The following is a 115,343-nucleotide window of genomic DNA, read 5'->3' on the forward strand; positions in this document are numbered from 1 at the left end:
CTACGGGTCGGTAAGTCACGACGTGAAAGCCACCTACGTGCTCTATCTCGGCTGGTTCGACGGCAACCCGGCGACACTGGATGAGCTGCCGCCGGAAGAGGCTGCGAAGAAATATGTAGACTACATGGGCGGCGCAGACGCCATTCTGCAGAAGGCCAAAACCGACTTCGACCAGGGTAACTATCGCTGGGTGGCGCAGGTGGTGAGCAAGGTGGTCTTTGCCGATCCGAACAACCAGGCGGCCCGTAACCTGGAGGCGGACGCGCTTGAGCAGTTAGGCTATCAGGCGGAATCGGGCCCGTGGCGTAACTTCTACCTCACCGGCGCGCAGGAGCTGCGTAACGGCGTGGTGAAAGGGCCGACCCCGAACACCGCCAGCCCGGATACGGTGCGGGCGATGACCCCGGAGATGTTCTTCGACTATCTGGCGGTTCACATTAACGGTGAAAAAGCCGGAACCGCGAAATCGGTGTTTAACATCGACCTCGGCAGCGACGGCGGCAAGTACAAGCTCGAGCTGGAAAATGGGGTGCTGAACCACACCGCCAATGCCGAAGCGACCGACGCCGACGCCACCATCACCCTGAGCCGCGACACGCTGAATAAAATCATCCTCAAGGAAACCACCCTGAAACAGGCTGAGGAGAGCGGCGCGGTGAAGGTTACCGGTGACGGGGCAAAACTTGATACCATGCTGGGCTATATGGATAAATTTGAGTTCTGGTTCAACATTGTTACACCGTAAACCCACCAGCCTGCGGGCGGAGCCTTTCGCCCGCAGGGATATGGTCACCCGCGGACTGACTCTCAGCATGCCGTGGCTGGCGCTCGTCAACATCGGCTTTGCGCTGATGGTCTTATTGCGTAATGGGCTGTTCGACGGCATTGACGCGCTTTATCAGGTGAACGCCTTCAGCGCCAGGATGATCGATTGGCTGATGCTGGCGGTCATTGTTCTGTTTAGCCTCTCCCTGCTGCTGGTCTGGCAAAAAAAACGCGGGCTGAGCCTGCTGTTGCTGCTGGCAGGCCTGATCTGGGCCTGCTGCGCCGTCTGGTTTATCGCCCATCTGAAACTGCCCTTCGCCTGGCCGCTCTGCACCACCCTGCTCCTGACGGCGCTGGCAGGGCTCTATTTTTTTCCGGTTGGGCTGATGAGCAATGCGCTGCCGCTGTGGGCGGCGATGCCGGCTGCCAGCCTGGTGCTGAACGAGGGCATCAGCCTGCGTTTCGTCGTGGTGTGGCTTATCTTTACGGTAGTGCTGGTTTACGGGCGGTTTATTTTAGTGCGCTGGTTTGATGAAGCCTGGCTGCGTCAGCAGCAGAACCAGGCGCTGATTGCTCGCCTGGATGCCCTTGCGCACCAGGATCCGCTCACCGGTACCGCTAACCGCCGGGCGATGGAGAACGTGCTGGAAAACGCGGTCAAACAGGGGAACGATTTTGCGCTGATTATGCTCGATGTCGATGAGTTCAAACGCTACAACGATCGTTACGGGCATCAGGCCGGGGATGAGTGCCTGGCGGCAGTGGCGCAGGCGCTGAAACAGGTGGTGCGCACCCCGGACGATATGGTCTCACGCTACGGTGGCGAGGAGTTTCTGCTGATCCTGTTTGATGCGACGGAAAAAGTGGCGGAACAGGTGGCGGCGCGCATTCAGGAGAGCCTGCGCGCTGCGGCTATTCCGCATGCTGCCTCAACGGTCAGCGACAGCGTCACGGTCAGCATGGGGATCGCCTCGCTGACCGCTGGTCAGACGGCCAGCGAGGTGATCGCCCAGGCCGATGCCGCGCTCTACCGGGCAAAAAATGCAGGACGAAATCGCTGGTCCTGCTAAGGGTGCGGTTTTGTTGGCACGGTGCGGTCTGATGTCGGGTGGCGGCTCTGCCTTACCCGACCTACGGTGCGGTGCGGCCTGTGTCGGGTGGCGGCTACGCCTTACCCGACCTACGGTGGGGTGCGGCCTGTGTCGGGTGGCGGCTGCGCCTTACCCGACCTACGGTGCGGTGCGACCTGTGTCGGGTGGCGGCTGCGCCTTACCCGACCTACGGTGCGGTGCGGCCTGTGTCGGGTGGCGGCTCTGCTTAACCGGACCTACGGTGCGGTGCGGCAAACCGACCAGACCGTAGGCCCGTGCAAGCGCAGCGCCGCCGGGCGTCAGTAGCGCACGCACACCGATTTGGTTTCACACCAGCCATCCAGCCAGTCCGGGCCGAAATCACGGCCTGTGCCGGACTGCTTCATCCCGCCAAACGGCAGGTTGGCGTCGATCAGGGTATGGCTGTTCACCCACACGGTGCCCGCCTGCAGGCGGTCGGTGTACTCCAGCGCTTTGCTGATGTTTTGCGTCCAGACGCTGGCGGTCAGGCCGTATTCGGTATCGTTCGCCAGGCGCAGCGCCTCTTCGCCGTCAGCGACGCGCACCAGGTTGACCACCGGACCAAACACCTCTTCGCGGGTCAGGCGCAGGCTGGCGTCCGGGTTCACCACCAGCGTCGGCGACACGTAGTAACCCTGATCGTTCGGACCACGGTTGCCGGTAATCAGCTCCGCCTGGCGCGACTGCGCTTCATCAAGGAAGGTCTGCACTTTGTCGCAGTGGGCGCGGGAAACCAGCGGGTTGATGTGCGCCTCCTGGGACATGCCCGGCCCGACGCTGAGGGATTTCACCGCCTGCTCAAAACCGCTCACCACGGTATCAAACAGCGGCGCTTCGACGTAAATACGCGAGCTGGCGGCGCACACCTGGCCCTGGTTCAGGAAGCTGCCGGTCATCAGGCCTTCGATCACCCATGCCGGATCGGCATCTTTCAGGACAATCGCCGGGTTTTTACCGCCCAGCTCCAGCGTCACCCCCATCAGGCGATCGGCGGCGGCGCGCGCAATCTGTTTCCCGGTGGCGGTCGAGCCGGTAAAGCTCACCCTGGCGATATGCGGATGGTTGGTGAGCGCAGCGCCACACACCGCCCCGCTGCCGGTCACTACGTTAAAGACGCCGTCCGGGACCCCGGCCTCGGTTGCCAGTTCCGCCACGCGCAGCAGGGTCAGGGGCGTGGTTTCGGACGGTTTGATCACGATAGAGCAGCCGGCCGCCAGCGCGGGCATCACTTTCCACATGCCAATCAGCAGCGGGAAGTTCCACGGCACGATCCCGGCCACCACGCCAATCGGCTCTTTGCGCGTCCACGCCTGGTAGCGCGCTCCCTGCGGCATCGGAATGGAGAGATCCAGCGTCTTACCGGCGATTTTGGTGGTCAGCCCCGCGGTGTAGCGCATCCAGTTCAGAGTGCAGCCCACTTCAAAGGCGCGGGAGATGTTAATGGATTTACCCTGCTCCAGGGTTTCGAGCTGGGCCAGCTCCTCGGTGTGCTGCTCCACCAGATCGGCGAAGCGCAGCAGAATACGTTCGCGCTCCGCCGGCAGTTTGCCGGACCAGCTGCGGGCCACAAAGGCGCGCCAGCCGGCCATCACCGCGCGATCCACATCTTTCGCGCTGGCATCGGCGGTAGAGGCAATCACCTGACCAGTTGCCGGGTTAAAGATATCCAGACGCTTTTCGCTGTCGGAGGCGGACGGTTGTCCCTCGATCCAGAGGCCATGTTGGCGATCCAGAAATTGCTGCACGCTGTGCAGTACTGCGACCTGTGTATCAGACATAGCGATTCCTTATTATTCGCAGGGTGTCATCGCAGTCTAAGATGGGTTTGCGCAGTGCGCTTTTATCTCTGTGACATTCGCTTTGTCGGCTGTGACAGGCTCCGCAAAACGCGACAATAGTGCCGTTTCGCTCTGTTACACCGTGGTGTTCTTGCCTATATTTCGCCCCATGTCACGGGTAATTAGAAACATAAATGCAACAATGTTTAAACATTCACGACGTAGCAGGTCAGACGATGGCGAGTGCAAAGGAAACGGACAATTATCAGCAGTGGCTGGCGCAGATTAATCAGGCTTGCGGAAGTTTTGCGGCCCAGCCCATGAGCGGCGAGTTTTACGGCGAGCTGGAATCCACCTGGACCGGCAACCTGAAGCTCAGCACCGTCACCGCTGGCGGCGTGAATCTGTTTCGTACCCGCCAGGAGATTAAGACCAGCAACGATGCCTGGTTCTACACTGTCTTTCAGCTGGAAGGTGAAGCGGGACTGGAGCAGGACGACCGGCAAATTATGCTCAACGCGGGAGATATCACCCTGATCGACGCCTCCCGCCCCTGCTCGATCTACTGGCCGGAAAAATCCCGGCAGATCTCATTGCTGCTCCCGCGCCAGATCCTTGAGCAGCACTTTCGTTTTCAGGAAGTGAGCTGCGCGCAAAAACTCTCCCACAGCCTGCCTACCGTCCAGCTCAGCTATCGTCTGCTGCAGGAGAGCATGAGCAATCCGCGATTGAGTGAAACCGAGAGCGAAGCCGCGCTGGAGGCGATGGTCTGTCTGCTGCGCCCGGTATTGCAGCAGCGTGAAAGCGTGCAGCCGCGCAAGGCGCGCCAGTTCAGCCACGTTCTGACGCTCATCGACGATCATATTCAGGCGGAACATTTGCGACCGGAGTGGATTGCGGCGGAGTGCGGGATGTCGGTGCGTAGCCTCTACCGGATGTTTGCCGAGAAAGGGCTGGTGGTGGCGCAGTACATCAAGAACCGTCGGCTGGATCTCTGCGCGCAGATGCTACGTAGCGCCCGGGACGACGAGAAACTGGCGGGCATTGGCTACAGCTGGGGCTTTACCGACCATAGCCACTTCTCCACGGCATTTAAACAGCGCTTTGGGATCTCCCCTGGCGAATACCGCAAACGCCACCGCTAATCACTTCTGTAACCATCTGCCGTTAACGCCCTGGACATACTCGCCGGGGCGGGCGCGGGCAACCAGTTTGCTTCCCGCCATTTTAGCCACCTCATCGACCGGAAGGTTATTGCTGTCGGCAAGCCGCTGATAACTCTCGGTGCGAGCCTTGTTGATCTGCTCCACCAGCGCCAGGGTTTCGCGATCCTGGCTGCGCGGGGCGATATACCCGCTCAGCGTTTCCCCCACGCGTCCCTCGGTGCGGGCTTCGTTGAGGGTCAGGGCGAACGCGGGCGCACAGAGCCCCAGCGTCAGCAGAATGAGCGTGAAGTATTTTCTCATGGCGGCCTCAGAAGAGATCGCTGCGCGATTTCAGCAGCGATTCCACGTCTTTATCCACTTTGATGTGGATTTCATGTTCAATTTTGACGTTCATGTTGATGGTGATGGGCTCCTTCGACGCCGCCACTTCTATCCTCGGCGTGCAGCCTGTCAGCGTCAGTATCACAATCGCGGTGAAGCCACCGGCCAGCTTTTTCATGGTTGTTCCTTACATTCCTTGCCTGTCGGACAGCGGTTATCCGGTAGTGCCGCGTGCTCCTCCAGCCACGTCTGCAGCTTGTCGCCAAAACGCAGGCTGCGCCAGAGGGTAAACACGTTCTCCTGATGGGTATAGTTGAGGTTGACGGCCTGTGTCTGGCCCTCCACGCGGCTGGCGCCACGCAAGGTCGACGCCAGGGTTAATTCACCCAGATTATCTAAATTGAGTTTCGTCCACGACTGCGAAATTTCCATATAGCGAAGCCAGTTAATCGCGCCGCCCGCCGCCCCGTTCTCTTTCACCAGCGCATCGGCAGTCTCTTTATCGAGACGCAACGTCATCGGACCCGCGTTGGTCAGCCAGCCATCTTTGATGATCCACTTGTCGTTGTCCAGCCACAAGGGCAGCGCCCCGCTGAACGGCCCGGACAGGGCAAACTGTTTGGGATTTATCGCACTGATAAGCTCGCTGGCGGAGAGATTCTGCACCCGCAGCAGGGCCGCATCGTGCTGGGGCATGCGCAGCTGCTGCAGGGTCACTTTACCGCCCAACAGATCGACGCTGACGTCGCTCAGCAGCAGCGGACTGGCATCGCTCCAGGGGTAATCGCCCTGCAGATCGGCGGTGATGTTGCGGGCCGTGACCTGGTTTTTCACCTCGCCAATGCGCAACGTCACCGGACCGCGGGTTCCCAGCGACCAGGTGCCCTGGCTGAAGCGGAACGGCAGGACAAAGTCGACCCCGTTGATTTTGTTATCCGGCATCCAGACGCTACCGCTCTTCAGCACGCCGTGGCCTCCGGCCTCAAAGCCCTGATCCGCCGCTGCGGAATAAGCCACCTGGGCATAAAGCTCCCCCTCCCTGAGGGTCATCTTCCAGTCCGGTGGGATCAGCGGCTGAAAAACGGTCAGGGATTGCTTCGGCCACCAGGCCTGGCCGCGCAGACGCTCCCCGTCCCAGCGCCCGTTCAGCTGCACCGGGCCGATGGCTCTGGCGTTAAGGGTGCCTTTGTACTGGAAAAATGTTGGATCGCTACCCTCCACGCTGAATTTGATCGTTGAGGGGGGTAATACACTGCCGCCGGTAAAGGTGGTCTCTCCGGCATCGAAGGAGAGCGCGCCGCTGAAGTGCGGATCGGCAGGGTCGCGCTGCCAGCGGATTGGGCGCTCAAGCACCATGCGCGGTGCGCTGGCATGCAGGGTGCCATATTTCAGCTGATCGAAGCCGGTGGAAAGCGCGCTCAGCTCAATCACGCTGTCGCGCCACTCCCCCCTGCCCGCCACGTCCCAGCGGGCCTGCATCGGGGTAAAGTTGCCCTCCCCCCAGTAGCGCCATTGCCACAATCCGTTATCCGGCAGAAAATTGCTGGCCCGGCCATCCAGGTGCAGGGTGAAATCCCCCATCTCCTGTTCATGGGCGCGTAAGATGGCCTGCAGGCGACCGTCGATGCCGTTAAGGGTGAGCGCCACGCCAGCCAGCGGCCAGCGCACCTCGTCGATATTCAGGGAGTCGATAACCCGCCCCCGGGAGCGCAGCAGCGCCCCCGGGGCAAATGCCAGCCGGGGCTCGGCAAGGCTGCCGGTCAGCGTGGCGGGTAACTTCGCGTACAGCGTCAGGTCGTTCTGTTTGGCAATGCCGGTGAGCTGCATCGGCATGGCGCTGTTGTCCATGCTTAGCTTGCCGGGGCCGAAGGTGAGCACCGCGTTGCCCTTCCCGGCATCGCCCTGGGTCAGCACGTTCATTCGCCCGCTGACGATAGCCTTCTCCGTGCCCTGTTGCCAGTTATCGATCTTAAGCCCCAGCCGTCCGCTCAGGGGAACACCGGCCTGAACCCAGCGCCAGCGCCCGTCGCTGATGGTGAACTGTTCCGGGGTGATCTGCCAGGGGAGATCCAGCAGCGGCTCGCCGCTCTCCCGGGCAATCATCACCAACTGGCCCTGGTTGTCCTGCCATTCAAGCTCGGCATCCACTAGGGTTGAGATCTGCGGCACGGTAAAGGTCGCCACCGTGTGCCCCTGCACCGGCAGGCCATCCGGCACCAGCGGCAGAGTAAATTCCCCCACCAGTTTTACCGGCTGGGGATTATCGGGGAGGTTAAGCGTGACATCGGTTACCGTCAGCGAGCGGCCGCGTAGTTTTCCCCGCAGGCTAAACTTATCTCCGTGGTAGACAATTTCTTGCAGGGACGGTGTCAACGAAGCGGTTAATTTCCCCTCCCACACCTGCCAGGGGGAGAGTGTCAGGCGGTCGATGTTAAGCCAGGTGTTGGGTAGCAGGGCTTGCCATTCGGCCAGGGAGCGCGGCGCGGTGGGCGTGGGCTCGCTGGCGGGGATTTTGCTCAGGCAGGCGCTGTTGAGATCCAGCGCGCCGATGTCAAGCTTCCAGCGGCTTGGGTGGCTGAGGGTAGCGTCTTTGACGCGGGCGATTTCGCACTCTTCCACCAGATAGCGCAGATCGGGGATGACCAGAGCGCTGCGGGTCAGGCGCGGGCTCTCTTCAAAGGCGATGCGGGTCCCGGCGGGGAGCCAGATCCCGGCAAGCGTAGGCACCCACTGCGCAAGCGTCAGTAGTAGCGTCAGCGGCAAAAGGACGATCAGAAGCAGTAGCGCGATCGCGGCTTTGTATGTACCCCTCATGGGCAGTTAATATCCTGATTTAGCGAAAAAATTAGCCGACAGTATCGAATATTGTGGCATGTTTAGCCGATCAGTTGAAGCGAACGCCACTTTTAAGGATAGTTGCTACATAATTATCCATAGAACTTATTGAATTCAATAAAATTTTATAAATTGTAAGATTATTTTAATCATGCTACCGTAATTGAAAACACACTGGAGAAAGTCTTATGAAACTCGCGGTATACAGTACAAAGCAATACGACAAAAAGTATCTGCAGCACGTTAACGAGGAGTATGGCTTCGAACTTGAATTTTTCGACTTTCTGCTTAATGAAAAAACAGCCAAAACCGCCCACGGGTGTGACGCGGTCTGTATTTTCGTTAACGACGACGGCAGTCGTCCGGTGCTGGAAGAACTGAAAAAACAGGGTGTGAAGTACATCGCCCTGCGCTGCGCGGGCTTTAATAATGTGGATCTGGATGCGGCAAAAGAGCTGGGTCTGCAGGTGGTGCGCGTGCCCGCCTACTCCCCGGAAGCGGTGGCTGAACACGCCATCGGCATGATGATGTCCTTAAACCGCCGTATTCACCGTGCTTATCAGCGCACCCGTGATGCCAACTTCTCCCTGGAAGGGCTGACCGGTTTTACCATGTACGGCAAAACCGCCGGGGTGATCGGCACCGGTAAAATTGGCGTAGCGGCCCTGCGGATCCTGAAAGGGTTTGGTATGCGCCTGCTGGCGTTTGACCCTTACCCAAGCGCCGCCGCGCTGGATCTGGGGGTGGAGTATGTTGACCTGGCAACCTTGTACGCAGAGTCAGACGTGATCTCCCTGCACTGCCCGTTAACCGCTGACAACTACCATCTGCTGAACCAGAGCGCCTTCGACCAGATGAAAGATGGCGTGATGATTATCAACACCAGTCGCGGTGGGCTGATTGACTCTCAGGCCGCCATCGAAGCCCTGAAAACGCAAAAAATCGGCGCACTGGGGATGGACGTCTACGAAAACGAACGCGATCTCTTCTTTGAAGACAAATCCAACGATGTGATTCAGGATGACGTCTTCCGCCGCCTCTCCGCCTGCCACAACGTGCTATTCACCGGCCACCAGGCGTTCCTGACCGCTGAGGCGCTGATCAGCATTTCGGAGACGACGCTGGGTAACCTGAGTCAGCTGGAGAAAGGCGAAGCCTGCCCGAACGCGTTGTTCTGAGGAAAGAGCCTTTAACTTAAAGCAGCTCATATCCTTAAGGGAATAATTAGCCTACAGCGGCTCCCTGGTCCGGCTGAAAATCGCCGAAGCGTTTCCGGAAGGCCGGGGCGAGGCGCATGGACGCGCCGAGAGGGCATAGCCTGCATGGATGCAGGCTGGTGCCCGACCCGAAAGCCTGGAGGAATAAGCTGAGGACAAAATTGCCGGGAGCAATTTTGGACAGCGCTTGCGCTGGCCCCGGAGGGGTGAGCCCCAGGGATGGGGCGAACAATCCGCGAAGCGGCGATTTTCTTGCCGGGAGCCGGGATTGTTAAGGGGGCGGCGATAGCCCCCTTAACACGTTCACCGGTGACGTGGTTTACAGAGAAGCAGCGAACGCAAGGTGAACGGAACCACCTCCACCGCAACATATTATTCCGTGCATTGCCCGGCGGCGCTACGCTTGCACGGGCCTACAAACCCCAAACCCCAAACCCATCCCCCCACATTTCAGATTAACCCGCAAGACAATCCCCGCCAGCGCAATAGACTATGCATTAGCTATTTATGAAGTGAATATATTGAGAAGAAACATGAAAACGTTCGTCGCAGTAACGCTCCTCAGCATGGCGCTGACAGGCTGTGTTAACCCAGGGAAAGCCTCTGTCCAGGAAGAACAGCTCCAGCAGCACCGCTTTGTGCTGCAAAGCATCAACGGCGCCGCCGTCGCCCCGGTCACCACGCCGCCGGAAATCACCTTCGGCGAAAAAATGGCGGTCTCAGGGGTGATGTGCAACCGCTTCAGCGGCCAGGGCAAGCTCTCCGATGGCGAGCTGAAGGTCAACGATCTCGCCATGACGCGTAAGCTCTGCACCGAACCCCAGCTCAATGAACTGGATCACGCCATCGGAACGATGCTGCGCAGCGGCACAGAGGTGGATCTGACGGAAGATGTATTAACCCTGGCGACGGCCGAGACGACGCTGGTCTTCAAACGCGCAGAATAATCAGTAACTGCCGCACGATCCCACGGCAAGCGACTGTTCACTGCAGCGTTTGCCGTTAGGCAGCGCACACATGCCGATGGCGGAGCCATCCAGCTGACGCGCAACGGACAGCGAACCGCCAATCATGGCGCAATTCGCCTGGCCGGAACTGGACATCGCCGCCTTCATCCCCGGCGCGACGTGCGCGGCGGTTGCCTGCTGAACAGGTTCATTGCTGCAGGCCGACAGTAACAAAGCGGCACACCCAACCCAAAATGCTGCGCGCATAATCTCTCCCCTCGTTGAATTGCAAAACCTATGCATAATAGGCACCCCGTCCGCGTCCGTCGAGAGCGAAACCACGATTTTCCACGTTGTAAAACGTTTTGTTCGCTATTTTTACGCAAAAGTTTGATCGAGCCATTGGTAGCGTCAATAAGCAGGACACAAAAGCGAAAATCGTTTCAGCGCCCCTTTGCTAAACTCACAAGATAATTACAGGACCCGCCGATGCGTTACGGGTCCCTCTTTCTTTGCGCAATGTAAGGGTGTCATATGCAAACTATTGACGGCAATGGCGCAGTCGCGTCCGTCGCGTTTCGCACCAGTGAAGTGATCGCCATCTACCCCATTACACCCAGCTCGACCATGGCGGAACAGGCCGATGCCTGGGCCGGTAACGGGCTGAAAAACGTCTGGGGTGATACCCCTCGCGTGGTTGAGATGCAGTCGGAGGCCGGGGCGATTGCCACCGTCCACGGCGCGCTGCAGACCGGCGCGCTCTCCACCTCGTTTACGTCGTCGCAGGGTCTGCTGCTGATGATCCCGACGCTCTACAAGCTGGCGGGACAACTCACGCCATTCGTGCTGCACGTCGCGGCGCGCACTATCGCCACCCATGCCCTGTCGATTTTTGGCGATCACTCTGACGTGATGGCCGTCCGCCAGACCGGTTGCGCCCTGCTCTGCTCTGGCAGCGTGCAGGAGGCGCAGGATCTGGCACTGATTTCACATATGGCGACGCTCAAAAGCCGCGTGCCGTTTATCCACTTCTTCGACGGCTTCCGCACCTCCCACGAGATTAATAAAATTGTCTCGCTCTCAGATGAGACGATCCGCAACCTTCTTCCCCAGGCGGAGATCGATGCCCACCGCGCCCGGGCGCTGAACCCGGAGCACCCGGTGATCCGCGGCACCTCCGCTAACCCGGATACTTACTTCCAGTCCCGCGAGGCGACCAACCCGTGGTATGACGCGGTGTATGACCATGTGGACCAGGCGATGGCCGACTTTGCCGCCGCCACCGGGCGTGAGTACAAGCCGTTTGAGTATTACGGCCACCCGCAGGCAGAACGCGTGATCGTCATCATGGGGTCCGCCATCGGCACCTGTGAAGAGGTGGTGGATGAACTGCTGCGCCGGGGCGAGAAGGTGGGCGTACTGAAGGTGCGTCTCTACCGTCCGTTCTCGGCCAAACATCTGCTGGCGGTGCTGCCGGAAAGCGCGCGTTCTGTGGCGGTGCTGGACCGTACCAAAGAGCCCGGCGCGCAGGCCGAACCGCTCTATCTGGACATGATGACCGCCCTGGCGGAAGCCTTTAACGGCGGCGAGCGCGAGACGTTGCCGCGGGTGATTGGCGGGCGCTACGGGCTGTCGTCGAAAGAGTTTGGCCCGGATTGCGTGCTGGCCATCTTTAACGAGCTGAGCGCCGCGAAGCCGAAGCCGCGCTTTACCGTTGGTATCTATGACGATGTGACCAATCTGTCGCTGTCGCTACCGGAAAATACCCTGCCGTCAACCGCGAAGCTGGAAGCCCTCTTTTACGGGCTGGGTAGCGACGGCAGCGTGTCGGCGACCAAGAACAACATCAAGATCATCGGTAACTCCACGCCATGGTATGCCCAGGGCTATTTCGTCTATGACTCGAAAAAAGCCGGGGGGCTGACGGTATCCCATCTGCGCGTCAGCGAACAGCCGATCCGTTCGGCATATCTGGTGTCGCAGGCCGATTTCGTCGGCTGCCACCAGCTGCAGTTTATCGACAAATACCAGATGGCCGAGCGCCTCAAACCGGGCGGGATTTTCCTGCTCAATACCCCCTACAGCGCCGATGAGGTCTGGGCGCGCCTGCCGCAGGAAGTGCAGGCGGTGCTGAACCAGAAAAAAGCGAAGTTCTGGATCGTTAACGCGGCGAAAATCGCCCGTGAATGCGGCCTGGCGGCGCGGATTAACACCGTTATGCAGATGGCCTTTTTCCATCTGACCCACATCCTGCCCGGCGACAGCGCCCTGATGGAGCTGCAGGGGGCCATCGCCAAAAGCTACAGCAGCAAGGGCCAGGAGCTGGTGGAGCGTAACTGGCAGGCGCTGGCGCTGGCGCGGGAGTCGCTGGCGGAAGTGCCACTGCAGCCGGTCAACGCCCACAGCCCGAACCGCCCGCCGGTGGTGTCGGACGCCGCACCAGACTTTGTGAAAACCGTCACCGCCGCGATGCTGGCCGGGCTGGGCGATGCTCTGCCCGTCTCCGCCCTGCCGCCGGACGGCACCTGGCCGATGGGAACCACCCGCTGGGAAAAACGCAATATCGCTGAAGCGATCCCAATCTGGAAAGAGGAGCTGTGCACCCAGTGTAACCACTGCGTGGCGGCCTGCCCGCACTCCGCTATCCGCGCCAAAGTGGTCTCCCCTGAGGCCATGGAAGCTGCCCCCGCCAGCCTGCACTCGCTGGATGTAAAATCCCGCGACATGCGCGGCCAGAAATATGTTCTGCAGGTCGCCCCGGAAGACTGCACCGGCTGTAACCTCTGCGTGGAGGTCTGCCCGGCGAAAGACAGACAGAATCCGGAAATCAAGGCCATTAACATGATGTCGCGCCTTGAGCATGTGGAAGAGGAGAAAGTGAATTACGACTACTTCCTCGACCTGCCGGAGATCGATCGCAACAGCCTCGAGCGCATCGACATTCGCACCTCGCAGCTGATTACTCCGCTCTTCGAGTACTCCGGCGCCTGTTCCGGCTGCGGGGAGACGCCGTACATCAAGCTGCTGACCCAGCTCTATGGCGACCGGATGCTGATCGCCAATGCGACCGGCTGTTCGTCGATCTATGGCGGCAACCTGCCGTCAACGCCGTACACCACTGATGCCAACGGGCGCGGCCCGGCGTGGGCGAACTCGCTGTTCGAAGATAACGCCGAATTTGGCCTCGGCTTCCGCCTGACGGTGGATCAACACCGCGTACGGGTGATGCGTCTGCTGGAACAGTTTGCCGATACGATCCCGGCGGAGCTGAACAGCGCCCTGCACAGCGAGGCAACGCCTGATGTACGTCGTCAGCAGGTGGCCGAGCTGCGTCAGGCGCTGGCGGGCGTGGAAGGTGCAGAAGAGCTGTTAACCGATGCCGATGCGCTGGTCGAGAAATCGATCTGGCTGATTGGCGGCGACGGCTGGGCCTATGACATTGGCTTTGGCGGTCTGGACCATGTTCTCAGCCTGACCGAGAACGTGAACATTCTGGTGCTGGATACCCAGTGTTACTCCAATACCGGGGGCCAGGCCTCGAAGGCGACACCTCTGGGGGCGGTGACCAAGTTTGGCGAGCATGGCAAACGCAAGGCGCGTAAAGACCTGGGCGTCAGCATGATGATGTACGGTCATGTTTATGTGGCGCAGATCTCGCTGGGGGCACAGCTGAACCAGACGGTGAAAGCGATTCAGGAGGCGGAGGCCTATCCTGGCCCGTCGCTGATTATCGCCTACAGCCCTTGCGAAGAGCACGGATACGATCTGGCGCTGAGCCACGATCAGATGCGCCAGTTGACCGCGACGGGCTTCTGGCCGCTCTACCGCTTTGATCCGCGTCGTGCCGACGAGGGCAAACTGCCGCTGGCGCTGGATTCCCGCCCGCCGTCTGACGCGCTGGCAGAGACGCTGTTGCAGGAACAGCGGTTCCGTCGCCTCAACGCCCAGCAGCCCGAGGTGGCTGAGCAGCTGTGGAAAGACGCCGCCGCCGATCTGCAAAAACGCTATGACTTCCTGGCCCAGCTTGCCGGGAAAGCCGAAAAGTCGGCCAGCGAATAACCCGAAGCCCGGCCTGTCCGGGCTTTTCTTTACCGATAAAAAAAGCCCGCCAGAAAGTGTCTGGCGGGCGGCTCCTGTTTAGCGATAAATAACAGTACCTATATTAAAAAGTTATTTATGCGATAAACGGAAAAATAACTACAGGCATATAACACCGCTGATTTTACTGGTTTCAGGGGAGAATGGATAATTTTAGTTTTATATGGATTAATTAAACACATTCACCAAAATTATGACCATTTCTACAGCAGTAATTTCTTTAGATTTTACTTACCTGGTAACAATTATGTTTTATCGCTAAAAGAGAGAGTGATTTAGCATGGGACATCTTTCCAGCGCAGGAAGTTCCGTGGAAAGTTAAAAAATATTTAAATAAAAATAGCGTAAGGATTAGTCACAATGAAAAGAAAAGTACTGGCTCTCATGATTCCAGCTCTTTTAATGGCTGGCGCAGCAAATGCAGCAGAGGTTTATAATAAAGACGGCAATAAATTAGATCTGTACGGTAAAGTAGACGGTCTGCATTATTTCTCCGACAACAGCGGTGCTGACGGCGACCAGACCTATATCCGTATGGGCATTAAGGGCGAAACCCAGATTAACGATACCCTGACCGGCTACGGTCAGTGGGAATACAACGTCCAGGCAAACAACACGGAAGACTCTGGCAATCAGTCCTGGACCCGTCTGGCGTTTGCCGGTCTGAAAGTCGGCGATTACGGTTCATTTGATTATGGCCGTAACTACGGCGTGCTGTACGACGTGGAAGGCTGGACCGATATGCTGCCAGAGTTCGGCGGCGACTCCTACACCAAAGCCGATAACTTCATGACCGGCCGTGCGAACGGCGTTGCAACCTACCGTAACAGCGATTTCTTTGGCATGGTTGAAGGTCTGAACTTTGCCCTGCAGTACCAGGGTAACAACGAAGGCGATAATAACGGTAACGAAGGCACCAACAACGGCCGTGACGTGCGTTATGAGAACGGTGACGGCTTCGGTATCTCTACCTCCTACGACTTCGGCATGGGCCTCAGCGCAGCGGCGGCCTACACCTCTTCTGACCGTACCAACGACCAGGTGAGCAATACGACTGCGGGCGGCGACAAAGCGGATGCCTGGACCACTGGCCTGAAATATGACGCCAATAATATCTATCTGGCGGCCATGTATTCTGAAACCCGTAACATGACCCCTTATGGTGACGGTAAAAAAGCCAACACGGTAGCCAACAAAACCCAGAACTTTGAAGTTACCGCACAATACCAGTTCGATTCTGGCCTGCGTCCGGTTGTCTCTTACCTGCAGTCGAAAGGTAAAGATCTCGATAACGGCCAGGGCGATCAGGATCTGGTTAAATATGCTGAAGTGGGTGCGACTTACTACTTCAACAAAAATATGTCCACCTATGTGGATTATAAAATCAACCTGCTGGACGAAGATGACCAGTTCTATAAAGACAATGGCATCAGCACCGATGACATCGTCGCATTAGGTCTGGTTTACCAGTTCTGATGAAATGAGCCCGCGTTACGGCGCGGGCTACCTGAGACAAGATAAATGGCCTCTCTGCTGTATAGCGATCACTTCTCCGCTTTCCCCGTTGCGCTATAGCGCAGCACTCCGGCCACGCCTCCGCCGCCATCATTGGGATGAACGCGCCCTTCCATTACCAGAACCTCCGGGAAATCAAACGGCGAGACGCCTTCAATGCAGGCAACGTTAACACCATACTGATCCGGATTTGAGCGACGCTGGTGGAAAGTGTAAATCCCGCAGACAGAACAAAAATAGTGCACAGCCGTCTGGGTGTTGAAACGATACTCGGTCAGCAGCGACTCGCCCTGAATAATCGTGATACCGGATAACGGCGCCGAGACCGCAATCGCCCCACGCATCCGGCAGAATGAACAATTACAGCGGCGGATAGTATTGAACCCGTCAGAGAGCTCAACGGTGAACCGGACCGCACCGCAGTGACACTGAGCAGAAACTCTATTCGCCATTACAGGCTCCTTGCGTTAACCATGCCCTCACAGGCGGCGTGACGGCACGCCGCGTCCTGGCTAAGTGTACGCCAGGCTTCCCGTCAGCGCCGGATATATTCCTCCGCGCTCTTTTTCAGATACGCCTCCTGAAAAATCTGTTCTGAATAGGTGAGCTTCATGACGGACGATAAATAGGGGGCGTCGAGTTCGATTAAATCTTCGTCATTCTGGTATTTGGCGTATTTATCACCGGCGAAAGAGATCTGTTTTTTCACCACCACATATTTATGCGCCAGCATACTTTCGACTTCATCAAAACGGCTCTTATCCAGCTCCAGCATAATGGCGGTAATTTTTCCGCTCTTATTGAAGATCACCGCGTTATTTTTCACCCCCTCTAAACCCAGCTCCCGGTTCGGAATGGAGAATATATCGCCGTCGCTCCACTTACTGCGTCCTTCATGCAGGGACGAGGGATAGGCTTTAATAAATTGTTGTAGCGTGGTTTTACCTAACGTCAGCCCCATTGCGGTGGTGTTCGCCCGGGCGACTGAAGACATTGCGATTAAAATGAATATACTCACGATCAGTTGCCACTGTTTGCCCATCGTTATCACCTCATCGTATTAGTCTGTTTTTGCTCACCATCGTCTCTGTTACCTGGCACTCCTCAATCGTACAGGGTCAATTATTAATGGCCTATGCCTCTTTCTGGTGAGTGCACGGCACAGATACAGTACGAGTTACTGAGCGGCAGTGAGACATGTCGCGAAGGTATGTGACGGGGAAAGGCGATAAAAAAGCCACCAGTAAATACTGGTGGCGCGGGTATTACTCACGGTCAGCTATTTTTTGACGGGTTGGGGTTTTTTATCACCCGATTCCGGCGCCTCGCGCGGGTCATCTTTTTCAACATACTGCATGAGTACCTCCCGTTGTTGTGGATGGACTACTACTATAGCGTTGGTTGCCAATATACAGCCAGGCGGCAAACGGTAAAAAAACCCAACGCGTGGAACAGGATGATTACGCGCTGTAAAACGTGCTGACATTCATCGCCGTAATCCGTACCATACACGCCATACTTTTTCATGTTGACCTGCTGCCCCCCTTTTAATGGGGGAGCCGCCTGAGCTGCTTTAGCCACAAACGAATTGAGCCACTATTAAATGTCGCAAAATCAAGATATTACCAAGAAAGAACAGTATAACCTTAACAAGCTTCAGAAGCGTCTTCGCCGCAATGTGGGTGAAGCCATTGCCGATTACAACATGATTGAAGAAGGCGACCGCATCATGGTCTGCCTGTCTGGCGGCAAAGACAGCTACACCTTGCTCGAAATTTTGCGCAATCTTCAGCAAAGCGCGCCGGTCAATTTTTCGTTAGTGGCCGTCAATCTGGATCAGAAGCAGCCGGGCTTCCCGGAGCATATCCTGCCGGAATATCTGGAGAAGCTGGGCGTCGAATATAAGATTGTTGAAGAGAACACCTACGGCATCGTTAAAGAGAAGATCCCGGAAGGGAAAACCACCTGCTCGCTCTGCTCTCGCCTGCGCCGCGGCATTCTTTACCGTACCGCGACCGAGCTGGGTGCAACCAAGATCGCTCTGGGTCACCACCGCGATGACATTTTACAGACGCTGTTCCTGAACATGTTCTACGGCGGCAAAATGAAGGGTATGCCACCGAAGCTGATGAGCGACGACGGGAAGCACATTGTGATCCGCCCGCTCGCCTACTGCCGCGAAAAGGATATCGAACGTTTTGCCGAGGCCAAAGCCTTCCCGATCATTCCGTGCAACCTGTGCGGCTCACAGCCAAACCTGCAGCGTCAGGTGATTGCCGACATGCTGCGTGACTGGGATAAACGCTATCCTGGCCTAATCGAAACCATGTTCAGCGCAATGCAGAATGTGGTGCCTTCGCACCTCTGCGATATCAACCTGTTTGATTTCAAAGGAATTCAGCACGGTTCTGAAGTGGTAAACGGCGGCGATCTGGCGTTTGACCGCGAAGAGATCCCGATGAAACCGGCGGGCTGGCAGCCTGAAGAGGATGACACCCAGCTTGATGAGATGCGCCTGAACGTTATCGAAGTGAAATGATTTTTAAGCGTCTCAGCATCCACGCTGAGACGCTTCCCGCCCGCTTATTTCAGCAGACGAACCCGGCAGCTTTTGCCTTTAATCTTGCCGTTTTGCAGCTGTTTCCACGCTTTCTGCGCCACAGACTGACGCACCGCCACATACACGTGCGCCGGATGCACCGCGATTTTACCAATGTCTGCCCCGTCCAGCCCGATATCACCGGTCAGCGCCCCCAGTACATCGCCGGGACGCATTTTGGCTTTTTTACCGCCGTCGATACAGAGCGTTGCCATCTCTGCCGCCAGCGGCGTAATGGTGACGTTAGCCGGGGCATCAACCCAGTTCAGTTTGATTTGCAGCATTTCCGCCAGGATGTTGGCACGCTGTGCCTCTTCCGGCGCGCAGAAACTGATCGCCAGGCCGCTGTTACCGGCTCGCGCGGTACGGCCAATACGATGAACATGTACTTCCGGGTCCCAGGCCAGCTCGAAGTTCACCACCAGCTCCAGGGATTTAATGTCCAGGCCGCGGGCGGCGACGTCGGTGGCGACCAGCACGCGGGCACTGCCGTTGGCGAAACGTACCAGGGTCTGGTCACGGTCGCGCTGCTCAAGATCGCCATGCAGCGCCAGGGCGCTCTGTCCCGCCTCGGCCAGCGCATCGCATACCGCCTGGCAATCCTTTTTGGTGTTACAGAACACCACGCAGGAGGCAGGCTGGTGAATGCTGAGCAGTTTTTGCAGCAGCGGGATTTTGCCCCGCTGGGTGGTATCGAAGAACTGCTGCTCAATGGCGGGCAGCGCGTCCACAGAATCAATTTCAATGGCGAGCGGATTTTGCTGCACGCGTCCGCTAATGGCGGCGATCGCCTCCGGCCAGGTAGCGGAGAAGAGCAACGTCTGGCGCGTTGGCGGCGCAAAGCGGGTCACTTCATCAATGGCGTCGCTAAAGCCCATGTCGAGCATCCGGTCGGCTTCATCCAGCACCAGAGTTTGCAGCGCATCAAGCGAGACGGTGCCTTTCTGCAGGTGGTCGAGCAAACGCCCCGGCGTAGCAACAATAATGTGCGGGGCATGCTGCAAAGAGTCACGCTGTGCCCCGAACGGCTGTCCGCCGCAGAGGGTCAAAATTTTGGTGTTTGGCAGAAAACGCGCCAGACGACGTAACTCTCCTGCGACCTGATCCGCCAGCTCGCGCGTCGGGCAAAGTACCAGCGACTGCGTCTGGAACAGCGTGGCGTCAATCTGCTGTAACAGCCCAAGACCGAAGGCAGCCGTTTTACCGCTGCCGGTTTTGGCCTGTACACGGACGTCGCGTCCTTCCAGGATCGCTGGCAGCGCGGCAGCCTGTACAGGGGTCATGGTCAGATAACCCAACTCGTTCAGGTTATCGAGTTGGGCGGCAGGCAGTACGTTCAGCGTTGAAAAAGCAGTCACAGTTATTCTCGCGGTAAAAGACTCACAGTCAGCAGGCGCGTATCCTCGCAGATCTCCGCCTCTGATGCGACATTTTAATCGGCACTTCGTCCGGTGGTGGATCCGGCATCGGTTGTGGGCGTGGAATCGGATCGGGAACCGGCACCGGATCAGTAGGCACCGGGTCCGATTGCCGCAGGGGTTGCAGCAGCAGTGATAAAAGCATGGCCATATAACCCTCCAGAAGAACGCGTTTGTCTCTTTTAGGTTAGTCGCTGCTGAGTTGCAGGCAAAAAAAAGCCGACTTATTTAAGTCGGCGTCGTACGAATCAATTTTGCTATGCAGTAATTCAAAAAAGGAAGTAAGACAATATGGAGCGCAACGCCCATCGCTTGACGTTGCATTCACCTGCGGAAGAGATATTGCACCTTATGGGTAAATCGTTTTTTGACTTCGCTCAATTAAAATAGCGTTTTAAGAAATTCATGGCGTCGAAAAAATGTAAATTTACAACCATTTACTGCGATGCAACCACCATGCAACACCACCAATCAAAACGACTAACATGATGCAAAACAGTGAGAAGCCGAAGCGGAAATCGCCGCCGGGGATCCCCCCCAGGTTGACGCCAAACAGGCCTGTCAGGAAGGTGCTGGGAAGAAAGACCATCGCCATCAACGACATGGTGTAGGTTCTGCGCGAGAGCGACTCCTGCATCACCTGCGAAATTTCATCGGTCATGACTGCCGTTCGTGCGATACAGGCGTCAATTTCATCCAGCCCGCGCCCCAGTCGCTCGGCGATATCCTGCATTCTGCGACGGTGATCGTCACTCATCCAGGGAAACCGTTCGCTCGCCAGCCGGGCATAGACATCCCGCTGAGGCGCCATATAGCGGCGCATAACAATCAGCTGCTTTCTTAATAACGCCAGAAAACCGCGGGGGGGGATTTGCTGGTCGATGAGATTATCTTCCAGATCGATAATCTTATCGTGCAGCTCTTCGATAAACTCGCTGGCATGATCGGTCAGCGCGTCGCAGACGTCCACCAGCCAGCCTCCACAATCTTGCGGACCGGTGCCCTCTTTTAAATCGCCGACGACATCATCCAGCGCCAGCACTTTGCGCTGCCGGGTCGAGACAATAAGCCGCTCGTCCATATAGAGGCGCATCGCCACCAGCTGGTCCGGGCGCTCATCGGTGCTGCCGTTAATGCAGCGCAGCGTAATCAGTGTCCCCTCGCCCATGCGGGTGACGCGAGGCCGCAGGCTCTCCCCGGCCAGCGCGTCGCGCACGTTATTGGGTAACAACGGCGTAGAGGCCAGCCAGTTGGCGCTCTCCGGGTGGGTATAGTTCAGATGTAGCCAGCAGGGATGCTGCTGATCGATAGTATCGTCGTCGGTGAGCGGCCGCGCCCCGCCTTTTCCATCCAGTAACCACGCAAATACTGCGTCAGGAACGTTAACTTCCGATCCTTTTATGCCTTCCACAGCGCCTCCGCCAGTAGCCTTTCTTTGCTGTCAGTCTAGCCACCCTGCCAGCTTAAGCAATATTTTCTCCCGGCATCGCGCTGAATTTATTCATAAAAGAGATTAATCCGGTTCCCTGGACACGATGAGAAAGCCTGGCGAACCAGGCTTATTATCAGGCTCGTACGGGTAAGGCTCCACCCTCGTACAGGGGCGCCGTGGATGCCGCTTCCAGACGGAAGTTACGGGTACGGGTTTGCAGTTCAACAACCTGATTTTTCAGCACGGCTGATGAACCCGACAGCTCTTCAACCATCACCACGTTACTCTGGGTCACCTGCTCCAGGTCGCTCAACGCCTGGGTGATCTGGACGATGCCCTTTTCCTGCTCGTCGGTAGAGGTGGAGATCTCATCCATCAGTTTGCTGACCTGCCCGGAGCCGCTGACGATGTCGTGCATGTTTTTCTCAGCCTCCGCTACCACCATCGCCCCCTGACTGACGTTGCTGCTGGTGATGTCAATGAGTGACTTGATATTTTTAGCCGCTTCGGCGCTGCGATGCGCCAGGCTACGAACCTCACCCGCCACGACGGAGAAGCCTTTACCATGATCCCCCGCGCGGGCGGCTTCAACCGCGGCATTCAGCGCCAGAATGTTGGTCTGGAAGGCGATACCATCAATCAGCGTGATGATCTCCGTCATCTGCTGGGCACACTCAGTAATGGAGTGCATGTTGTTGGCAACCTGCCCCATCAGCGCGCCACCTTTTTTTGCCTGAAGCGTGGCGGCACTGGCCTTTTCATTGGCCAGTCGGGTGTTATCTGCCGTATTTTTAGTGGTGGCGGCCATCTGTTCCATGCTGGCGGAGGTCTGAATCAGGGACGCCGACTGTAGCTCGGTTTTAGCGGCCAGCGCCGTGCTGCGGGCGGCGAGCTGTTCCGACAGGGTCATTGCGGTATGGGAAGAAGAGCGGATCTCCCGCACCAGCGTAGCGAGATTGCTGGACAACGTATTGATTCCTGGGATCAACCGGCCTGCACAGTTATTACCAAATTCAGGGATGCTCACCCCCAGGTTGCCCGAGATAACCTCTTCGATGCTCCTTTTCACGGTGTTGATTGGCACAACCAGATATTGCGTCATGTAAACCCACAGAAAAACCCACGCGACGAGAAATAAAGAGTTTAGCAAAATTAACAAAGATGTTTGCGGTGCTAAAAATATAACCAGGCCATCAATAACGATAAACACAACTAGCAGATAACTCAGAATAAAAGTCCTCACACTTATATTTCTAAGCATAATAGATCCTACAGCGGTATTTTCAGAAGGTAATCACTATATAGCATTCAGTTTTTATTTTTTCACTCTGATTTCGCAGAGGCAAAGTTTTAATATTTAACATTTTATAATTTGCGTTAGGGAGAAACATAATTTCACAAACACTCCTGTAAACAAATACGCTTTCAAAATCAGCCTGCTCTTATGACCATTAGCGCTACAAATGGTTGGTATCGCTATTTAAACCTTTATACTTAAGCCACAAATCAGTTTCGACAGAGAATATTTAGCTATGCTTAAATAACGTAGCGTGAATAACAAAAATTGTATTAATGCTTTTAACAGCAGCGATCTGATAGTGAATTAAACAGTTGGTTTCACGTGACAGCGGCGAATGAAAATTTACCAGTTGGTAAATTTAATACGAAATTCATACGGATATCACAAAAAAATCCTGTCCGATCGGATGAACTAGAGTATGTTTCAGAGAAGCCCACGCGTACCGCTCCGTCGTGGTCCTCAGGTATTTGAAGTGCCAATAAATGAGACTGACCTATGTCGCCTTCAGGGTTTGATGCACTGGACATGCTTAGAACGCCCGTATGGTTGGTATCCCCGGTAACGGAGGATGTGCTGTTCGCCAATACGGCAGCCAAAATGCTCATGCAGAATGCGACGCTGGATGTCATGCGTAAAGGCGTTTGCTCGGCCCATGCGCAGGCGACGCTTGCGATGTATGTTCCCGATTTAAAGGCACGTCAGGAGATCGTCGAAGTCTGGAGCGTGCGGGTCGATGACCAGCCAACCAGCCTTACCTGTCACCTCTCGTTGGCCGTTTTTGACACGATCGGTGAGGTGATTGTCTTCGAAGGCGTCGCCCGACAGCCGGTAACGGGACTTAAAGCCACTCGCTCAGGCACCTATCAGCGCAAGAAACAGGGCTTCTACGCCCGCTTTTTCCAGACCAACAGCGCCCCGATGCTGTTAATCGACCCTGCCCGCGACGGCCTGATTGTGGATGCGAATCTCGCAGCCCTCAATTTTTATGGCTACAGCCACGAAGAGATGTGCAGCAAGCACACCTGGGAGATCAACACGCTGGGACGCAATATTATGCCGGTGATGATGGAGATCGCGCGCCTGCCCGGCGGCCATAAACCGCTCAACTTTATCCATCGCCTTGCCGACGGAACGACCCGGCACGTACAAACCTATGCCGGCCCCATTGAGATATACGGCGATAAGCTGATGCTCTGCATCATTCATGATATCACCGAGCAAAAACGGCTTGAGCAGGAGCTGGAACACGCCGCGCTGCGCGACTCGCTTACCGGGCTGCTCAACCGCCGCCAGTTTTATCACCTCACCGATCAAACCTCACCAAACCATCTGCCGGCACAGCAGGAGTTCAGTCTGTTGCTGGTGGATACCGATCATTTTAAGCGTATCAACGATCTGTTTGGGCATCAGAAAGGCGATGAGTTGTTGATTGCCCTCGCGCGGATGCTGGAAAGCGGTAGCCGTAAAGATGATTACGTGTTCCGCTGGGGCGGCGAGGAGTTTGTCCTGCTGCTGCCCCGCACGTCAATGGATGCGGCCATGCAGATCGCAGAGACCCTGCGCACGGCAATCGCCCGCATTGCCATTCCCGGTCTACCCCGCTTTACTGTAAGTATTGGCGTTGCGCGGCATAACCCGGACGAGAGTATCGACGATCTGTTTAAGCGCGTGGACGATGCGCTCTATCGCGCGAAAAATGATGGTCGTAACAAAGTGCTGGCGGCGTAACTGCGCCTGCTGGCGTCCTCTGTTTTTCACTTTATTTTTGAGGAGTGGTGATGATGAGCAAGAAGATCCTGATGCTGGTAGGCGATTACGCGGAAGATTATGAAACCATGGTCCCCTTTCAGGCTTTGCAGATGATTGGCCATCAGGTTGATGCGGTCTGCCCTGATAAAGCTAAAGGCGATTTTATCATGACGGCGATCCATGATTTTGACGGTGCCCAGACCTACAGCGAAAAGCCCGGCCACCGCTTTGTTCTCAATGCCGATTTTACTACGGCGAAAGAGGCAGATTACGATGCCCTGTTAATTCCCGGCGGACGCGCGCCGGAATATTTACGCCTGAATGAGAAGGTACTCGAACTGGTGCGGGCCTTTGACAAGGCAGGTAAGCCGATTGCCGCCGTTTGCCACGGCCCACAGCTGCTGGCTGCCGCTGGCGTTCTTAAAGGACGAACCTGTAGCGCCTACCCGGCCTGCGCGCCAGAGGTCCGCCTCAGCGGTGGCGAGTATGCCGATATTGGCATCGACCAGGCGCACGTCGACGGCAATCTGGTTACCGCGCCCGCCTGGCCTGCCCATCCGCAGTGGCTGGCAAAATTTGCTGAGGTATTGCAGCAGTAAGCGGCTAAAGAGAGCCGTGACAGGCTGGTGGTTTCAGGCCAGCCTGTCGATATAGTTATTAATTGCTGACATCCATTTTTTAGCTCTTTATTTCAGAAGCAGATGTCACCATCGTCACCCACAATGGTCGGTCAACGACGCCTTCGCCACTTATAGTAAGCTGCGGTTTACCCTCGGAAATGTGTTCAACTGCACACGCAATCACTGACCAGGGTGCAGCAGGACCAGGATAGCCCAGGCTAGTGTCCAGATTGTACAAATCCTGTCCTATGTTTACAGGGCTCGACATGGCCATCAGTCCTGTAGCGATAGCCTGATTCCACTTCGCATTAACCCCTACCAGCCAGCCCACTGAAACGTCTTTAGCCTGGATCGGAACCCAATCTAACGCGCGTTCAAGCGCATAATGAAAATCTTCATTACTCATCCCATGCATACGCTCCGGGCGATGTAAGAGAGCTAGCGGCTTCAGGCTATCAGCTTCCTGTGGATGGCTTCTCAGCAATAAACCAACCACAACCTCTGCTGTCCCTTCAATCTCTTCGGGGGCCACCTGCACCGCGACGATCAATAACATCGCCCGGCTATCCATATTACCGTCCAGCCATTCATCCACCACCTCAAGCCCTCTGCCTTCAATATACGTTACTGGTTGCCGGATCTGGCTTGCAGCCCAGCACCGGTGCCAGATTAACTGTATCTGACGTTGAGACAATCGACTGTTGCTCTCCACAAGCACTGTGAGGGGTATATCGGCTGGAACAGATGCGAGCGCGTGACTCATTTCCTCGAGGGTATCACTTAATTCTCTACTCAAAAGCTGTTCTGGCGTCTCGTCATCAATAAGAGCCAGCCGGCTATGACGTTTACCTTCATCACTTTGCCAGGAGGCTTGAGTTCTTAAAGCCTGATTCTTACCCTGCAGAGCCTTCCTTTGCATTTGGCCATCTCTATCGCCATGCTCACGCAGAGCAGTGCGCAGACTGACATCTAAAACAGCCAGGCAACGTCGCCCCCTTTGGATTTGGTGTTGAAGAATTTGTTCACGTACTTCATTACTCCCATCAGCCGTTGCTTGTACTCCTCTATACCAGACGATGCGTACCAACAGCAGGCTCATCCAAATCAGGGCTGGAAATACAAGCGCCGTTTCCCAAAACTCTGCTGCATCAATTACAGATTTCCCTTGGTTGTTCAGAATTGCCCAGGCCGTACCGACCAGGCATCCGCCCAGCAGTAATAACAGCCATAGCCACCATTTGGGCAATTCGGGCTGGGGAGCGGGTGCAGGAATTTGTTTCAGATTTACAGGCATATTTAACGTACCGCCGCTTGTGGCAAGCTGGAAATTAACTGGCAGCCACAAGCGCACCGGTGGCCATGGAATGCAACGGGTACACCGTGATCCATAAAAGTGGGATGCCCTTCAGCAATAACATTTTGTCCATGACCTATGATTGGGCAAAATACAGGATCCCCCAACCGCGCCACGCCGATGCCCCCAAATTTCATATTAAGGGAGCCACTTAGCACTTTACCGCCACCGGTATGCGTATCGCCTATACGAATGATTCCTTTCATGGGTTTACTCCCCTTAGTTGCGTTAACAACGCTGCGATCGCTTACTGCTCATAATAAAGAGCAGTAAGTGATGCATTTGTTTTGGATAAAAATCGATTAGCTGCAGAAACGCATAGCCGCTTATGGAGCTCAACTTGCCGCTGCGACACAGCAGCCGGGCTAGGCTGGTTTAGTCGAAATCAGGGGATTCGGGCAGCGGCCTGCCCGTCTCCGGGTTGAGCTGCTTCGCTTTCGCCAGCGCCGCTATCAGCGCCGCGCTGGGTTTTGGCGGTGGCACATTGGCCTTCCACGCTTCCAGCCATTTAAGTCTGCCATCCCACTCCGGGAGCGGCGCGGGGGGGAGTGGAACGATATCATTGATTTCCGGAACCGTAGGGTGGGCCCAGGAATACTTCGCCAGCACTTTGCCTATCTGCTCGTAGCGCCGGGCACGCTCCGGATCTTTTTCTAATGCCAGATAAAACAGTCTGTCCGTTGGTTCGGGGCCGGCAAAACCGTGCCCCAGGAAACCCGCAGAACCTGAGTCTCCCGCTCTCACCCCCAACTGGAATGCCTCAACTGCCTCCGGATATTTTTTCTCAATCGCAAGCATATTGCCTAATGAATTAGCCGCTTTCCCCTCACCCTGCTTAGCAGCACAGTAGAGCATCTGCATGGCTATCTGTGGTGCCATTTTTGCCGGAGAAAGTTTTTCACCGATATAAGCCTGTGCCTGAGGGTTACCCTCATCCGCTGCCTTGCGATAGTAGCGCAGCGCCATCTCCGGATCCTGCGCCAGTCCTGCCGCACCGTGCTCCAGATAGATGGCAATAAAGTAGTATCCGGTCGCTATGTTCGCATCAATCAGTTGCTGACTCAGGCGCAGACGCTCATGACTGCTCAGCGAAAAACGCCCGCGCAGCGCTCCGTTCTGCAGGTTGATACTGGCTTTGTAATGCCCGTTTTCTGCTGCAATACGGTACAGGCGCGCAATTTCCGCATCCACATCTTTATCCCGGTTGATCAGGTTGTTTTTCTGCAACCAGCGGGCATAGTTAAACAGCACATCAGCATCTGCTTCAGGAATAATCTGGTGTTTACAGGTAAACGCAAGCCGGGGGTTAATATCGGTCAGCGGGTTCATGGGCGCATTCCTGTAGGTCATGCTCTGGTCACAGGCGACCAGTAACAGGCAGCCCAGCACTGTCTGTATGACTGTCCTTTTCATCCCTCTCACTCTCTTTCCCTAATGTCAGTGCATTAACGCCAGCGATAACTCGCTGCCGGAAGAGTCTTACGCCTCGCCCACCAGACGCCAGTCCACCGGTCTTTCCTCCCGGAGCCACTTATCCTGCAGCGGCCAGGGGCGTGAACGAAACATCTCCACCGCCTGTGTCGGCATCACAGTACCCTCGCGGAAGTAACGGATAGTGTTATCAGCGGAGCCATCATGGGGTATCCATGCCGGCTGCCAGTAGCCGCTTTTGGGGCACGGTTCACCGCTGCGGCACATCAGCTGCGCCACGCTGTCCTTCTCAAAATCCGGGGATTCGGGCAGCGGCCTGCCCGTCTCCGGGTTGAGCTGCTTCGCTTTCGCCAGCGCCGCTATCAGCGCCGCGCTGGGTTTTGGCGGTGGCACATTGGCCTTCCACGCTTCCAGCCATTTAAGTTTTCCGTCCCACTCAGGGAGCGGCGCAGGGGGGAGAGGTACGATATCATTGATTTCCGGAACCGTAGGGTGGGCCCAGGAGTATTTTGCCAGCACTTTGCCTATCTGCTCGTAACGCCGGGCACGCTCGTCGTCTTTTGGCAGGCCCAGATAGTACAGAGTATTTGTTGGTTCGGGGCCGGCAAAACCGTGCTCCATGAAACTGGCTGAACCTGAATCTCCTGCTGCAACTCCTAGCTGGAATGCCTCAACGGCTTCCGGATATTTATCATCAATTGCAAGCATTATTCCTAATGATTTAGCAGCTTTCCCTGCACCCTGCTTAGCAGCACAGTAGAGCATCTGCATGGCTATCTGTGGTGCCATTTTTGCCGGAGAAAGTTTTTCACCGATATAAGCCTGTGCCTGAGGGTTACCCTCATCCGCCGCCTTGCGGTAATAGCGCAGCGCCATCTCCGGATCCTGCGCCAGTCCTGCCGCACCGTGCTCCAGATAGATGGCAATAAAGTAGTATCCGGTCGCTATTTTTGCATCGATCAGTTGCTGGCTCAGGCGCAGACGCTCAGGACTGCTCAGCGAAAAACGCCCGCGCAGTGCCCCGTTCTGCAGGTTGATACTGGCTTTGTAATGCCCGTTTTCTGCCGCAATACGGTACAGGCGCGCAATTTCTACATCCACCGTTTTATCCCGGTTAATCAGATTGTTTTTCTGCAACCAACGGGCATAGTTAAACAGCACATCTGCATCAGCATCTGCTTCAGGAATAATCTGGTGTTTACAGGTAAACGCCAGCCGGGCGTTAATATCGGTCAGCGGGTCCATGGGCGCATCCTTGTGGGTATTGTTCTGGTCACAGGCGACCAGAAGCAGGCAGAATAAAATTAAGAGTCGTTTCATCAGTCCAGGTCACTCAGCGTCGGTTTGTTATAGAAGAATTTAATCAGTGAAGCTTCGGGACGTTTTTTTCCTGAGCCCTGATATTTTTCATTTTTATCCAGAAGATCCCCCCATTCCTTAAATGCCTTCGCCGGATCATCCTGCCCCCCTTTCCCATTAGTATGCAGATTCCATAACCGCCGCCGTAAATCCCGCGTCACGCTAGCCCACTCATGAGCAATATTCATTTCACTGTCCACCTGCATACTGCGCGTATTGATATTGGCTGAGCCATGTGTGGTAAACACATCATTCACAATCATTAATTTGGAATGAATATAAACAGGCATCCATTCATCCGCCGGCGAGTCTGGTGCGACTAATGAACAGATATGAACCTTCAAGCCGGGGCGTTCTTCAGGCAGTATCTCACTGTTTTGAATTTCATCCGCCCTCTTTTTAAAATCAGCAATTTTCTCACTTACCTCGCGGTTATATTTATGTATTTCGCCCGGGTCGATATACCCAGGCGCACTACTGAACCTTTCTTTACTAAGTTGGCCGACCTTACGCAGTCTGGTCACTTCAGGAATAGTATTAGCCTGGCCGAGCGTCTCCAGCATGCGCTGGGTATTAACGGTTCCGGCGCCAATACCTTCATCTGTTACGTTAGTCACAACAAAAAGATATAATTCGCGTCCCGCTTTACTCTGTCTTTCCGCAATCTGATTAATCAGTTCCGCCAGCGGCGGCCAGCGGAAATACTGATTTTCGATATAGATAAATTGTGTCGCATTATTCACCGCCTTCAGATAGAGCGTCTCAATATCCTGTTTCCCTGCCTGCGCCTGAGTTCGTAATAACTGTGCCAGTAATGGAGTGCCGTAATCAGGTCTTGGTTTCAGATTTTTAGCCACAACAGCAGCATTGCGGATAGTCAGCAGATCCTGACCGGTTTCTTTATACCACGCCGTGGCAAAATTATGGTGAAGATGCTCCAGAATCGGGCCGGTGACCTGGCTGGAAATATCCTGCCGCGGCAGTTTACCATTCTGTCTGTAAACCAGTTACTGATGCCCTGACGCTGAATATGGCTTTCGGAAGAGTGAAGTTACGTAACTTCAGCAGCGCCAACGGCCCTTCGCCAGCCTCGGTTCGCAGGGTATAGTTCAACGGCCTGCCGTCGTGCGCTCGCCAGCTCAGACTCCAGCTGCTTCCCGATCCGGCATAACGACTTACGGTGGCCTGATCAAGCAGGCGAATCCAACCCCAGACGCCGGACATGTCAGCATACTGCCGTGTTCCGGCCTGGGTGCTTACCCAGCTGAGGGCCGCACCTGGACCCTCTGTATCAGCAGGCCAGTTAATCCTTTTCCAGGTGGGCATCTGATTCATATAGGTGAGCTTCTGGCTGTCGATCACCAGCGTGGTTTGCATAATGCCATCGGCCGTACCGGGGCGAAGCTCAAACGACAGCCCGGCCTCCCCTCGAGTAAACACCACATCAGAAATGTGGCTCAGGGTATCCACTGCCTGTAAGAATTCCGGATTAAAGGTCAGGCCCTGAGCGTTGATGCTGTCCGGTACCCAGTGACTCCCCTCTTTATGGAGCACGCCATTAAGTCGGGTCTGCAAAAAGCGGGTGATACGCCCGGAATCGGCATTAAGGTATTTCGCCAACAAAGGAAGCGACACCTCGCCGCTCGCATCTTTAAACGGATATCGTCCACCAAAAGCCGTATTCCAGTCATTTACCACTGCACTTTGCCACTGCGAGTTAAGGCTTTCTGCTGCAGGCGTCAGTACCTGTTGCCAGGCCTGCTCCATCGGACGCACAAATACCGTCTGCCCGAAACCACTCCACTCCTGGCCGAGCCCCGCCGCCACCAGACTGCCGTAATCGCGGGTTTCGGTTAAATCCACCGCCTTACCCTGAAACACGGTCTGCGCCAGTGCCTGGGTCATCGCCTGCGGGTCAGCAGCATTGGTCACCTGCTGAAGGCGCAGGCGCACCTGAGTCACGCGGGTGAGGAAGGTCTGCAGGTTCAGACTGCTGGTCTGTGTTCCCCCCTCGCGATTGTCCATCAGCGCCAGCACCGGGCCGAAGGTGGCATCCAGTGGACCGTGCGTACCCCCGCTCTGGTCAATGACTGGCTGTTTATCACTGCCCAGAAGGTGTTTAGCGGATTTCACCAGTGAATCCGCTATCGCTTCACCGGTCTCTCCGGCGCGTCCCTGAACGTTAAGAGTATTCATCAGCGCCACCAGTGGAGACTGACGGACATCCGCCATCAGGGTGAGTTGGTCAATAGCATCTGACAGGGTGGCTACTTTTCGAAGCCGCAGGCTGTTGAGAAAATCCAGCCAGGCGCCGCTGTAATCCGCGAAATAGCGTGCCGTCAGGCGTTGTTTCAGCGCCTCCGGCGAGACCTGCTGCGTCATGCGTTGCTGGCTGTCACTCAGCACCCAGTCCATTTCTTCGCGACGTTCCTTTACTATCTTATCGATGGCGGGCAGTACCGCTTCGTCCCAGGCCTGTCGGGTAAACATCCCCGGTACGACCCCATCGGTGGTGAACAGGCGCGACGCCTCCGTGTCGCCGGTCATGTCAGCCAGACGCATATCGGCATACTGGTTCGCCACCTGCGCGAGCATCTTCTGGTAGAGCGTGGACTCGCTGTTGCGCCTCCCCATCTGGCGTATTAACAGGGTGCGGGCCTGGCTGACCAGCATGTCGTCGGCATGCAGACGCCACTGAGGATGTGACATGAGGCTGGCGCCGTAAAAGGCCAGCAGCGACGGCCCTCAGCCCTGCCAGACGCTGCCTGTCACGCCTGAACGCTGCGGCCAGTCGTGCATCAGCGTAGCGGAGAACCACGCGGCGTCCATTTTTTCCGGACGTGCGAGCATCAGATAAAGTTTTAACTGGTCGTAAGCGGATTTTGCCAGCCTTTCACGCAGCGGGCTTTCTGGAGGGAGTTGCACGAATGCATACAGCTCCTGGTGAAGATGCTTTGCAGCCGCATCGCGCAATAGCGGCTGTGCCAGTTCCCCGTAGCGCGGATAGAGTGCCGACAGCAGAGCATTGTTCTGGCTCAGGCCGCCACGGGTGTACCAGGGTACGCCGTGCTGTGATCGGTATTCCAGCCGGGCAAGGGTCTTCTGTAGTTCAGTCAGGGCCTGCAAACGTGCTACCGGCGGCTGCTTTTCTGCCGACGCCTTCTGCAGTTGCTCCTGTGCAGTTGCCACCAGGCTGCGGTTGGCAATAAATGAGACAGCCATCGACGCGCCCCAAAGGAGGAGCAGAGCAGCAGCGGTGAGGGCATATGCCTTCGTCCAGGAAAACCCCGTTTTCTGCGCCTGTAGTCCAGCGGGTAAAGAGAGAACAGAATCCTGAATGATATCCCAGCGGTTATCACGTCCCCAGTGATGTTTCACGCTGCGTTCACCGCCGACAGTCGCCGGGCTGAAGATCACGCCGGCCAGCGGCAGCGGACGGTACGGATTAACCAGCACTGATAACGGCTCCGCTACCGTTTCCGGTTTACGGGTAAGCTGGTCGGCCAGGCTGAGCAGGAAATGATATTGTGGGTCAGTGCATGCCTGCTGTATCCCCTGCCCGGTCAGGTGCGGTATCAATCCGGCCAGTTGTGCGGCGAGCGTCTGCGGAGAGCATTTTGCGGGCAACAGGCAGCCCACTGGCTGAGTGATGCGTCCCGGCTGGTCACCGGAACAGGAATGCAGCGACCAGACATACAGGGGAAGTTTCCAGCCCAAGACTACATAGCGGCGGCTCAGGGCATGGGATAGTAAATCCATGGTGTCCAGTGAGAGTGCGGGACTCGCGCTGCCCTCTATATCTGGCAGTCTGTCCAGACCTGACGTCACCCAAACCATACCGTCCGCGGGGCGACGGCGCAGTTTACGTAGAGCAATCAGCCAGTCGGAATCCAGATGGGTCGCCGGATCACCCCCCCACAGCAACAGTGTTCCCTGATCTTCCTGCCAGAGTTCCTGCGTGAGTTTTGGGGTGAGCCGCTCAATATCAACCACGCTTCCGGTAACGAGCAAAATACGGGTTTTGCGTGACCATGTGCGACCGTAAATATGGCGAAGATACAGACGAATACTCTTGAGCTCCTCATTGTATTTGCCCACTTGAGCAGATAATAAATCGTCCCGATGAGGTCTTTTGCCTGACAATTCCCGGAGTTGCTGGATAAAGCTCTGTGAGATGAACCACTGCCCCAGCCGGGCAAATACATCGTCAAAGAACAGAATAAATAAACAAGCACCAGCTACAGCCAGCGATAAAGCCAGTTTTTCCTCTGTAGTAATAAGATGAACGAGAGGGTTTTCAATCCAGATAAGAAAGCCACCGACGACCACAATCAGCAGGATAATTAACCATGAACTGAGGCGCTTTTTCTTTTTCACATCGCTTTCCTTTGCGTAAGATTAAGCGGGACGGACAATCACCATTTGTATGGTTTTAGCGTCAGCTATCAGCCATTGAGCCAACCCTGAAACAGTAGCGTGCTCACAAGCGCAAATTAACATGATGTTGCCTACAGCCGTCCCCGGTTTGCCAAAAACATCATCCAAAATCATTTCTCCTTTCTTTCCTTTCAAATAGCCCTGCTTATCCATTGATTGAAGAAGGTTAACCAGCACATCGCCATTTACCTGCGAGCGCCATAAATACCAGGGTGAATCGGGGGTCATCTTTCCCCAGCAAGCCACATCAGTAACAGATTCGTCATTCCTATCAACAACAACCGGACGATGTATCCAAATTTGCGGCTTTGTGTGCTGCCGCTCCAGCCATGAGGGAGATGCCAGCAATAGGGCAGATACTGATTCCGCTTGTTGATTGCGGGGCTGGAGAAACAAATTGATCTCAATGGAAAGAACAAGCGATGCATCTTTCCTGTCAAGCCATTCATCTATCCACATCACTCCATCGTTATGCTTAACAATATTGACTCTATGTACAGCAACTGATGCCGGAAATATCTTTTGCCAGATATCGAGAATATGTTCATTGTCCAGCGTGCCATCATGAAGAAGGCGGACAGACAGATTACCGGTAAACTGAAGCAACTCAGCATTCAGTTGGCTGACAACATGTTTAAGTAATGACTCAAGCCGTGACTGATATCCTGTTTCAAGGAATATTGTTAATGGAGGAGAAAGTGAGGCCGTAGTCAGCACCGACTGGTGGGTCAGAGAATACTGTGTCTGAAGGGCTGTCCCACCTCGTAAAAGCGCTACAAAAAGTTTGTTACTGGCAATCGGTGTAACATAGCTCATTCCCAGTACGCCAACTGCTCGTTGACCCAGAATAATTTGCTCGTCATACTGTTTCTGATGTAAATGATTCCACCAAAGTATGCCATCGCGTTTGTTCTCATAGTGCCGCAACCGGATAATGTAACCTGCCAGCCCAAAAGCGAAAGGGGTCACCAGCGTACAGTACCAGAACCAGGCAGAATGCGTGGATAGCCCCCTGGGCCAGAGATAAAGCGCCAGTGTTGCCCCCGCAACCACACATAATGCAATTACGATTAACCAGCGCGACTTATCCGGAGGAAGAGGTAGCTGCTTCATCTTCGGGTTTTGTTTAAGATCAACTGGCATAAATTAGCGCTTTCCGGCATTGGGTAATGAAGAAATCAACGTACAACCACAGCCACAACGATGACCATGCAGAGCAACTGGCTTTCCATTAATCTTTGAGCCTTCATCACCCTCTATAATATAAGTCTCGCCATGTACGGGACAGAATACTTTATCCATTAGGCAGGCTACTTCCAGCCCCATAAATTTCACACCGGAACTACCTTCAAGTACGGTGCCACCATGGGTAGTTTTATCATAAATACGAATAACACCATGCATAATCCCTCCTTATGCCAGAAAATACATCGTCCCGAATAAGACTATCAATATAAGAATCGACCAAGCCAAATTGAAACAATACTTACCAACAAAGTTTTTTTCGATCCCCCAACCGGATTTATTAATCACCTCAAAAACAGGTTTTTTCTATCTGCGTTACTAAATTCATCAGAGTGTTGTTCTCCAATCGTACCATCCGTTTTTATTCCCCATGATTTTCCGAGACTAAACTCCTTGCGCCTTCCCCATTGCGCTTGTTTCTTGAAACCAACTCGGCCTGTACTTATCCCCGCTTTGATTGTCGGGTATTGACTCAGATCACAGCTCGCGCAACTGATTAATAAACCAGAAAAACCACTGTTTAATAAAACAATTTTTAATGATCTGTCCCTGACACCGGAACTCGCTCAAGAACGGTTCCGCCAGGGGAGTTTTTTCATTAATACGAATGCATAAAAATCTAACTGCAAAATTAATGCTCGACTGGTTCAGAAAGGTTGACCACACAACGTGCTGTTTGGTTAGGTAAAACTATACTGTCTTCAGGAACACGCGGTGAACGAAAGGTTCGTCCCACTGTTGAACCAACTATTCCATTGTAGGTATCTGAAGACCTCGCCACTTTCTGATATCCCTTTCCTTTGTATTTGAACTCAGGTTTTTCAGGTCCCTGAGGATCCTTGGTGGGTGAGTTTTTATAATAATCAGGATCATACCAGTCGCTGACCCATTCGAAGCCGTTTCCGGTCATATCGTAGATACCAAGGGGGTTGGGCGGAAAAGCATCACCCGGTACATTTGATAATTCTTCAAGATGCGTATTATTCTTTCTTGCGAATAATTTTCGATCGTAACTGGTACTTATGTTTATTCCACGATCTTTTCCTCCGCTGTGAAATTCAATGTCTGCTTTGCCCGTATTGGTGGGTAAAACTATAAATTGTCCGCGGCTTCGGGCGGCGTACTCCCACTGCGCTTCAGTTGGCATGGAGAAAGGCAGGCTCGTCATTTTCCCCAGCCAGGCGCAGTAATCTGCCGCCTCATACCAGTCAATTCTGGCGGGTGTTTCGGGCGTACTGTTATACTCTGTCCAAGCATCCTTCAATGCAGCGCGCACTTCTCTTACTGAGTGGTGATGATAATCCAGAAACAGATGATAATCCCGGTTACTGATTTTGAACTTGCTCATTGAGTAACTGGTCAGTTCCACCCTGTGCAGGGGTTTGCTGTCCGGATAAGGGTCAATCTGACCGCCATATAGCTTCTCGCCAAAGTCTCCCATTTCAAAATCACCGCCTTCGACAAAAACCAGGTTTGTTTTTATATTTTTAATAAAGTTATTTAGTTCTGCCTGGTTCACCTTTTTATCATTTTCCAGTGATTCAGGTTTATCACAAGCAGTTAACAACAACACAGATATTATTATGCTAAGTAATTTTTTCACAGATATCATTCCTCAGGCCAGTGCCTGATGATCAGAGAGTGGGCCAAATTCACCCATCCGGGGATATAACGGGTTAGTGCCCTGCGCCAGTTTATAATCGTAGGTATTATTCATTGCCAGAGCATAGCCCCACGCGACTTGATCACGAATGCGGGACTTAATGATGTCCAGCTCATCATCACGGTTCAGGCCTTTCTGTAAAAACCTTAGTCATTGACGATAATAGGAGTGTTAACAACACATCTTGCAGTCATATCCCCCAGAAAATAATCATTTTCTGTAATTCTTGGATGTCTGAAGGATCTGTCCACAACAGAACCAACAATTCCGTTATAGCGATCAGAGGAGCGAACAACTTTCTGGTAGCCATCGTTTTTATATTTATAGGTCGGATGAGTCGGCCCTTGAGGATCCTTTGATGGGGAATTTTTGTAATAATCTGGATCGTACCAGTCTTTAACCCATTCATAACCATTCGCAGACATATCATATACTCCTAGCGGGTTCGGAGGAAAATGATCACCTGGCAAACTTGAAGCGGAACCAAGAATATTTTTTACTTTCTTTGAGTACGATTCCCTGTCAAAGCTAGTAGCTATATTTATACCTTTATCCTTTCCTCCAATACGATGTTCAACTTCCGCCTTTCCTGTATTTGTCGCTACACTAAGAAATTTCCCACGGCTTCTTGCAGCATATTCCCATTGAGCTTCGGTAGGTAAGGAAAATGGTTTTTTGGTAATTTCACCTAACCAATTACAATAACTTTCCGCTTCATACCAATCTATATGTGCAGGCGTATTTGGTGTTGCATTTAAGTCATCATACCATTTTTGCAAGCTTTTTTTGACCTCCCTTCGCTTTAACCCCTTACTGGCTAAATAAAAATCATACTCTTTATTTGTGATTTTAAGCTTACTTATTGAAAATCCATTCAATTCAATTTTGTGCAAAGGCTTGCTATCAGAGTCAGGATCTATTTGCTGACCAAAAATCAGCCCGCCAAAGTCACCCATTTCAAAATCACCACCTTCGACAAAAACGAGGTTTGCTTTTATATCTTTAATAAAATCATTTAATTCTGCCTGGCTAACGCCTTTATCATCTTTCGATGATTCCGGTTTATCACAAGCAGTTAACAACAACACTGACGTTATTATGACAAGTAATTTATTCACAGATATCATTCCTCAGACCAGAGCCTGATTATCAGAGAGTGGGCCAAATTCCCCCATCCGGGGATATAACGGGTTAGTGCCCTGCGCCAGTTTATAATCATAGGTATTGTTCATTGCCAGAGCGTAGCCCCACGCAACCTGATCACGAATGCGGGACTTAATGATGTCCAGCTCATCATCACGGTTCAGGCCTTTCTGTAAAAAACTAGTTATTGACGGAAACGGGAGAGTTGACCACACAACGTGCTGTTTGACTGGGTGGAATACTGTCTTCCGGAACACGAGGAGAACGAAAGGTTCGTCCCACTGTAGAACCTGTTATTCCGTTATAGCTGTTTGAAGATCTCATGACTTTCTGATATCCCTTTCCGTCATATTCGAATTCAGGTTTTTCAGGTCCCTGAGGATCCTTTGTGGGTGAGTTTTTATAATAATCAGGATCATACCAGTCGCTGACCCATTCGAAGCCGTTTCCGGTCATATCGTAGATACCAAGGGGGTTGGGCGGAAAAGCATCACCCGGTACATTTGATAATTCTTCAAGATGCGTATTATTCTTTCTTGCGAATAATTTTCGATCGTAACTGGTACTTATGTTTATTCCACGATCTTTACCTCCGCTGTGAAATTCAATGTCTGCTTTGCCCGTATTGGTGGGTAAAACTATAAATTGTCCGCGGCTTCGGGCGGCGTACTCCCACTGCGCTTCGGTTGGCAGGGAGAAAGGCAGGCCTGTCATTTTCCCCAACCAGGCGCAGTAATCTGCCGCCTCATACCAGTCAATTCTGGCGGGTGTTTCGGGCGTACTGTTATATTCTGCCCATTTATCTTTTAATGCATCACGAACGTCTCTTACAGGCCGGTGATGGTAATCCAGAAACAGGTGATAATCCCGGTTGCTGATTTTGAATTTGCTCATTGAGTAGCTGGTCAGTTCCACCCTGTGCAGGGGTTTGCTGTCCGGATAAGGGTCAATCTGACCACCATATAGCTTCTCGCCAAAGTCTCCCATTTCAAAATCACCGCCTTCGACAAAAACCAGGTTTGTTTTTATATTTTTAATAAAGTTATTTAGTTCTGCCTGGCTCACCTTTTTATCATTTTTCGAGGATTCCGGTTTATCACAACCAGTTAACGACAACACAGATATTATTATGCTAAGTAATTTATTCACAGATATCACTCCTCAGGCCAGTGCCTGATTATCAGAGAGTGGGCTAAATTCCCCCATCCGGGGATATAACGGGTTAGTGCCCTGCGCCAGTTTATAATCGTAGGTATTGTTCATTGCCAGAGCGTAGCCCCACGTGGCATGAGCCATTATCATGATCCAGCGCCTCTTATTGAAATATTATTGATTAACGGGAACAGGCGAATTAATCACACATCGCGCGGTCATATTTCCGGGAAAGTCTCCATCTGTCACTTTAGGTGAACGAAAAGTACGCCCAACTGTTGAACCAACTATTCCATTATAGGTGTCTGAAGACCTCGCCACTTTCTGATATCCCTTTCCTTTGTATTTAAACTCAGGTTTTTCAGGCCCCTGTGGATCCTTTGTGGGTGAGTTTTTATAATAATCAGGATCATACCAGTCGCTGACCCATTCGAAGCCGTTTCCGGCCATGTCGTAGATACCAAGAGGGTTGGGTGGAAAAGCATCACCCGGTAAGCTGGAGTAAGACCTCAGATGGGTTCCACTTTTTAAGGCATATTGTTGCCTGTCAAATTCAGTACCAAGATTGATGCCCCTGTTTTTTCCGCCGCTGTGAAATTCAATGTCTGCTTTGCCCGTATTGGTGGGTAAAACCACAAATTGTCCGCGGCTTCGGGCGGCGTACTCCCACTGCGCTTCGGTTGGCAGGGAGAAAGGCAGGCCCGTCATTTTCCCCAGCCAGGCGCAGTAATCTGCCGCCTCATACCAGTCAATTTGAGCTGGTGTTTGAGGCGTCGAATTAAAATCAGACCACATTTTTTTATAAGCTTTGGTGACTGCTCTCTTCGTTAAATAATTATAAAGAATATAAAAATCAAAATCACTATTACTTATTTTGAACTTGCTCATTGAATAACTGGTCAGTTCCACCCTGTGCAGGGGTTTGCTGTCCGGATAAGGGTCAATCTGACCGCCATATAGCTTCTCGCCAAAGTCCCCCATTTCAAAATCACCACCGTCGACAAAAACCAGGTTTGTTTTTATATTTTTAATAAAATCATTTAGTTCTGCCTGGCTCACCTTTTTATCATTTTTCGGTGATTCCGGTTTATCACAAGCAGTTAACAACAACACAGATGTTATTATGACAAGTAATTTTTTCACAGATATCATTCCTCAGGCCAGTGCCTGATGATCAGAGAGCGGGCCAGATTCCCCCATCCGGGGATATAACGGGTTAGTGCCCTGCGCGAGTTTATAATCGTAGGTATTGTTCATTGCCAGTGTGTAGCCCACGCGGCCTGAGCACGAATGCGGGACTTAATGATGTCCGGTTCATCATCACGGTTCAGGCTTTTCTGTAAAAACTAGTTATTGACGGAAACGGGAGAGTTGACCACACAACGTGCAGTTTGGTTAGGTAAAACTATACTGTCTTCAGGAACATGCGGTGAACGAAAAGTACGCCCAACTGTTGAACCAACTATTCCATTATAGGTGTCTGAAGACCTCGCCACTTTCTGATATCCCTTTCCTTTGTATTTGAACTCAGGTTTTTCAGGTCCCTGAGGATCCTTTGTGGGTGAGTTTTTATAATAATCAGGATCATACCAGTCGCTGACCCACTCGAAGCCGTTTCCGGCCATGTCGTAGATACCAAGAGGGTTGGGCGGAAAAGCATCACCCGGTAAACTGGAGTAGAACCTTAGGTGGGTCCCACTTTTTAAGGCATATTGTTCCCTGTCAAATTCAGTACCAAGATTGATGCCCCTGTTTTTCCCGCCGCTGTGAAATTCAATGTCTGCTTTGCCCGTATTGGTCGGTAAAACCACAAATTGTCCGCGGCTTCGGGCGGCGTACTCCCACTGCGCTTCGGTTGGCAGGGAGAAAGGCAGGCCCGTCATTTTTCCCAGCCAGGCGCAGTAATCTGCCGCCTCATACCAGTCAATTCTGGCGGGTGTTCCGGGCGTACTGTTATATTCTGCCCATTTATCCTTTAATGCATCAGAAACGATTCTTATCGGCCGGTGATGGTAATCCAGAAACAGGTGATAATCCCGGTTGCTGATTTTGAACTTGCTCATTGAGTAACTGGTCAGTTCCACCCTGTGCAGGGGTTTGCTGTCCGGATAAGGATCAATCTGACCGCCATATAGCTTCTCGCCAAAGTCACCCATTTCAAAATCACCACCGTCGACAAAAACGAGGTTTGCTTTTATATCTTTAATAAAATCATTTAATTCTGCCTGGCTCACCTTCTTATCATTTTTCGGTGACTCAGGTTTATCACAGCCAGTTAACAACAACACAGACGTTATTATGACAAGTAATTTTTTCACAGATATCATTCCTCAGGCCAGTGCCTGATGATCAGAGAGCGGGCCAAATTCCCCCATCCGGGGATATAACGGGTTAGTACCCTGCGCCAGTTTATAATCGTAGGTATTGTTCATTGCCAGAGCGTAGCCCCACGCGACCTGAGCACGAATGCGGGACTTAATGATGTCCAGCTCATCATCACGGTTCAGGCCTTCCTGTAAAAAGGTCCGAAGCTCAGATTCCTGCCAGGCTACCAGTGCGTCCTCACTCATCGGATGCGACAACGCCAGATCCGTTCCATCCTTCGAACAGTGGGTCATCACTTTTGTCCATTCACGTCTGGTCTGGATACTGGACAGAATATTGATAATGGCTTTCTTGCGGTCATGATAAATATCAGGAATGAAGCCATCACCTCGATTGTTAATATCAATATGATCCCAGAAACCGTGGCGGGTAAGCAAATACAATAAGTTCCCCTTTGCTTCGGGAGTGAAATTCAATAACTTTTCAGGTCTGGTGTTTAATTCTTTTGCAAATTGGTTTCGCTTTGAAGATGCATTGAGTCCATCAGTCATACCTTTCTGAAATGTATCAAAGATATCACTAATAGTGCTGGCCGCCGTTTCAGCTGTATCAAGCATCTGAATAACCTTTTCTTTCATATCCGAGAGAAGCATGACACATAGTTGACTATATGTTTCAAACGCTGTATCAACAATCAATTCAAAGAAATGATAATCCAGCCCATATAGCTGATAGGCCAGCCAGGCACCGAAATCTGCCAGCTTTTCGTAACCCACCTCGCATAAAAAAGCCCCTTTGGCTCCAAGACCACAACACAGGCTGGCTGCGATTTTAAAGCAAAACTTACCGTTCAAGAATGTACAATAAAAGGTTGCCCCTCCCCCCAGGCCAGCCATACCGGTAATGCTGGAGCCTATGGTACAAAAATCAACGTATTCAGCGGCAGCTTTTGCCCCCTCTCCCATTTTTCCCTGGTATGCTGTCGCGGCAACAGGCTTTAACCACTGAACACCGCCCTTCAGACCAGCTTCTACTTTCGCCCCGCCAAATAGCTCGGCGCTGCTGGTTACACCTTCATCGCCTTCCTTCATCTTCTTGTGGAATGTCTTGCCGGAAATACGACGCTCATTAAAACGAGGAAGGGTATTCTCGGGATCGCGTTTTCCCATCAGAATCTGTTTCGCACCAATTGTGGTGACCTGTAACTGGCTTTCTATCTGGGCAGAGGCACCAACAAACCCAATCAGTTCAGTTTCTAAATACAGGCGAAGCATGCCCATATTCAGAATATCAGCGTTTTCAGGTGTGTACGCCAGTGGCCAGCCCACGCGGTCAGGAAGGTAATAGGTTGCACTGGCAGAGCCTTGTGCAATAGCAAGAACAGCGGAAGCTTCTCCTTTTATAGATAACTTTCCATCTTTAGCATCCCATTCTCCACTGGCACCAGCATTGGCAGTAAAGCGCATGAATTGTGCACCGGCAGAAACATCAACATGATTACCAATTTCTTTCCCGTCAACAATCAGGCTGTTATTCCAGCAATCCGCCCAGTCTGTCAGCGTTTTATCGATTTCTCCGATATCTTCTTTATCCAGGCTGAATAACTCAACACTGGTATCAGGTTTCGGAAATTCTGCTTTCGTGAGCTGTTCTTTTAGCTTTTGGGTATCAATACCTTTCCGGTTACCGTTTTTGTCATAAATAAAAATGCTTTCAGCAGCAGAGGCTTTGTCTTTTGCCTTGAGTGAAACGGTATGTTTCTTTCCGGCTCCCAACTGGTCGTAGTATCCCTTTTTTACGTACACATATTTACTACCGGGGCCGGAGCGCCGCCCGTGCTTCTTCTTTGTAATAACCGGTATCAGTTCGACAACGGTCTCATAGCCTGCCGGAGTGAAGTCTCCCAGTTTATCCCGCAACGCAGCTTTTTTCTCATCCAGAATTTTTTGCTGCGTTGTAGCACTGTCCTCAAGCTCAAATTCCGCAGCGTTTTCGGAAGGGGTACTGAATGCATTGCCATAATTTTCAATAGCTGAAGAGTAGGCCTTACCAGCCTCATGCACATCATTCACTGCTGTCAGTAACTCACCCCAATGGCGATCAAAATCATCACAGGCCTCTTCAGCAAGGATTATCAGTTCTTCAGTATCCGGTCTGAAATAAACAGTGGCAGAAGCGTGGTACACATCCACAGCATTACCATTTTTCTTGCTTAGTGTATTTTGTGCTACAGGTTCACTTTTTCCGTTCATTTTTGTCAGTCCCTTTACTCAAAAAACAAATTAATTGAGTCTGGATCGAGGCCATAATGAGATTGTGTTATGCCATTTTCATCCGTCACTCCCCGGATAAGTTTTCCGTCCGCAGTTTCGATACGGTAAGGCACATAAGGCTTAGGCTGTTTAGTGGATGTATCCAGAATCCTGAACCCCCCATTCATCGGATTATGAAATTCAGGATCGCTCACTGATACTGGAGAAAGTGCCTGTTCTAATGAAGCACTGCCTCCCCATAAAATATTTGAACTTTTTAGATCTATTTTCCCTGGTGCACCAATTTCCACCGAGCCATCTTTGATTTTGATATACGCCCCACCTTTACTGGTCAGCGTAATACCCTGAGCAGCATTCAGTACAATTTCGCCACTAACGCTGTTAATGTTCATTTTTTTATCCGACTGAAGGCGCATGGCGTCCGTTTGCGCCTGAATATCAACTATTCCCCTTGCTGCAAATATCTTCATTCCCATTTTCTGGGCAAACAGACTGATAGTTTCACCTGCCGCAACAGTAAACTTCTTAATTATACTTATATCCGCATTCCCACCCGCTGTCGCGGTCAGAGTATGGCCTGCGGAAAGCTGAATAGTTTTCGGTGTAACCAGACCAATACCCGCCGGAGCGGAAGCCAGTAGCCCCGCATCTTTTAACTGTGCAAGCATATTGCCAAGCTGCTGTTGAGAAGCTATATCGGCTTCCAGCGCACCTGATACACTCGCACTCTGCGCTAGCGCTGTCACCAGTTGCAACGCACCCTGTAATTGAGCGATCGCCGCGTTCATATCCAACATCTGTCCCTGTGCTTTCGGCTGAGCATCGGCACTGAGAAAGATCCCTTTCCCCCCTCTTATTGTGACCCAGTCATCGGTGCGCAGCTCAGCACCTTCTCCCCGTAATCCCCTCGAAGCATCCACATTATGTCCCAGGTTCAGCTGCGTCTTGCCGCCATATTCGGTGCTGAGCTTGATATGCTCCTCGCCGCGCTTGTCCTCCATCCGCAGCTTATTATTGGTCGGCGTGCGGATTACATTGCGCGTGCTGTTCTTCTCCGTTACGTGGTCAACATGCCGCGAGTCGTGCAGCGCATGGGCGATATACGGCCTGTCAGGGTCGCCCTCATGGAACGCGATCGCCACCTCCGTTCCCTGGATCAGTGGAAAGTGGAAGCCGTACACGTCGCCACCGTAAGGTTTGGCGAGACGCACCGGCATGCTCTCCTGCCCCTGCGCCTTACCGTCCCGGTCAGCATCGAATTTCACCCGGTACAGGCCGGAGGCATCCTGCCAGGCATAGATATCATTGGCTTTAGCGCTGGTGACGCGCGCCGTCATGGTGCCCGTCACCTTGGGGCGCGGCAGTAGCGGCGGACGCCAGCACACCGTTTCGCTGTATGGCACGCCAAAAATATCTACCTGAAGAGCGCTCTTGCGGCTGGCGGTAAAATGCGTGCTGATGAGCAGCACCGGTTCCTGTAATAGAGCTGGCAGGGTTGGAGGCAAATTGTCGGTAATGGTCAGAACCTGAGCGGGAGCCAGCCACGCCGCAGTGCTGTGGCCTGTAATTTGCGACTGGTCTGCCAGAAAACGTTCATGATCGAGGCGGGCATAAAAGTTGGCAGTCTCCGCCTGCGGGTCGATTTTGTCGCCACGCGCAAGATGACGTAGACGGTAGTGATAGGCATCGCCATAAGTCACCCCTTCGCCGTCTCCACGGGTCATATCCGCAGGCGCAGACTGCAATATGCTCTGTGCATCGCGGTGGTTGTAATCCCGGGCTGTGACACTGGCTTCCACCACATTATGGGTAATATTCAGTCCCCACACCGATTCAGCACCGTTGTCGCTCATCCCTGACGGGCTGTTGACTGGCAGGGTTTTGCCAAACATCAGCGACCGCTGCGCATCGGCAAAATGCATCACTTCGCTCTGTGCGTCTTCCTGCAAGGTGAAGAAATAAAAAATTCCCACCTCAGCCAGCAGACGCTGGATGAAAGCCAGATCGCTCTCCTGGTACTGGTTTATCTGCTCACGCTTCGGGTAGTTTTGTTTAAGATTAAATTCATATTCCCAGCCGTGCAGACCGTGCTCCTGCAGTATCAGCTCCACCACGTCCGGCACTGATTTATTGACAAAGAAACGGTGGGAGCGGAACTGCCTGTCCAGCAAGGATATAAAAGGTTTCAGGGTGATGCGGTACAGCGTCTGGTCGGCAGAGCCGGAGATACGTCTGAAATCCGTGATGACGCCATGGACCTTTTTTTGCTCAGGCAACACCTCCAGTAACCCGGCCCCAATCGTCAGGGTTGACGGTTTACGTAAAAACTCGCTGGCGTCAAGCTGCCTGTTAGTGCTGGTAAATATGATGTCATAGGCGTATATCCGGCTCATCCCTTCCATACCACTGAACTCTTCAACATCCAGCGGCCAGGTACAGGAGGGGATATCAAGGCGATAACGGTTCAGGGTTCCCGGCGTCGCAAGAGCGTTTTGCAGAGAGTCTTTTAAAGTCATTATTTTCATTCCATGAATTTAATTAAGAGGATCTGAGGTATAGGGGTATTCACAGGATCCAGCATGGTTGCCCTGAACAGGCGTAATATCAGTATTTTTCATTTCGCTATAGGGCCGTATTATCTCCATATCCGTAAGAGGAATATTGAAAATGCACCCACGGCTAATTTCCACTCCAGAGACCATTCTTCGTGGCGTGTCTTTATGGCGTTTTGATTGCAGTACATAGGAAATGATGAACTGCCCTTTTTCCGGAAAATGATAGAAAGAGGGAGGAAGGCATAACTGACCCTTTTCTACCCGGAGGGGTGGGAGAAAGATAATTTTCTTTTCACGTGGTAGCGTCCCGCGCGGATTAATAGCAATATTTACCGGTTGATAATCCTCTGCATCCGGTATATCAAAACAGATATCTCCTCCTCTTGTACTGACTGTTGTTTCTTCGTCGAATCGCCATCGGTCTCCAGGACAACCAGTAAGCACAGGGAGACAGAATAATAAAAAAAAGGCTGAAAAATAATGTTGCCGGATCATGCTTACCATGGAAACCCCCGCAACGTATTTTCATACTGCTTCTCAAGCACCGGCTCACTGATATTCCCATCAAGTGTAATGACATGATGATCCCGGAGCCCACACCATTTTGTGTATCCCTCCGAAAGCAGAATAAAATGGTCAGAGATAATCTGTGCCTGCTGTTCCATAGGATATTCACTTAAGAGTCGTCCATCCAAAACATAACGATAACTCACCGCCCAGCTCACCAGTCCCCGACCGATGACATTCATTCCCTTTTCCCGCTGCCAGACATGAACCATTTCATGAATAAACATATGTTTATAGAAAGGAACACTGAGCGAATAATCTTCCCGGTAATGCTCACGGAAATAAATTTCTCCATTTGGTGCCATAGCCGTATTTTTGTTCTGCAGCCCAAAGGGAAGATAGCTGTCATGATGGATCCAAACCTTATGATACAGGATCGTCGATCTGAATACCGACTTCGCCAGTTCAACTTCCCCTGTCGTCAGTAACCGCAGTGAGCCTTCTTTCTCTTCTTTTTGCTCAGCTTTCTTTTTTTTATCATGGATAGTCATCACTCACTTCCCTGCCGTAGCTCAATCACAATCCCCTCGTCTTCATCCCAGCCAAGGATCAGGTGCCGTGGCTTTTGCCCCGCCGCCATATGCGTTAGCAATTGCTGGCTCAGCACCGGCAGTATCTGCTGGTTCAGCAGGCTGTCGATATTGCGCGCCCCGGTATCCGGCAGCAGGCAGGCGGCGGTCAGCGCGTCATACAGGCTTTCGCCGATCTCCGTCGTCATTCCGTAGTGTCGTTGCAGACGTGTGCTCACCTGAGCCAGCTTCATACCGACGATGCTGCGCATGGCCTCCCGCGCCAGCGGACGGTAAATCACGGTCTGGAAGCGCGCCAGCAATGCGGGCTGAAAGTGGTCGCGTAAAATCGGGCGCAGCAGTTCGTGCAGGTCACCTTCGGTGGCTTCCGGCTGCTCTTCCAGCATCTGCATGATAGGGTCGCTGCCGAGGTTGGAAGTCATCAAAATCACCGTGTTACGGAAGTCGATTTCCCGCCCCTCGCCGTCGCGCATAAAACCGCGGTCAAAGACCTGATAGAACAGGTTCATCACGTCCCGGTGCGCCTTTTCCACTTCGTCCAGCAGCACCACGCTGTATGGACGCTTGCGTACCGCTTCGGTGAGGATGCCGCCCTGGCCGTAGCCGACGTAGCCCGGAGGCGATCCCTTGAGCTGGGAGACGGTGTGCGGCTCCTGGTACTCGGAAAGGTTGATGGTGATAAGGGATTTCTCGCCGCCAAACAGTTCATCGGCAAGCGCTAAAGCGGTTTCGGTTTTGCCGGTGCCGCTTGGGCCGGTCAGCAGGAAAACACCCTGCGGGCCGTTCTCCGGCGCAAGCCCGGTTTTTGAGGCGCGCAGGCGCTGCGCAATAGCGTTCAGCGCCACATCCTGGCCCACCACACGTTTGCTCAAACTGGCTTCCAGACTCAGCAGTTCCGTCTGCTCATCCTTCATTAATGAAGAGAGCGGCACGCCGGTCCAGTCGGCAATGACGGTGGCGACAGTACGCGTGTCCACGTCCAGCCCAAGCAACGGGTTACCCTGCTGAACTTCTCTCAGTTGCTGTTGCAGGTCTGCAATCTCCGCCTGACGGGAGATGTCCGCGCGGCAGGCGAGCAGTTCTTCTGTGAGTTTCAGCTCCTGGCCGTACTGCGTTTCCAGCGCGTCGAGCTGCAGGATAATGTTGATTTCGTCCTGTTCGATGGCGGCCAGGCGCTCTCCATGGGTGGCGCTACCCATCGCCATATCCTCCAGCAGCGCCTGCTTTTCCATCGCCAGGGCCGTGAGCTGTGCCTTCATCCGGGTTAGCGGCTCCGGCACGGTGTCAAGGCTCATGCGGATACGCGCCGAGGCGGTGTCCAGCAGGTCCACCGCCTTGTCCGGCAGCTGGCGGCCTGTCAGATAGCGCCTGGAGAGAGTGACGGCAGCCTTGACCGCCTCATCCGTAATGTGCACCCCGTGGTGCTGTGCATAGCGGGATTTTAGCCCCCGGAGCATCAGGCAGGCGGCGTCGTCGTCCGGCTCGTCAACCTTAACCATCTGGAAGCGGCGCTCCAGGGCAGCATCGCGTTCGAAGTACTGCTTGTACTCGCTCCAGGTGGCGGCGGCGATGGTGCGCAGTTCACCGCGGGCCAGGGCCGGTTTCAGCAGGTTGGCTGCATCCGCCCCGCCCGCCTGATTGCCTGCGCCGATAATGGTGTGGGCCTCGTCAATGAAAAGGAGAACCGGCAGTGGCGATTGCTGCACCGCGTCTATGATGTTTTTCAGCCGCTGTTCGAACTCACCCTTCACACCTGCATCCGCCTGTAGCAGGCCAAGGTCAAGGGTGCGCACCGAAACAGGTTTAAGCGCATCCGGCACATTGCCTTCCGCAATGCGCAGCGCCAGCCCCTCCACCAGCGCGGTCTTGCCGACACCCGGCTCGCCTACCAGAATCGGGTTGTTCTTGCGGCGTCTTGAGAGAATGTCCACCATCTGGCGGATTTCATTATCCCGGCCAAACACCGGGTCGATTTTACCCTCGCGAGCGCGGACGGTGACGTCGAGGGTGAACTTATCCAACGCGTTCTGCAGGGCCGGATTCAGTTCCCCTTCTTTTACACCGGCATCAACCGGCCGGCCGATAAATTCCACCTCACCGCCCTGCGTCATCTCAGCCTCCTGCTGCACCTCCGGTCGCTCGTCCGACTGCGCATCCAGCAATGGACGTAAACGCTCCAGCTGACTCTGGGCCAGCGTTAACAGCGGCCACAGACCATCGCAGCGGGCCAGATTCTGTTTTTCCACCAGCGCCATCAGCAGGTGAATGCTGCGAATGTGCTCCTCCCCTGCCAGCGAGGCGCGCAGCCAGGCATCTTGCATTAACAACTGCACCGCGTCCGAAAGCTGCGGACGGCTGCGCACTGAGCGCGGCAGTGAATCCATGAACACCAGCAAATCCTGCCAGATGGCGTCCATATCCCATTCATAGCGCCGCGCCAGTACCGTCAGATCGCCCTCGCCCTGCTCCAGCAGTTTCAGCAGCCAGTGCTCAGGCAAGATTTCCTCATGGGACCGGGTCTGGCACAGGGAGGCAGCGCCCTCCATCGCACGGGCACAGTAAGGATTAAGACGACGTAACAGGATGGCTGGATTTTCCATGAGATTCTCTCTTTATCAGTTCCGGACACGCTACCGCCCGTCGCTTTTCCTCATTTAAGGAACCCAAAGCGCATTCGGTCAGGCTGGCAGATTGTGTTTTTCTTTGCTGAATACCCGGAGGACCAGGTACTCAGCAAAAAAAGCAGACGGAGAACCGTCTGCTCAGGAAATCAGGCAGTAGCGCGTTCATTCCAGGAATCGGAATGAATGATGTTGCCGTCTTTATAGGTCCAGGTGATTTTTTCGTAGCGCAGCTCAATCTGTTCCAGATGGTTGTGTTTCTCTTTGGAGGGATCCTTGATGTCGTGCATCAGCGGGTTGACCTTCACCACCTTCACGTTCTCAAGTTTCGTGTTGAAGTACTCCACTTCCTGACCCGCATCGTTGATTTTGTACCACTTGAATTCCGCAGACTTCAGGGTCTGACCGGTGGTCACTGCCTTGTACAGGTACGGGCTGGAGGAGTCGATTTCCTTGGTGAACAGGAACGGGGTGTGGATACGCGTGCCGGTCAGCTTGCCGGTGTTATTGTCGGTCGGGATGTACAGATTGTGCTCCTGAGCGACCACCTCGATGCTGCCTTCACGGTCCTTCACGTCTACGGAACCTTTAATGTCCGCGCCGCCGTCATCCTTCAGCCACAGATAAACTGGAATTGCCATGTTAATTACTCCATTTCATTTTTTGATACGTCATCATCCTGAGATGACGCAGGGGTGTTGCCCGGTAACTGACAGGCATTTGCCTGCGGTACCAGACTGATTTCGACACGGCGATTAAGCGCGCGGCCTTCTGTCGTGTCGTTGGTGGCGACGGGTCGGCTTTCGCCGTAGCCCTGCACCGCAAAACAGCTCTCCGGCACGTCGCCGGTGTCGCGCATCCAGTCGCGAACGGATTCGGCGCGTTTCAAGGAAAGCGACTGGTTGGATTTTTCATCACCCACGCTGTCGGTATGGCCCGCCACCACGATAAGCCAGCCGGGCTTCGCCTTAATCCCGACCAGGGAGTTCACCAGTAGCCTCGTAGAGGCGGGTTTCAGCGCCCATTTGCCGGTGTCAAAGAGAGACATACTGTCGAGGCGGATGGTCTGCGGCCCCTGCACTATTTTCTTTATCACCGGACGTGGCGGTGGCGGCGGCGCCCAGTCATTAATGGCCGCTTCCACAAGTGGTATCAGATGCATGCCCTGGTACAGCCCCAACCCGTAGCGCGGCGGTTCACCGCGACGCTGCCAGTCATCCAGCTGGTGGCTGTCGGCGCGAAGACGGTGTTGCGCCTGCTGTTTTGGCGCGACTGGCGTGCCGCTGAGGCGGTGATAAACGGCAAGATGGTCGCCAACGCTACGCACAAGGCGCTGGTTGTTAATAAAAGACGCCAGCATCGCCAGTACGATGAACACAAAACAGATACCAGCTGCCAGACCTATATCCTGCATTCGGCGGCTGATGCCCTGACGGTGCGGCAAATACGGTAGAAGAACATCCGGGAGGGAGAGAACCTCCGGCACAGGCTTAGGAACGCAAGCCGGAGAGAGCGTGGTGGTTTCCGTTATCTGTTGCTGCCAGAGATTGTTCGCAACGGCGGTGACTGGCGCCAGGCAGATACCGGCGGCACAGAATTTCAAAGCCGGCAGCTCTCCCTGTCGGCTCCCGAGCGGACGGATCACATGACGCTCAGTCAGGGCCAGCACGCTGTCCAGCCAGAGCGCCTGACAGAAGCGCGAGGTGTTGTCTGACGCCTCCCGCTGCCAGTCATCAACCGGGAGCGGGACATGGTTGTTCTGCCGTACCCGGATACCCGGTAAGTCCGGTGTCACGGTAAACCAGCTCCCGTTTTCAGGAGACCCACCGTCCGGCGGTGATACCCAAACCACACTCCATACGGGTGGCAGTCCGTTCAGCCAGCCCCGGCACTGCGCAATGCTCCGTCGCCAGCCCGTCAGGGACTGCGCCAGTGTCTCTTCCGCATTGTGCTGTTCCGGTGTCACCGCCAGCAGTATGGAGACCTGTGGCACCAGTGCCGGGCGCATGGTAGACAGGCGCTGCGCCAGCAACGGCAGTTGCTCTATACTCTCTGCCCGCAGATACCAGCCCTGACGCGTTTCACGATATACCGTTTCCGCAGGAAACAGGGAAGCGGTATCACCACAGACCACTATCACCGCACCCTTAAACTCTTCCGGCGGCAGGAGGTTCTCTTCAGGATGTGGGCTGACTTCATTATCGTGCTGAAACCGTCGCCATTGACTCCACAGCATCGCAACGCAAATCAATGAAATACCGAGGCAAAATGCAAACCGGCTTCCACGGGAAAGTGGCCAGTAACCCATCACCAGCCACAGCGCCAGAACTGTTGCAAACATGGTCAGCAACACACGGGGAAATTCACGCATCCCTTATCCCCGCCCGGCTATTTGCGACACCATCTGCGCCAGCACAGAGGAGAACGTCAGCCACAACGCCGCCAGCACCACAATGCCTGCAGCCCAACCGAGCCAGTAAATCCAGCGTCCGCTACGCAGGCCGGATGCCCTGACAATAACAGGCGCGTCCTGCGTAAGAGTAAACGGCGGAACCCGCTCGCTGAGCGCGCGCACCACATCCTCACGCCTTTCATCGTCCTGCGCCCGGTACTGACCGACAAAGCCCAGTTGCAGAGTGCGGTACAGGCAGGTCAGCACCGCCACGTCCGGCGCGGGCTCGCGCAGGATGGTCCGAATACGTTCCCACAGTTCTTCACCCGCATTCAGGGTGCTGAAAAAACGGGCCTGCAGCGGGTCCTTCCGCCATTTACGATAACCATCATCCTGTTTATCGCGGTTGAGCACGCTTTCATCAAGCAGAGCGCAGTAGGCATACAGCATCCGCTCACTGCTCGTTTCACTGTACCCGGCCTGCGCCAGAGACTCACGGGCATCGTTCACCCACCGGCAAGCGCGGCGGTAGAGCGCTTCGCCGTCCTTGATTTCCTGACCACTACGTAATTGACTGACCATCAGCCAGCCAGGATAAAAAATTCTATTTATCAATTCGGTATCAGAGGTATTCATGAGCGCAGCACCGCAAACAGTTCAAGTTTTATCTCACCCAGCGATTCGGGTGTATAGAAGGTGCAGTTGCCTGCCTCCAGCATGGCGCGGGCCGCATCTGTGGACAGATCCAGCGCAAAATACTGGTTCTCAAGACGCAGCGGTATCGCCGCAGGGACGTGACTCAGCGGTTTAATCACCATTCCGCTCAGGGCGATATTCACCACCTCGGAAACATCATCGTGGCTACCAGCTTTACAAAGCTGCGGGAAGCGGGTCTGCAGTTCGTGGTTTGGCATGGAAGAGCGCACGGAGAGATAAAAATCCGCTCCTTCACGCAATCGCGCATCGAGCAGCTTGCCACGCCAGATCTCCCTGTCATCGCCCTGCTCCAGCGCGATAGCAACAACCCGCGACGGCAAACTGGCCTCCAGAAGATTGTCCAGTAGGGTAAAAAGCGGCGGAAAGACTTGTTCTGGCGCATCATGCCGGTAAAGCGGAATATCGTCAGCGTTATGCTCAAGTGAAAAGGTCAGCAGACTGCCCGCCAGCCTCGCCAGCTCCCGGTACAACAGTTCAGGATGACGAGACGGTGACTGGTGCAACTCTGTCAGTACGGGTTCGGTACTGTTCAGGGCATGAAGTAGCCAGAACAGCGACACATCCGCCACGGCAAAGTCCGCCATCCGCTCATTACTTTCGCGTCGCATTGCCATCAGTCGCTTACGTCGGGCCGACAGGCGGTGCAGAAGATCCCTGAGATCACCGTTTAGCACGGGACTGGCATCCAGCGACAGCAGCGGCGGGATAAAGCTGGGATCGCGCACCCACTGTCCCTGGGCGTTGCGGATCAGCCTCGCCACCGGGCAGGTCAGATAAGCGCTGTTTTCCTGGGTGGACAGCCGCAGCGTCATCGAATGACGCAGTACAGCCAGATCGCTGCGCTCATGTCCGGCAAGCTCCTGTACCGTCACCCGTTCTGCCTGCCAGCGGCGCGGACGGGCACTGTCGCGCCCGTCATCCAGATTACCGCCGTTCGCGCTGAGCAATGGCAGGCACAGCAGCACCTCTATACTCTCCTGCACCACCGCGGATATATCACAGACCGGTGGCAGGTTATCCGCGAGATCCGTGTCGACCAGCGTCCCGTCAGCAAAGCGTACGATCAGACGGGTGGCATTGAGCCGGGAAAGCGCCAGTGCGCTGTCGTCAAACTCAGCGCACAGCACACCCCAGGGGTGCGCCAGCGCCATTCGTGCAACAGTATCTGCAACGTGTGCATCCCAGCGGGCCTGCTGCTGAAACTGTTGGGGGGCCAGGAAAGCCCCGTCGCTCCACAGCGGACGATAAATTTTCATCCCTGCTCCCGCCTTATGCTTTCGCTTTCGGCATCTGGCTCACCAGCGACAGATTCACGTCCATACCTTCCACCTGGAAGTGTGGCACGGCGTACAGTCGCACGCGGAAGAAGCCTGGGTTGTCCTCAATGTCTTCCACCACCACTTTTGCGTCGCGCAGCGGGTGAGAAGCCTGCAGTTCATCGCCCGGATCGGTCATTTCAGTGACCAGACCTTTCACCCAGGTGTTGAGCTCAAGCTCCAGCAGACGGCGATCTTTAGTGGTCCCGATGTTTTCGCGCTGAATCAGCTTCAGATAGTGGGCAATGCGTGACAACAGGAAGATGTACGGCAGGCGCGCGTTGATGCGGCTGTTGGCCGTCGCATCGGCAGTATCGTACAGGGCCGGTTTCTGGGCTGAGTTCGCCGAGAAGAAGCAGGCGTAGTCGCGGTTTTTGTAGTACGACAACGGGATGAAACCGAGATTCGCAAACTCAAATTCGCGGGTCTCCGGGATCATCACCTCAGACGGGATCTTCACCTGGTTGCCGGTGCCGAGATCGTACAGGTGGATCGGCAGATCTTTCACCGCCCCGCCCGCCTGCGGACCACGGATCTGCACGCACCAGCCGTTGTTGATAAAGCTCTTCACCATGTTGGAGGCGAAGGAGAATGACGCGCTGGTCCACAGGTATTTTTCGTGATCCGGGCCTTTCACCTGCTCAACGTAGTTGAAGCTGCGCACCGGTACGGTGTCCGGACCATACGGCAGACGCCCCAGCACCCGCGGCATTACCAGGCCAATATAGCGGGCGTCGTCGGTGTCGCGGAACGATTTCCACTTGATGTACTCGGCGCGGCCGAAGTAGTTGCCGATATCTTTGATCGCAGCCACCTCTTCCATCGACTCTTTCAGGAAGAACTTCGGACCGACGGAGCCGATAAACGGCATATGCGCTGCGGCAGATACTTTGGAGATGTTGCGTAGTAGCGCCACGTCCTGCGGGCTGGCGTCAAACTCATAAGCCGATATCACCGAGCCAATCGGTTCACCGCCCGGGGTGTCGTATTCAGCTGTATAGGTGTGCCAGTAAAGCCCGCTCTGAATGAGCTCCGGCGCGTCTTCAAAGTCCTGGCGCAGAGCGTCTTTTGAAACATCCAGAATTTCGGTTTTCACATTCTGGCGATAGTCTGTGTTATCCACCAGCTGCTTCAGGCCACGCCACAGGGATTCCACTTTCTGGAATTCGGTATGGTGCATCACCGCATCGAGCTGGCGGCTGATCTGAAAATCAAGTTCTGCGATATGGTGGTCAATCAACGTTTTGTCGAGCTTTTCCACCTGTTGTCCGGAACGGCGGATGCAGTCCATAAACACCTGCATCGCCGCAGTCAGACGTTCACCTGCTGACGCATCAGCCAGCGCGGCGTCATCCAGAAACGTATTAATATCGCCCAGGCTGGAGGCTGGGGTCAGATTGATTTTTTCAAACAGAGAGGCGTAAACACCCTCTTTTTCCAGTACAGTAGTTTGCCCCTGAGCAGAGCCATTTTCAGTATTTAAAGACATCAGCATATTCCCGGTTAATCCATTAAAAGAGACTTCCACACATTATTTCGGGGCAAGCGCACTCATTTCGTCACGTAACTCCTGAGTTAGCGCCGGATCCTTAAGAATTTTCTCGAGCTCTTTTCTGAAAGTGGCGTTATCCAGCAGGTTAGATTTGAGGTCGCGTAATAAATTACGCATGGCCAGCATCGCGCGAAGTTGAGGAATTTGACGGGCAACCTGTTCTGGTTCGAAATCCTTCATGGAGGAAAACTGCAGGCGGATGTTTTCTTCACCGTCGCCAGAAAGCGTATTCTGTACGGCCAGATTAATCTCGGGGTTAAACTCTGCAAGTACGCTATCGAAGTTGTTTTTATTGATGTTTATTTTTTCCCGCTCCGATAACATGCGGGTCTCCTTACCGTTACTGAAATCGCCAACAGTAAGAATTTTAAGGGGTAATTCAACTTTCTTCTGTGCGCCTCCTGTGTGTAAAGCCAATTTTAAATTTATTCGTGCCTTAGGCACTTCATTCTGAAACGAATCAGCCATAGCGGTCCCTTTTCCTTAAGGAATAGTTGTCGAGTAAAACCACGTTTATTAACGGACAGATAGTAGAACAAAAAATTACACTGGATCAACTAACTATTAATCCAAAGCGAGACTTTACACATACTCTTGTCCTCAATTCGATTAGCAAGTACTGATATCTGACCTGCACATATTTAAAGGAGAATTCTCACGTAAATAAACAGAAGCGAATACATAACAAATATGCATATTATATTTATTTTAAATGATATATATAAATTAAATTAACTCAAACCATGAATTAATGATAATTACGCGTGAGAGCGAAAAAAATGGCGCCTCAATCAGCGCCATTTACAAGGTGGGCATTATTCATCGCACGAAACGCCACATACAGAGCATACACCGCCCATCCGGTAATCTTCGGGCAATTTTGCCGTACCATACGCCCTTCGGCGTTAAGGCCTTCTTTCGGTGTTCAGGACCCAAAGCGAACAGGCGTGGTGATTAATTACACAGACTCTGGCCGTATCACTCCCGTCACATCAGTCCTGTTCAATGACCGAAAGCACGATTTTCCCCTGAATATGTCCTCGAGCCGCCCGCTCATGCGCTTGTTGCGCGTGCGCAAGCGGGAACGTACTGTCGACAGCTACCTGAATCACCCCCTTATCCATCAATTCGGCAAGCTGGGCGAGCTGTGCGCCGTTGGATCGCACCTGGGTAGCCGAGACGACAACGCCCAACTGCCGGGCCTCGTCAGCGCCTGAAAATCCCAGAGGATAAATCGGAAACAGCGCGCCGCCGCGCCTGAGAGCGCGCAAGAAGCGGCTTGCTGAAGGGCCGCCAACCGCATCGATGACGAGATCTGCATTGCGTACTACATCTTCGGCAGCCTGTTTCGTGTAATCAATAAATTCATCAGCGCCCAGGTTAAGCAGAAACATTTCATGTTCACCGGAGGCCACCGCGATAACATGCGCGCCCTGCCATTTCGCCAGCTGTAAGGCGAAATGGCCGACACCGCCTGCCGCGCCGTTAACCAGAACGGTTTGTCCCGCCAGCGGCACCGGCTTATGCGGGGTTGCCTGTAGCGGATTTGGCACATCATGCCCTTGATCAATCATAAATTGCCATGCGCTCAGCAGCGACATGGGTGCGGCAGCGGCGTGGATATGGTCAAGACAACGAGGTTTACGCGCTACCTCCGTTGCCGCTACGCTGACATATTCGGCATAGGCCCGGCTACCGCCAGCCGCCCCGTCGGGGAAGCGCACCATCGAATAGACTTCATCCCCGACAGAGAACGCCGTGACGTTGTCGCCCACCGCAACGATCACCCCCGAAATATCCGTTCCCAGGATCACGGGGAAAGTGACTTTGGGTTGCCATTCCGGCGGCAACATTCGGTAGCCATCGCGAAGATACCAGTCAGGAGGATTGAGGCCGACCGCATACACGCGGACAAGCACTTCGTTGGGCTGAAGATCTGGCACAGGAACCTCTTCATAGCGAAGTACCTCCGGCCCACCGAACGCGTACTGCTGCACTGCATTCATCACTTTAATCGACATGGCTTTCTCCTCGGACGTAAATGCGGTATATTTAACGGAGCACTGCTCCGAATATATGGAGCACTGTTCCGCTTGTCAAGGAGACACCATGCGAGCCGATGCGAGAAAAAACTACGACCACCTGATTGCCGTCGCGCGCGACGTCTTTATTGAGCAAGGTGCCGATGCGTCATTGCGCGACATTGCCCGCAGAGCCGAAGTCGGCCTGGGTACACTCTACCGCCACTTCCCGAGCCGCGAAGCGTTGCTTGAAGTCCTGCTGCGTTCAAGCTTTGATGCACTGGCGACCAGAGCCGAAGCCCTTCAGACCAGGGCCGATTCAGCCGAAGCCCTGACGTTGTGGTTGCAAGAGATTATCGCCTTCACCTATGAACATCGTGGCGTTATTGAGCCGATGATGAGCGCCATCGAAGATCCCGATTCCGCGCTCCACACATCGTGCGTCGCCCTTCGCGCTGCCGGGGCAGCGCTCCTTGCCCGCGCTCAGGCCGATGGTAAGGCGCGGGCCAATCTTGATGGTGCGGAATTGTTTGATCTGATTGCTGCGCTGGCCTGGCTGCGTGGACATCCCTCGCACGCTCCCCGCGCCGAACGGATTTTCAGCGTGATTGCAGATGCTATCCTGGTGACAAAAACAGCCAACGCTACAGATAAAAAATAGCCTCAATGAGCGCCGATGCCATTCAGAAACAGATCAACCAGATGGGTAATGCGCGGTTCAGGCTCATTATCCTGCTCAGTCGCAGTTAAAATCGCGGTGGCCACAAACACGATATCGTCAAAGGTACCTTTCCCCCTGACCGTCTGAGTATCCCCGGTACGCGCCAGTGCGGTGAAGAACACACCGATCTTTCGTTCGCTTAATGCCCGTTCTTTTGGACGAGGCTATCACGCATTTCTTCGTAAAGGGGGAGAAACTGGCGCTGCAAGTCGCGCCAGCTCTGGGTTTAGCGATGGTATCCTGCCGTCAGCAGGATGTCAGTACGCGTCAGTGCTTCACGATATACATCGTGCGGCTATACGCCACATCTTCCGGGTTGTTAATCGGATAGCCTTTCACCCACGGCTTGATTAACCGCCCGTTGGTGTACTGGTAGATCGGCGCAATCGGGGCTTTTTCCGCAATGATTTTTTCTGCGGTATTGTAATCCGCATTGCGGGCCTGCTCGGTGGTCTCCAGGGATGCCTGGTTAATCACCTTGTCATACGCCGGATCGTTGAAACGCGAGATGTTGCCAGTATGCGTTGAGGTCAGCAGGGAGAGGAAGGTCGAGGGCTCATTGTAGTCACCTACCCAGGAGGCGCGGATCACGTCAAAGTTGCCGGTATTACGGCTGTCGATATAGGTTTTCCACTCCTGGTTCTGCAACTTCACATCGACACCCAGGTTCTTTTTCCACATTGACGCCACCGCGATAGCAATCTTCTGGTGGTTCTCTGAGGTGTTATACAGCAGCGTCAGCTTCAGCGGTTTCTGCGCATTGTAGCCAGCCGCCTGCAACAGCGTTTTGGCCTGCGCGTTCATCTCTTCCTGGCTCATCTGCTCAAAAGGCGATTTCTCCGGCGTAAATCCTGCGGTCACGTCCGGGGTGAAGTGCCAGGCAGGTTTTTCGCCGGTACCCAGTACTTTTTCAGCCATGATGCGCCGGTCGATAGTCATGCTGAGCGCCAGACGCACTCTCGCATCCGCAGTCGGGCCTTTTTGGGTATTAAAGGCATAATAGTAGGTGCCCAGCTGCGGCGGGATATAGACCTGGCCCGGGATCTCTTTCATTAACTTCTGGTAGAGGTTTTTCGGGAACGATTCGGTGATGTCGATATCATCTGCCAGATAGCGCTTGGTGGCTGAGGACTCCTGGTTGATCGGGATAAAGGTCACTTTCTGCAGAACGGTTTTGTCGTTATCCCAGTAATGGCTGTTACGCTCAACCACCAGCTTCTCGTTGACCACCCGGTCTTTGAGGATATACGCACCGTTACCTACCAGCGCCCCAGGACGAGTCCACTCCGGGCTGCTCTCCACATTCGCTTTTTGTACCGGATAGAAGGCGAAGCTCGCCGTCAGATTGGTAAACCACGGCAGGGGTTTATCGAGCTGCACGCGCAGGGTTCGGTTATCCACTGCCGTTACGCCCAGTTTATCCGGCGTTGCCTTACCGTCGATGATCGCCTGCGCGTTCACGATCCCGGCCAGGGCCGCAAACCAGGCGAAAGGCGAGGTCGTTTTGGGATCAACCAGACGCTGCCAGCTGTAGACAAAATCCTGGGCAGTGACGGGGGTGCCGTCAGACCATTGCGCGTTCTCGCGCAGGGTGAAAGTCCAGACGCGGTTATCATTACTCTGCCAGCGGGTCGCCACGCCTGGCACCAGTTCGCCCTTTTCATTTTGATTCACGAGACCCTCGAACAGATCGCGGATCACCTGAATTTCAGGCAGACCCACCGCTTTAGCGGGATCAAGCGAGGCAGGTTCATCTTTGATATGACGCACCAGCTCCTGTTTGGATGCCAGCGTTGTCCCGGGGGGAACATCCGCCGCGAAGGCGTAAGAAGAGAGGCCACACAACAATAAGGCAGAACAGATCAACGAAACCGGATGCTTCATGAGATCCCCTTTGACATGATGGGTAACGAGCAGATGGGTAATTATTTGTTTCGGAACAGTGAAATGCAAACAACTTCCGCCGGAAAGTTGATATCTGCCGGTTTTACCTTCTGGCTGAAACTATTTGATTAACCGTGTTTTTTGCACAACACTGCCAGTAATACAATCTGATTCAGGAACCTCTATGTCACTTACCCGCCCAAGAACGGAACGTGGCGCTTTCCCGCCCGGGACCGAACATTATGGCCGCTCATACCTCGGCGCCCCCTTAATCTGGTTCCCTGCCCCGCAGGCCGATCGCAACAGCGGCCTGATCATTGCCGGAACCCACGGAGATGAAAATTCTTCGATTGTGACCCTCTCCTGCGCCCTGCGTACCCTTTCCCCTCCGCTGCGCCGCCACCATGTGGTATTAACCGTTAACCCGGACGGCTGTCAGTTGGGTTTACGCGCCAATGCCCGTGGTGTGGATTTAAACCGTAACTTCCCGGCGGCCAACTGGCGGGAAGGCGAGACAGTCTACCGTTGGAACAGCTCCGCCGAAGATCGCGATGTGGTGTTGCTGACGGGCGACAAGCCCGGTTCAGAGCCAGAAACCCAGGCGCTGTGTCATCTGATCCACAAACTGCATCCGGCCTGGGTTGTCTCGTTTCACGATCCGCTGGCCTGCATTGAAGATCCCGCCCACACGGCTCTTGGGCGCTGGCTGGCAGATGCCTTTTCACTGCCGCTGGTCACCAGCGTCGGCTATGAGACGCCAGGCTCATTCGGCAGCTGGTGTGCCGATTTAAGCCTGCACTGCATCACCGCTGAATTCCCGCCGATCTCCTCCGACGAGGCCAGCGAGAAGTACCTGAAAGCGATGACCGATCTGTTGCGCTGGGAACCTCAGAGATGAACAACGCCGGTGCTGTAGTGCAGCGCCGGAGAGACATCCACGGCAAGCCAGGTAGGGCCGTCGAGATCGGCAAATTTCACCTCATTCGCCAGCGGCAGTGCGGCACCAATCGCTCGCGAGGTGCAGAGCATACAGCCGAGCATCAGGGCAAAACCGCGCCGACGTGCCTCGGCGGCCAGCGCCAGCGCTTCGGTGATACCGCCGGTTTTATCCAGCTTAATATTCACCATATCGTAGCGTCCCTGCAGGGCCGTGAGACTTTCCCGGGTATGGCAACTCTCATCGGCGCAGATGGGCAGTGGATGAATAAAGTTCGCCAGCGCGGCATCTTCCCCTGCGGGCAAAGGCTGTTCGAGCATGGCGACGTTCAGATCCGCCAGCAGCTGGCAGCGGGCAGCCAGTCCTTCGCTGTGCCAGGATTCGTTGGCGTCGACGATAAGCGTCGCCTGCGGCACGGCCCCGCGAATGGCGACCATCCGCTCGCTGATCAGACGATCGTCCAGCTTCACTTTCAACAGGCGCGCCCCGGCGTCATAGAGCGCTTTGGCGCTGGCGGCCATCTGAGCAGGCTCACCGATCACCACTGTTTGCGCGGTGACCACCGTTTGCGGCAGGGTCGTGCCCGCCAGCGTCGCCAGAGAGATCCCTTGCTGACGCGCGGCTAAATCCCACAGCGCGCAGTCCACCGCGTTACGTGCGGCACCGGCAGGGAGTAACCGCTGTAGCGCTTCCCGGGTAAGGCCGCGCTCCAGTTCAGGCGCCAGCGCCATGATCTGCGCCATTACCGAGGCGATGCTTTCGCCATACCGGGGATAAGGCGTACACTCCCCCACCCCTTTGACGCCCTCTTCTTCTATTTCTACCACCACCACACTGGCCTCGCTCCGGGTCCCCCGGGAGATCACAAACGGCGTATGCAGTGGCCAGGCTTCTTCGTAAACCTTGAGGGTTCTCATCACTCACTCCTGTATAGCGGCTTCGCGCAAATAGGGTTTGCTGTGCTATCGGCTGATGACATACACTAACGACGACGTTAACTATATGTAAACAGGAAGATAACTATGTCACAACTCGTTCATTTCCAGGGCAACCCGGTTTCTGTTGCAGGATCCATTCCTCAGAAAGGCAGCAAAGCGCAGGCGTTTACGCTCGTGGCAAAAGATCTGTCTGACGTCGTGCTGAGCCAGTTTGCCGGCAAGCGTAAAGTGCTGAACATTTTCCCAAGCATTGATACCGGCGTGTGCGCCGCATCTGTGCGTAAATTCAACCAGCTGGCGACCGAAGTGGACAACACCGTTGTGCTGTGCATCTCAGCCGACCTGCCGTTCGCTCAGTCCCGTTTCTGCGGTGCGGAAGGTCTGAGCAACGTTATCACCCTCTCTACCCTGCGCAACCCGGAGTTTCTGGAGCAGTACGGCGTGGGCATCTCTGAAGGCGCACTGAAAGGTCTGGCGGCGCGTGCCGTTGTGGTGATCGACGAAAACGACACCGTCGTGTTCAGCCACCTGGTGAATGAAATCACCACCGAGCCAGATTACGCTGCCGCGCTGGAATCACTGAAGGCGTAACGGCAAGCGTAACAATAAAGCCTCCCTGCGGAGGCTTTTTTATTTTTACTCGTCACCTTTCTTCTGGCTCAGACCATACTCGCGCAGCTTGTTGGCGATGGCGGTGTGAGACACGCCCAGGCGTTTTGCCAGCTTACGGGTGCTGGGATAGTTACGATACAGCTGCGTCAGCACCGAGCGTTCAAAGCGGCTGGTAATGTCATCCAGCGATCCTTCCATAGCCTCTTCGCCTACCGCCACCGTTCCGGCATCGTAATCCGGCAATAAAATATCCTGCGGCCGCAGCTCATAGCCTTCTAGCTGGGTCAGGGCACGATAGATCGCATTTTTCAGCTGACGAATATTCCCCGGCCAGCCGTAACGGGTAAGAACCGTATTCAGATCGGCTGAAAACTTCGGTCTTGGGATACCCTGCTCATCGGCAAAGCGCGCCACAAACAGCTCGGTCAACGGCATGATGTCCTGGGGGCAATCGCGCAGCGGCGGAATATTGAGGGTCAGAACGTTCAGGCGATAATAGAGATCTTCCCGGAACATCCCCTTCTGCACCAGTTCCACCAGGTTCTTCTGGGTGGCGCAGATGACGCGCACATCCACATGCACCTCATGATCTTCTCCCACCCGGCGGAAGGTGCCGTCATTGAGGAAACGCAGCAGTTTGGCCTGCATCCGCGGCGACATCTCGCCAATTTCATCCAGCAGCACCGAGCCGCCGTTGGCCTGCTCAAAGAAGCCTTTTTTGCCTTCCGGCGCGTGGCCAAACAGCTCGCTTTCAACGGCATCTTCCGGAATAGAAGCGCAGTTCAGGGCAAGATAAGGTTTGCTCGCCCGCGGCCCCGCCTGATGCACCGCATGGGCCAGCAGATCTTTGCCGGTACCGGTGTCGCCGGTGATCAGCAGCGGTGCAGCAAGGTTTGCCAGCTTGCGCGCCTGCTCCACCACGTGGCGCATTTTCGGGCTGACGGCAATAATCTGGCTGAAGGCGCCCGTATCCTGGCTCGACAGGTTTTGCAGTTGACGCCCCATACGGACCGTTGAGCGCAGCATGATCACTGAACCGGTCAGAGTTCTGTCGTCGTTGTCGCCCTGCAGATAGACCGGGGTGAGCTCCATCAGGAAATTTTGTCCGTTAATAACCACATGCTCGCTGTGAGTCGAGCGCGGGTTGCTCTCCAGCCAGCGCTGGAAATTGAAGCCGGGGATCAGCTGGGCGGCGTTGTGGTTGCTCAGTTTCTCCGGCTCCAGGGCAAACAGCTGGCAGCTCGCCTGATTAGCCCGATCGATTTTGCCTTTCAGATCCAGGGATAAAAAGGGTTCGGGCATCGCTTCCAGCAGCGCGCTGAGGGCCAGGTGCTCGCGCTCGGAGGGCATCCACGGCACGGTGCGCACATCCGTAACGCCAGCGATACGGCGGATTTCAGCCATTAAGCTGCTGAATGTTTCGAAAGCAATTTCAGCAAAATTCAGGTAAATCTTCCCGATTGGGTCAATCTCAATTCCACGCAGGTCAATACTCCGCAAAACAAGGAGATCGAGCAGCTCGCGAGTCAGGCCGAGACGGTCCTTACAAAACACTTCCAGACGCATGGGAAAATCACTCTATAAGCCATTAACCCTGAAATGATAAGCCAGATATCTGCAATCGGGAAGACGGCTGTCAACAAATATTGACAGCCTGTGAGCAGGGTGTCGGAATTATGTGCGAGGAAGCGAGCTTACTGCGGTTTTTTATTGAGGGTATCTTTCAGCTGGCCGATTAATTCCCGACGGAAATCCCCCAGCCGGGGTTTATCATCCTCTGTCCACGGCAGTGGACGGCACAATTCCATCGCTTTGATCCCCAGCCGCGCGGTGAGTAATCCCGCACCAATCCCCTGCGCCGCACGGGCCGAAAGGCGAGCGGCCAGATCCTGTGACATCCAGTCCATCCCCACCTCGCGCACCAGCTCGCTGGCCCCGGCAAAGGCCATATTGAGTAGTACAAGGCGGAACAGGCGCAAGCGGCTGTAATAGCCCAGTTCGATACCGTACAGCGTGGCAATACGGTTGATCAGGCGCAGGTTGCGCCAGGCAATAAAAGCCATATCCACCAGCGCCAGCGGGCTGACGGCAATCATCAGCGTTGATTCGGCTGCCGAGCGGCTGATCTCCCGCCGCGCCTGGCTGTCCAACACCGGCTGCACGAGGTGGGCATACAGCGATACCACTTCGCGATCGTTTTGCGTTTCGTGAATGGCGGCGTACCAGCGCTGCAAGGCCGGATGAGACTGATCGAGCCCGGCCTGTTTCGCCAGTTTTTCACAAAATGCCCGTCCGTTACCGGTGCCGTGGCTGTGCAGCAGATCCCGGGCTTCATCACGCTCGTGGGCGCGCTGGCGCAGTCGCCATAAACGGCGCCATTCGGTGGCAACAGAGCCGACGCCCGCGCCGACGATAAGCGCACCTGCCGCGCATCCTCCCAGCGCCACCCAGTCCTGGGTTTGCCAGGCATTGATTGCCCACTGCACGCCTTGCCCTACCACCGCAACGCCCGCCAGCATCAGGCCCGCGCTGACCATTTTGCGCCACAGGCTACGTTTAGGGCGCAAAGCGGCTTCGACGACGGCTTCGGCTTGTCCTTCTTCCGCAGGGAGCATGTCGGTCACTACCGGGGCGAAGTTTCCGGCCTGGGTGTCATCAAACGTTTGTGCCGCTTTGAAGGCTTCGCGATCCGCTTCTTCCAGGGTGCCGGTAAAATCCATTCGCGGTTTTAGGGGTTCGGTCATCGCAATTTATCTCCAATCAAAAACTCCAGCGCGGCATCCAGGCGAATGTGCGGAAGCGGCTGGTCTACATTCATCGTCTGCGGGCGGAAGGCTTCAAACTGAAACCCCTGCTTCTGCCAGAATGCCTGGCCCGGCAATCGGGCGGGTACTTCGCCAGGGTAGACCGTCAGCGGGGCGCCGTCACTCAGACGGTGGCCGCGCAGCGCCGGGATCTTATCGCCATTAACGTCAATCAGGCCACTCTGGGTGGCCTGCACCGAGGCCAGCCCCAGGCAGTCCATGCTGATACCCTCAAAGGCGGCGTTTTGCCAGGCATCCTGCACCAGCTGCTGGAGGAGCGATACCATATTGGCGTGCTGATCCACCGTCACGTGATCCGCCTTGGTGGCGGCAAACAGCAGTTTGTCGATCACCGGAGAGAAGAGACGCCGGAACAGCGTGCGCTGCCCGTAGTGGAAGCTCTGCATCAGTTGGGTTAGCGCGAGGCGCATGTCGTTGAACGCCTGTGGCCCGCTGTTGAGCGGCTGAAGGCAGTCCACCAGCACAATCTGGCGGTCGAAGCGCAAAAAGTGGTTAGTGTAGAACCCCTTAACCACTTTCTCACAGTAGTAGTTAAAGCGTTCGCGCAGCATACCGGCGTTGGTATGTTTGTCCGCCTGGGCAAGCTTCGATTCACCAAAAGCCTCCACGTCCGGCCAGGGGAAAAATTGCAGGGCCGGGGCGCCCGCCATATCCCCAGGCAGCACAAAGCGACCCGGCTGGATAAAGTGCAGACCCTCTTTCTTACATTGATGCAGGTAATCGGTCCAGGCTTCCGAAATGGCCGCCAGCCGGTTTTCATCGGCGGGTGCCAGCGGATCCAGCCCCTCACACAGGGAACGCCAGCGGGCGGACCAGGCCGCGCGGGGCCCCTGTAACAGGCCGGTCATCTGCCGCGACCAGCTGAGATAGTCCTGGGTCAGCATCGGCAGGTCGAGCAGCCATTCGCCGGGATAATCGACAATCTCCAGATAGAGAGTGGAGGTCTCTTTAAAATGGCGAAGCAAAGAATCATTGGAACGGTACCGCAGCGCCAGGCGGATTTCACTCACCCCGCGGGTGGGCGTGGGCCAGGTTGGCGGCGTGCCGTAAAGCTGGGCCAGCCCTTCATCGTAGGTGAAACGGGGAATGCCAAAATCGCGCTGAGGGACGCGCTTCACGCCGAGCAGGCGCTCTTCGCGTACCGCGCTCAACAGCGGCAAGCGCGCCCCGGCATGCAGGTTAAGGAGCTGATTGACCATCGCCGTGATAAAGGCGGTTTTGCCGCTGCGGCTCAGTCCGGTAACCGCCAGGCGCAAATGTCGGTCAACCCCACGATTTACCAGAGAATTAAATTCATTTTTAAGTCGCTTCATCGCCATCCTGTTCTGCCTGAAGGAATTATTGTTCTGAGAAATATGACACGAGGGCAAGGAGAAAGGAATAAAAGCAGCGCAACGGCACATTGAACTTTGTGCCGTTGCGAATTATTTCAGTTTACTGGATAACCGGTTCGCGAGCTTTTTCAGCATCGGCTCCAGCGCGACGGCCAACAACATTCGTACCGGCTTGCGGGCAACCGATTTGATCGCCCACCCCGCCACGCCTGCCGGGCCGTAACGCAGTGCGGTGAGTAATACCAGCTTCCCTGCGATTTTCAGGCCCGGCTTGACGCGATGTCCGGCCTGTTGCCAGCGTTGATTCATATCAGTTCTCTCAGTTAAAGCTGACGAAAACGGCTTCGCAGCGTGAAGGTATCCGAGGTGACATACCGCTCCATTTCGCGCAAGCGTTTTTCGCCTGCCGACAGCTCAGCATCCACCGCGTCCAGTAATTCACTGCTGGTGGGGCTATTTTCATCGCCCATCGCGCCGTCCGGCATCGGGTCCAGCACGAAGGACAAAATGATATAGGCCACCAGGGTAATAAACGCCAGACCAAAGAAAATGGAGAGTACCGTTACCACACGCACCAGCTTCACCGGCACGTCGAGGTAGTGCGCCAGTCCGGCGCAGACGCCGCGCACCATCCCCTTCTGGGGGATACGCCACAATTTTTTATTCAGGTTCAGTGCCATTAGCGATCCCTCCAGTTCGGATGTTCTGCGTCCAGGATCGCCTCCAGCGCCTGAATACGTTCGCGCATTTTATTTGCGTCCTGAGTTAATTGCGCCAGGCGCTGCTGTTCGCTTTGCGACAGCTCTCCCCTTGAAGAACGGTTACTGTAGTGCAGCCACAACCAGATCGGCAGAACAAATAGCACGAAAATGGTCAGCGGAATGGCAAGAAAAAGCGCGCTCATGTCTACTCCTTGTGTGATGAGTGGCGGCGCCGGCGGGCGCCGCAGTTTTTATTATTGATTGCCTTGTTTCATTTTGGCCTTCAGCGCGGCCAGTTGCTCGCTGATTTCATCATCCGCTTTCAGATCGGCAAACTGCTGATCCAGCGTTTTCTGTTTGCCAAAGCTGTGGCTTTCCGCTTCCGCTTCCATCTGATCGATACGACGCTCAAACGACTCAAAACGGGCCATGGCTTCGTCAATCTTGCCGCTGTCGAGCTGACGGCGCACGTCACGGGATGAACTTGCCGCCTGGTGACGCAGCGTCAGGGCCTGCTGGCGGGCGCGGGTTTCGCTCAGCTTGTTCTCCAGCTCCGCAATCTCTTTTTTCATGCGGGCAAGGGTTTCATCCACCAGCGTCACCTCCTGATCAAGGGTGGCGACAATATCGGTCAGCTTCTGCTTTTCAATCAGCGCAGAGCGGGCCAGGTCCTCTTTATCTTTGCGCAGCGCCAGTTCCGCTTTTTCCTGCCATTCGGCCTGCTGGGCGGTCGCCTGTTCAATACGGCGGGAAAGCTGCTTTTTCTCAGCCAGCGCACGGGCGGAGTTAGAGCGCACTTCCACCAGCGTGTCTTCCATCTCCTGAATCATCAGACGAACCAGCTTCTGCGGATCCTCTGCTTTCTCCAGCAGTGAGTTGATGTTGGCGTTCACGATGTCGGCAAAACGAGAAAAAATACCCATAATTGAATCCTCATATTTTCTGTTATCGGGCTCAGCCCTGCTGCATAGTTAATACAATTCCCGTGCCAGTTTTATATCTCATTGATTTTAGACGATGTGATTGCTTTTTCACCCACTACACCCTACTCTCATTTAGTGAATTACACCAATAAGTGGTCAATTACATCATGACTGAATTTAAAGACACGTTACTCGGGGAAGCCAACAGTTTTCTCGAAGTGCTGGAGCAGGTATCAAGGCTGGCACCGCTGAATAAACCGGTGCTGATTATCGGCGAGCGCGGCACCGGCAAGGAGCTGATTGCCAACCGGCTACACTACCTCTCCGGGCGCTGGGATGGACCGTTTATCTCTCTGAACTGCGCCGCGCTGAACGAGAACCTGCTGGATACGGAACTGTTTGGTCACGAGGCGGGCGCCTTTACCGGGGCGCAGCGTCGCCATCCCGGTCGCTTCGAGCGCGCCGATGGCGGCACGTTGTTTCTTGATGAGCTGGCGACCGCGCCGATGCTGGTGCAGGAAAAACTGCTACGCGTCATTGAGTATGGCGAGCTGGAGCGCGTGGGCGGCAGCCAGCCTTTACAGGTAAACGTGCGGCTGGTGTGCGCCACTAACGCCAATCTGCCGGAGATGGTCGAGCAGGAGAAGTTTCGCGCCGACCTGCTGGATCGGCTGGCGTTTGATGTGGTTAACCTGCCGCCGCTGCGCGAGCGGCGCAGCGATATCATGCTGCTGGCGGAGCAGTTTGCTATTCAGATGTGTCGCGAGCTTGGGCTGCCGCTGTTTCCCGGTTTTAGTCAGCACGCCCGTGAAACGCTGCTGGACTACCGCTGGCCGGGCAATATCCGAGAACTGAAGAATGTGGTGGAGCGCTCCGTCTACCGCCACGGTAGCAGCGAGACCGAGCTGGATGAGATTGTGATCGATCCCTTTCAGCGCCCCGCACAGCCCTCTGTCAGCAAACCGCTTACCACGGGTACACCTACCCTGCCCCTCGATTTGCGTTTGTTCCAGCTTGAGCAGGAGAAGCGGTTGCTGGAGCAGAGCCTGCGCGAGGCACAATTTAATCAGAAACGCGCGGCTGAACTGCTGGGGCTGACCTACCATCAGTTAAGGGCATTGCTCAAAAAGCATCAGATGCGATGACATAATCAGCACTTACCCGCAGACATTTTTACGAAGCAGGTGTAAGTGCGATACACTTTGCAGATCGTCTCTAAAAACCTTAAAAATTATGCGACTGGTTTTCTCGTCCCTGATTGCGCTCGGTCTGTTAAGCAGCCAGGCGTTTGCCGCGCCTGAGCTGGCGGATCGCGCGGATATTCGCGACAGCGGCTTTGTCTACTGCGTAAGTGGGCAGGTCAACACCTTCAACCCGCAAAAGGCGAGCAGCGGCCTGATCGTCGATACCCTCGCCGCCCAGATCTATGACCGCCTGCTGGATGTGGATCCCTATACCTATCGCCTGGTGCCTGAACTGGCCGAGAGCTGGCAAGTGCTGGACAACGGGGCCACATACCGTTTTCGCCTGCGCGACGACGTCAGCTTCCAGACCACGCCGTGGTTTAAGCCTACCCGTAAACTCAATGCGGATGACGTGGTCTTTACCTTCCAGCGCATTTTTAACCGCAACCATCCGTGGCACTACATCAACGGCGGTAATTTCCCCTACTTCGACAGTTTACAGTTTGCCGATACGGTGAAGTCCGTCCGCAAGCTGGATAACCGCACGGTGGAGTTCACCCTGGCGCGGCCAGATGCCTCCTTCCTGTGGCACCTGGCGACGCACTATGCCTCGGTGATGTCCGCGGAATATGCCACTCAGCTCACCCTGAAGGACAAAATGGAGTTGATGGATCGCCAGCCCGTAGGAACCGGACCGTTCCAGGTTGAAGAGTATCGGGCGGGGCAGTACGTGCGCCTGCAACGCCATGAGAAATTCTGGCGCGGCACGCCGCTTATGCCGCAGGTTGTGGTCGATTTAGGCTCCGGCGGTACCGGGCGGCTGTCGAAACTGCTCACGGGCGAATGCGATGTCCTGGCCTGGCCCGCTGCCAGCCAGCTGACCATCCTGCGCGACGACCCGCGTCTGCGCCTGACCCTGCGCCCGGGCATGAATATCGCTTATCTGGCCTTTAACACCAACAAACCGCCGCTGGACAACCCGGCGGTACGCCATGCCCTGGCGCTGGCGATCAATAACCAGCGTCTGATGCAGTCCATTTATTACGGTACCGCAGAAACTGCCGCCTCAATCTTGCCCCGCGCCTCGTGGGCCTACGATAGCGAGGCTAAAATTACCGAATACAACCCGGAAAAATCACGCGAACAGCTCAAAGCGCTGGGGGCAGAAAACCTCACCCTGCAATTGTGGGTGCCTACCAGCTCCCAGGCCTGGAACCCCAGCCCGCTAAAAACCGCGGAGCTGCTCCAGGCTGACCTGGCCCAGGTGGGGGTTAATGTGGTGATTGTTCCGGTAGAAGGCCGTTTTCAGGAGGCGCGCCTGATGGACATGAACCACGACCTCACCCTGTCAGGCTGGGCGACAGACAGTAACGACCCGGACAGTTTCTTCCGTCCGCTCCTGAGCTGCGCGGCCATTGATTCGCAGACCAACTATGCCCACTGGTGCAACCGCGAGTTTGACAGCATTCTGCGCAAGGCGCTGTCGACCCAGCAGCTGGCGGCACGTATCGATGCCTATGATGAAGCGCAGATTATTCTGGCCAAAGAGTTGCCGGTGCTGCCGCTGGCCTCATCCCTGCGTCTGCAGGCGTACCGTTACGATATCAAAGGCCTGGTGCTCAGTCCGTTTGGAAATGCGTCGTTTGCGGGCGTCTCCCGCGAGAAACAAGAAGAGGTGAAAAAACCGTGATTATTTTTACCTTACGTCGGTTGCTGTTGCTGCTCATCACCCTCTTCTTTCTCACCTTAGTGGGTTTTAGCCTGAGCTATTTTACCCCGCACGCGCCGCTACAGGGTGCTTCGCTGTGGAATGCGTGGTGGTTCTGGTTTGAAGGCGTGCTGCACTGGGACTTTGGCGTCTCCAGCATTAACGGCCAGCCCATCTCCGAGCAACTGAAAGAGGTCTTCCCCGCCACCATGGAGCTCTGCATCCTGGCGTTCGGTTTTGCGCTGATTGTCGGGATCCCGGTCGGGATGCTCGCCGGGATCACCCGCAATAAATGGCAGGACAAGCTGATCAGCGCGATCGCCCTGCTCGGGTTTTCGGTTCCCGTCTTCTGGCTGGCGCTGCTGCTGACGCTCTTTTTCTCGCTGACGCTCGGCTGGCTGCCGGTTTCCGGACGTTTTGACCTGCTTTATGCGGTAAAAACTGTCACCGGATTCGCCATTATTGACGCCTGGCTCTCAGATTCGGTCTGGCGGCATGAGATGATCATCAGCGCCGTGCGCCACATGGTGTTGCCGGTGCTGGCCCTGGCCGTGGCACCAACCACGGAGGTGATTCGCCTGATGCGCATCAGCACCAGCGAGGTGTTTGACCAGAACTATGTTAAAGCGGCCGCCACACGCGGATTGTCACGGCTGACGATTTTACGTCGCCATGTGCTGCATAATGCGCTGCCGCCGGTGATCCCCCGTCTCGGGCTGCAGTTCTCAACCATGCTGACGCTGGCCATGATCACCGAAATGGTCTTTAGCTGGCCAGGCCTCGGGCGCTGGCTGATTAACGCCATTCGCCAGCAGGATTATGCCGCTATCTCTGCCGGCGTGATGGTGATTGGCGCGCTGGTGATTATTGTGAACGTGTTATCTGATATTTTGGGCGCTATGGCTAACCCACTGAAACATAAGGAATGGTATGCCTTACGATAGCGTATACAGTGAAAAGCGCACGCCCGGTGCGTTACGCACCGTGTGGCGAAATTTCTACGGCGACGCTATGGCGATGATCGGCCTGTACGGCTGTGGCGGCCTGGTGCTGCTGTGCATCCTGGGCTCGTGGTTTGCGCCGTATGGCATCGATCAGCAGTTCCTCGGCTATCAGCTGTTACCGCCATCCTGGTCCCGCTACGGTGAAGTCTCCTTCTTCCTGGGCACCGACGACCTCGGGCGCGATGTGTTAAGCCGTCTGTTGAGCGGCGCCGCGCCGACGGTGGGCGGCGCCTTTGTGGTCACCCTGGCCGCCACGCTGTGCGGTCTGGTACTGGGTATTGTCGCCGGGGCTACTCACGGCCTGCGCTCGGCGGTGATGAACCATATTCTCGATACGCTGCTGTCGATCCCGTCGCTGCTGCTGGCGATCATCGTGGTGGCCTTCGCCGGTCCGCATCTGACGCACGCCATGTTTGCTGTCTGGCTGGCGCTACTGCCGCGCATGGTACGTTCGGTCTACAGCCTGGTGCATGATGAGCTGGAAAAAGAGTATGTGGTGGCCGCCCGTCTCGATGGCGCCACCACCATGAATATTCTGTGGTTTGCGGTGCTGCCCAATATCGCCTCGGGCATGGTTACGGAAATTACCCGTGCCCTGTCGATGGCGATCCTGGATATCGCCGCGCTCGGTTTTCTCGATCTGGGCGCGCAACTGCCCTCCCCGGAATGGGGGGCGATGCTGGGCGACGCGCTGGAACTGATCTATGTGGCCCCCTGGACGGTGATGCTGCCGGGTGCTGCAATTACGGTTAGCGTATTACTGGTGAACCTGCTTGGCGACGGGATCCGTCGCGCCATTGTGGCGGGAGTGGAATAATGCCGTTACTGGATATTCGCAATCTGACGATTGAGATTAAAACCGGCGAAGGCTGGGTCAAAGCGGTCGATCGCGTCAGTATTACCCTGAGCGAAGGCGAAATTCGCGGGCTGGTGGGGGAATCGGGCTCAGGCAAAAGCCTGATTGCTAAAGCGATTTGCGGCGTGGCGAAGGATAACTGGCGCGTCACCGCTGACCGTATGCGCTTTGATGATATCGACCTGCTGCGCCTCTCCGTCCGCGAACGACGCAAGCTGGTGGGCCACAACGTGTCGATGATCTTTCAGGAGCCGCAATCCTGTCTCGATCCGTCGGAGCGGGTGGGCAAACAGCTGATGCAGAACATTCCCGCCTGGACCTATAAAGGCCGCTGGTGGCAACGTTTTGGCTGGCGTAAACGCCGGGCCATTGAGCTACTGCACCGGGTGGGGATCAAAGATCACAAAGACGCCATGCGCAGCTTCCCCTATGAGCTGACGGACGGTGAGTGTCAGAAAGTGATGATTGCCATCGCGCTGGCTAACCAGCCGCGCCTGCTGATCGCAGACGAACCGACCAACGCGATGGAGCCGACCACCCAGGCGCAAATCTTCCGCCTGCTGACCCGGCTTAATCAGAACAACAACACCACTATTTTGCTGATCAGCCATGACCTGCAGATGCTGAGTAAATGGGCAGATAAGATTGATGTGATGTACTGCGGCCAGACCGTGGAGACCGCCGGCAGCGAGGATCTGATCACCACGCCGCATCATCCGTATACCCAGGCGCTGATCCGTGCGATACCGGATTTTGGCAGCCCCATGCCGCATAAAAGTCGCCTGAATACCCTGCCGGGGGCTATCCCGCTGCTGGAGCACCTGCCCATTGGCTGTCGCCTGGGTCCGCGCTGTCCCTATGCCCAGCGTAAATGCATTGAAACGCCGCGCCTGGCCGGGCCGAAGAACCATCTGTTTGCCTGCCATTTCCCGCTGAACATGGAGAAAGAGTGACATGGTCGAAACCCTGCTGGAAGTGCGCAACCTGAGTAAGACCTTTCGCTACCGTACCGGCTTATTCCGCCGACAGACCGTTGAAGCGGTAAAACCGCTGAGCTTTACCCTGCGTGAAAAGCAGACCCTGGCGATCATCGGTGAAAACGGTTCAGGGAAATCGACGCTGGCGAAGATGCTGGCCGGGATGATTGAACCCTCGGACGGTGAGGTCCTGATTGACGACCATCTGCTGAAATTTGGCGATTACTCGTTCCGCAGCCAGCGGATCAGGATGATTTTTCAGGATCCCTCCACCTCGCTGAACCCGCGCCAGCGTATCTCACAGATCCTCGATTTTCCGCTACGGCTCAATACCGATCTGGAACCTGAAGCGCGACGTAAGCAGATCATCGATACCCTGCGCATGGTCGGACTGCTGCCGGATCACGTCAGCTATTATCCGCACATGCTGGCGCCGGGGCAGAAGCAGCGTCTGGGTCTTGCCCGCGCGCTGATCCTGCGCCCGAAAGTGATCATCGCTGACGAAGCGCTGGCCTCGCTGGATATGTCGATGCGTTCACAACTTATCAACCTGATGCTGGAGTTGCAGGAGAAACAGGGTATCTCGTATATCTACGTCACCCAGCATCTGGGGATGATGAAGCACATCAGCGATCAGGTGCTGGTGATGCACGAAGGCTCAGTGGTGGAGCGCGGCAGCACCGCGTCGGTGCTGGCCGCCCCACTTCACGATCTGACCAAACGTTTAATTGCCGGGCATTTTGGCGAAGCCTTAACCGCCGATGCCTGGCGAAAAGATCGCTGACCTGCCCCGTATGGAGTGGTCGGATTAACACTGTACGCGACACATGCTATTATCGCCGCGTTTTAACGACGGTTGTCCAAAAATGACAGCCGCCACAACAATGAATATAAGGATTAAGAGCTATGGGTTTTCTTTCCGGTAAGCGCATTCTGGTCACTGGCCTTGCCAGCAAACTGTCCATCGCATACGGTATCGCACAGGCGATGCATCGCGAAGGTGCTGAGCTGGCATTCACCTACCAGAACGACAAGCTGAAAGGCCGCGTAGAGGAGTTCGCCGCGCAGCTGGGTTCCAGCATTGTTCTGGAATGCGACGTTGCTAAAGATGAAAGCATCGATGGCATGTTCGCCGAGCTGGCAAAAACCTGGCCGAAATTTGACGGTTTCGTTCACTCCATCGGTTTTGCACCAGGCGACCAGCTCGACGGCGACTATGTAAACGCGGTCACCCGTGAAGGCTTCAAAATCGCACACGACATCAGCTCCTACAGCTTTGTGGCGATGGCGAAATCCTGCCGCTCCATGCTTAACCCGGGCGCAGCTCTGCTGACCCTGTCCTATTTGGGCGCTGAGCGCGCTATCCCGAACTACAACGTAATGGGTCTGGCAAAAGCCTCTCTGGAAGCCAACGTGCGCTACATGGCGAACGCAATGGGTCCGGAAGGCGTGCGCGTAAACGGCATCTCTGCCGGTCCAATCCGTACTCTGGCGGCTTCCGGCATCAAAGACTTCCGTAAAATGCTGGCGCATTGCGAAGCGGTTACCCCAATCCGTCGCACCGTGACCATCGAAGATGTGGGTAACTCCGCAGCCTTCCTCTGCTCTGACCTCTCTGCTGGCATCTCCGGCGAAGTGGTTCACGTTGACGGCGGTTTCAGCATCGCTGCAATGAACGAGCTGGAACTCAAATAAGTTCGTTACCTTCCCGCTCCGGCGGGGAGGTATCCCCACCGTTTCGCCCGCTTTCCCCGCGTTATTCCGTTCCGCTATTTGTTATCACTTAACAATATTTTTCCGCTTATCCGCCTTCCGCCAGGATATTGATCGCCATTTTGAGATCAAGGAACGCACATGGAACAACGCCGTATTTCTGGCAAAGGCCACTGGTATCATGAGACCCAGTCCAGTAGCAGCCCGACGGAAGTCCTGCCTTTGGTTCCCGAAGCCGCGCATGTCGCCGATCGCTTTTTGCTGAACATCGCGCTACCGGCAACGCTGCTGGCAGCCTGTGAACGCTGGTTAACCCCGGCCCGGGCGCTATGCGACCTTTTTTTCCCGCGCACCGTCACCGTTACCCGGCTGCGCACGCTGAGCGCCTACGATCGTTTCAGCACTGCTCTGACTGTCGCCCAGGTGTGCGGCGTGCAGCGTCTGTGTAATCACTACGCCGCCCTTCTCGCCCCGCTCCCCGGTCCCGACTCCTCCCGTGAAAGCAATCGCCGTCTCGCCCAGATCACCCAGTATGCCCGCCAGCTTGCCAGCTCGCCGGATGTGATTGACAGCAAAGCGCAGCAGGGGCTCGATGAGGTGGGCCTGACGGTGTATGACATCGTGACCATCAATCAGATTATCGGCTTTGTGGGCTTTCAGGCGCGCGTGGTGGCGGTGTTTCAGGCCCTGCTCGGCCACCCGGTGCGCTGGCTGCCGGGGCACCATATCCCGCCTCACGCCCTGCCGGACGATAACGACCTGAACACATGGCAGCCTGCCATACCCGAGGTTGAGCGTTGTCAGGCCAGCCCACAGCAGCTGGCCTCGCTTGAACGCTGGCAGGACGAGCCGTTATTGCATCCCCTTACGCCGGTGCTCTGTCATGAACCGTTGATCCTCGATCAAACCGGTGAAATTCTCATCAGTGGCATTCACACGGCGTATAAAGACGATGAGGCGGTAAGGCGTGCGGTAGAACAGCTGGCGCGATCGCCGGATCAGTTCAGCGCCGCGCAGTTTACCCCGCTGACAGATGATGGCCAGTCGCCCGTACAGGCCATCAATCTCCTCACCTGGAGCGCTTTTTGCGGCTGGCTGAACCGTCTGAAAATCGCCATTGGCAGAAGCGAATAACCACACTAACGACCGAAAGAGCGCTTGCTGTAGCAGTGAGATTCGCGTAAAACTGTCAGCCGCTCAATGGCTACGAAAATAGATCACTATGCTCCAGGACAACCCGCTGCTAGCGCAGCTTAAACAGCAACTGCATTCCCAGACGCCACGTGCTGAAGGGGTCGTAAAAGCCACGGAAAAAGGCTTTGGCTTCCTTGAAGTCGATGCGCAGAAAAGTTACTTCATTCCGCCTCCGCAGATGAAGAAAGTGATGCACGGCGATCGCATTACGGCCGTGATCCATAGCGAAAAGGATCGTGAATCAGCCGAGCCTGAAGAATTAATTGAACCGTTCCTGACCCGTTTTGTGGGTAAGGTGCTGAGAAAAGATGACCGTCTGTCCATCATTCCGGACCATCCTCTGCTGAAAGACGCCATTCCCTGCCGCGCTGAGCGTGGCGTGACGCATGATTTTAAAGAAGGTGACTGGGCCGTAGCAGAAATGCGCCGTCATCCTCTGAAGGGCGATCGCGGTTTTTATGCCGAACTCACCCAGTTTATCACCTTCGGTGAAGACCATTTCGTACCGTGGTGGGTCACCCTTGCCCGCCATAATCTGGAAAAAGAGGCGCCAGAAGGCGCAGCGACTGACATGCTGGACGAAGGTCTTGAGCGTCGCGATCTGACTGCACTGAATTTTGTCACCATCGACAGCGCCAGCACCGAAGATATGGACGATGCGCTGTATGTTGAAGAGCAGGCTGACGGTAAACTGCTGCTAACCGTAGCGATTGCCGATCCTACAGCCTGGATCGCGGAAGGTACCCCGCTGGATGACGCGGCGAAAATCCGTGCCTTTACCAACTATCTGCCAGGCTTCAACATCCCGATGCTGCCGCGCGAGCTGTCGGATAATCTCTGCTCGCTGCGCGCTAACGAAGTGCGCCCGGTACTGGCCTGCCGCATGTCCATCGCTGCCGATGGCACTATCGAAGAGAACATTGAGTTCTTTGCTGCGCTGATCGAGTCTAAAGCCAAGCTGGTGTACGACGAGGTCTCTGACTGGCTGGAAAACAGCGGTAGCTGGCAGCCTGAGCATGAGGCCATTGCCGACCAGATCCGCCTGCTGCACCGTGTCTGTCTGAGCCGTAGCGAATGGCGTAAGACCCATGCGCTGGTCTTTAAGGATCGCCCTGACTACCGTTTCATTCTCGGTGAGAAAGGCGAAGTGCTGGATATCGTGGCGGAGCCGCGTCGCATTGCTAACCGCATCGTTGAAGAGTCGATGATTGCGGCGAACATCTGTGCGGCCCGCGTACTGCGCGACAAACTCGGTTTCGGTATCTATAACGTGCATACCGGGTTTGATCCAGCTAACAGCGAAGCCCTGGCGGCCCTGCTGAAAACCCATGACGTGCATGTGGATCCGCAGGAAGTTCTGACCCTGAATGGCTTCTGCAAGCTGCGCCGTGAACTGGATGCCCAGCCATCTGGTTTCCTGGATAGCCGCATTCGTCGCTTCCAGTCTTTCGCTGAGATCAGCACCGAACCTGGCCCGCACTTTGGTCTTGGGCTGGAAGCCTACGCCACCTGGACCTCACCGATTCGTAAGTATGGCGATATGATTAACCACCGCCTGCTGAAAGCGATCGTTAAAGGCGAAACCATTGCCCGTCCACAGGACGAAGCCACGGTGCAGATGGCCGAGCGCCGTCGCCTTAACCGCATGGCGGAACGCGACGTCGGTGACTGGCTCTACGCCCGGTTCCTGAAAGACAAAGCCGGAACGGAGACCCGTTTCGCGGCGGAGATCATCGATGTCAGCCGTGGCGGGATGCGTGTACGTCTGGTGGATAATGGCGCCGTGGCCTTTATTCCTGCGCCGTTCCTGCACGCCGTACGTGACGAGCTGGTCTGCAGCCAGGAAAACGGCACCGTGCAAATCAAGGGCGAAGTGGCCTATAAAGTGACCGAAGTTATCGACGTCACTATTGCTGAAGTGCGCATGGAAACACGCAGCATTATTGCCCGCCCTGCCGTCTGATTATTGAGTGCTTAAAAGTCGGTTCACCTCATTTGAGGGAACCGACTTTTTTTTGCGTTAACGTCAAATTCATCATTTTTACTTATCTTTTTCTCCCCTAAATTGCGAAAAGCGATCACACTTATTCATGACAGTCTGGTGAATGCTTTAACGTGTCACCAGAATATTCATTCGCCTGTATCCTTTTTTGCCGATCTCGTTCTAATATAAGAATACTGGGAAAAAACAATAAGTTTAGTTCGGGTTTACCGTTATTTAAGCACGGTAAAACCGACTGAAAATGCACAGTGTGTGCAATTAAGTGCGCCTGGGAGAGAGCATTATTGACGATCTGGAGCAAAATTTGCTGTTTCGTTACATGGGCACCCACAGTCCCTGGTGGCGACTGACGGCGGACAGTAACGCGCTCCATCTTGCGGCCAGCGAAAGCGCCGATACCACGCAGGTTGTGGCGCTGAATGACGAGCAGGCCAACAGCATTCGCCAGATGACGGTTATTACCTCCAGCATTACCATGACGCTCTCCCTCTACGGAACCGAGGTGCCAGTGCACCTGGTGGGACGTAAGATCAATAAAAAAGAGTGGACCGGTACCGCCTCCGCCTGGAACGACACCCCTTCCGTCGCCCGCGATCTGGCGCAGGGGTTATCCTTTGCCGAGCAGGTGGTTTCAGAGGCCAACTCGGTCATCGTTATTCTCGACCGGCACGGCAATATTCAACGCTTCAACCGCCTGAGCGAAGAATATACCGGGATGAAAGAGCACGAGGTTATCGGTCAGAACGTCTTTAAACTGTTTATGAGCCGCAGCGAGGCAGCGGCTTCCCGGCGTAATATCAGCGGTTTTTTTCGGGACGGCAGCTCCTATGAAGTGGAACGCTGGATTAAAACCCGCAAAGGGCAGCGTTTGTTTTTATTCCGTAATAAATTCGTGCACAGCGGCAGCGGAAAAAATGAAATATTCCTTATCTGTTCCGGTACGGATATCACTGAAGAACGCCGTGCCCAGGAACGTCTTCGTGTACTTGCCAATACCGACACCATTACCGGCCTGCCAAACCGCAACGCTATCCACGATCTGATCAGCGAAGCGATTGAAACCCGTGGCGATGGCCAGGTGGGCGTGGTCTATCTTGACCTCGATAATTTCAAAAAAGTGAATGATGCCTACGGGCATATGTTTGGCGATCAGCTGCTGCAGGCGGTGGCGCTGGCTATCCTCAGTTGCCTGGAGGACGGGCAGGTTCTTGCGCGTCTGGGTGGCGACGAGTTTATCGTGCTGGCAACCGGTACGTCACAGGGTGCGCTCGAGGCCATGGCTTCGCGGATCCTCACCCGCCTGCGTCAGCCTTTCCGGATTGGTTTAATTGAAGTCTACACCGGCTGTTCGCTGGGGATCTCCCTCGCGCCGCAGCACGGCACCGATCGGGAAAGCGTGATACGCAACGCCGATACGGCCATGTATACCGCGAAAGAGAACGGACGCGGCAAGTTCTGCGTTTTCTCTCCGGAAATGAATCAGCGCGTATTTGAATATCTGTGGCTGGACACCAATCTGCGCAAGGCGCTGGAGAATGATCAGCTGGTGATCCACTACCAGCCCAAAATTACCTGGCGTGGCGAGGTGAGAACCCTCGAAGCGCTGGTGCGTTGGCAGTCTCCGGAGCGCGGACTGATCCCGCCGCTGGAGTTTATCTCCTACGCCGAAGAGTCCGGACTGATCGTTCCATTGGGGCGTTGGGTGATGCTGGATGTGGTTCGTCAGGTTGCCAAATGGCGCGATAAAGGCATCAATTTACGCGTGGCGGTCAACGTTTCGGCCCGCCAGCTGGCAGACCAGACGATTTTCAGCGATCTGAAACAGGCGCTGAAGGATCTCAATTTTGAATATTGCCCCATTGACGTTGAATTGACCGAAAGCTGCCTGATTGAAAACGAAGAGCTGGCGCTGTCGGTGATCCAGCAGTTCAGCCAGCTGGGGGCGCAGATCCACCTTGATGATTTCGGAACCGGTTATTCGTCGCTGTCGCAACTGGCGCGTTTTCCCATCGATGCCATTCAGCTCGACCAGGCATTTGTCCGGGATATCCATAAGCAGTCGGTGTCGCAATCGCTGGTGCGCGCGATCGTTGCAGTCGCTCAGGCGCTGAATTTGCAGGTGATTGCCGAAGGGGTCGAGAGTGCGAAAGAAGACGCCTTTCTGACGAAGAACGGCGTCAATGAACGACAGGGATTTCTGTTTGCTAAACCCATGCCCGCTGTCGCTTTCGAGCGATGGTTTAAACGCTATCAGTCACGCAATGCGCGCTAGCTGGCTTTACGCAGCCCCGATGCCGTGTGGCGGTCCTGCAACAGCACCAGCCGCTGCATATAGGCCACGTCCTTAGGTTGCAGGCAGAATGCGGCGTCTACCCAATCTTCCGTGATGTCCATCAGCTCACTGCGCGGCAGCTGCAATACCCGCTGGCGGGCGCGCAGCATCGCTCTGACGCCATTCATTTTGGGTTGTAACGTGTCGATGAAGGTCCGCGTCGCCACGTAGCCCTGGCCGGGTTCGAACAGCACGTCCACCAGCCCCTGCTGCTCATACCATTCCGCAGTGTGCGACTCCCCTTTATAGATCAGCTCTTCTGCCAGTTTCATACCAGAGCGGCGGGCAACCAGCGAGTAGCCTCCCATCCCGGGGAACAGGTTAAAGGCGATTTCAGGAAACCCTAAGCGGGCATCCCGTTGCGCCAGTAAAAAGTGGTGCGCCAGCGCCGCTTCAAAGCCACCGCCAAGGGCACTGCCCTCTACCATCGACAGGGTGATCGCCCCGGTATCAAATCCCCGCGATGCGGCGTGGACACAGTCCACACAGGCGCGGGCATAGGCCCGAAGCGCTTCCCGACGACCGTTCTCAATGCACTCGACAAAGAAGCGTAAATCGCCGCCAGTATTATACATATCGGGCACCAGCGAACCGGTCACCCAGAAATCAACCTCAAACCCGGACTGACGCACCAGCCAGGACAGGTTCATAATCTCCTCTATAAGCGCATGATTGAAGCAGGGACGCGGCTGGGCCCGTAACATCATCCACACGGTACGTCTCTCCTCCTCGTAATAGCCGGCGAGCTGAGTGAATCGTGCAGAATCAGTGAACAGTTTACAGGTTGCCTGATTGATAATTGTCATAGTCTAATTCCTCATAGAAAAAAGCGCCTTGCGCGCAGAGTTAGACTAATCCACTACATAATTCCTACGTATAAAGAAGCATCAAAATATCACTACCATTAATGGGCTTTCGTTAGCTCACTTTTTCCCTTCTCTTTTGCCTTCAATTTCTGCATCATTGAATTTATTCACTTTTCATTTAGGGATGAGATTATGTCTGATATCGATGCACTGAAAGTGGCGCAACGTATTGATACTGTGCTGGATATTCTGGTCGCAGGCGATGTGAACTCTGCTCTTCGTAATCTCGAGATATTAAAATCAGAATTACTGACCCAGGCGGGCGAGCAGAAAAACCCCGAGGCAGTATCGCCTAAATCCCCCTGGGAAGTTTAAGGCTCGATCCATCTCTCGTGTTTATGTCAGTTTTCAACTAACGGCGATGCCGTTTTAATATGGATGCTATGAACTCCCGACAACAAGTAATATTACAGATGGTGATCGATACAGGGCGTGTGAGTGTCGTTGATCTGGCAAAAGCGACCGGCGTGTCAGAAGTCACCATCCGCCAGGATCTCAATCTTCTGGAAAAAATGAGCTACCTCCGTCGCGCGCATGGTTACGCCGTCCCGCTGGACAGCGAAGATGTTGAAACGCGGATGATGAACAACTATGCGCTGAAACGCGAGCTGGCGGAGTTTGCAGCGTCTCTGGTGAATAATGGCGAAACGGTGTTTATCGAGAACGGCAGCTGCAATGCCCTTCTCGCGCGCACGCTGGCCGACCAGAAAGAAGAGGTTACCATCGTGACGGTGAGCAGCTATATAGCGCATCTTCTGAAGGAGACGCGCAGCGAAGTGATTTTGCTCGGCGGCATTTACCAGAAAAAAAGCGAAAGCATGGTTGGCCCGCTTACCCGTCAGTATGTGCAGCAAGTCCATTTCAACAAGGCATTTATCGGCATTGATGGCTGGTTGCCTGATACCGGCTTTACCGGAAGGGACATGATGCGCTCGGATGTGGTAAATGCGGTGCTGGAGAAAGGCGGCGAGACCATTGTGCTCACCGACAGCTCAAAATTCGGTGCGGTTCACCCTTATACCATGGGCCCGGTCTCTCGCTTCAGCCGGGTTATTACCGACGAGGGCATTAAACAGGCGCACATCGCTAATCTGCAGCAAGACGGCTTAACCGTCGATATCGTCAAAAAACCTGCCTGACCCTCCCCTAACGCCCGAATATCGGGCGTCATTTTTCTGCCCCTTCGCTCTGAGACTTTTCTGAACCCCCGTTTAAGACTATTTACCTGTCGGATCAGTAATAAAGACGTAAAATTATTGTTAGCGATATAACAGGAAGTAACTATCACCTGCGTGATCTTGTAACGCCTGCGCAATCAAGTTTCATGGAATAACGCGCTTGAGGGGGATTGATAACCATTTAAGCGAAATGATTTCCGTGGATCAATACTTCAGGAGAATGAATTATGACTTTTAACAGCAAAAAATTATCCGCTGCTATGCTGGCCGTTACGCTGGCATTATCCCTGAGCGCGTGCTCCGGCATGAGCAGACAAGACCGTAATACCGCGATTGGTGCGGGTGCTGGCGCAATCGGTGGTTCCGTCTTAACTGACGGTAGCACGCTGGGTACCCTGGGTGGTGCTGCAGTGGGTGGGATCATCGGTCACCAGGTTAAATAACCTACCGATTGCCATCGCAGTCATTTGATAACGCCCTGCTGTTCTGGCGCTATCTCAAAATAAAAACAATAAGCCACGGTCTCGACCGTGGCTTATTTGTTTTGGCGGTACGTTAACCGCCCGCTAATTTCACTTTCATCCCTTTTGCTTCCAGGAGGGATTTAATGAGATCCCGCTTATCGCCCTGGATCTCAATAACGCCATCTTTAACTGAGCCGCCGCATCCGCATTTTTTCTTCAATTCTGCGGCAATCTGCGTAAGTGTGGCATCGTCAGCGTCAATTCCGGTGATCAGCGATACGCCCTTCCCTTTACGTCCGCTGGTCTGGCGTTGAATACGTACAATGCCATCACCTTTTGGTCGCTCCGCGACCTCTTTTGGCTCATCAATGCGCCCGGTTTCTGTCGAATAGACCAGGCGGCTGTTAGTGTCGCGCATTACGCTCCCTTCTGAAGTGATGCGTTGATAGCTTTAAGGGTTTGTGCCGGATCGGCTGACTGGGTGACCGGTCGACCAATAACCATATAGTCCACGCCCGCCGCCAGCGCCTGTTCCGGGGTCATAATGCGGCGCTGATCGCCGGCATCACTCCCTTGGGGACGGATACCCGGCGTGACAAGCTTGAAATCCTGTCCGATGGCACTTTTGAAGCGAACGGCTTCCTGAGCAGAGCAGACGACGCCATCAAGGCCACAGGAGTGCGTCAGGCGGGCCAGACGTTCGGCATGCTCTGCCGGTGACAACGTCACGCCAAGGTCCAGCAGATCGCTGGCTTCCATGCTGGTCAGCACGGTAACGGCAATCAGCAATGGGGCCTCTTTACCGAAGGGTAACAGCGCTTCGCGAGCGGCGGTCATCATACGCGCCCCGCCGGAGGCGTGAACGTTCACCATCCAGACTCCAAGCTCAGCCGCAGCCGCAACCGCATGGGCCGTGGTGTTAGGAATATCGTGGAATTTCAGATCCAGAAAGACATCAAATCCGCGCTGCTGCATATCCCGAACAATTTGCGGACCAAAAAGCGTGAACATCTCTTTACCGATTTTCAGGCGGCAGTCTTGCGGATCAATTCGATCAACGAACGCCAGGGCATTGTCGCGATTGTTGTAATCCAGAGCGACAACAACAGGAGATTCAGTAACTACGCGGGAGGAAGATGAAGCTACAGACGTCATGACCGGACCTTCTCGTCGATGGGCGCCGCATCGGCGCGGGAATGTTAAACGGCGAGCATTCTACCTGCGCACCACAAAAATTAACAGGTTACATTTTCTTTCCTGCCAGACTACAGCGCGCACGGACCCAGTGTTTAACCTTAATTAGTATGTTGTAACTAAATTAAGCCTTTTTAAAAATTACTGCCCATCGAGGCCGCGAATTGGCTTAATGGTGGACCAGGCGCGGCATGACGGACAGTGCCAGTAGAGGGTATAGGCCGTAAAACCACACTTCTGGCAGCGATAGCGCGGCTTGCTGCGCACCTGCTCGCCTACCATGTCGCGCAGCACCATCAGGCTCTCTTTGGCGCGCCCCTCTTCTGCCTCGTTCAGGTGATAATCCATCAACTTATGGAAGACGCGCATGGTGGGATGGCGCTGCAGCTGGCGGGTAATGTAGACCTGCGCCGTATCACTGCCCTCGTGTTCCTGAACCACATCCGCCAGCATCAGCTCCGCTGTCGCCCCGGTGTTCTCTTCCACGCAACGACGCAGGAAAGCCACCCACTCTGAGGTCATGCCCAGCTGCTGATAGCAGGTTTGCAACATCTCCAGGGTTTCGCTGACCAGCTCTTTATCCTGATCGATAACCCGGAGCAGACTCTCCACCGCCTTCTGGTAATCCCCTTTCGCCATATAGACGCGCCCCATCATGATGGAGACACGCGCGCTGCTGCGATCCGCGGCGGCACCCTTGCGAAGAAGCGCCATGGCTTTGTCCATATCTTCGCTGCCCATCTGTTGCAGGGCGAGTTCACAGTAAAAGTGGCCAATTTCAACGCGCTGTTTATCTTTACCGAGCTTCACCAGACGTTCAGCAACGTCGATCGCTTTCTGCCATTCGCTGGTGGCCTGGTAAATCTGCAGCAACTGCTGCAGGGCGCTGATGCGAAAATCAGTTTCATCCACCAGCTGCTTGAACATCTCTTCGGCGCGATCGTAGAGGCCGGCCGCCATGTAGTCACGGCCCAGCTGTTGTACCGCCAGCAAACGCTGCTCATAGGTTAATGAGGCGCTCTCCATTAAGGTCTGGTGGATGCGGATGGCGCGGTCGACTTCACCGCGGGAGCGGAACAGATTACCGAGCGTAAGGTGGGCTTCAACGGTACCGGTATCCTCTTTCAACATCTCAAGGAACAGATCGACCGCTTTATCCTGTTGGTTGCTCAGAAGGAAGTTAACCCCGGCGACATAGTCGCGAGAAAGACGGTTCGCCTCATCCTGCTTTGTTTGTTGCGCACTTCTGCGGCCCATATACCAGCCATAGGCTGCGGCTACAGGCAAAAGCAGAAACAACAACTCCAGCATCTTAGATTATTCCTTCGCTACCGGCACACCTGAACTTACCGGAACGTCGGCCGGAGGCGCAATTTGGTTTTCAAGACGTTTAATCTTTCGTTCAGCCCGGGCGAGTGTTACCCGAACTTTAAGCCAGAACAGACCGCAAATCAGCCAGCCGATAACAAACCCGGCAGCAAACAGAACCGCCAGGAGGCTGGATATCCGATATTCGCCTTGCGCCAGCAGATAATTAAACGTTACCTGTTGATCGTTTTGCGCACCCAATGTGACGGAAATGACAAAAATCGCCAACACCAGTAAGAAAATGAGTAAATATTTCACATTACTTCCCGTTATGTGGTTTAAGCGAATAAAGAGTGTTCACCATAGCGTAACCAGCCTTATAAACTACCATTTTCAGGACGGGCGCGAAACGGAAAAAGCGTCGCGCCACGTCCAGATCTGCGGCTTAATATAATAATTTCAACCTCAGTCAGCTTTCTTGCTCTCTGTCGGCAATTTCCCGCTTCTCTTCAGCCGGAGGCGTGAGCGGGCCACAGAATCGCTGAGCAAGCCAGGTCGCACAGGTGATCAACAGCCAGGAAATCAATGTGGCGACCACCAGATCCCGCGGCCAGTGCATGCCAAGCAGCAAGCGGCTTCCCATCACGCCCGTCGCCCAGACCAGCAGTACCACGATAGTGACCGTGCGCCGACGCGGCCACAGCAACCCTATCCCCAGTAACGCCCAGCTTGCCGCGAACATGGTATGCCCGGACGGGAAAGCAAAACCGGTCTCTTTCTGCCAGTGTTTACGTAAAAAAGTGGGAATAGTCTGTTGTTCAGCAAGCTGTTCTTCTACCAGCTCACCGCGCGCTTTACGCTTTAAATTGTAGAAGTCGTTGACCGGGACATGGTGAGTTTTTTCCAGCCAGACCACGAAAGGACGCGGCTCCTGCACCCGATCTTTTACCAGGGATTTAACGCCCTGACCCACCAGAATGACCCCCGCAAGGATGGCAAAAAGCATGACGGCTGCCCGCAGGCGGAAACGCAGGCACCACAAAAACCAGCCGCAGAGTAGCGTATGCGTAATAATTCCCCAGGGCTGGGTGACGGTCTCCGTTATCCAGAACAGCACCTTCAACCATCCGCTATTCGTGCCTGGCTGCCACTGCCAGCCCGATATCCATAAGGCCGCAGGCATAATGAGCAATATCCCCGCGCCAACCGCCGTGCGGCGGGCAATTGAAAGCATGTCGTCTCCTTTTTCCGATAAGCCTCACAATCATAACCGAAAAATCAGAACTGCGTAAAAATGTCGGATTGTGCGTTTAACGTTCGTTAAGCCGGCAGTGATTAGGTGAACCCGTGCAGCTTGTGGCAAAATAAGAACATACCGACAGCCAAACAGGCGACAGACACAAGGCGTGTCAGCATTTTCTGGAGAATCACATGCAGCTTAAACGTGTGGCAGAAGCCAATCTGCCAACCCCCTGGGGCGATTTCCTGATGGTGGGCTTTGAAGAACTGGCAACCGGGCAGGATCATGTCGCGTTAGTCTTCGGCGATACGTCCGGGCAGACGCCGGTTCTGGCTCGCGTTCATTCTGAGTGTCTTACGGGTGATGCCCTGTTTAGCCTGCGCTGCGATTGTGGTTTTCAACTTGAAGCTGCCCTGTCGCGCATCGCCGAAGAGGGCCGGGGCATTCTGCTGTATCACCGTCAGGAGGGCCGCAACATCGGTCTGCTGAATAAGATCCGCGCCTATGCGTTGCAGGATCAAGGCTACGATACGGTTGAAGCTAATCACCAGTTGGGCTTTGCTGCCGATGAACGTGATTTCACCCTGTGCGCGGATATGTTCAAGCTGCTGGGCGTCGATGAAGTGCGTCTGCTGACCAATAACCCGCGGAAGGTGGAGATCCTGACCGAAGCCGGGATCAACATCGTTGAACGTGTGCCGCTGATTGTGGGGCGTAACCCGAAAAACGAACACTATCTGGATACCAAAGCGGCCAAGCTAGGTCATCTGCTTAACAAGTAAAAACAACAGCCCGGCAATTTATGCCGGGCTGATTTTCTTTTAGTTCAGCATATTACGAATGACATAGTGCAAAATGCCGTCGTTCTGGTAGTAGGTGAGCTCCGTCGCGGTATCGATACGACAGCGGCAGTTCACCACCTCGGTTTGCCCATCAGCTCGCGTCAGTTTGACCGGCACGGTGGCACCAGGCGTCAGGTTCTGCAGATCCGCAATGTCAATGCGCTCCTCACCCGTCAGCCCCAGGGTTTTACGCGATACCCCCTCCGGGAACTCCAGAGGTAAAATCCCCATCCCGATCAGGTTTGAACGGTGGATACGCTCAAACGATTCGGCGATAACGACGCGTACACCGAGCAACCTGGGTCCTTTTGCTGCCCAGTCGCGGCTTGATCCGGAGCCGTACTCTTTCCCGGCAATGACCGCCAGCGGGATGCCATCCTGCTGATATTTCATCGCCGCATCATAGATTGAGATCACTTCGGTTCCGGGCAGATAGCGTGTCATTCCGCCTTCCACCCCAGGCACCATCTCGTTGCGGATACGAATATTGGCGAAGGTGCCACGCATCATCACTTCATGGTTGCCGCGACGCGAACCGTAGGAGTTGAAGTCCCGTCGCTCTACGCCACGACTCTGGAGATAACGTCCTGCCGGGCTATCCGCTTTGATACTGCCTGCCGGGGAGATATGGTCGGTGGTCACCGAGTCACCGAGGATGGCCAGCACGCGCGCGCCGTGGATATCTTCCAGCGGTTTGGGTTCTGCCAGCATCTCGTCAAAGAACGGGGAGAGACGGATATAAGTGGAATCCTCCTGCCAGCTATAGGTATCTGAGCGCGCCACTTCAATGGTTTTCCACTCCGGCGTGCCTTCAAACACTTCGGCGTACTCTTTGCGGAACATGTCGGTAGACACTTTTTCAACCGCAAGGGCAATTTCCTGTGCCGATGGCCAGATATCTTTTAGATAAACCGGATCCCCTTTGCGATCGTATCCCAGCGGATCGGTTGCCAGATTGATATTCATGTTGCCCGCCAGCGCATAGGCCACCACCAGCGGCGGAGAGGCCAGCCAGTTGGTTTTAATCAGCGGATGGATACGTCCTTCAAAGTTACGGTTGCCCGAGAGCACCGCCCCTACCGTCAGATCGCCCTGCTTGATTGCTGTCTCGATAGGTTCCGGCAGCGGCCCGGAGTTGCCGATACAGGTGGTACACCCGTAGCCCACCAGGTTAAAGCCCAGCTCATCAAGATACGGCGTCAGGCGGGCCTGTGCCAGATAATCGGAGACCACTTTCGAGCCCGGGGCCAGCGAGGCTTTAACCCATGGCTGGCGTTTCAGGCCGAGGGTAACCGCTTTTTTCGCCAGCAGCCCCGCCGCCATCAGGACGCTGGGGTTCGAGGTGTTGGTGCAGGAGGTGATGGCCGCGATCGCAACCGCGCCGTCCGGGAGTTGGTACTGCTGGCCGTTCATGACGTAATCAATGGGCCGGCGATCCTTCTGTGTGGTATTGACCTCCAGTTCAGTGCTGGCGGCAAACGCCTTAGGTACATCCGGCAAAGCCACCCGGTCCTGGGGACGTTTCGGCCCGGCGACGCTGGCCTCTACATCGCCCATATCCAGCGCCAGGGTGCTGGTGAACACCGGTTCATCGCCCGGATTACGCCACATCCCCTGTGCTTTGGCGTAGGCTTCCACCAGCGCGACCTGCTCGCTGCTGCGACCGCTAAGGCGCATATACTCCAGCGTCACGCCGTCAATGGGGAAGAAACCGCAGGTAGCGCCATATTCAGGCGCCATATTGGCGATAGTAGCCCGGTCTGCCAGCGGCAGAGAGTCGAGGCCGTCACCATAGAATTCTACAAACTTACCCACCACGCCGTGCTTACGCAGCATCTGGGTGACGGTGAGCACCAGGTCGGTGGCGGTAATGCCCTCGCGCAGCTTGCCGGTTAGCTTAAAGCCGACCACATCCGGGATTAGCATTGAGACCGGCTGGCCGAGCATGGCGGCCTCGGCTTCGATACCCCCTACTCCCCAGCCCAGCACGCCAAGTCCGTTGATCATGGTGGTGTGGGAGTCCGTGCCGACCAGCGTATCGGGGTAGGCCACCCACTCCTTATCCTGCAGTTCACTCCACACCGCTTTGCCGAGATACTCCAGATTGACCTGGTGGCAGATACCGGTGCCAGGTGGGACGACGCTGAAGCGACTGAACGCCTGCTGGCCCCACTTCAGAAACACATAACGTTCGTGGTTACGCTCCATCTCCAGACGCACGTTCTCTTCAAACGCCTCATCATCGCCAAAATGGTCCACGGTCACCGAGTGGTCAATAACCAGGTCAACCGGGGAGAGCGGGTTCACTTTTGCGGTATCGCCCCCCAGGCGTTTTACCGCTTCACGCATTGCCGCCAGATCAACCACCGCCGGGACGCCGGTGAAATCCTGCATCAGCACCCTGGCCGGACGATAGGCGATCTCCCGGTCGGCGTGGGCGTTCTGCAACCATCCGGCCAGGGCGTGAATATCCTCAGCCGTAACGGAGAGGTCATCCTGCCAGCGCAGGAGGTTTTCCAGTAACACTTTAAGTGACTTGGGTAAGCGCGCAATATCCCCAAGTTCCTTTGCGGCCAGTGGCAGGCTGTAGTAGTGATAGGTTTTGTTCTCAGCCTGCAATGTGTCCTTACTGGCTTCGCGTAGGGTTAACGACATAAGCTCCTCCTTAATTACCGGGATTGCGATGCCCTGACTTTTATCAGGGCCGTAATTAAAGATAACACATCGTCACCGTAACGATTTGATAACAACTCAAATGGACAAATTCAGTGCGAAAAGAAGGCATAAAAAAGCCCCGCGGGCGCGAGGCTTTCATCATTCACTGTAGGGTGAGCCAGAGTAGCTGACACCAGAAGAGGATCGAGAGGGAAAAGGCGGCCATCCACGACCAGTATTTAGCTCCGGATATATTATTCATCATTGCGGCACCACGCTTTATTAATTTATTGCTCGCTGAGTTTGTCTCAGTTCGGTATTGCTGATGTGTATTTATTAAAGAGTACAAAAGCGCATCGGATTATTATCGCCCGGGGCTGATAATAAGAATTATTGTTTTTTGTCTTCGTCTTCTGCGAAGAGATCAATGAAAGCTTGTTGTACAGGCGATAGCTTCCAGGATGCCGGGACGTTACCTGTAGATCCATTACGGACTTTGCGACGCGTGTCACGCTGCTGACATACAGGCTTCACTGCTTCACTACGCCCCTGAACCGCCATGCTTAACCCCAGAATTTCCAGATAAGTAAAGCCACCACTACCCAAAACAGGGTGGAGCCGAGAAACACCGCCAGCCAGGCTTTGCGCTTAAGTCCTGGGTCCCTTTGCGGCTCTTGACGTCCTGACGGCATTGCTAACCCCATACAATCGATTTCGCTTATCATTTGAATACCAAACAATTGGTATAAGTAATCGTAGTTGAGATAAATCCTAAAGAAACTTTAGTCGAAGATCCAGCGAATTTACGAATCGTCTGGCATGAAATAGTTAATCTTTTGAGCGGAAATATATAAATGAAACGTGGGATTTGCATAGCTGCAAAATATTTTCTATTTTTGTCACGTTTTTACAACTGACTCATGAAAAAAACGCCATAACGTTATGGTTATTGTGAGAAATGAACGCAGATCGGGGGGATTTAATTCGGGTCTTAAGAGAAATAACGGTATCTCTCCCGAATGAAAGATACCGGAGGGTATTATTTTTCAGGCAGCTTAATATCTTTAAACATCGCTTCGATATCGTCGTTAGAGCGCAGCGCCACCGCCGTATCTACCACGTCACGGGTCAGATGTGGCGCAAATCGTTGAATAAAATCATACATATAGCTACGCAGGAAGGTGCTACGGCGGAAACCAATTTTGGTCGTGCTGTGGCCGAATACGCCCTGGGTATCCAGACGCACTAAATCCGGATCGGCAACAGGATCCACCGCCATGCTGGCGATAACCCCGACGCCAAGACCCAGCCGCACATAGGTTTTGATCACATCGGCATCGGTGGCGGTAAAGACGATCCTCGGCGTAAGCCCCGCGCGATTAAAGGCGGTATCGAGTTCCGAGCGGCCCGTAAAGCCGAAGGTGTATGTCACCAGCGGATACTGCGCCAGCTCTTCGATGGACACCGACGTTTTTGCCGCCAGCGGATGTTCCGGCGTCACCACAATCGAACGGTTCCAGTGATAGCAAGGCAGCATCACCAGATCGTCATACAGGTGCAGCGCTTCGGTGGCGATGGCAAAGTCCGCATTGCCCTTGGAGACCGCTTCGGCAATCTGTGTTGGCGAGCCCTGATGCATATGCAACGACACGCGAGGGTAGCGCTCGATAAAGCCTTTGATCACCCCTGGCAACGCGTAGCGCGCCTGAGTGTGGGTGGTGGCAATATACAACGAGCCTTTATCTGGCCAGGTGTGCTCTCCGGCAACGGATTTAATGGCATCAACCTTCGACAGCACTTCGCGGGCGATGCGGATAATCTCCTGTCCTGCTGGCGTTACCTGGGTAAGATGCTTACCACTGCGGGCGAAAATCTGGATCCCCAGCTCATCTTCAAGCATGCGTACCTGCTTACTGATGCCGGGTTGCGAAGTGTAAAGACCTTCTGCGGTGGAGGAGACGTTAAGGTTGTGGTTGACCACCTCAACGATATAGCGGAGCTGCTGTAGTTTCATGCCAGACCATCCGATTTAGCGCACACGGGCAATCGCTTAAGACGATTTGATAATAAAGAAAGGGTTAACTATAACCACTATATCACTTATATCTTTGCTGTATAGCCCGGAACAAAAAATAATAACCCGGTAATAAAAAAGGGCCGGAATACCGGCCCTTACGAGGTAACTTAGCGTAAATTAAGGCTATTTCTTGCCTTCAACCCATTTGCCGTCAACATAAAATGCTGACCAGCCGGTGGCTTTACCCTCTTTCTCAGCAGCGACATATTGCTGCTTGGTTTTACGGCTAAAACGCACCACGGTCTTATTACCTTCTGCATCCTGCTGCGGTGCATCAGCCAGATAACGCAGTTTTTCTGGCAGGCGATCGCGGAAGCGGTATAGCTCCTCAACCAGCGGCGCACGCGTTTCACGCGATTTCGGGAAGGTATTCGCCGCCAGGAAGACGCCCGCAGCACCGTCACGCAGTACAAAGTACGCATCGGATTTTTCACACGGCAGCTCCGGCAACGGAACCGGATCTTCCTTCGGCGGTGCCACTTCACCGTTACGCAGGATCTTACGCGTGTTTTTGCAGTCGTCATTGGTGCAGGCCATGTACTTACCAAAACGCCCCATTTTCAGGTGCATTTCAGAACCACACTTCTCGCATTCCACAATCGGACCGTCATAACCCTTGATGCGGAACTCACCCTCTTCAATCTCGTAACCGTCGCAGGTCGGGTTGTTACCGCAGACATGCAGCTTACGTTTCGGGTCGATGAGGTAGCTGTCCATCGCTGTGCCGCACTTATTGCAGCGGCGTTTGGCGCGTAATGCGTTGGTTTCCGCATCGTCGCCTTCCAGCACGTTCAGCACTTCGTTTTCCGGCACCAGGTTGATGGTGGTTTTGCAGCGCTCTTTCGGCGACAACTCATAGCCTGAGCAGCCAAGGAAGACACCGGTCGTGGCGGTACGAATACCCATCTTACGGCCGCAGGTCGGACAGTCGATGCTGGTCAGCACCATCTGGTTCGGCTGCATGCCCCCCTCTTCCGGATCTTTTTCCGCTTTATCCAGCTGCTTGGTGAAGTCGCTGAAGAAGCTATCCAGCACCTTCTTCCACTCGGCTTCATGGTTAGCCACCTGGTCCAGGCTATTTTCCATCTGCGCGGTAAAATCGTAGTTCATCAGCTCGCGGAAGTTATCTTCCAGGCGATCGGTGACGATTTCACCCATTTTCTCCGCATAGAAACGGCGGTTTTCCGTGCGCACATAGCCGCGATCCTGAATGGTCGAGATGATCGACGCATAGGTCGACGGACGACCGATACCACGTTTTTCCAGCTCTTTCACCAGCGAGGCTTCGCTGAAGCGTGCCGGCGGCTTGGTGAAGTGCTGAGCAGGCGTCAGCTCAACCAGGGAAAGTTCATCCCCGGCGTTGACCGCTGGCAGGGTTTTATCTTCATCACCCTTACGCAGCGCAGGCATCACTTTGGTCCAGCCATCGAAACGCAGGATACGGCCACGCGCCTTGAGGCGGAAATCGCCCGCGCCGACGGTCAGCGTGGTGGAGTCATACTGCGCCGGGGTCATCTGACAGGCAACAAACTGGCGCCAGATCAGCTGATACAGTTTTTGCGCATCGGCTTCCATATCCTTGAGGGATTCCGCCAGCACAGAGACGTCAGAAGGACGAATCGCTTCGTGCGCTTCCTGGGAGTTCTCTTTGCTGTTGTACTGATTGGCGCTTTCCGGCAGGTATTTCTTACCGAAATTGTCGCCAATGTAATCACGCACCATGTTGACGGCGTCCTGGCTCAGGTTGGTAGAGTCAGTACGCATATAGGTGATGTGACCCGCTTCATACAGACGCTGCGCCATCATCATGGTTTTTTTCACGCCATAGCCCAGACGGGTGCTGGCCGCCTGCTGCAATGTGGAGGTGATAAACGGTGCGCCAGGCTTGCTGCTGGTCGGTTTGTCTTCACGATCCAGCACCTGATAGCGCGCTTTTTCCAGCAGCGCTACCGCGGCCATGGTCTGTTCGCGATTTTCAGGACGGAACGGCTTATCGTTCTGGTGCGACACTTCCAGCGGCAGGGTGTCGCCGCCCGGCGTGGTCACGCTGGCGTCAACTTCCCAGAACTCTTCTGGCACGAACGCTTTAATTTCGCGTTCCCGTTCAACCACCAGACGCACGGCAACAGACTGTACGCGGCCTGCGGAGAGTCCACGCGCAATCTTTTTCCACAGCAGTGGAGAAACCATGTAACCCACGACGCGGTCCATAAAGCGGCGCGCCTGCTGAGCGTTGACGCGGTCGATATTCAGCTCACCCGGCTTTTCAAAGGCCTGGCGGATCGCGTTTTTAGTAATTTCGTTAAACACTACGCGGCTGTAGCGTGTGTCATCGCCCCCGATCACTTCCCGCAGGTGCCATGCAATGGCCTCCCCTTCGCGGTCAAGGTCGGTTGCGAGATAGATGTGGTCGGCTTTTTCCGCCAGCTGTTTCAGCTCGGAGACGACTTTCTCTTTACCCGGCAGTACTTCGTACTGTGCCTGCCAGTTATCCCATGGGTTAACTCCCATGCGATTTACGAGCGCGCTACGTTCATCCTTTTTAGGCTTTTTGGCCCCTTTGGTGGAGGTAGAGTCGGCGCTCTTCTTGGCTGAGCCACTGGTCGGCAGATCGCGGATATGACCGACGCTGGACTTAACCACGTAGTCACTACCCAAATACTTATTGATCGTTTTGGCTTTTGCCGGGGACTCAACGATAACGAGAGCTTTACCCATATTCACCTTTACCTAATTTGTTTCTTCCAGGAATACGTCGCGTGAGTTCACCTTCCCCTGGCGACGAGACATTTATATAACGACGCCACGAGTGGATATCAACCCCGTTTGCCGTTCAGTCATAAAATCGACATCACATAAGCAGTTGAGTTGACGCGATTTTTCTCGCTCCAGTATAACCACACGACGAGATTTAGGTCGAATGTCAAGCAAATCTGTTGCCAGAATGACGAAAGCGCACACTCTACCTGATAAAATCCGTTACGCAACTTTATTAGCATGCAAAAGCAAATCACGCCAGCGCTGTACCTCTTGCCCTGGAGGGGGTAAAACGGGGAAAATTTGCTCCCGGCACCGCGGCGGCGTAGACTAATATCACTGTTTAAGGAGTGGATAATGCAGCAAAATACCCAACCCATTGACCGTGAAACGTTGCTTGTTGAAGCAAATAAACTCATTCGTGAACATGACGACACCATGGCCGGGATCGAAGCCACGGACGTGGAACAGCGCAATGGTGTGCTGGTGTTCAGCGGTGAGTACTTTCTCGATGAGCAGGGGCTACCAACCCCTCGCAGCACGGCGGTATTTAATATGTTTAAATACCTCGCCCATGTCTTATCTGAAAAGTACCACCTGGTTGATTGATGCAAAAACGCGAGGCACTGGCCTCGCGTTTTTATTCACAGTAGCGGTTTCTGACCTCGCTGTAGCCAGCGCAGCAGCAGACGATCCGCGCTCTCTGCGGCGCTGTTGGTAAAGCGGTCCATCAGCTTTTTACGGCGCGTATAGCGCACGCCCACCAGCTCGCGCCCCTCCATCAGCGAGAGCAGCAGATCGTCGCTGGTTCCCACCTGGTCCACTAGCCCTTTTTCCAGCGCCTGGGTACCGTACCAGTGCTCGCCGGTGGCAACCTCGTCGATATCGAGCGTGGGTCGCATCTGCTTCACAAATCCTTTAAACAGCTGATGGGTGTCATTGAGATCTTCGCGGAATTTCTGTCGCCCCTCTTCGGTGTTTTCACCCAACAGGGTCAGCGTGCGCTTGTACTGGCCCGCCGTGTGAAGCTCAACATCGATGTCTTTATTTTTCAGGAAACGATTGAAGTTAGGGATCTGCGCCACCACGCCAATCGAACCAATAATAGAGAAAGGCGCCGCGACAATTTTATCGGCCACGCAAGCCATCATATAACCGCCGCTGGCAGCGACTTTATCCACCGCCACCGTCAGCGGGATATGTTTGTCACGCAGACGTTGCAGCTGTGAAGAGGCCAGCCCGTAACCATGTACCACCCCACCCGGGCTTTCGAGACGCAGCACCACCTGATCTTCAGCTCTTGCCACCGCCAGCACAGCAGTGATCTCCTCGCGCAGGGAGGAGACTTCATGGGCGTCCATGCTGCCTTTAAAGTCCAGCACATAGACCCGTGGCTTTGCCACCTCCGGATGGAGTTCCTGCTTTGCTTTCTGCTTTGCCGCTTTCGCTTCAAGTTTGTGCTTTTTCTTCTGCGCTTTGTGCCACTGTTTTTGCTGATGCGCATCGAGCAGCGCCACTGACATCTCTTCCTTCATCTCAGTGTACTGCTCGCTTAAGCGGGTAATGCGCAACTCGCCGCGCTGACGTTTGCGCTGCGTCAGGTTAACAATCAGAACGGCGATCACCGCAATGGCAATCACCACCGTCGCAATTTTGGCCAGAAATAAACCGTACTCAGAAAGTAATTCCACGCGTCCACCTTGGTTTAACCACTTGTTTTCTCACCCAGTGTACAATAGCCTTCACCAGGTGTCTCTTACCTGACGATACCCTTGCGAGCCCTCTTCAGAAATGTTTATTTATGAATGAAATATTTGCAAATTGTTAATTTTACAGCGAACTCTCCGGTAGACTGATTGTAATCAACCGCGCTTTCGGGCATAAAGCCGAAAAGAGACCGCACAGCATGGGCCGCGCCAACGCGCGCCAGAGGAGTGACCTTGCACTATCAACCGAAAAAAGATCTACTGCAAAAACGTATTATTTTGGTCACGGGGGCCAGCGACGGTATTGGTCGCGAAGCGGCGCTGACTTACGCCCGCCACGGTGCGCGCCTGATTCTGCTGGGACGTAATGAAGATAAATTGCGTGACGTCGCTCAGGCGATCGCCAGTGAAGGGGGCGCGCAGACCCGCGAATATGTTCTCGACCTGTTAACCTGTACCCCCCAGAGCTGCAGGGAACTTGCTGATCGTATTGCCGCTGAGTATCCCCGTCTGGACGGGGTACTGCATAATGCGGGCTTCCTTGGCGAAGTGCGGCCCATGGAAGAGCAAACGCCGGAGATCTGGCAGCAGGTGATGCAGGTCAACGTTAACGGTACCTTCTTCCTTACCCAGGCATTGCTTCCTTTATTACTGAAGTCTGATTCCGGCTCGCTGGTGTTTACCTCATCCAGCGTTGGGCGTCAGGGTCGGGCTAACTGGGGCGCCTATGCCGCCTCGAAATTTGCCACCGAAGGGATGATGCAGGTCCTGGCCGAGGAGTATCAGAACCGCCATCTGCGCGTAAACTGCATCAACCCCGGCGGGACCCGCACCAGCATGCGCGCCAGCGCGTTCCCGAGCGAAGATCCGCTTAAACTGAAAACCCCTGCCGATATCATGCCGCTTTATCTGTGGCTGATGGGCGATGACAGCCGCCGGAAAACCGGCATGACCTTTGATGCCCAACCCGGCCGTAAACCAGGAATATCGCAATGAGTGATGAACGTCATCAGCAGCGCCAGCAGCGCCTGAAAGAGCAGGTCGATGCCCGCGTTGCCGCAGCTCAGGATGAGCGCGGAATTATTATCGTCTTCACCGGCAACGGCAAAGGCAAAACCACTGCCGCTTTTGGGACCGCCACGCGCGCCGTCGGTCATGGACAAAAGGTGGGTGTGATCCAGTTCATCAAAGGCGAGTGGCCTAACGGCGAGCGTAATCTGCTGGAGCCGCAGGGTGTAGAGTTTCAGGTTATGGCGACCGGCTTTACCTGGGACACGCAAAACCGCGACACTGACACCGCGGCCTGCCTGGCGGTCTGGGAGCATGCAAAGCGCATGCTGGCGGATACCACGTTGAATATGGTTCTGCTCGATGAGATCACCTATATGGTGGCCTACGACTATTTACCGTTACAGGAAGTGGTTGATGCGCTGAACAACCGACCGGCGCACCAGACGGTGATTATTACCGGGCGCGGCTGTCATCGGGATCTTATGGAGATGGCGGATACGGTCAGCGAGTTACGCCCGGTGAAACACGCCTTTGATGCAGGCGTTAAAGCGCAAATCGGCATCGACTATTAACAAAAAACCCGGCCAGGCCGGGTTTTTTATTTTTTAGCCGTTGTTGTTACGGCTGCCAGAGCGGCGATTGCCGCTGACCTGGCTATGGCGTTTAACCGCACGACGGATCTGGTTCGCCTTCATGCGGCGACGATCTTTTTCTACCGCCACTTTCGAGGAGGTTTCCGGCGCCAGCTGCACCAGCTCACGCAGATAGTTGGTCTGGGTTAAATCCAGCTCGGTATAGCCGCCACGTGGCAGCCCCTTCGGCAGAAGAATGTCACCGTAGCGAACGCGGATCAGGCGGCTAACCTGCACGCCAACGGCTTCCCACAGGCGACGCACCTCGCGGTTACGGCCTTCGGTCAGGGTGACGTTGTACCACTGGTTAATACCTTCACCACCGGTAAACTTGATGGTTTTAAACGCAGCCGGGCCATCTTCAAGCTGCACGCCGCGGGAGAGCTCACGGATCTTATTGTCGTCAACTTCACCGAACACGCGGACCGCATATTCACGCTCCACTTCACGGCTTGGGTGCATCAGACGGTTTGCCAGTTCACCATCGGTAGTGAAGAGCAGCAGGCCACAGGTGTTAACATCCAGACGACCTACAGCGATCCAGCGCGCGCCGCGCAGTTTTGGCAGGCGGTCGAATACGGTTGGGCGACCTTCCGGATCGTTGCGGGTGCAGAGCTCGCCTTCCGGCTTATAGTAAGCCAGTACGCGGCAGATTTGCTCGGCGGACTCTTTCACCGAGATCAGGTGGCCATCGATACGGATTTTCAGGCCTGGTACGATTTCCACACGGTCGCCCAGCGTGGCGATTTTACCGTCCACACTGACACGACCTGCTTCGATAATGGTTTCGATTTCACGGCGTGAACCGTGGCCGGCGCGGGCCAGCACTTTCTGTAATTTCTCGCTCATTGAGCTTCCTTCAGGTGTCGCCTTCACAGGCGTCTGGTATACATTCGAAAACAAGGAGTTAAGCGCGATTCAACCTTAACTCAATGATCTGTAACTTTTTCACAGCACACATAATGGCAGACAATACGTCTCGCCCAGTGATTCATGGCCGCACATACTACATGAATTTTAGACTAAATGATTCAACAAGTTTTGCGCCGCGGCGAGCGGGTGCTGGTAACCTGAAGCAAACCCAACGATTTGGGCAGGCAGATTTCTCAGGCCGTAGGCCGCTCATTCCAGGCATCGGTGAACTGAATGTTGCCATCCACGATACGCCAGGTGATTTTTTCATACTGAATACTGACGCTTTCTACATGATTCATTTTATCGTTGCCCGATAATTTTACGTTAGGTACAGCGCAGTTAACGCCAGTGATCTTCACGTTTTCCATCAACACCGTGTAATAGCAGACTTCCTGTCCTGCGTCGTTAATGTGATAAAACCTGATCTCGGCACTTTTCAACGTCTGGCCTGTCGCGGCTGCTTTATAGAGGTAGGGCGTGGAGCTATCGACTTCCTTTTCAATCATCATGGATGAGTGTTGGCGTGTACCGGTAATTTTACCGTTGGCACTGTCAACAGGCAGGTTGATGCCATGACTCAGACCGATAATTTCGACGCTGCCTTCACGGTCCTGCACGTCTACAGAACCTGTAATATCGGCGCCACCATCGTCTTTGAGCCACATATACGGAGGAATTGGCATTTTATTTGCTCCTTAATTTTTTGATTAACTTCATTGTTATAAAATATATTGGCATTGCTATTGATATCATTATAGATAGATCTATATCGGTATAAGCGTCATACATGGATTCTGCGTCTTCACCCCCATAGAAAAACAACGCCCATTTTGTTGCAAAATCCTCATCAATATATAATTCGGCATATGGGAAAGTGTGACCAACACAATATAACAATAAAATAAAATAAATAAATTTAATGATTTTATGCGCAATTTTTTTTAGTATTGCCGCCATCAACCACCTCCACCCATCCCCGCGCCATTAACGACCGCATACAGGGAACCTGTATAAGTGAGGTATTCATAAGCGCATTGCGGATCATCGAAAAATCTGAATTATTGGCGATAGTTATACAACCTTTGGAAACTGTACCGGGATGCAACCGGAAGTTGCCGCGCTTGACATTTTCTATCCAGGTATCATCGTCGATATTCCAGTCATCGCGCCATAACGCAAACCAGTCCGACTTGCCAAAGGCACGTCGGCCAAAAAATCTATTAGCCTCATCGTGTATTTCCGTTAGCTTCTGAGAAAAGTAGTTGCCTTCTTTGCGATCTACAATCCAATATTTTCCGGGTGGGATAGGCCCTAATTTTGCAACAGCAGCACAGTTAATATTGTTCCGGTATGCCCCTAACCCCGAATGCGCCATAAATACACCCACGCCGTACAGATTAAAAGGCGCATAGTCTGCCCCGTTGAGGATTAACTTCCCTTGCAACGCCATAGATATCCTTTTTTCAATAAGCATATGTTCGCTTATCGTACATCAACATATTCAGGCAGGGGCGAGATTATTCCAGCAACGAACTATTTTCAGAAAATCACAAGATATTTACTACAGGAAGGAATAAGAAGACAGGCGGAGTGATAATATCAGGGTCATTATAGCGAGAATATCATGCTAAACAGATGACCCTGTACCCTATGAAATTACAGGAAAGGCTTCACGTCCCCCACCCCTTCACGCAGCACAACCGGGGCATCTTCCGTTAAATCGATCACCGTGGTCGGCTGTTGGCCGAGATAGCCGCCGTGAATCACCAGCTCAACCTGTTTCTCCAGACGGTCTTTGATCTCATCGGGATCGGATTCCGTAAAGTCGCTGCCCGGTAACATCAGCGAGGTGGAGAGCATCGGCTCGCCCAGCGTCTCGAGAAGCGCCTGAGCAATCGGGTTTGACGGCACGCGCATCCCGATGGTTTTGCGTTTTTCCTGCAGCAGGCGGCGCGGCACCTCTTTCGTCCCCTTGAGGATAAAGGTGTAATTACCCGGCGTGTTATTTTTGATCAACCGAAACGCCACGTTATCCACGTAGGAGTAGGTCGATAACTCAGAGAGATCGCGGCACATCAGGGTAAAGTTATGCCCGTTAGGCAGGTTGCGGATCCGGCAGATACGCTCCATCGCGTTTTTGTCTTCGATCTTACAGCCCAGCGCATAGCCTGAGTCAGTTGGATAGACAATAACGCCACCCTTACGCACGATCTCCACGGCCTGATTAATCAAACGCGGCTGCGGATTGTCAGGATGGATATAAAAAAATTGGCTCATACTCCCCTCTCTTCAATTGGCGTTGGCTGCTCCCAGAGGTGCCACACCGGCTCGACACCGGCGGGTAACCAGAGCTTGCGTCCCAGCTCTATCCAGGGACAAGGCTGATGAAAATCAGAGCCCTGGGAGGCAAAGAGTCCATACTGGCGGGCATATTCAGCCAGCTGACTGCGCTCGTTGGGTGCCTGCTGACACTGAGCGACTTCCATCGCCTCTCCGCCGTGTTCGGCAAAGTATGCCAGCAGACGTTTCAGCCATTTGGCGGAAAGGTTATACCGCCCCGGATGGGCCAGTACCGCCTTACCACCAGAATGATGAATGACATCAATAGCTTGTTCTATTGTACACCACTGGGGAGGAACGTATCCGGTTTTCCCGCGGGCGAGATATTTTTTAAACACATCCGCAATGTTATTTGCTTTCCCGGCTTCAATCAGAAAACGGGCAAAGTGGGCGCGGGTCACCGCCCCGCCATTCGCCAGACGCAGGGCCCCTTCCCACGCGCCGGGAATATGCGCTTTCTCCAGACGTTCGGCGATCATCTCTGCCCGCTGTACACGCCGCATCTTTTGTTCATCCAGGAACGCACAGAGGGTCGGGTTCTCAATATCGATGTTTAACCCGACGATATGGATCTCGTGGTTTTCCCAGACGGTGGAAATCTCCACGCCGGTGATTAAGTTCAGGGGCAATCCGCTGCGGGCAATTTCCGCCCGCGCGGCCGCAATGGCCTCGGTGGTGTCGTGATCGGTAATGGCCAGCGTACCCACGCGCATCTCATGGGCACGATGGACAAGCTCTTCAGGCGTAAGCAGGCCATCGGAGGCCTGGGTATGGCTGTGTAAATCATAAATCACTGCGTAATTCGTGTCGCTCAAAGCGGCTCCCGTCACTGCTCGTCAATATCTGCGCCGCCATCATAACGGCATGTGGTGAAATTCTGAAATCGGGGGGTTGACATTAGGCTATCGAACTAGTTAACTAGTACGCAAGTTCACTCAACGAGGTATCTGGAAATGACCGCACATTTTTCTCTGCATAGCTGGTGGCGCACCTCCTGAATTGTCGGGCAGTGTCGTACGTCTGCGTCATGCATACAGATACCTGGCCCGCCACTGAGCGGGCTTTTTTATGAACAGAATAAAGAGAACAACATAATGCAAACAGCCAAACCGAACCTTGAACTGCTGACCCGTGAGGCGGCCTATCGCCACAATCCCACAGCCCTGTTCCATCAGGTGTGTGGCGCCCGTCCTGCCACGCTGCTGCTGGAGTCGGCGGATATCGACAGTAAAGACGATCTGAAAAGCCTGCTGCTGATCGACAGCGCCCTGCGCATCACCGCCCTGGGCAACACCGTCACCCTGAAGGCGCTTTCTGAAAACGGTGCGGCCCTGCTGTCGCTGCTGGACGATGTCCTGCCCGCGGGCATTGAGAACGAACATCGCCCGGACCAGCGGATCCTGCACTTCCCGCCGGTGAGCCAGCTGCTGGATGAAGATGCCCGCCTCTGTTCTCTGTCGGTGTTTGATGCCTTCCGCCTGCTGCAAAATCTGGTAAACGTCCCGGAAAGCGAGCGCGAAGCGATGTTCTTTGGCGGACTGTTTGCCTACGATCTGGTGGCCGGTTTTGAAGATCTCCCCGAGCTGGAGCAGGGAAACCGCTGTCCGGACTACTGCTTCTATCTGGCGGAAACCTTACTGGTGATCGACCATCAGAAAAAGTACACCCGCATTCAGGCCAGCCTGTTTACTCCGTTACTGGCGGAGAAGCAGCGCCTGGAGCAACGCATTGCCCAACTGCAGGCGCAAATGGACGAAGCCCCGCCGGCACTGCCGGTGCAGCGCGTGGAGCAGATGCGTTGCGACGTCAGCCAGACGGACGACGAATATGGCGTGGTGGTGCGCCAGATGCAGAAAGCCATTCGCGCAGGCGAGATCTTCCAGGTGGTGCCGTCCCGTCGTTTCTCCCTGCCCTGCCCGTCTCCTCTGGCGGCCTACGACGTGCTGAAGAAAAGCAACCCCAGCCCCTACATGTTCTTTATGCAGGATAACGATTTTACGCTGTTCGGCGCCTCGCCGGAGAGCTCCCTGAAGTACGACGCCACCAGCCGCCAGATTGAAATCTATCCCATTGCCGGAACCCGCCCGCGCGGTCGTCGCGCCGACGGCTCACTGGACCGCGATCTGGACAGCCGCATTGAGCTGGAGATGCGCACAGACCAGAAAGAGATGTCCGAACACCTGATGCTGGTGGACCTGGCCCGTAACGACCTGGCGCGCATCTGCACCCCGGGCAGCCGTTACGTCGCCGACTTAACCAAAGTGGACCGTTACTCCTTCGTGATGCATCTGGTCTCCCGCGTGGTGGGCGAGCTGCGTCAGGATCTGGACGTGCTACACGCCTACCGCGCCTGCATGAACATGGGCACCCTGAGCGGCGCGCCAAAAGTCCGTGCCATGCAGCTGATTGCCCAGGCCGAAGGCCGTCGTCGCGGCAGCTACGGCGGCGCGGTGGGTTACTTCACCGCCCACGGCGATCTGGATACCTGCATCGTGATCCGCTCCGCCTACGTTGAAGAAGGCATTGCCACCGTCCAGGCGGGTGCCGGCATCGTTCTCGACTCCGTTCCGCAGTCTGAAGCTGACGAAACCCGTAACAAGGCCCGCGCGGTACTGCGCGCCATTGCGACTGCCCATCACGCACAGGAGATTTTCTGATGGCTGACATTCTGCTGCTCGATAATATCGACTCCTTTACCTATAACCTGGCGGATCAGCTGCGTGCTAACGGTCACAACGTGGTGATTTACCGTAACCATGTCCCGGCTCAGACCTTAATCGACCGTCTGGCCACCATGCAAAACCCGGTGCTGATGCTCTCCCCGGGGCCTGGCGCGCCGAGCGAAGCAGGCTGTATGCCGGAGCTGCTGACCCGCCTGCGCGGCAAGCTGCCAATCATCGGCATCTGCCTGGGCCATCAGGCGATTGTTGAGGCTTACGGCGGCTACGTCGGCCAGGCCGGTGAGATCCTGCACGGGAAAGCCTCCAGCATTGAACACGACGGCCAGGCGATGTTTGCCGGGCTGATGAATCCCCTGCCGGTGGCGCGTTACCACTCGCTGGTGGGCAGCAACATCCCGGCGGGCCTGACGATCAACGCCCATTACAACGGGATGGTAATGGCGGTACGTCACGACGCGGACCGGGTTTGCGGGATGCAGTTCCACCCGGAATCCATTCTGACCTCCCAGGGCGCGCGCCTGCTGGAGCAGACCCTGAACTGGGCGCTGCAGAAACTGGAGCAGACCAACACTCTGCAGCCGATTCTGGAAAAACTCTACCAGGCGCAGACCCTGAGCCAGCAGGAGAGCCACCAGCTCTTCTCCGCCGTGGTACGCGGTGAGCTGAAGCCTGAGCAGCTGGCTGCCGCGCTGGTGAGCATGAAAGTGCGCGGTGAACAGCCGCAGGAGATTGCCGGTGCCGCCACCGCATTGCTGGAAAACGCCGCCCCGTTCCCGCGCCCGGACTACCTCTTCGCGGATATCGTCGGTACCGGCGGTGACGGCAGTAACAGCATCAACATCTCCACCGCCAGCGCCTTTGTCGCTGCCGCCTGTGGGCTGAAGGTGGCGAAGCACGGCAACCGCAGCGTCTCCAGCCGTTCCGGTTCGTCGGATCTGCTGGCCGCCTTCGGGATTAATCTGGACATGAATGCGGAGAAATCCCGCGATGCGCTGGACGAACTGGGCGTCTGTTTCCTGTTCGCGCCGAAGTATCACACTGGCTTCCGCCATGCCATGCCGGTGCGTCAGCAGCTGAAGACCCGCACCCTGTTTAATGTGCTTGGGCCACTGATCAACCCGGCGCACCCGCCGCTGGCGCTGATTGGTGTCTACAGCCCTGAACTGGTGCTGCCGATCGCCGAAACCCTGCGGGTGCTCGGTTATCAGCGAGCGGCGGTGGTTCACAGCGGCGGAATGGACGAAGTCTCGCTCCATGCGCCGACGCTGGTGGCCGAACTGCACAACGGTGAAATCAAAAACTATCAGCTTGACGCAGCAGACTTTGGTTTAACCCCGTATCACCAGGAACAACTTGCGGGCGGCACCCCGGAAGAAAACCGTGACATTCTGACCCGCCTGTTACAAGGTAAAGGTGAACCAGCGCATGAGGCCGCTGTCGCCGCTAACGTCGCCATGCTGATGCGTCTGCACGGCGAAGAGGATTTACAGGTCAACGCGCAAAAAGTGATTGATGTGCTGCGCTCCGGCGCAGCCTACGACCGAGTGACCGCACTTGCGGCAAGAGGGTAAACAATGCAGACCGTATTAGCGAAAATCGTTGCCGATAAGGCCATCTGGGTTGAAGCGCGGAAACAGCAGCAGCCGCTCGCCAGTTTCCAGAATGACGTGGTACCGAGCAGCCGTCGTTTTTATGATGCCCTGCGGGGCGCGCGCACCGCATTTATCCTGGAGTGCAAAAAGGCCTCCCCGTCGAAAGGGGTGATCCGCGACGATTTCGACCCGGCGAAGATCGCCGCCATCTATAAGCACCACGCTTCGGCTATTTCGGTGCTGACCGATGAGAAATATTTTCAGGGAAGTTTTGATTTTCTGCCCATCGTCAGCGGCATCGCGCCGCAGCCGATTTTGTGCAAAGACTTTATCATCGACCCGTATCAAATCTGGCTGGCGCGTTTTTATCAGGCCGACGCCTGCCTGCTGATGCTCTCGGTCCTGGACGATGAACAGTACCGCCAGCTTGCTGCGGTCGCGCACAGCCTGAACATGGGTGTGCTGACAGAAGTGAGCAACGAAGAGGAGCTGGAGCGCGCTATCGCCCTCGAGGCCAAAGTGGTCGGGATCAATAACCGCGACCTGCGCGATCTCTCCATCGACCTGAACCGCACCCGCCAGCTGGCCCCGCGTCTGGGCGCAGGCGTAACGGTGATTAGCGAGTCCGGGATCAACAGTTATGCCCAGGTTCGCGAGCTGAGCCACTTCGCCAACGGCTTCCTGATTGGGTCGGCGATGATGGAGCAGGACGATCTCAGCGCCGCGGTACGTCGCGTGCTGCTAGGGGAGAACAAGGTCTGCGGCCTGACGCGTCCACAGGATGCCGCCGCGGCTTATGAAGCGGGCGCCATTTACGGCGGGCTGATCTTCGTTGATGCCTCCCCGCGCAACGTGACCGAGGCGCAGGCGCACGAGGTGATCGCCGCCGCCCCGTTACAGTATGTGGGCGTCTTCCGTAATGGTGCCATCGAACAGGTGGCTGCCACGGCAGAGTCGCTTTCCCTGACCGCCGTCCAGCTGCACGGCAGCGAAGATCAGGCGTATATCGATGCCCTGCGTGAAAGGCTAAAACCGCAGGTGCAAATCTGGAAAGCGCTGAGCGTGGCCGACACCCTGCCGCCGCGCACGCTGCAGCATGTTGATAAGTATGTGCTGGATAATGGCCAGGGCGGAACCGGGCAGCGTTTTGACTGGTCGCTGCTCCAGGGCGAGAAGCTGGATAACGTCCTGCTCGCCGGGGGCTTAAGCCCCGATAACTGCGTTGAGGCCGCCAAAGCGGGCTGCGCAGGTCTCGATTTTAATTCAGGCGTTGAGTCGCAGCCGGGCATAAAAGATGCCAGCAAACTGGCTTCGGTGTTCAAAACGCTGCGTGCATATTAAGGAAGAGAAGATGACCACATTATTAAATCCCTATTTTGGTGAGTTTGGCGGCATGTATGTGCCGCAAATCCTGATGCCCGCCCTGCGCCAGCTTGAAGAGGCGTTCGTGAGTGCGCAAAAAGATCCGCTCTTCCAGGCTGAGTTCACCGACCTGCTGAAAAACTACGCCGGACGCCCTACGGCCCTGACCAAATGCCGCAACCTGACAGAGGGGACGAATACCACCCTGTATCTGAAGCGTGAAGATCTGCTCCACGGCGGCGCACATAAAACCAACCAGGTGCTGGGGCAGGCGCTGCTGGCAAAACGGATGGGTAAAACCGAAATCATTGCCGAAACCGGGGCCGGTCAGCACGGCGTGGCGTCGGCGCTGGCCAGCGCCCTGCTCGGTCTGAAATGCCGTATCTACATGGGGGCAAAAGACGTTGAGCGTCAGTCGCCGAACGTCTTCCGTATGCGTCTGATGGGCGCGGAAGTAATCCCGGTGCACAGTGGCTCGGCCACCCTGAAAGATGCCTGTAACGAGGCGCTGCGCGACTGGTCCGGTAACTATGAAAACGCCCACTATATGCTCGGTACCGCCGCGGGCCCGCACCCGTTCCCGACCATCGTGCGTGAATTCCAGCGCATGATCGGCGAAGAGACCAAAGCGCAGATCCTCGAAAAAGAGGGGCGCCTGCCGGATGCGGTGATCGCCTGCGTGGGCGGCGGCTCTAACGCCATCGGCATGTTTGCTGACTTCATCGACGATACCCGTGTGGGGCTGATCGGCGTTGAACCTGCTGGTCACGGGATTGAAACCGGCGAGCACGGTGCGCCACTGAAGCATGGCCGCGTGGGCATCTACTTCGGCATGAAAGCGCCGATGATGCAGACCGACGAAGGCCAGATTGAAGAGTCGTACTCCATCTCTGCCGGGCTGGACTTCCCGTCCGTGGGGCCGCAGCACGCGCACCTGAACAGCATCGGTCGCGCCGAGTACGTCTCAATTACCGATGACGAAGCGCTGGAAGCGTTCAAGACCCTGTGCCGTAAGGAGGGGATTATCCCGGCGCTGGAATCTTCCCACGCCCTGGCCCATGCCCTGAAAATGATCAAAGAGAACCCGGAAAAAGAGCAACTGCTGGTGGTGAACCTGTCCGGTCGCGGTGATAAAGACATCTTCACCGTTCACGATATTCTGAAAGCACGAGGGGAAATCTGATGGAACGTTACGATAACGTGTTTGCTGAACTTAAGGCCCGCAAGGAAGGCGCGTTTGTTCCCTTCGTCACGCTGGGCGACCCCTCTCCGGAGCAGTCGCTGAAAATCATCGACGCCCTGGTTGAAGCGGGCGCCGACGCGCTGGAGCTGGGCATCCCCTTCTCCGATCCGTTGGCCGATGGCCCGACCATTCAGAGTGCCACCCTGCGCGCCTTTGCCGCAGGCGTGACCCCGACCCAGTGCTTCGAGATGCTGGCAACCATCCGTCAGAAATACCCGGCGATGCCCATCGGCCTGCTGATGTACGCTAACCTGGTCTTTAACCGCGGCATTGACGAGTTCTACGCCGAGTGCGCGCGCGTGGGCGTGGATTCGGTGCTGGTCGCCGATGTCCCGGTCGAGGAGTCTGCCCCGTTCCGCCAGGCGGCGATGCGTCACAACGTTGCGCCGATCTTTATCTGCCCACCGAATGCCGATGATAACCTGCTGCGCCAGATCGCCTCCCACGGTCGCGGCTATACCTACCTGCTGTCCCGCGCCGGCGTTACCGGTGCGGAGAACAAAGCCGCCCTGCCGCTGCACCATCTGGTGGAAAAACTGACGGAGTACAATGCCGCACCGCCGCTGCAGGGCTTTGGTATTTCAGCGCCTGAGCAGGTGACCGCGGCGCTGGGCGCCGGGGCGGCCGGGGCGATTTCCGGCTCGGCGATCGTCAAAATTATCGAGAACAATGTCGATAAGCCTGAACAGATGTTGAGCGAACTGAAGGCCTTTGTCAGCGCCATGAAAGCCGCAACCCGTCCGCAGTAAAAGAGTCGCCGTCTGGTTTTTTACCAGGCGGCTTTACGCATAAATTGATCCCTTCGATCTTTAACGCAGTTAATCCTTTTCAAACGCGATTCCCGGCGTATCATCCTCACGTTTTATAACACTTCCTCCTTAAACCTTCTGAGTTCAGAGGCTTAACTATGTCATGGCAATACTTTAAGCAGACTTATTTAATTAAGTTCTGGTCACCTGTTCCTGCCGTTATCGCTGCCGGGATCCTCTCCACCTACTATTTTGGTATCACCGGCACCTTCTGGGCGGTTACGGGTGAATTTACCCGTTGGGGCGGGCAGTTGCTGCAACTGGCGGGCGTTCACACCGAAGCGTGGGGTTACTTCAAACTCATTCACCTTGATGGCTCCCCACTCACACGCATCGACGGCATGATGATCATCGGTATGTTCGGCGGCTGTTTTGCTGCCGCACTCTGGGCAAACAACGTCAAGCTGCGCATGCCGCACAGCCGGATCCGCATCGCCCAGGCGGTGGTTGGCGGTATCATCGCCGGGTTTGGTGCGCGCCTGGCGATGGGCTGTAACCTTGCGGCTTTCTTCACCGGGATCCCGCAGTTCTCCCTCCACGCCTGGTTTTTTGCTCTCGCCACCGCCGTCGGCTCGTACTTTGGCGCGCGCTTTACCCTGCTGCCCCTGTTCCGTATTCCGGTCAAAATGCAAAAAGTGAGCGCCGCCTCGCCGTTAACGCAGAAGCCGGATCAGGCCCGTCGTCGCTTTCGTCTCGGTATGCTGGTCTTCTTCGGCATGCTGGCCTGGGCGCTCTGTACCGCGCTGAACCAGCCGAAGCTCGGGCTGGCGATGCTGTTCGGTGTCGGATTTGGTCTGCTGATTGAACGGGCGCAGATCTGCTTTACCTCCGCGTTTCGCGATATGTGGATCACCGGACGCACCATGATGGCGAAGGCGATTATCGCCGGGATGGCGGTGAGCGCCATCGGGATCTTCAGCTACGTCCAGCTGGGTGTCGCGCCTAAAATCATGTGGGCCGGGCCAAACGCCGTGATCGGCGGGCTACTGTTTGGCTTTGGGATTGTGCTGGCGGGCGGCTGCGAGACCGGGTGGATGTACCGCGCGGTGGAAGGCCAGGTGCACTACTGGTGGGTTGGTCTGGGTAATGTGATTGGCTCGACCCTGCTGGCTTACTGGTGGGATGATTTATCCCCCGCGCTGGCGACCAACTGGGACAAGGTTAATCTTCTCAACACCTTTGGCCCGCTGGGTGGATTACTGGTGACCTACATTTTGCTGCTGGTCGCCTTTTTGCTGGTGCTGGCGCAGGAGAAACGATTCTTCCGCCGCGCTGCCATGAAAACTGACATTCGTGAGGAAGCCGCATGAAAGCGATCGTTCCCGACTACCGCCTCGATATGCTGGGTGAACCTTGCCCGTACCCGGCGGTTGCCACGCTTGAGGCGATGCCGCAACTGAAAAAGGGCGAGATCCTGGAGGTGGTGAGCGACTGCCCTCAATCCATCAACAATATTCCCCTGGACGCCAGAAACCACGGCTATACGGTACTGGATATTCAACAGGATGGGCCGACCATCCGCTATCTCATCCAGAAATAATAAGAGGGTGGCGCCAGGCCACCCTTTCTTAAGTATTAATCCCATTTTCTCCAGGATATCCCTGTTGAGTCTATGCTTAACATTGACTACAAAAGGAGAACGTTATGTCAGACCAAAATCTTGATAATGATGCACAATATGCAGGTGAAAAAGCGAAGAACAAACTGGATGAATTCGCCGGCGCTGCGCAGCAGCAGTTTGGCGAGGCCGTTGATTCGCCAAAACATCAGCTGAAGGGTGCCGGGCGCAAATATGCTGCACAGGCAAGCGACGTTGTTACTGATGTTACCGACGCAGTAAAAAATAACCCTCTTACCGGCCTGATCGCCGCGGGTGCGGTGGGTATTGTTCTTGGCCTGCTGTTAGGGCGTAAATAAAAAAAGGCCCCTCGGGGCCTTCTTATTTTCAGAAGCGGTATCCCGCCGAGAACATAAACACCCACGGATCCAGACGGGTATTGATATTTTGCTGCTGATCCCCCGCCTTAAAGCGCACCTCGGTGTCGATATCCATGTACCAGACCGACATATTAATCAGCCAGTCGCGGTTGATGAGGTAATCCAGCCCCACCTGCCCCGCCATACCCCATGAATCTTTCAGGCTCAGATCGGAAAGGCCAGCCGCTTTACCGGTGTCGTTAAACTTCTCATCAAAGAAGGTGGTGTAGTTAACCCCGGCGCCAACGTAGGGGCGAACCTTGCTGCCTGCATCACCGAAATACCACTGGGCCATCAGGGTCGGCGGCAGATGGTGAACCGTGGCGATATCCCCGGTTGGGCCCGTACCGACTTTATGGCGAAACGGCGTGGCCGCCAGCAGTTCAACGCCGACGTTGTCGGTCGCCATCCAGGTAAAGGTCATCCCCGCCTGGGTATTGTTACTGACGTTAAAACCGCCCAGACCCAGAACATTGTCCGAGCCTTCCGTTGGACGTACCGTCGCCGTCCCGAGACGGAAAAAGAACTCACCTGCTTCGTGGGCCATTGCGCCGCCGGAAAGCGTACTCAGAATCAATGCTGCCACCGCTGCTTTTTTCATATCCATTCCCTCGTTATGGTTTTATTCAGGAACGGAATATACCCACAAATGATTAATAAGTGATCTTGCATTGATCACACTAAATTCAGTGATTTAACATTCATTGATCTAAATTAATTTTTTTCACAACTGGCAAAAATTGGTAGGCAGGGTCTGGATCAATTTTGCCATTTCGGACACAAAACGCCGCGCTTGCCCACAACCGCGCAAAATGGCAGCGACGCATTACGGGCGCTTTACAAAGATATGCTTTTCCATACAAGGCTTGATACTGCCACCGTACACTTATCCAGGGTACAATTGCCCGCTAATTAACACCTGCAATACTCAAGGAGAGTGCATGTCTATCACGGCGAAGTCTGTCTACCGTGACACGGGGAATTTTTTCCGCAATCAGTTCGTTACCTTTTTACTGATCGCCTTGTTGTGCGCATTTATCACGGTGGTACTTGGTCATGCTTTTTCGCCGAGTGAGGAGCAAATTGCCAGCCTGAGCGAAGGCGATCAAATCGCCAGCAGCGTTGGTCTGTTTGAGATGGTGCAGAACATGACTCCGGAACAGCAGCAGATCCTGTTGCGGGCTTCTGCGGCCTCGACCTTTTCCGGTCTTATCGGCAATGCCATTCTGGCAGGCGGCGTGCTGCTGATGATCCAGCTGGTCTCTGCCGGGCAGCGCGTCAGCGCGCTGCGGGCGATAGGTGCCAGCGCGCCGCTGCTGCCCAGGCTGTTCATTCTGATCTTTTTAACCACCATGCTGGTGCAATTAGGGATTATGCTGGTTGTGGTGCCGGGCGTGCTGTTGGCGATTGTGCTCGCCTTCGCCCCCGTGATGCTGGTACAGGACCGCATGGGCATTTTTGTCGCCATGCGTAGCAGTATCCGGCTGGCATGGTCTAATATGCGTCTGGTCGCGCCAGCGGTAATGAGCTGGCTGCTGGCGAAAACCCTGCTGCTGCTGTTTGCACCCAATCTTGCCGTTCTGACGCCTAACGTTGGTGCTGTTGTGGCGAATACCCTGAGCAACCTCATCTCCGCTGTCTTGCTCGTTTATTTGTTCCGCCTGTACACGTTAATTCGCCAGTAATTTTTCTGATGGCCTGTTCAGAACGTACAGGCCGTCGCTGATAGATGGAATCGAAGAATGAAGCAGTTTCTTGATTTTTTACCCCTGGTTGTCTTTTTTGCTTTCTATAAGCTGTATGACATTTACGCCGCGACCACTGCCCTGATTGTCGCCACCGCAGTCGTGCTGATTTACAGCTGGGTGCGCTACCGCAAGGTTGAAAAAATGGCCCTGATCACCTTTGTGCTGGTGGCCGTCTTTGGCGGGCTGACCGTCTTTTTCCACAACGATGAGTTCATCAAGTGGAAAGTGACCGTAATTTATGTGCTGTTTGCCGGCGCCCTGCTGTTCAGCCAGTGGGTGATGAAAAAGCCGCTTATCCAGCGCATGCTGGGTAAAGAGCTGGCGCTGCCGCAGGCGGTCTGGTCGCGCCTGAATATCGCCTGGGCGGTATTCTTTATTCTCTGTGGTCTGGCGAATATCTATATCGCTTTCTGGCTGCCGCAGAATATCTGGGTCAACTTTAAAGTCTTTGGTCTGACCGCCCTAACGCTGATTTTCACCCTCCTGAGCGGCATCTACATCTATCGCCACATGCCACAGGATGACAAGCAGTAATCCTTCCGCCAGGCTTGATAAGCCTGGCGTTTTTCTTCTGTTCTCTCCGGCAGCAAATCATAGTAGCATCCCGCCTGAAGTCCTCCGTAATAAGTAGAGTTCATAATGACAACAACGAACGCCCCGCAGGGCGAACTGGTTTTACGCACACTTGCAATGCCCGCCGACACCAATGCGAACGGCGATATTTTTGGCGGCTGGTTAATGTCGCAGATGGATATGGGCGGGGCGATCCTCGCTAAAGAGATTGCCCATGGCCGCGTGGTGACGGTCCGGGTTGATGGTATGACCTTTCTGCGGCCTGTCGCGGTGGGTGATGTGGTCTGCTGTTACGCCCGTTGCGTGAAGCGGGGAAATACCTCGGTGTCGATCAATATTGAAGTATGGGTGAAGAAGGTCTCTTCGGAACCGATCGGCCAGCGCTATAAGGCAACCGAAGCGCTCTTTATTTACGTGGCGGTGGATAGCGAAGGTAAACCGCGTGCATTACCGCAGGCATAAAAAAAGCCTCCCGATTGGGAGGCTTTTTTCATTATTCCATCTGAGCCCCGCCGTTGAGGCGGAAAACAATATTGACGATGAGTCCACTGCCTGGCTTACCGGCTTCGTAGCGCCATTTACGCATCGCGTTTTTCACATCACGCTCGAACATGTTTGACGGCTGCGCGGAGAGGATCTGGACATTATCCACACGTCCGTCGGCGGTGACGTCAAATTTCACCCGCACACGCCCTTCAATACGCAGAGCCTGCGCGCGCGACGGATATTGCGGCTGGTTACGGCTCAACGCACGTGGACCCGGCGGCGCCGCCGGAACCGGCTTAGCGGTAACTGGCGCGGAG

At 54.9% G+C, this 115,343-nt stretch carries 108 protein-coding genes, 2 pseudogenes and 1 other annotated feature (2 of these 111 only partly in view); of the genes and pseudogenes, 42 read left to right on the forward strand and 68 right to left on the reverse strand.

Annotated features, from left to right (window positions below):
- Positions 1–745, forward strand: the 3' portion of a protein-coding gene (locus tag C2U54_RS17555) for an alkyl/aryl-sulfatase (protein WP_103179816.1). 1,232 nt of this gene lie to the left of the window's left edge; only the last 745 of its 1,977 coding nucleotides appear in the window; its start codon lies off the left edge, out of view; it ends in the stop codon at positions 743–745.
- 40 nt (positions 746–785) lie between these two features.
- Complete coding sequence (locus tag C2U54_RS17560) at positions 786–1,835, forward strand: GGDEF domain-containing protein (protein ID WP_103179817.1); 1,050 nt, start codon at positions 786–788, stop codon at positions 1,833–1,835.
- A 320-nt stretch (positions 1,836–2,155) separates the two neighbouring features.
- Here C2U54_RS17560 and C2U54_RS17565 read toward each other — a convergent pair whose 3' ends face one another.
- Entirely contained in the window at positions 2,156–3,655 is a 1,500-nt protein-coding gene (locus tag C2U54_RS17565; RefSeq protein ID WP_103179818.1) for an aldehyde dehydrogenase family protein, read from the reverse strand.
- Positions 3,656–3,891: 236 nt separating this feature from the next.
- Between C2U54_RS17565 and feaR the strand changes: the two genes are divergently transcribed.
- Positions 3,892–4,800, forward strand: a complete 909-nt coding sequence (feaR, locus tag C2U54_RS17570) for a transcriptional regulator FeaR (protein WP_103179819.1) — start codon at positions 3,892–3,894, stop codon at positions 4,798–4,800.
- Here feaR and C2U54_RS17575 read toward each other — a convergent pair whose 3' ends face one another.
- The 3 genes from C2U54_RS17575 to C2U54_RS17585 are packed head-to-tail and all read right to left on the reverse strand — an operon-like array spanning position 4,801 to position 7,956.
- Positions 4,801–5,121, reverse strand: coding sequence for a YdbL family protein (locus tag C2U54_RS17575; protein ID WP_103179820.1), 321 nt, complete (start codon positions 5,119–5,121; stop codon positions 4,801–4,803).
- 7 nt (positions 5,122–5,128) lie between these two features.
- Positions 5,129–5,320 (reverse strand): YnbE family lipoprotein, encoded by a 192-nt coding sequence (locus C2U54_RS17580; protein ID WP_039028506.1) that lies wholly within the window; start codon positions 5,318–5,320, stop codon positions 5,129–5,131.
- Positions 5,317–7,956 (reverse strand): YdbH family protein, encoded by a 2,640-nt coding sequence (locus tag C2U54_RS17585; RefSeq protein ID WP_103179821.1) that lies wholly within the window; start codon positions 7,954–7,956, stop codon positions 5,317–5,319. Before C2U54_RS17585 ends, C2U54_RS17580 begins: the two co-directional genes overlap by 4 nt.
- Before the next feature lie 209 nt (positions 7,957–8,165).
- Between C2U54_RS17585 and C2U54_RS17590 the strand changes: the two genes are divergently transcribed.
- Together C2U54_RS17590 and hslJ are read left to right on the forward strand one after the other, a co-directional pair.
- The gene (locus C2U54_RS17590) at positions 8,166–9,155 is read left to right on the forward strand and encodes a 2-hydroxyacid dehydrogenase (RefSeq protein WP_103179822.1); all 990 of its coding nucleotides are present in this window, start codon (positions 8,166–8,168) and stop codon (positions 9,153–9,155) included.
- 572 nt (positions 9,156–9,727) lie between these two features.
- A complete protein-coding gene (hslJ, locus tag C2U54_RS17595; protein ID WP_103179823.1) occupies positions 9,728–10,141 on the forward strand; it encodes a heat shock protein HslJ in 414 nt (137 codons plus the stop codon).
- Here hslJ and C2U54_RS17600 read toward each other — a convergent pair whose 3' ends face one another.
- Positions 10,142–10,408, reverse strand: coding sequence for a putative hemolysin (locus tag C2U54_RS17600; RefSeq protein WP_103179824.1), 267 nt, complete (start codon positions 10,406–10,408; stop codon positions 10,142–10,144).
- 267 nt (positions 10,409–10,675) lie between these two features.
- On the opposite strand from C2U54_RS17600, the gene nifJ reads away from it, so the two are divergent.
- Positions 10,676–14,200, forward strand: coding sequence for a pyruvate:ferredoxin (flavodoxin) oxidoreductase (gene nifJ, locus C2U54_RS17605; RefSeq protein WP_103179825.1), 3,525 nt, complete (start codon positions 10,676–10,678; stop codon positions 14,198–14,200).
- Between the two features lie 399 nt (positions 14,201–14,599).
- Positions 14,600–15,715 (forward strand): porin OmpC, encoded by a 1,116-nt coding sequence (ompC, locus tag C2U54_RS17610; protein WP_103179826.1) that lies wholly within the window; start codon positions 14,600–14,602, stop codon positions 15,713–15,715.
- Positions 15,716–15,783: 68 nt separating this feature from the next.
- Here the strand turns inward: ompC and C2U54_RS17615 are convergent, their stop codons facing one another.
- The 3 genes from C2U54_RS17615 to C2U54_RS27770 all read right to left on the reverse strand — a co-directional run bounded on the left by C2U54_RS17615 (position 15,784) and on the right by C2U54_RS27770 (position 17,111).
- Entirely contained in the window at positions 15,784–16,206 is a 423-nt protein-coding gene (locus C2U54_RS17615; protein ID WP_103179827.1) for a GFA family protein, read from the reverse strand.
- An 83-nt stretch (positions 16,207–16,289) separates the two neighbouring features.
- Positions 16,290–16,796, reverse strand: a complete 507-nt coding sequence (locus C2U54_RS17620) for a hypothetical protein (protein WP_103179828.1) — start codon at positions 16,794–16,796, stop codon at positions 16,290–16,292.
- A 237-nt stretch (positions 16,797–17,033) separates the two neighbouring features.
- Complete coding sequence (locus tag C2U54_RS27770; protein ID WP_225759512.1) at positions 17,034–17,111, reverse strand: hypothetical protein; 78 nt, start codon at positions 17,109–17,111, stop codon at positions 17,034–17,036.
- Between the two features lie 246 nt (positions 17,112–17,357).
- Here C2U54_RS27770 and ttcA point away from each other — a divergent pair, with 246 nt between their 5' ends.
- Complete coding sequence (gene ttcA / locus C2U54_RS17625) at positions 17,358–18,293, forward strand: tRNA 2-thiocytidine(32) synthetase TtcA (RefSeq protein ID WP_103179829.1); 936 nt, start codon at positions 17,358–17,360, stop codon at positions 18,291–18,293.
- Positions 18,294–18,337: 44 nt separating this feature from the next.
- On the opposite strand, the gene dbpA is transcribed toward ttcA, so the two are convergent.
- The 4 genes from dbpA to C2U54_RS17645 all read right to left on the reverse strand — a co-directional run bounded on the left by dbpA (position 18,338) and on the right by C2U54_RS17645 (position 22,305).
- Positions 18,338–19,711 carry an ATP-dependent RNA helicase DbpA gene (gene dbpA, locus C2U54_RS17630; protein WP_103179830.1) on the reverse strand — a complete coding sequence of 458 codons (1,374 nt, stop codon included), beginning with the start codon at positions 19,709–19,711 and terminating at the stop codon, positions 18,338–18,340.
- Positions 19,712–19,739: 28 nt separating this feature from the next.
- Positions 19,740–19,916: a proline-rich small protein YnaL gene (gene ynaL, locus C2U54_RS27975; RefSeq protein WP_269776161.1), complete on the reverse strand. Its 177-nt coding sequence runs from the start codon at positions 19,914–19,916 to the stop codon at positions 19,740–19,742.
- A 282-nt stretch (positions 19,917–20,198) separates the two neighbouring features.
- The gene (zntB, locus tag C2U54_RS17640; RefSeq protein WP_103179832.1) at positions 20,199–21,182 is read right to left on the reverse strand and encodes a zinc transporter ZntB; all 984 of its coding nucleotides are present in this window, start codon (positions 21,180–21,182) and stop codon (positions 20,199–20,201) included.
- Between the two features lie 154 nt (positions 21,183–21,336).
- Positions 21,337–22,305 carry a methyl-accepting chemotaxis protein gene (locus tag C2U54_RS17645; RefSeq protein WP_103179833.1) on the reverse strand — a complete coding sequence of 323 codons (969 nt, stop codon included), beginning with the start codon at positions 22,303–22,305 and terminating at the stop codon, positions 21,337–21,339.
- A gap of 693 nt (positions 22,306–22,998) precedes the next feature.
- Here C2U54_RS17645 and C2U54_RS17650 point away from each other — a divergent pair.
- Together C2U54_RS17650 and C2U54_RS17655 are read left to right on the forward strand one after the other, a co-directional pair.
- A complete protein-coding gene (locus tag C2U54_RS17650) occupies positions 22,999–24,231 on the forward strand; it encodes a sensor domain-containing diguanylate cyclase (RefSeq protein WP_103179834.1) in 1,233 nt (410 codons plus the stop codon).
- Positions 24,232–24,284: 53 nt separating this feature from the next.
- Positions 24,285–24,851, forward strand: coding sequence for a DJ-1/PfpI family protein (locus C2U54_RS17655; protein ID WP_103181091.1), 567 nt, complete (start codon positions 24,285–24,287; stop codon positions 24,849–24,851).
- Between the two features lie 79 nt (positions 24,852–24,930).
- Here C2U54_RS17655 and C2U54_RS17660 read toward each other — a convergent pair whose 3' ends face one another.
- The 26 genes and pseudogenes from C2U54_RS17660 to C2U54_RS17780 all read right to left on the reverse strand — a co-directional run bounded on the left by C2U54_RS17660 (position 24,931) and on the right by C2U54_RS17780 (position 57,525).
- Positions 24,931–26,166, reverse strand: a complete 1,236-nt coding sequence (locus C2U54_RS17660) for a hypothetical protein (RefSeq protein WP_233210453.1) — start codon at positions 26,164–26,166, stop codon at positions 24,931–24,933.
- 2 nt (positions 26,167–26,168) lie between these two features.
- Positions 26,169–26,432: a PAAR domain-containing protein gene (locus tag C2U54_RS17665; protein WP_103179835.1), complete on the reverse strand. Its 264-nt coding sequence runs from the start codon at positions 26,430–26,432 to the stop codon at positions 26,169–26,171.
- A 169-nt stretch (positions 26,433–26,601) separates the two neighbouring features.
- A complete protein-coding gene (locus C2U54_RS17670) occupies positions 26,602–27,639 on the reverse strand; it encodes an SEL1-like repeat protein (RefSeq protein ID WP_103179836.1) in 1,038 nt (345 codons plus the stop codon).
- Between the two features lie 66 nt (positions 27,640–27,705).
- Positions 27,706–28,977, reverse strand: a complete 1,272-nt coding sequence (locus C2U54_RS17675) for an SEL1-like repeat protein (protein WP_103179837.1) — start codon at positions 28,975–28,977, stop codon at positions 27,706–27,708.
- Positions 28,977–29,873 (reverse strand): phospholipase D-like domain-containing protein, encoded by an 897-nt coding sequence (locus C2U54_RS17680; RefSeq protein WP_233210454.1) that lies wholly within the window; start codon positions 29,871–29,873, stop codon positions 28,977–28,979. The genes C2U54_RS17675 and C2U54_RS17680 overlap by 1 nt, the downstream gene beginning before the upstream one ends.
- Before the next feature lie 127 nt (positions 29,874–30,000).
- A pseudogene (locus tag C2U54_RS17685) lies at positions 30,001–33,393 on the reverse strand (ImcF-related family protein).
- Positions 33,394–33,414: 21 nt separating this feature from the next.
- Complete coding sequence (locus tag C2U54_RS17690; protein ID WP_103179838.1) at positions 33,415–34,596, reverse strand: hypothetical protein; 1,182 nt, start codon at positions 34,594–34,596, stop codon at positions 33,415–33,417.
- Between the two features lie 3 nt (positions 34,597–34,599).
- Complete coding sequence (locus C2U54_RS17695) at positions 34,600–34,857, reverse strand: PAAR domain-containing protein (RefSeq protein WP_103179839.1); 258 nt, start codon at positions 34,855–34,857, stop codon at positions 34,600–34,602.
- A gap of 472 nt (positions 34,858–35,329) precedes the next feature.
- The gene (locus C2U54_RS17700; RefSeq protein ID WP_103179840.1) at positions 35,330–36,310 is read right to left on the reverse strand and encodes a formylglycine-generating enzyme family protein; all 981 of its coding nucleotides are present in this window, start codon (positions 36,308–36,310) and stop codon (positions 35,330–35,332) included.
- A gap of 197 nt (positions 36,311–36,507) precedes the next feature.
- On the reverse strand, positions 36,508–37,488 hold the full coding sequence (locus C2U54_RS17705) for a formylglycine-generating enzyme family protein (RefSeq protein ID WP_103179841.1): 981 nt from the start codon (positions 37,486–37,488) through the stop codon (positions 36,508–36,510).
- A gap of 196 nt (positions 37,489–37,684) precedes the next feature.
- Positions 37,685–38,653 carry a formylglycine-generating enzyme family protein gene (locus C2U54_RS17710; RefSeq protein ID WP_103179842.1) on the reverse strand — a complete coding sequence of 323 codons (969 nt, stop codon included), beginning with the start codon at positions 38,651–38,653 and terminating at the stop codon, positions 37,685–37,687.
- A 12-nt stretch (positions 38,654–38,665) separates the two neighbouring features.
- The gene (locus C2U54_RS27930) at positions 38,666–38,800 is read right to left on the reverse strand and encodes a hypothetical protein (protein WP_255410819.1); all 135 of its coding nucleotides are present in this window, start codon (positions 38,798–38,800) and stop codon (positions 38,666–38,668) included.
- 30 nt (positions 38,801–38,830) lie between these two features.
- A complete protein-coding gene (locus tag C2U54_RS17715; RefSeq protein WP_103179843.1) occupies positions 38,831–39,808 on the reverse strand; it encodes a formylglycine-generating enzyme family protein in 978 nt (325 codons plus the stop codon).
- 194 nt (positions 39,809–40,002) lie between these two features.
- A complete protein-coding gene (locus C2U54_RS17720; protein ID WP_103179844.1) occupies positions 40,003–40,983 on the reverse strand; it encodes a formylglycine-generating enzyme family protein in 981 nt (326 codons plus the stop codon).
- A 3-nt stretch (positions 40,984–40,986) separates the two neighbouring features.
- On the reverse strand, positions 40,987–43,233 hold the full coding sequence (locus C2U54_RS17725) for an ATPase (protein ID WP_103179845.1): 2,247 nt from the start codon (positions 43,231–43,233) through the stop codon (positions 40,987–40,989).
- Between the two features lie 14 nt (positions 43,234–43,247).
- The gene (locus C2U54_RS17730) at positions 43,248–45,770 is read right to left on the reverse strand and encodes a type VI secretion system Vgr family protein (protein ID WP_103179846.1); all 2,523 of its coding nucleotides are present in this window, start codon (positions 45,768–45,770) and stop codon (positions 43,248–43,250) included.
- Positions 45,771–45,788: 18 nt separating this feature from the next.
- Positions 45,789–46,313, reverse strand: a complete 525-nt coding sequence (locus C2U54_RS17735; RefSeq protein ID WP_199184420.1) for a putative T6SS immunity periplasmic lipoprotein — start codon at positions 46,311–46,313, stop codon at positions 45,789–45,791.
- Entirely contained in the window at positions 46,307–46,867 is a 561-nt protein-coding gene (locus tag C2U54_RS17740) for a type IV secretion protein Rhs (protein ID WP_103179847.1), read from the reverse strand. Before C2U54_RS17740 ends, C2U54_RS17735 begins: the two co-directional genes overlap by 7 nt.
- Positions 46,867–49,506, reverse strand: a complete 2,640-nt coding sequence (tssH, locus tag C2U54_RS17745; RefSeq protein WP_103179848.1) for a type VI secretion system ATPase TssH — start codon at positions 49,504–49,506, stop codon at positions 46,867–46,869. Before tssH ends, C2U54_RS17740 begins: the two co-directional genes overlap by 1 nt.
- Positions 49,507–49,676: 170 nt before the next feature.
- Positions 49,677–50,168, reverse strand: coding sequence for a type VI secretion system effector Hcp (hcp, locus tag C2U54_RS17750; RefSeq protein WP_103179849.1), 492 nt, complete (start codon positions 50,166–50,168; stop codon positions 49,677–49,679).
- Between the two features lie 5 nt (positions 50,169–50,173).
- Positions 50,174–51,898: an OmpA family protein gene (locus C2U54_RS17755; RefSeq protein ID WP_103179850.1), complete on the reverse strand. Its 1,725-nt coding sequence runs from the start codon at positions 51,896–51,898 to the stop codon at positions 50,174–50,176.
- Positions 51,899–51,901: 3 nt separating this feature from the next.
- Positions 51,902–52,555 carry a type VI secretion system protein TssL, short form gene (gene tssL / locus C2U54_RS17760; protein WP_103179851.1) on the reverse strand — a complete coding sequence of 218 codons (654 nt, stop codon included), beginning with the start codon at positions 52,553–52,555 and terminating at the stop codon, positions 51,902–51,904.
- The gene (gene tssK, locus C2U54_RS17765; protein WP_103179852.1) at positions 52,552–53,892 is read right to left on the reverse strand and encodes a type VI secretion system baseplate subunit TssK; all 1,341 of its coding nucleotides are present in this window, start codon (positions 53,890–53,892) and stop codon (positions 52,552–52,554) included. Before tssK ends, tssL begins: the two co-directional genes overlap by 4 nt.
- Before the next feature lie 13 nt (positions 53,893–53,905).
- Positions 53,906–55,441: a type VI secretion system contractile sheath large subunit gene (gene tssC / locus C2U54_RS17770; RefSeq protein WP_103181093.1), complete on the reverse strand. Its 1,536-nt coding sequence runs from the start codon at positions 55,439–55,441 to the stop codon at positions 53,906–53,908.
- Positions 55,442–55,483: 42 nt separating this feature from the next.
- Positions 55,484–55,972 (reverse strand): type VI secretion system contractile sheath small subunit, encoded by a 489-nt coding sequence (gene tssB, locus C2U54_RS17775; protein WP_103179853.1) that lies wholly within the window; start codon positions 55,970–55,972, stop codon positions 55,484–55,486.
- A 524-nt stretch (positions 55,973–56,496) separates the two neighbouring features.
- Positions 56,497–57,525, reverse strand: a complete 1,029-nt coding sequence (locus C2U54_RS17780) for an NADP-dependent oxidoreductase (protein ID WP_103179854.1) — start codon at positions 57,523–57,525, stop codon at positions 56,497–56,499.
- 88 nt (positions 57,526–57,613) lie between these two features.
- On the opposite strand from C2U54_RS17780, the gene C2U54_RS17785 reads away from it, so the two are divergent.
- Complete coding sequence (locus C2U54_RS17785) at positions 57,614–58,186, forward strand: TetR/AcrR family transcriptional regulator (RefSeq protein WP_103179855.1); 573 nt, start codon at positions 57,614–57,616, stop codon at positions 58,184–58,186.
- Between the two features lie 2 nt (positions 58,187–58,188).
- Here the strand turns inward: C2U54_RS17785 and C2U54_RS17790 are convergent, their stop codons facing one another.
- The gene (locus C2U54_RS17790; protein WP_103179856.1) at positions 58,189–58,368 is read right to left on the reverse strand and encodes a hypothetical protein; all 180 of its coding nucleotides are present in this window, start codon (positions 58,366–58,368) and stop codon (positions 58,189–58,191) included.
- 145 nt (positions 58,369–58,513) lie between these two features.
- Entirely contained in the window at positions 58,514–60,130 is a 1,617-nt protein-coding gene (locus tag C2U54_RS17795; RefSeq protein ID WP_103179857.1) for a peptide ABC transporter substrate-binding protein, read from the reverse strand.
- Between the two features lie 184 nt (positions 60,131–60,314).
- On the opposite strand from C2U54_RS17795, the gene mpaA reads away from it, so the two are divergent.
- Entirely contained in the window at positions 60,315–61,028 is a 714-nt protein-coding gene (gene mpaA / locus C2U54_RS17800; RefSeq protein ID WP_103179858.1) for a murein tripeptide amidase MpaA, read from the forward strand.
- On the opposite strand, the gene ycjG is transcribed toward mpaA, so the two are convergent.
- A complete protein-coding gene (gene ycjG, locus C2U54_RS17805; RefSeq protein WP_103179859.1) occupies positions 61,019–61,984 on the reverse strand; it encodes an L-Ala-D/L-Glu epimerase in 966 nt (321 codons plus the stop codon). The two genes, mpaA and ycjG, sit on opposite strands and share 10 nt — an antisense overlap.
- A gap of 105 nt (positions 61,985–62,089) precedes the next feature.
- Here ycjG and tpx point away from each other — a divergent pair, with 105 nt between their 5' ends.
- Positions 62,090–62,596 carry a thiol peroxidase gene (tpx, locus tag C2U54_RS17810; RefSeq protein ID WP_103179860.1) on the forward strand — a complete coding sequence of 169 codons (507 nt, stop codon included), beginning with the start codon at positions 62,090–62,092 and terminating at the stop codon, positions 62,594–62,596.
- A 45-nt stretch (positions 62,597–62,641) separates the two neighbouring features.
- Here the strand turns inward: tpx and tyrR are convergent, their stop codons facing one another.
- The 7 genes from tyrR to pspA form a co-directional block, all read right to left on the reverse strand.
- Positions 62,642–64,183 carry a transcriptional regulator TyrR gene (gene tyrR, locus C2U54_RS17815; RefSeq protein ID WP_103179861.1) on the reverse strand — a complete coding sequence of 514 codons (1,542 nt, stop codon included), beginning with the start codon at positions 64,181–64,183 and terminating at the stop codon, positions 62,642–62,644.
- 128 nt (positions 64,184–64,311) lie between these two features.
- A complete protein-coding gene (locus tag C2U54_RS17820) occupies positions 64,312–65,361 on the reverse strand; it encodes a YcjF family protein (protein WP_103179862.1) in 1,050 nt (349 codons plus the stop codon).
- Positions 65,358–66,755: a YcjX family protein gene (locus C2U54_RS17825; protein WP_103181094.1), complete on the reverse strand. Its 1,398-nt coding sequence runs from the start codon at positions 66,753–66,755 to the stop codon at positions 65,358–65,360. The genes C2U54_RS17820 and C2U54_RS17825 overlap by 4 nt, the downstream gene beginning before the upstream one ends.
- Before the next feature lie 111 nt (positions 66,756–66,866).
- On the reverse strand, positions 66,867–67,085 hold the full coding sequence (gene pspD, locus C2U54_RS17830; RefSeq protein WP_103179863.1) for a phage shock protein PspD: 219 nt from the start codon (positions 67,083–67,085) through the stop codon (positions 66,867–66,869).
- A gap of 14 nt (positions 67,086–67,099) precedes the next feature.
- Complete coding sequence (pspC, locus tag C2U54_RS17835; protein WP_103179864.1) at positions 67,100–67,456, reverse strand: envelope stress response membrane protein PspC; 357 nt, start codon at positions 67,454–67,456, stop codon at positions 67,100–67,102.
- Entirely contained in the window at positions 67,456–67,680 is a 225-nt protein-coding gene (pspB, locus tag C2U54_RS17840) for an envelope stress response membrane protein PspB (RefSeq protein ID WP_103179865.1), read from the reverse strand. The genes pspC and pspB overlap by 1 nt, the downstream gene beginning before the upstream one ends.
- A gap of 51 nt (positions 67,681–67,731) precedes the next feature.
- Complete coding sequence (gene pspA, locus C2U54_RS17845; protein ID WP_103179866.1) at positions 67,732–68,400, reverse strand: phage shock protein PspA; 669 nt, start codon at positions 68,398–68,400, stop codon at positions 67,732–67,734.
- A 167-nt stretch (positions 68,401–68,567) separates the two neighbouring features.
- Between pspA and pspF the strand changes: the two genes are divergently transcribed.
- From pspF to pdeR, 10 genes are all read left to right on the forward strand, one after another.
- Positions 68,568–69,545 (forward strand): phage shock protein operon transcriptional activator, encoded by a 978-nt coding sequence (gene pspF / locus C2U54_RS17850; RefSeq protein WP_103179867.1) that lies wholly within the window; start codon positions 68,568–68,570, stop codon positions 69,543–69,545.
- Between the two features lie 88 nt (positions 69,546–69,633).
- The gene (sapA, locus tag C2U54_RS17855) at positions 69,634–71,274 is read left to right on the forward strand and encodes an ABC transporter substrate-binding protein SapA (RefSeq protein WP_103179868.1); all 1,641 of its coding nucleotides are present in this window, start codon (positions 69,634–69,636) and stop codon (positions 71,272–71,274) included.
- Positions 71,271–72,236 carry a putrescine export ABC transporter permease SapB gene (gene sapB, locus C2U54_RS17860; protein ID WP_103179869.1) on the forward strand — a complete coding sequence of 322 codons (966 nt, stop codon included), beginning with the start codon at positions 71,271–71,273 and terminating at the stop codon, positions 72,234–72,236. The genes sapA and sapB overlap by 4 nt, the downstream gene beginning before the upstream one ends.
- Entirely contained in the window at positions 72,223–73,113 is an 891-nt protein-coding gene (gene sapC / locus C2U54_RS17865; protein WP_103179870.1) for a putrescine export ABC transporter permease SapC, read from the forward strand. Before sapB ends, sapC begins: the two co-directional genes overlap by 14 nt.
- On the forward strand, positions 73,113–74,105 hold the full coding sequence (gene sapD / locus C2U54_RS17870; RefSeq protein WP_103179871.1) for a putrescine export ABC transporter ATP-binding protein SapD: 993 nt from the start codon (positions 73,113–73,115) through the stop codon (positions 74,103–74,105). The genes sapC and sapD overlap by 1 nt, the downstream gene beginning before the upstream one ends.
- A gap of 1 nt (position 74,106) precedes the next feature.
- Complete coding sequence (gene sapF, locus C2U54_RS17875) at positions 74,107–74,913, forward strand: putrescine export ABC transporter ATP-binding protein SapF (protein WP_103179872.1); 807 nt, start codon at positions 74,107–74,109, stop codon at positions 74,911–74,913.
- Positions 74,914–75,035: 122 nt separating this feature from the next.
- Positions 75,036–75,824 (forward strand): enoyl-ACP reductase FabI, encoded by a 789-nt coding sequence (gene fabI / locus C2U54_RS17880; RefSeq protein ID WP_103179873.1) that lies wholly within the window; start codon positions 75,036–75,038, stop codon positions 75,822–75,824.
- 159 nt (positions 75,825–75,983) lie between these two features.
- A complete protein-coding gene (locus tag C2U54_RS17885) occupies positions 75,984–76,976 on the forward strand; it encodes a CMD domain-containing protein (RefSeq protein WP_103179874.1) in 993 nt (330 codons plus the stop codon).
- An 88-nt stretch (positions 76,977–77,064) separates the two neighbouring features.
- Positions 77,065–78,999, forward strand: coding sequence for an exoribonuclease II (locus C2U54_RS17890; protein WP_103179875.1), 1,935 nt, complete (start codon positions 77,065–77,067; stop codon positions 78,997–78,999).
- 319 nt (positions 79,000–79,318) lie between these two features.
- A complete protein-coding gene (gene pdeR / locus C2U54_RS17895; protein ID WP_103181095.1) occupies positions 79,319–81,310 on the forward strand; it encodes a cyclic di-GMP phosphodiesterase in 1,992 nt (663 codons plus the stop codon).
- On the opposite strand, the gene C2U54_RS17900 is transcribed toward pdeR, so the two are convergent.
- The gene (locus C2U54_RS17900) at positions 81,307–82,176 is read right to left on the reverse strand and encodes a crotonase/enoyl-CoA hydratase family protein (protein WP_103179876.1); all 870 of its coding nucleotides are present in this window, start codon (positions 82,174–82,176) and stop codon (positions 81,307–81,309) included. The genes pdeR and C2U54_RS17900 overlap by 4 nt on opposite strands.
- A 192-nt stretch (positions 82,177–82,368) precedes the next feature.
- On the opposite strand from C2U54_RS17900, the gene yciZ reads away from it, so the two are divergent.
- From yciZ to osmB, 3 genes are all read left to right on the forward strand, one after another.
- A complete protein-coding gene (gene yciZ, locus C2U54_RS17905) occupies positions 82,369–82,551 on the forward strand; it encodes a protein YciZ/DeoL (protein WP_103179877.1) in 183 nt (60 codons plus the stop codon).
- 68 nt (positions 82,552–82,619) lie between these two features.
- Positions 82,620–83,375 carry a DNA-binding transcriptional regulator YciT gene (gene yciT, locus C2U54_RS17910; protein ID WP_103179878.1) on the forward strand — a complete coding sequence of 252 codons (756 nt, stop codon included), beginning with the start codon at positions 82,620–82,622 and terminating at the stop codon, positions 83,373–83,375.
- A gap of 266 nt (positions 83,376–83,641) precedes the next feature.
- Positions 83,642–83,857, forward strand: a complete 216-nt coding sequence (gene osmB / locus C2U54_RS17915) for an osmotically-inducible lipoprotein OsmB (protein WP_103179879.1) — start codon at positions 83,642–83,644, stop codon at positions 83,855–83,857.
- A 112-nt stretch (positions 83,858–83,969) separates the two neighbouring features.
- On the opposite strand, the gene yciH is transcribed toward osmB, so the two are convergent.
- The 5 genes from yciH to pgpB all read right to left on the reverse strand — a co-directional run bounded on the left by yciH (position 83,970) and on the right by pgpB (position 87,614).
- Complete coding sequence (gene yciH / locus C2U54_RS17920) at positions 83,970–84,296, reverse strand: stress response translation initiation inhibitor YciH (RefSeq protein ID WP_103179880.1); 327 nt, start codon at positions 84,294–84,296, stop codon at positions 83,970–83,972.
- Entirely contained in the window at positions 84,296–85,033 is a 738-nt protein-coding gene (gene pyrF / locus C2U54_RS17925; protein WP_103179881.1) for an orotidine-5'-phosphate decarboxylase, read from the reverse strand. Before pyrF ends, yciH begins: the two co-directional genes overlap by 1 nt.
- Before the next feature lie 180 nt (positions 85,034–85,213).
- Positions 85,214–86,383 carry a lipopolysaccharide assembly protein LapB gene (lapB, locus tag C2U54_RS17930; RefSeq protein WP_103179882.1) on the reverse strand — a complete coding sequence of 390 codons (1,170 nt, stop codon included), beginning with the start codon at positions 86,381–86,383 and terminating at the stop codon, positions 85,214–85,216.
- Between the two features lie 6 nt (positions 86,384–86,389).
- Complete coding sequence (locus C2U54_RS17935; protein WP_103179883.1) at positions 86,390–86,698, reverse strand: LapA family protein; 309 nt, start codon at positions 86,696–86,698, stop codon at positions 86,390–86,392.
- 151 nt (positions 86,699–86,849) lie between these two features.
- Positions 86,850–87,614, reverse strand: a complete 765-nt coding sequence (gene pgpB, locus C2U54_RS17940) for a phosphatidylglycerophosphatase B (RefSeq protein ID WP_103179884.1) — start codon at positions 87,612–87,614, stop codon at positions 86,850–86,852.
- 197 nt (positions 87,615–87,811) lie between these two features.
- On the opposite strand from pgpB, the gene ribA reads away from it, so the two are divergent.
- Positions 87,812–88,402 carry a GTP cyclohydrolase II gene (gene ribA / locus C2U54_RS17945; protein WP_168192025.1) on the forward strand — a complete coding sequence of 197 codons (591 nt, stop codon included), beginning with the start codon at positions 87,812–87,814 and terminating at the stop codon, positions 88,400–88,402.
- Between the two features lie 39 nt (positions 88,403–88,441).
- Here ribA and acnA read toward each other — a convergent pair whose 3' ends face one another.
- The 5 genes from acnA to topA form a co-directional block, all read right to left on the reverse strand.
- Complete coding sequence (gene acnA, locus C2U54_RS17950) at positions 88,442–91,117, reverse strand: aconitate hydratase AcnA (protein WP_103179885.1); 2,676 nt, start codon at positions 91,115–91,117, stop codon at positions 88,442–88,444.
- Positions 91,118–91,280: 163 nt separating this feature from the next.
- A complete protein-coding gene (gene ymiC, locus C2U54_RS27775) occupies positions 91,281–91,382 on the reverse strand; it encodes a small membrane protein YmiC (protein ID WP_231736514.1) in 102 nt (33 codons plus the stop codon).
- 298 nt (positions 91,383–91,680) lie between these two features.
- Positions 91,681–91,821 carry a YmiA family putative membrane protein gene (locus C2U54_RS17955; RefSeq protein WP_214422604.1) on the reverse strand — a complete coding sequence of 47 codons (141 nt, stop codon included), beginning with the start codon at positions 91,819–91,821 and terminating at the stop codon, positions 91,681–91,683.
- Between the two features lie 335 nt (positions 91,822–92,156).
- Positions 92,157–93,131, reverse strand: a complete 975-nt coding sequence (cysB, locus tag C2U54_RS17960; protein ID WP_103179887.1) for an HTH-type transcriptional regulator CysB — start codon at positions 93,129–93,131, stop codon at positions 92,157–92,159.
- Positions 93,132–93,317: 186 nt separating this feature from the next.
- A complete protein-coding gene (gene topA, locus C2U54_RS17970; protein ID WP_103179888.1) occupies positions 93,318–95,912 on the reverse strand; it encodes a type I DNA topoisomerase in 2,595 nt (864 codons plus the stop codon).
- 396 nt (positions 95,913–96,308) lie between these two features.
- Here topA and C2U54_RS17975 point away from each other — a divergent pair, with 396 nt between their 5' ends.
- Positions 96,309–96,560 carry a YciN family protein gene (locus C2U54_RS17975; protein ID WP_103179889.1) on the forward strand — a complete coding sequence of 84 codons (252 nt, stop codon included), beginning with the start codon at positions 96,309–96,311 and terminating at the stop codon, positions 96,558–96,560.
- A 35-nt stretch (positions 96,561–96,595) separates the two neighbouring features.
- On the opposite strand, the gene sohB is transcribed toward C2U54_RS17975, so the two are convergent.
- On the reverse strand, positions 96,596–97,642 hold the full coding sequence (gene sohB / locus C2U54_RS17980) for a protease SohB (RefSeq protein WP_103179890.1): 1,047 nt from the start codon (positions 97,640–97,642) through the stop codon (positions 96,596–96,598).
- Between the two features lie 249 nt (positions 97,643–97,891).
- Between sohB and C2U54_RS17985 the strand changes: the two genes are divergently transcribed.
- Together C2U54_RS17985 and cobO are read left to right on the forward strand one after the other, a co-directional pair.
- Positions 97,892–98,653: a YciK family oxidoreductase gene (locus C2U54_RS17985; RefSeq protein WP_103179891.1), complete on the forward strand. Its 762-nt coding sequence runs from the start codon at positions 97,892–97,894 to the stop codon at positions 98,651–98,653.
- A complete protein-coding gene (gene cobO, locus C2U54_RS17990) occupies positions 98,650–99,240 on the forward strand; it encodes a cob(I)yrinic acid a,c-diamide adenosyltransferase (protein ID WP_103179892.1) in 591 nt (196 codons plus the stop codon). Before C2U54_RS17985 ends, cobO begins: the two co-directional genes overlap by 4 nt.
- Before the next feature lie 33 nt (positions 99,241–99,273).
- Here cobO and rluB read toward each other — a convergent pair whose 3' ends face one another.
- The 6 genes from rluB to rnm form a co-directional block, all read right to left on the reverse strand.
- Complete coding sequence (gene rluB, locus C2U54_RS17995; protein ID WP_103179893.1) at positions 99,274–100,149, reverse strand: 23S rRNA pseudouridine(2605) synthase RluB; 876 nt, start codon at positions 100,147–100,149, stop codon at positions 99,274–99,276.
- Between the two features lie 257 nt (positions 100,150–100,406).
- Complete coding sequence (locus C2U54_RS18000) at positions 100,407–100,898, reverse strand: Hcp family type VI secretion system effector (protein WP_103179894.1); 492 nt, start codon at positions 100,896–100,898, stop codon at positions 100,407–100,409.
- A 1-nt stretch (position 100,899) separates the two neighbouring features.
- Complete coding sequence (locus C2U54_RS18005) at positions 100,900–101,172, reverse strand: hypothetical protein (protein ID WP_103179895.1); 273 nt, start codon at positions 101,170–101,172, stop codon at positions 100,900–100,902.
- The gene (locus tag C2U54_RS18010; protein WP_103179896.1) at positions 101,141–101,665 is read right to left on the reverse strand and encodes a DUF2778 domain-containing protein; all 525 of its coding nucleotides are present in this window, start codon (positions 101,663–101,665) and stop codon (positions 101,141–101,143) included. Before C2U54_RS18010 ends, C2U54_RS18005 begins: the two co-directional genes overlap by 32 nt.
- Positions 101,666–101,871: 206 nt before the next feature.
- Positions 101,872–102,492: an L-threonylcarbamoyladenylate synthase gene (locus C2U54_RS18015; protein ID WP_103179897.1), complete on the reverse strand. Its 621-nt coding sequence runs from the start codon at positions 102,490–102,492 to the stop codon at positions 101,872–101,874.
- Positions 102,489–103,370 (reverse strand): RNase RNM, encoded by an 882-nt coding sequence (rnm, locus tag C2U54_RS18020; protein ID WP_103179898.1) that lies wholly within the window; start codon positions 103,368–103,370, stop codon positions 102,489–102,491. Before rnm ends, C2U54_RS18015 begins: the two co-directional genes overlap by 4 nt.
- Positions 103,371–103,529: 159 nt before the next feature.
- Positions 103,530–103,625 (forward strand) — a sequence feature (Trp leader region).
- Between the two features lie 24 nt (positions 103,626–103,649).
- Here rnm and C2U54_RS18025 point away from each other — a divergent pair.
- From C2U54_RS18025 to C2U54_RS18060, 8 genes are all read left to right on the forward strand, one after another.
- Positions 103,650–105,212, forward strand: coding sequence for an anthranilate synthase component 1 (locus C2U54_RS18025; RefSeq protein WP_103179899.1), 1,563 nt, complete (start codon positions 103,650–103,652; stop codon positions 105,210–105,212).
- Positions 105,212–106,807: a bifunctional anthranilate synthase glutamate amidotransferase component TrpG/anthranilate phosphoribosyltransferase TrpD gene (gene trpD, locus C2U54_RS18030; RefSeq protein WP_103179900.1), complete on the forward strand. Its 1,596-nt coding sequence runs from the start codon at positions 105,212–105,214 to the stop codon at positions 106,805–106,807. Before C2U54_RS18025 ends, trpD begins: the two co-directional genes overlap by 1 nt.
- 3 nt (positions 106,808–106,810) lie before the next feature.
- On the forward strand, positions 106,811–108,169 hold the full coding sequence (gene trpCF / locus C2U54_RS18035; protein WP_103179901.1) for a bifunctional indole-3-glycerol-phosphate synthase TrpC/phosphoribosylanthranilate isomerase TrpF: 1,359 nt from the start codon (positions 106,811–106,813) through the stop codon (positions 108,167–108,169).
- A gap of 10 nt (positions 108,170–108,179) precedes the next feature.
- Positions 108,180–109,373: a tryptophan synthase subunit beta gene (gene trpB, locus C2U54_RS18040; RefSeq protein WP_103179902.1), complete on the forward strand. Its 1,194-nt coding sequence runs from the start codon at positions 108,180–108,182 to the stop codon at positions 109,371–109,373.
- Entirely contained in the window at positions 109,373–110,182 is an 810-nt protein-coding gene (trpA, locus tag C2U54_RS18045) for a tryptophan synthase subunit alpha (RefSeq protein WP_103179903.1), read from the forward strand. Before trpB ends, trpA begins: the two co-directional genes overlap by 1 nt.
- Positions 110,183–110,340: 158 nt before the next feature.
- Positions 110,341–111,552: a selenium metabolism membrane protein YedE/FdhT gene (gene yedE / locus C2U54_RS18050; protein ID WP_103179904.1), complete on the forward strand. Its 1,212-nt coding sequence runs from the start codon at positions 110,341–110,343 to the stop codon at positions 111,550–111,552.
- Positions 111,549–111,782, forward strand: a complete 234-nt coding sequence (gene yedF / locus C2U54_RS18055) for a sulfurtransferase-like selenium metabolism protein YedF (protein ID WP_103179905.1) — start codon at positions 111,549–111,551, stop codon at positions 111,780–111,782. The genes yedE and yedF overlap by 4 nt, the downstream gene beginning before the upstream one ends.
- 104 nt (positions 111,783–111,886) lie before the next feature.
- A complete protein-coding gene (locus C2U54_RS18060; protein ID WP_103179906.1) occupies positions 111,887–112,159 on the forward strand; it encodes a DUF883 family protein in 273 nt (90 codons plus the stop codon).
- A 28-nt stretch (positions 112,160–112,187) separates the two neighbouring features.
- On the opposite strand, the gene ompW is transcribed toward C2U54_RS18060, so the two are convergent.
- A complete protein-coding gene (gene ompW, locus C2U54_RS18065; protein ID WP_103179907.1) occupies positions 112,188–112,820 on the reverse strand; it encodes an outer membrane protein OmpW in 633 nt (210 codons plus the stop codon).
- A gap of 225 nt (positions 112,821–113,045) precedes the next feature.
- On the opposite strand from ompW, the pseudogene C2U54_RS18070 reads away from it, so the two are divergent.
- The 4 genes and pseudogenes from C2U54_RS18070 to yciA form a co-directional block, all read left to right on the forward strand.
- Positions 113,046–113,135 (forward strand): annotated as a pseudogene (locus C2U54_RS18070) (YkgJ family cysteine cluster protein); the annotation flags it as partial.
- Between the two features lie 25 nt (positions 113,136–113,160).
- Positions 113,161–113,904, forward strand: a complete 744-nt coding sequence (locus C2U54_RS18075) for a YciC family protein (protein WP_103179908.1) — start codon at positions 113,161–113,163, stop codon at positions 113,902–113,904.
- Positions 113,905–113,961: 57 nt separating this feature from the next.
- A complete protein-coding gene (locus tag C2U54_RS18080) occupies positions 113,962–114,501 on the forward strand; it encodes a septation protein A (protein WP_103179909.1) in 540 nt (179 codons plus the stop codon).
- A 105-nt stretch (positions 114,502–114,606) separates the two neighbouring features.
- Entirely contained in the window at positions 114,607–115,002 is a 396-nt protein-coding gene (yciA, locus tag C2U54_RS18085; protein WP_103179910.1) for an acyl-CoA thioester hydrolase YciA, read from the forward strand.
- A gap of 31 nt (positions 115,003–115,033) precedes the next feature.
- Here the strand turns inward: yciA and tonB are convergent, their stop codons facing one another.
- Positions 115,034–115,343 carry the end of a TonB system transport protein TonB gene (tonB, locus tag C2U54_RS18090; protein WP_103181096.1) on the reverse strand. 422 nt of this gene lie beyond the right edge of the window, so only the last 310 of its 732 coding nucleotides appear in the window; the start codon falls outside the window, past its right edge; it ends in the stop codon at positions 115,034–115,036.

The sequence above is a fragment of the Leclercia sp. LSNIH1 genome, from assembly GCF_002902985.1.
GTDB lineage: Bacteria > Pseudomonadota > Gammaproteobacteria > Enterobacterales > Enterobacteriaceae > Enterobacter.

Coding starts and splice junctions, on each gene's coding strand:
- C2U54_RS17560 (WP_103179817.1), top strand. CDS start 786: ATGGTCACCCGCGGACTGACTCTCAGCATGCCGTGGCTGGCGCTCGTC.
- C2U54_RS17565 (WP_103179818.1), bottom strand. CDS start 3,655: ATGTCTGATACACAGGTCGCAGTACTGCACAGCGTGCAGCAATTTCTG.
- feaR (WP_103179819.1), top strand. CDS start 3,892: ATGGCGAGTGCAAAGGAAACGGACAATTATCAGCAGTGGCTGGCGCAG.
- C2U54_RS17575 (WP_103179820.1), bottom strand. CDS start 5,121: ATGAGAAAATACTTCACGCTCATTCTGCTGACGCTGGGGCTCTGTGCG.
- C2U54_RS17580 (WP_039028506.1), bottom strand. CDS start 5,320: ATGAAAAAGCTGGCCGGTGGCTTCACCGCGATTGTGATACTGACGCTG.
- C2U54_RS17585 (WP_103179821.1), bottom strand. CDS start 7,956: ATGAGGGGTACATACAAAGCCGCGATCGCGCTACTGCTTCTGATCGTC.
- C2U54_RS17590 (WP_103179822.1), top strand. CDS start 8,166: ATGAAACTCGCGGTATACAGTACAAAGCAATACGACAAAAAGTATCTG.
- hslJ (WP_103179823.1), top strand. CDS start 9,728: ATGAAAACGTTCGTCGCAGTAACGCTCCTCAGCATGGCGCTGACAGGC.
- C2U54_RS17600 (WP_103179824.1), bottom strand. CDS start 10,408: ATGCGCGCAGCATTTTGGGTTGGGTGTGCCGCTTTGTTACTGTCGGCC.
- nifJ (WP_103179825.1), top strand. CDS start 10,676: ATGCAAACTATTGACGGCAATGGCGCAGTCGCGTCCGTCGCGTTTCGC.
- ompC (WP_103179826.1), top strand. CDS start 14,600: ATGAAAAGAAAAGTACTGGCTCTCATGATTCCAGCTCTTTTAATGGCT.
- C2U54_RS17615 (WP_103179827.1), bottom strand. CDS start 16,206: ATGGCGAATAGAGTTTCTGCTCAGTGTCACTGCGGTGCGGTCCGGTTC.
- C2U54_RS17620 (WP_103179828.1), bottom strand. CDS start 16,796: ATGGGCAAACAGTGGCAACTGATCGTGAGTATATTCATTTTAATCGCA.
- C2U54_RS27770 (WP_225759512.1), bottom strand. CDS start 17,111: ATGCAGTATGTTGAAAAAGATGACCCGCGCGAGGCGCCGGAATCGGGT.
- ttcA (WP_103179829.1), top strand. CDS start 17,358: ATGTCGCAAAATCAAGATATTACCAAGAAAGAACAGTATAACCTTAAC.
- ynaL (WP_269776161.1), bottom strand. CDS start 19,916: ATGCTTTTATCACTGCTGCTGCAACCCCTGCGGCAATCGGACCCGGTG.
- C2U54_RS17645 (WP_103179833.1), bottom strand. CDS start 22,305: ATGACGCAATATCTGGTTGTGCCAATCAACACCGTGAAAAGGAGCATC.
- C2U54_RS17650 (WP_103179834.1), top strand. CDS start 22,999: ATGTCGCCTTCAGGGTTTGATGCACTGGACATGCTTAGAACGCCCGTA.
- C2U54_RS17655 (WP_103181091.1), top strand. CDS start 24,285: ATGAGCAAGAAGATCCTGATGCTGGTAGGCGATTACGCGGAAGATTAT.
- C2U54_RS17660 (WP_233210453.1), bottom strand. CDS start 26,166: ATGCCTGTAAATCTGAAACAAATTCCTGCACCCGCTCCCCAGCCCGAA.
- C2U54_RS17665 (WP_103179835.1), bottom strand. CDS start 26,432: ATGAAAGGAATCATTCGTATAGGCGATACGCATACCGGTGGCGGTAAA.
- C2U54_RS17670 (WP_103179836.1), bottom strand. CDS start 27,639: ATGAAAAGGACAGTCATACAGACAGTGCTGGGCTGCCTGTTACTGGTC.
- C2U54_RS17675 (WP_103179837.1), bottom strand. CDS start 28,977: ATGAAACGACTCTTAATTTTATTCTGCCTGCTTCTGGTCGCCTGTGAC.
- C2U54_RS17690 (WP_103179838.1), bottom strand. CDS start 34,596: ATGCCAGTTGATCTTAAACAAAACCCGAAGATGAAGCAGCTACCTCTT.
- C2U54_RS17695 (WP_103179839.1), bottom strand. CDS start 34,857: ATGCATGGTGTTATTCGTATTTATGATAAAACTACCCATGGTGGCACC.
- C2U54_RS17700 (WP_103179840.1), bottom strand. CDS start 36,310: ATGATATCTGTGAAAAAATTACTTAGCATAATAATATCTGTGTTGTTG.
- C2U54_RS17705 (WP_103179841.1), bottom strand. CDS start 37,488: ATGATATCTGTGAATAAATTACTTGTCATAATAACGTCAGTGTTGTTG.
- C2U54_RS27930 (WP_255410819.1), bottom strand. CDS start 38,800: ATGGCTCATGCCACGTGGGGCTACGCTCTGGCAATGAACAATACCTAC.
- C2U54_RS17715 (WP_103179843.1), bottom strand. CDS start 39,808: ATGATATCTGTGAAAAAATTACTTGTCATAATAACATCTGTGTTGTTG.
- C2U54_RS17720 (WP_103179844.1), bottom strand. CDS start 40,983: ATGATATCTGTGAAAAAATTACTTGTCATAATAACGTCTGTGTTGTTG.
- C2U54_RS17725 (WP_103179845.1), bottom strand. CDS start 43,233: ATGAACGGAAAAAGTGAACCTGTAGCACAAAATACACTAAGCAAGAAA.
- C2U54_RS17730 (WP_103179846.1), bottom strand. CDS start 45,770: ATGACTTTAAAAGACTCTCTGCAAAACGCTCTTGCGACGCCGGGAACC.
- C2U54_RS17735 (WP_199184420.1), bottom strand. CDS start 46,313: ATGGTAAGCATGATCCGGCAACATTATTTTTCAGCCTTTTTTTTATTA.
- C2U54_RS17740 (WP_103179847.1), bottom strand. CDS start 46,867: ATGACTATCCATGATAAAAAAAAGAAAGCTGAGCAAAAAGAAGAGAAA.
- tssH (WP_103179848.1), bottom strand. CDS start 49,506: ATGGAAAATCCAGCCATCCTGTTACGTCGTCTTAATCCTTACTGTGCC.
- hcp (WP_103179849.1), bottom strand. CDS start 50,168: ATGGCAATTCCAGTTTATCTGTGGCTGAAGGATGACGGCGGCGCGGAC.
- C2U54_RS17755 (WP_103179850.1), bottom strand. CDS start 51,898: ATGCGTGAATTTCCCCGTGTGTTGCTGACCATGTTTGCAACAGTTCTG.
- tssL (WP_103179851.1), bottom strand. CDS start 52,555: ATGAATACCTCTGATACCGAATTGATAAATAGAATTTTTTATCCTGGC.
- tssK (WP_103179852.1), bottom strand. CDS start 53,892: ATGAAAATTTATCGTCCGCTGTGGAGCGACGGGGCTTTCCTGGCCCCC.
- tssC (WP_103181093.1), bottom strand. CDS start 55,441: ATGTCTTTAAATACTGAAAATGGCTCTGCTCAGGGGCAAACTACTGTA.
- tssB (WP_103179853.1), bottom strand. CDS start 55,972: ATGGCTGATTCGTTTCAGAATGAAGTGCCTAAGGCACGAATAAATTTA.
- C2U54_RS17780 (WP_103179854.1), bottom strand. CDS start 57,525: ATGTCGATTAAAGTGATGAATGCAGTGCAGCAGTACGCGTTCGGTGGG.
- C2U54_RS17785 (WP_103179855.1), top strand. CDS start 57,614: ATGCGAGCCGATGCGAGAAAAAACTACGACCACCTGATTGCCGTCGCG.
- C2U54_RS17795 (WP_103179857.1), bottom strand. CDS start 60,130: ATGAAGCATCCGGTTTCGTTGATCTGTTCTGCCTTATTGTTGTGTGGC.
- mpaA (WP_103179858.1), top strand. CDS start 60,315: ATGTCACTTACCCGCCCAAGAACGGAACGTGGCGCTTTCCCGCCCGGG.
- ycjG (WP_103179859.1), bottom strand. CDS start 61,984: ATGAGAACCCTCAAGGTTTACGAAGAAGCCTGGCCACTGCATACGCCG.
- tpx (WP_103179860.1), top strand. CDS start 62,090: ATGTCACAACTCGTTCATTTCCAGGGCAACCCGGTTTCTGTTGCAGGA.
- tyrR (WP_103179861.1), bottom strand. CDS start 64,183: ATGCGTCTGGAAGTGTTTTGTAAGGACCGTCTCGGCCTGACTCGCGAG.
- C2U54_RS17820 (WP_103179862.1), bottom strand. CDS start 65,361: ATGACCGAACCCCTAAAACCGCGAATGGATTTTACCGGCACCCTGGAA.
- C2U54_RS17825 (WP_103181094.1), bottom strand. CDS start 66,755: ATGAAGCGACTTAAAAATGAATTTAATTCTCTGGTAAATCGTGGGGTT.
- pspD (WP_103179863.1), bottom strand. CDS start 67,085: ATGAATCAACGCTGGCAACAGGCCGGACATCGCGTCAAGCCGGGCCTG.
- pspC (WP_103179864.1), bottom strand. CDS start 67,456: ATGGCACTGAACCTGAATAAAAAATTGTGGCGTATCCCCCAGAAGGGG.
- pspB (WP_103179865.1), bottom strand. CDS start 67,680: ATGAGCGCGCTTTTTCTTGCCATTCCGCTGACCATTTTCGTGCTATTT.
- pspA (WP_103179866.1), bottom strand. CDS start 68,400: ATGGGTATTTTTTCTCGTTTTGCCGACATCGTGAACGCCAACATCAAC.
- pspF (WP_103179867.1), top strand. CDS start 68,568: ATGACTGAATTTAAAGACACGTTACTCGGGGAAGCCAACAGTTTTCTC.
- sapA (WP_103179868.1), top strand. CDS start 69,634: ATGCGACTGGTTTTCTCGTCCCTGATTGCGCTCGGTCTGTTAAGCAGC.
- sapC (WP_103179870.1), top strand. CDS start 72,223: ATGCCTTACGATAGCGTATACAGTGAAAAGCGCACGCCCGGTGCGTTA.
- sapD (WP_103179871.1), top strand. CDS start 73,113: ATGCCGTTACTGGATATTCGCAATCTGACGATTGAGATTAAAACCGGC.
- sapF (WP_103179872.1), top strand. CDS start 74,107: ATGGTCGAAACCCTGCTGGAAGTGCGCAACCTGAGTAAGACCTTTCGC.
- fabI (WP_103179873.1), top strand. CDS start 75,036: ATGGGTTTTCTTTCCGGTAAGCGCATTCTGGTCACTGGCCTTGCCAGC.
- C2U54_RS17885 (WP_103179874.1), top strand. CDS start 75,984: ATGGAACAACGCCGTATTTCTGGCAAAGGCCACTGGTATCATGAGACC.
- C2U54_RS17890 (WP_103179875.1), top strand. CDS start 77,065: ATGCTCCAGGACAACCCGCTGCTAGCGCAGCTTAAACAGCAACTGCAT.
- C2U54_RS17900 (WP_103179876.1), bottom strand. CDS start 82,176: ATGACAATTATCAATCAGGCAACCTGTAAACTGTTCACTGATTCTGCA.
- yciZ (WP_103179877.1), top strand. CDS start 82,369: ATGTCTGATATCGATGCACTGAAAGTGGCGCAACGTATTGATACTGTG.
- yciT (WP_103179878.1), top strand. CDS start 82,620: ATGAACTCCCGACAACAAGTAATATTACAGATGGTGATCGATACAGGG.
- osmB (WP_103179879.1), top strand. CDS start 83,642: ATGACTTTTAACAGCAAAAAATTATCCGCTGCTATGCTGGCCGTTACG.
- yciH (WP_103179880.1), bottom strand. CDS start 84,296: ATGCGCGACACTAACAGCCGCCTGGTCTATTCGACAGAAACCGGGCGC.
- pyrF (WP_103179881.1), bottom strand. CDS start 85,033: ATGACGTCTGTAGCTTCATCTTCCTCCCGCGTAGTTACTGAATCTCCT.
- lapB (WP_103179882.1), bottom strand. CDS start 86,383: ATGCTGGAGTTGTTGTTTCTGCTTTTGCCTGTAGCCGCAGCCTATGGC.
- pgpB (WP_103179884.1), bottom strand. CDS start 87,614: ATGCTTTCAATTGCCCGCCGCACGGCGGTTGGCGCGGGGATATTGCTC.
- ribA (WP_168192025.1), top strand. CDS start 87,812: ATGCAGCTTAAACGTGTGGCAGAAGCCAATCTGCCAACCCCCTGGGGC.
- acnA (WP_103179885.1), bottom strand. CDS start 91,117: ATGTCGTTAACCCTACGCGAAGCCAGTAAGGACACATTGCAGGCTGAG.
- ymiC (WP_231736514.1), bottom strand. CDS start 91,382: ATGATGAATAATATATCCGGAGCTAAATACTGGTCGTGGATGGCCGCC.
- C2U54_RS17955 (WP_214422604.1), bottom strand. CDS start 91,821: ATGGGGTTAGCAATGCCGTCAGGACGTCAAGAGCCGCAAAGGGACCCA.
- cysB (WP_103179887.1), bottom strand. CDS start 93,131: ATGAAACTACAGCAGCTCCGCTATATCGTTGAGGTGGTCAACCACAAC.
- topA (WP_103179888.1), bottom strand. CDS start 95,912: ATGGGTAAAGCTCTCGTTATCGTTGAGTCCCCGGCAAAAGCCAAAACG.
- C2U54_RS17975 (WP_103179889.1), top strand. CDS start 96,309: ATGCAGCAAAATACCCAACCCATTGACCGTGAAACGTTGCTTGTTGAA.
- cobO (WP_103179892.1), top strand. CDS start 98,650: ATGAGTGATGAACGTCATCAGCAGCGCCAGCAGCGCCTGAAAGAGCAG.
- rluB (WP_103179893.1), bottom strand. CDS start 100,149: ATGAGCGAGAAATTACAGAAAGTGCTGGCCCGCGCCGGCCACGGTTCA.
- C2U54_RS18000 (WP_103179894.1), bottom strand. CDS start 100,898: ATGCCAATTCCTCCGTATATGTGGCTCAAAGACGATGGTGGCGCCGAT.
- C2U54_RS18005 (WP_103179895.1), bottom strand. CDS start 101,172: ATGGCGGCAATACTAAAAAAAATTGCGCATAAAATCATTAAATTTATT.
- C2U54_RS18010 (WP_103179896.1), bottom strand. CDS start 101,665: ATGGCGTTGCAAGGGAAGTTAATCCTCAACGGGGCAGACTATGCGCCT.
- C2U54_RS18015 (WP_103179897.1), bottom strand. CDS start 102,492: ATGAGCCAATTTTTTTATATCCATCCTGACAATCCGCAGCCGCGTTTG.
- C2U54_RS18025 (WP_103179899.1), top strand. CDS start 103,650: ATGCAAACAGCCAAACCGAACCTTGAACTGCTGACCCGTGAGGCGGCC.
- trpD (WP_103179900.1), top strand. CDS start 105,212: ATGGCTGACATTCTGCTGCTCGATAATATCGACTCCTTTACCTATAAC.
- trpCF (WP_103179901.1), top strand. CDS start 106,811: ATGCAGACCGTATTAGCGAAAATCGTTGCCGATAAGGCCATCTGGGTT.
- trpB (WP_103179902.1), top strand. CDS start 108,180: ATGACCACATTATTAAATCCCTATTTTGGTGAGTTTGGCGGCATGTAT.
- trpA (WP_103179903.1), top strand. CDS start 109,373: ATGGAACGTTACGATAACGTGTTTGCTGAACTTAAGGCCCGCAAGGAA.
- yedE (WP_103179904.1), top strand. CDS start 110,341: ATGTCATGGCAATACTTTAAGCAGACTTATTTAATTAAGTTCTGGTCA.
- yedF (WP_103179905.1), top strand. CDS start 111,549: ATGAAAGCGATCGTTCCCGACTACCGCCTCGATATGCTGGGTGAACCT.
- C2U54_RS18060 (WP_103179906.1), top strand. CDS start 111,887: ATGTCAGACCAAAATCTTGATAATGATGCACAATATGCAGGTGAAAAA.
- ompW (WP_103179907.1), bottom strand. CDS start 112,820: ATGAAAAAAGCAGCGGTGGCAGCATTGATTCTGAGTACGCTTTCCGGC.
- C2U54_RS18075 (WP_103179908.1), top strand. CDS start 113,161: ATGTCTATCACGGCGAAGTCTGTCTACCGTGACACGGGGAATTTTTTC.
- C2U54_RS18080 (WP_103179909.1), top strand. CDS start 113,962: ATGAAGCAGTTTCTTGATTTTTTACCCCTGGTTGTCTTTTTTGCTTTC.
- yciA (WP_103179910.1), top strand. CDS start 114,607: ATGACAACAACGAACGCCCCGCAGGGCGAACTGGTTTTACGCACACTT.